This is a genomic window from Gordonia phosphorivorans, assembly GCF_042432625.1.
Taxonomy (GTDB): Bacteria; Actinomycetota; Actinomycetes; order Mycobacteriales; family Mycobacteriaceae; genus Gordonia; species Gordonia phosphorivorans.
The window spans coordinates 56,353-168,415 of sequence record NZ_JBHLWV010000012.1 but is presented as its reverse complement, the minus strand read 5'-3'; the positions used below and the strand labels follow the sequence as shown (position 1 = coordinate 168,415).

The following is a 112,063-nucleotide window of genomic DNA, read 5'->3' as shown; positions in this document are numbered from 1 at the left end:
ACGCCTTGTTCTGCAGCTGGCTCTTCTCGTTCTGACAGGTGACGACGATGCCGGTGGGCATGTGTGTCAGGCGCACCGCCGAGTCGGTGGTGTTGACCGACTGTCCGCCCGGACCCGAGGACCGGTAGACGTCGACCTTCACTTCGTTCTCGTCGATGTCGATGTGGTCGGTGGTCTCCACCACGGGCAGCACCTCCACCTCGGCGAACGACGTCTGGCGTCGTCCCTGGTTGTCGAACGGGCTGATCCGCACCAGCCGGTGCGTGCCCTGTTCCACCGACAGCGTGCCGTACATGTACGGGGCCTTGACCACGAACGTCGCCGACTTGATGCCGGCTTCTTCGGCGTAGCTGGTGTCGTAGACCTCCACGCCGTAGCCGTGCTGTTCGGCCCAGCGGATGTACATGCGCATCAGCATCTGGGCCCAGTCCGCGGCGTCGATGCCGCCGGCGCCGGACCGGATGTTGACCACGGCCTCGCGCGAGTCGTACTCGCCGGCCAGCATGGTCTTGACTTCCATCGCCTCGATGTCGGCGCGCAGCGCGGCCCGCTCGGCGTCGGCATCGGCCTGCGCGGTGGCCTGCGCCGGGCCCTCTTCCATCTCGACGAGCTCGTAGAGGACCGGCAGGTCGTCCAGGCGGGAACGCAGCTCGGAGACGCGACGCAGCTCGGTCTGCGCGTGCGAGAGCTGACTGGTCACCTGTTGGGCGTGGTCCTGGTCGTTCCACAGTTCCGGGTCGGAGGCCTGCATCTCGAGTTCGGAGATGCGGCTGCGCAGCTCATCGAGATCCATCACCTTCTCGACCGTGGTCAGGGTGGTGTTCAGCGATTCCAGATCAGCAGCGACTTCGGGGTGCACAACATGCAAGCCTACCGACCCGCGGAGCGATCACGCTTCCAAGGTGCCGAACCGCCAGGTGGTGGCCGTCTTACCCGGCTTGTAAACCACGGGCCGCTCCTCACCGATGTACGGATCGGCGGCCTCGGCGGGCAGGACCATGGTGCGGTAGACCTCGGTCGGGGCGGTGTCGGCCCCGATGATGGTCCCGGACACGGTGAAGTAGACCTGGCCGTTCTTGTCGGCCTCGCCGCGACCACTGACTCCGGTGACGGTCATCGTCCCGCTCGCGTAGCCGGAGGAGGTCGAGGCCGAGCCGCCGAAACCTCGTCCGCGGCCCAGGAAGATCGACGCGATCGTCGCAGCGATCAGCAGGATGAACACGACGGTAATCCAAGGCGCCATGGGTCTACCCTAGGCGATCATGGACTCGATCCCCGCTGCCGAGAGTTTCGCCGCCGACCTGACCCTCGCACTGAATCTGGCGGACGCCGCCGACCGCTTGACCACCGCCCGCTTCGGCGCCCTCGACCTGCAGGTGGACGACAAGCCCGACTTGACGCCCGTCACCGACGCCGACCTGGCCTGCGAGCGTCTGCTCCGCGATCTCCTCGCCGCCGAGCGGCCCGCCGACGCCGTGCTGGGCGAGGAGTTCGGCGGCGAGGCCGCCCTGACCGGACGCCAGTGGATCATCGATCCGATCGACGGCACCAAGAACTTCGTCCGCGGCGTGCCCGTGTGGGCCACCCTCATCGCCTTGCTGTCCGACGGCGTGCCGGTGGTCGGGGTGGTCAGCGCACCGGCGCTCGGTCGACGCTGGTGGGCCGGCGCCGGGGCCGGCGCCTTCGCGTCGGTCGACGGCGGCGCCGCGCGTCCGCTGTCGGTGTCCGCGGTCTCGACGTTGGGCTCGTCGTCGCTGGCGTTCTCCAGCCTCTCCGGGTGGGCCGACCGCGGCATTCGGGAACGATTCGTCGAACTGACCGATCGCGTGTGGCGGGTGCGCGGATACGGCGACTTCTGGAACTACTGCCTGGTGGCCGAGGGCGCCGTGGACATCGCCGCCGAACCGGAGGTCTCCCTCTGGGACTTGGCGCCGCTGGACATCCTGGTGCGCGAGGCGGGCGGTCGGTTCACCGCCCTCGACGGCACGGCCGGACCGTCCGGCGGTAGCGCGGTGGCCACCAACGGGTTGCTGCACACCGAAGTGCTCGACGCACTGCGCTGAAAGTCCCGACTCGAAGCAATCGCTCGGTGTGCTCCCGAGCCCGCGGCTAGCGTGAGAAACGAACGCATTGGACCGCCGCGGAACTCTCCGCAGCACGCGCTAGGAGCGACATGACCCAGAACGACGTCAAGATGATCATGCTGTCCACCGAGGACCTGGACTCCTCCATCGACTTCTACACCCAGACGCTCGGCTTCGCCCTCAAGTTCCGCGACGGCACGCACTTCGCCGCCCTCGACGGCAACGGCATCACGCTCGCGCTGGCCACCGAGGTGGACCATCCGATCCCCGGCAAGGTGGTGGTGGGCATCAAGACCGACGACGTGGACGCCGCCGCGGAAGCGGCCGTCACCGCCGGCGGCGGCCTGGTGACCGCCCCCTACGACGATGCGCACGAGCGCCGCGCCGTGGTCTACGACAGCCAGGGCAACGGCCTGGTGTTCTACAAGTCACTCGGCCGCTGACGCCGCTCCCCCTGGTCCGCCGTGTCGCGACTCGTCCTTCGTGTCGCCGTGCTGCAGCGCGGGCGACGTGAAGGACGGGTCGCGACACGGGAACCGGTTCAGAACTCCCGGGAGGCGCCCGGTTCGATGACGACGAACTCGGTGCCGGCGGGTTTCATCTCGTCGATCCGCGCGTTGTGGATCGCGCGGCCGACGTCGGAGACCACCGCCTGGTGGATCGGGAAGGCGTAGCGCGGCGCCGTCCCGCGCAGGTAGTCCACGGCCTCGCTCAGCTTCATCCACGGCGCCGCCGCGGGCAGGGCGAGGACCTCGATCTCCTCGAACGGGATGTACAGGCTGTCGCCCGGGTGCATGAACGCTCCCGCACGATCGGGCGCGTCCAGGATGTACACCGTGTTGTCGACGACGGGCAGGTCCGGGTGGATCACCGCGTGACGACCTCCGGTGCCGCGCACCGTGACGTCGCCGACGGCGAACGACTGCCCCGGCGCCTGCACCGACCACTGCCCCATCGAGCCGTCGGCGTTCAGTTGCGCCGCCGTCTGCGGATCCGCGTAGCGCACCGCCTCCGGATTGGCCGCCACCAACGCAGGCAGCTTCGCCACGTCGGCGTGATCGGGATGCTGGTGGGTCACCAAGATCGCGTCGAGGCCGGTGAGCTGCTCGAAACCGGACGAGAAGTTGCCCGGATCGAACAGGATCCGGGCACCGGCGACTTCGACGAGGACGCACGAATGACCGAACGACGTGACCAACATGTCAGGCACTCAGCGCGCGCCCGTCCGCGTCGGGGAGCTTGCGGATGACGATCAGGATGAAGTCGATGAGCGACCAGATGCCCAGTCCGCCGCAGGTCAGCAGCTTGGCCACACCGAGCCCGGTGTAGCCGAGGTAGAACCGGTCCACCCCGAGCCCGCCGACGAACAGCGACAGCAGCATCGTGACGAGCCATTCACGGTCGGAGAACAGCCCCGGGATCGCACCGGCCTGGAACCAGTTTCCGCCGTTGATGTCACGCACCTGGGTGGTCGAGCGGACCCGACCCTCCAAGGAATGCGCCCGCAGTTCCTCGAACGAGATCGGCCCCATCTCCTGGCCGTTGATGACCGCGACGAAAGCACCGGGCGGTCCCTGGGGAGCATCCTGCCCGTATCCCGGCGGCGGCCCCATCGGGGGACCCGGCGGCGGCCCGGAGGGAGGCCCGAAAGGAGGCCCCGAAGGCGGTCCGGGCGGCGGAGGGAAACTCGGGGGTTGTGTCATGGCTCATACAGTAGAACGCCGAGTGGTCGATGTCCTTGCGGACGACACTATCGACATCTTCCTTACCGCCAAGTAAGGTCTCTTCTTACCCCGGAGTAAGATTCCGCAGCGAACCCGCATCACACCGTTCGACGCCGAGAGAGTGCAGGCCATGACCGAGAAGACCCAACCCCGCGACACCACGTCCGTCGGCGCGCAGCCCCACAAGCGCACGCCCATCGGCGCCGCCATGCGCGCGCTCACCGCCATCACCGGTTCCGACTTCGCCGCCAAGTACAAGCTGCGCGAGCCGCTGAACCGGGTCGCCTACGAGGCCACCAAGTCCGGCTTCAAGACGCTCGGCGCCGCCAGCCGCGCCTTCTCCCCGGCTGCCGGCGGCGGCGACCCGCAGCGCCCCGTGGTGAGCCCCAAGGGGTACTTCAACCTGAATCCGGACGAGGAGCAGGCGATGATCGCCGAGACCGTCCGCGACTTCGCCACCGAGATCCTGCGTCCGGCGGCCTACGACGCCGACAACGCGGCGACCGCGCCGGCCGACATCGTCGAGCGCTCGGCCGAGCTCGGCATCACCATGATCAACGTGCCCGAGGCCTTCGACGGCGCCGCCGATGAGCGCAGCGTCGTCACGAACGCACTGGTCGCCGAGGCCATGGCCTACGGCGACATGGGCTTGGCCCTGCCGCTGCTGGCGCCGAGCGGCGTGGCCACCACGCTGACCAACTTCGGCAGCGACGCCCAGCAGAAGACCTACCTGCCCGACTTCGCCGGCGAGAGCGTCCCGGCCTCCGCGGTGGTCATCGCCGAGCCGCGCCCCCTCTTCGACGCCTTCACCCTGCACACCAAGGCCACCCGCGTACCCAGCGGCTACCGCCTGACCGGCGTCAAGTCGTTCGTGCCGAACGCGGGCAGCAGCGAGCTGTTCCTGGTCGGCGCGATGCTCGACGGCCGTCCCGCCCTGTTCATCGTCGAGTCCGACACCACGGGGGTCTCGGTGGAAGCCGACCCCGGCATGGGTCTGCGCGCCGCGGGCATGGGTCGCCTGATCCTCGACAACGTCTCGGTGCCCGCGCACGCCATCGTCGGCGGCGAAGAGGGCGACGCGGCCGTCGCGGCCTACAGCGACGTGGTCCGGCTGTCGCGCCTGGGCTGGTCGGCGCTGGCCGCCGGTACCGCCAAGGCGGTCCTCGACTACGTGATCCCCTACGTCAACGAGCGCGAGGCGTTCGGCGAGCCGCTGTCGAACCGGCAGGCCGTCGCCTTCATGGTCGCCACCATGGCCACCGAGGTCGATTCGATCCGCCTGGTGATGCTGCGCGGCGCCTCGCGCGCCGAGCAGGGACTGTCCTTCGCCCGCGAAGCGGCCCTGGCCCGCAAGCTGACCATCGACAAGGGCCTGCAGATCGGCCTGGACGGCATCCAGCTGCTCGGCGGCCACGGCTTCACGAAGGAGCACCCGGTGGAGCGCTGGTACCGCGACCTGCGCGGCGCAGGCATCGGCGAGGGCATCGTCGTCCTCTGACGGGCAACGAGCGACGAAGAGAGAACATCCCATGGCAATCAATCTCGAACTCCCCAAGAAGTTCAACGCCCACATCGACCAGGCCCGCCAGGCCGGCCTGCAGGTGTTTCGGCCGATCTCGCGCAAGTACGACAGCGCCGAGCACGAGTACCCGGTGGAGCTGGACACCCTGGCCGCGCTGTACGACGGCCTCGCCGAAGCCGGGCAGGCCGGTGCCGGCGCGGCCGGTGGCCGCGGCGACGAGGGCAAGCAGCGGCCGGAGGGCTACAACGCCAACGGCGGCAACATGCAGTCGATCATCAACTCGATGGAGGCCTCCTACGGCGACGTCGGCCTGATGCTGTCGATCCCCTACCAGGGCCTGGGCAATGCCGCGATCGCCGCGGTGGCCACCGACGAGCAGCTCGCCGCCTTCGGCAAGGTGTGGGCCGCGATGGCCATCACCGAGCCGAGCTTCGGCTCCGACTCCGCGGCGGTCACCGCCACCGCCACCCTCGACGGCGACGAGTACGTGCTCAACGGCGAGAAGATCTTCGTCACCGCCGGTTCCCGCGCCAGCCACATCGTGGTGTGGGCCTCGGTGGACCGCAGCCTCGGCCGCGCCGCCATCAAGAGCTTCGTGGTCCCCCGCGAGCACCCCGGGGTGACCGTGGCGCGACTGGAGGAGAAGCTGGGCATTCGCGCCTCCGACACCGCGGTGATCGTCTTCGACGACTGCCGCATCCCGAAGGAGAACCTGCTCGGCTCCCCCGAGGTGGACGTCAAGAAGGGCTTCGGTGGGGTGATGCAGACCTTCGACAACACGCGCCCGATGGTGGCCGCCATGGCCGTCGGCGTGGCGCGTGCGTCGCTGGAGGAACTGCGCGCGGTGCTGGAGAAGGCCGGCCTGGAGATCGATTACGACCGCCCCGCCAGCGATCAGCCGGCCGCCGTGGCCGAGTTCATTCGCCTCGAATCGGACTGGGAGGCGTCGTACCTGATGACGCTGCGCGCGGCGTGGATGGCCGACAACAAGATGCCGAACTCGCTGGAAGCGTCGATGAGCAAGGCCAAGGCCGGCCGCACCGGCACCGACGTGACCAACAAGGCCGTCGAGCTGGCCGGCACCGTCGGCTACTCCGAACGCTCCCTGCTGGAGAAGTGGGCGCGCGACTCGAAGATCCTGGACATCTTCGAGGGCACCCAGCAGATTCAGCAGCTGATCATCGCCCGTCGCGTGCTGGGCAAGTCCAGCGCCGACCTGAAGTAGCCCCCGCGCCCCTCGCGCACCCACGAACCCCACCCGGCCTCGCGCCGGGTGGGGTTCGTCGCTTCGCGGGCCCTCTTATGTGCCACGCCACCGCGGAGTACCGTCCAGTAGGACAGTGAAACATTCATGTTTCACTCGGGGCCGTCGACACGGGCCCGCACTTCGAGAATCCAAGGAATCAATGCCGTGAAGAATCCACTCCGCGCGGCGACGGCGGTCGGGGCCGCCGCCGCGCTCGCCCTGGGTCTGCTCGCACCCACGGCGACCGCCGAGCCGTCGAGCCCAGCCGACGGCAAGCAGCAGGTGCGCATCGCACCGGCACCGACGATCGCCCTGCCGCAGGAACTCGATCGCGGCTTCTACGAGCCCTCCCGGCGCGTGCTGGCCGCGACGGCGCCCGGCGACATTATCGCCGCGCGCAAGATCAACCCCGCCACGCTGGGCCTGGTGCCGATGAACGTCGACGCCTGGCAGCTGTCGTATCGCTCGACCGATACCCGCAACCAGCCGATCGGCGCGGTCACCACCCTGCTCAAGCCGCGCGGCACCAGCAAGGGTCCGCGCAAGGTGGTGTCGATGCAGTTGGCCGAGGATTCCACGGCCGGGTACTGCGCGCCGTCGTACGCGCTGCAGCAGTGGTCGGCGGCCGCCGCGGTGGGACAGCAGGTGATCCCGGCGGAGATGATCATCGCGCAGGGCATGCTGGCACAGGGCTGGGCGCTGGCCATCCCCGATCACCAGGGTCCCCGCCACGCGTACGCCGCGGGCCCGCTGGGCGCACGCATCACGCTCGACGGCCTGCGCGCGGCCAAGAAGTTCGCGCCCGTCGGCATCGACGACGACTCGCCGATCGGCATGTACGGCTACTCCGGCGGCGCCATCGTCACCGGCCACGCCGCCGAACTGAAGCAGACCTATGCGCCCGAGCTGAACATCGTCGGTGCAGCCGAGGGCGGGGTGCCCGCCGATCTGAAGGTGGTGCTCGACGCCGCGCAGAACGGGGCCACCAGCGGGCTGATCCTGGCCGCGGTGCTGGGCTTGAGCCGTGAGTACCCGAACTTCGCACGGTTCCTGAATCGTCACCTCAACGCCGAAGGCAAGGCCCTGATGGCCGTGAAGGGGCCGCTGTGCGTCGGACATCAGATGCTGGCCGCCCCGTTCCTCAACAACAAGGGCTTCATCCAGTGGCCCGGCGACCCCGCCGACGCCCCCGCGGTGAAGAAGGTGCTCGACGACACCCGCATGGGCAAGGCCGTGCCGGACATGCCCATGTACATCTGGAATGCGCAGCTCGACGAGATCATCCCGGTGTCGCAGGTGAACACCCTCGTCAAGACCTACTGCCGCGCGCCGAAGGTGTCGATCACCTACACCCGCGACCATCTCTCCGAGCATTTGATCGGCGAGATCGCCGGCGCGCCGCTGGCCACGCTGTGGCTCAAGGACCGATTGGAGGGCAAGCCCGCCGCGCCGGGCTGCGTCGTCCGAGACGAGCTGACGATGACCTCCGACGCACAGTGGTGGCCCGCGTTCTCGGCTGCGGTCGGCGACAACGTCGCGTCCCTGTTCGGCGCCGCGCTCGGTCGGGGCAAGTAGCCGCGCACCACCGTAATCTGGTGGCTGTGAATGCCGACCGGGTGTACCGAGGCCAAGCCCTCGACGACCGTCGCCGAGACCGCCGTGAGCGGTTCCTGGCGGCGGGCGTCGAGGTCTTCGGCTCCGCGGGGTACGCCAACAGTTCCGTGCCCCAGGTGTGCCGCGCGGCCGGGCTCTCCACCCGGCAGTTCTATCAGGAGTTCACCGATCGCGAACACCTGCTGCGCACCCTCTACGACCAGCTGCAGGACCGCACGATGGCCGAGGTCAACGCCAAGGTCCTCGAACGTATCGCCGCAGGCGACGAGATCGACGGAATCCTCGACGCCGGGGTGCGCGCATTCCTGGCGGTCTACCACGACGACGCGCGCCTGGTGCGCATCAACTTCATCGAAGTGGTCGGCGTCAGCAGCGACTTCGAGGCACACCGTCAGCGGCGCCGTGCCCAGTGGGGCGAACTGCTGCAGGCCGCGGCCACGGTGGGCGCCGAGGGCGGCCTGGCGCTCTCCGCCGCGACACCTCTGCAGTGGGCGGCCTACATCGGCGCGGTGAACGCCACCATCGTCGAGCACGCACTGGACCCGGCGATCACCGAGGCCGACGTGGTCGACACCATGCGCACGCTGCTGCGCCCGGGAATCCTGGGCGCAGCAGACCCGACCTGACCGGTCAGTCGTGCGGCGCGAGCTGCTCGGCGAGCGCCTCCAGCACGGCGGGATCCTCGATCGTCGACGGCACGGCGTATTCCTCGCCGTCGACGATCTGGCGCATGGTCTTGCGCAGGATCTTGCCCGAGCGCGTCTTCGGCAACGCGGGCACCACGGTCACGTCCCGGAAGGTCGCCACCGCGCCGATCTCGTCCCGCACCAGCTTCACCAGCTCGCTGCGCAAGGTGTCGTCGGGAGTGTCGACACCGGCCTTGAGCACGATGTATCCGCTCGGTCGCTGCCCCTTGAGGTCGTCGTGAATGCCGACCACCGCGCACTCGGCGACGGCCGGATGGCTCGCCACCACGGCCTCGATGCTGCCGGTGGACAGGCGGTGTCCGGCCACGTTGATCACGTCGTCGGAGCGGCCGAGCACGAAGACGTAGCCGTCGGCGTCCACATAACCGGAGTCGCCGGTGAGGTAGTAGCCCGGGAAGGTGTTCAGGTACGACGACCGGTAGCGCTCTTCGTCGCGCCACAGTCCGGCGAGGGTGCCCGGCGGCAACGGCAGGCGCACGACGATGTTGCCCTCGGTCCCGGCCGGCACGGGCTCGCCCGCGCCGTCGACGATCTCGACCCGGAACCCGGGCACGGGCACGCTCGGCGAGCCGGCCTTGATCTCCAGCTCCTCCAGGCCGCGCAGGTTGGCCACGATCGACCAGCCCGTCTCGGTCTGCCACCAGTGGTCCACCACCGGGACGCCCAGCTTCTGAGAGGCCCAGAAGAAGGTGTCCGGGTCCAGGCGTTCTCCCGCCGCGAACAGCGTCCGCAGGCTCGAGGTGTCGTACTTGGCGAGCTCGGCCGCCTCCGGGTCGGCCTTGCGGACGGCGCGGATGGCCGTCGGCGCGGTGAACAGGGCGACGGCGCCGTGCTCGGCGATCACGCGCCAGAAGGCGCCCGCGTCGGGGGTGCCGACCGGCTTGCCCTCGTACATCACGGTGGTCGCGCCCGCCAGCAGCGGGCCGTAGACGATGTAGGAGTGCCCCACCACCCAGCCGACGTCGGAGGCCGTCCACCACACCTCGCCAGGTGAGATGCCGTAGACGTTCTTCATCGACCAGGTCAGGGCGACGGCGTGCCCGCCGTTGTCGCGGACCACGCCCTTGGGCTTACCCGTGGTACCCGAGGTGTAGAGGATGTACAGCGGATCGGTGGCCGCCACCGGCACCGGGTCGACCGGCGTCGCGGCGGCGCTCACCTCGTCGAAGTCCAGCCAGCCGTAGTCGGCAGCGCTGCCGGCCACCTCGGGACGGTCCTTGACGATGACGGTCGACGGCGCCGTCGACGCCAGTTCCAGCGCGGCCTGCACCATCGGCAGATACTCCACGGTGCGACCGGGCTCCAGACCGCCGGAAGCCGTCACGATCGCCACCGGCTCGGCGTCGTCGATCCGGGTGGCGAGCTCGGGCGCGGCGAAACCGCCGAAGACCACCGAATGGACCGCGCCGATGCGCGCGCAGGCGAGCATCGCGATCGCCGCCTCCGGGATCATCGGCATGTAGATGATCACGCGATCACCCTTGCCCACGCCGCGCTCGGTGAGCGCACCGGCGAAGGCCGCGACCGCGTCGAGGAGTTCGGCGTAGGTGTAGGTGCGTTGGCGGCCCACCATCGCCGAGTCCCAGATCAGTGCCGCCCGGTCGCCGTGTCCGGCCGCCACGTGGCGATCCAGCGCGTTGGCGGACGTGTTCAGCATCGCGCCCGGGTACCAGCGGTAGATCGGCGGCGCCGAGTCGTCCAGTGCCCGCTCCGGAGGGGTCAGCCAGTCCACCGCTTGCGCGGCATCGAGCCAGAAGCCCTCCGGGTCGTCGATGCTGCGAGTGAATTCGTCGTTGTATGCGCCCACGTGACCACGGTAACGATCCCCTCTCGTGTCGGCGGTCACTTTTCCGGTGTGTACCGCCTCACAATCGGTCTCGGCCAGATCACGAAATGATCACGGCCGCCTGTCCGTGATGACCAGGAACGACGTCCCGCAATCGCCCGCCGGCCGCCGATCGCGTGCGTGCCGTGGCTCACAGAATGGCGCGTGACCTTTGCTTTCCGATCTCGTAGCGTCGTCCGCGGCCCGAAATCGCCGAGGGAAGACGCCCCGGCGAGACAAGGAGGAATACCCCATGAGCTTCACCAAGATCGCGACCCGCGCCATCGTCACCGGCGCCCTCACTCTGATCCCGATGGCCGCGGTGGCCGGCAACGCCTCCGCGCAGACCCACAATTGGGATGCGGTCGCCTCGTGCGAGTCCGGCGGCGACTGGTCGATCAACACCGGCAACGGCTACTACGGCGGCCTGCAGTTCTCGCTGCCGACCTGGCAGTCGCACGGCGGCTACGGCATGCCGCATCAGACCAGCCGCGAAGAGCAGATCCGCGTCGCCGAGAACGTCCTGCAGACCCAGGGCGTCGGCGCCTGGCCCACCTGCGGCGGCCTGCTGTACTCCTGATCGACGGATCCGCACACTGGGGCCGCCCGGAGCGCACCGCCGATTCGGTCAGCCCCAGTGTCGTGCCTGCTCCACCACGAAGCCGACGACGATCACCAGGGTCCCGCCGACCTCGCCGATGATCAGCGCGACGGTGGCGAAGGTCAACGCCCGGTCGGCCGGGTGGTACTGATTGGTCGTGTCCCGGCGCCAGCCGTGCAGGCAGTACGCCGCGATGGCCCCGACGAAGAACGCCACCACCACGGCGAGCGCGACGACGTTGACCCACGTCGGCCAGGCGCTGAACTGAACGAAGGGCGCCAGCATCACCGTCGCGAAGGCGTACATCAGTGCCGCGCGATGCGCGATGTCGACGTAGACGTGTGCCTGCCCGACCGGGCTTCGGCTGATCTGGACGAACTTCCAGACCCCGAGCAGCAGCGCCCACAGGAAGATCAGTCCGCCGGCGATCAGCGCGAGTTGCGTCGACAATTCCAGATACACGCGTCAACCGTATCCTCCCGGCAGGTCCGCACCCACTGCCCCAGCTCACCCTCACTTAGGCTAGGATTGGCATATATCCGCAGTTCAGAGCGGGTTTAGGGTAGACACATCTTGCTAGCGCAATGCGCTGGGGGAGCCTAACGTGAAGGGCATGAAGATGAACGAGGAACTCGAACACGCATTCAGCAAGCAGATCACGTTGGAATTCGAGTCGGCCATGCTTTACCGGCAGCTCGCCATCGAATTCGAACTGATGGATCTTCCCGGCTTCGCCACGTGGATGAAGACCCAGGCCGCCGAGGAGCTCACCCACGCGGACCGACTGATCAAGCATCTACTCGACCGCGACAACCACCCGGTGATCGGCGACATCACTCTGCCGTCGATCAAGATCGACACCATCGGCGATGCCTTCGCGATCGCCCTCGAAGCCGAGGAAGCGGTGTCGGAGTCGATCCGCGGCCTGTACCGCCTCGGCCAGGAGACCGGCGACATCGACTCGCGCCCGGTGATCGACTGGTTCATCGCCGAGCAGGTGGAGGAGGAAGCCACCGTCCGCGAGATCATCGGCCGGATCAAGCTGATCGACGGCGACGGCTCGGGCATCCTGCGCCTGGACTCCGAGCTCGGCTCGGCGGCCTGACGGCCCCGTCACACGCAACGACGGCCCTCCCGGAGCGATCCGGGAGGGCCGTCGTGCTTCTGCGCTAGCTCACGGGGTCGGGACCGCGACCGCGCTTGCGGTTGGCCCGGTGATACGACGCCCGGCTGATCTTCGACATTCGTCCGGCACCTCTCGGCCCGGGGGTCTTCGAGAGTCGGCTCATCGCATCCACCTGGGCGATCTCCGCCTCGATGTCGGCCCGTAACGCCTCCGGCGCCGCGCCGAGCGAATCGCCGAGCAACGCGTGCGCATCGCCCATCAACCGATCGCCGGAGTCGTACTCCCCCCGCTCGAACGCCTCGGACGCCCGCCGTTTGCGCTCCTGCGCTTGCTGAAAGAGCAGTTCGGAGGTGACGCTGGGCTCGGGCACCCGTCCGGCCGCCGCATCGCCGGGAACCACGTTGACCGAGATGGGCAAGGTCGCGACCTGCTCCACCAGGCCCGGCAACTCCACGAACCGCAGTTCCAGCGTGGCAATGCGGGCGAGGCCGAGGCCCGCCATGGCGGGAACCGCGAACTCGAGGAGCAGTTTGCGCCGCTCCTGCCCGTACAGGTCACCGAGATCGATCAGTACCGCGCCGTCGGCGGTCGTCACCGCCGGCAGGTCGTTGTACAGGCGCACGAAGGCCACCTCGGACGCCATCGAGACGGTGAGCGCGAGACCCTGCACCACCTTGTTGAGCAGACCGTCCACTTCTCCCGCGATCGCTGCACCTGCCGCATCCGGGTCTGCGGCGAAGACGTGGTTGCCGGCACCCGCCCGCGCCAGCGCCGACAGCAGCGTCTCGTCGTACCCGTCGCCGTACCCCAGGGTGGAGGTGACGAGGCGATCGGCGTAGGCCTTGGCCGCCAGCGAGGCGAACTCGTCGGGCTCGCGCAGGCCGGTGTTGACGTGGCCGTCCGAGACGATCAGAAGGGTGCCGCCGGACTCGCCTGCCACCCGGCGGAGCTCGCGCAGGCCGCGAAGGTAGCCAGAGGACAGGTCGGTCATTCCGCCGGCCTGCACCGAATTGATCCGGTCGATCACCGACTTCTTGTCATCCAGCGGACCCGCGGGCACCACCACCTGGGCCGCGTCATCGAAGATCACCAACCCGAAGTCGTCGGTCGGCTCCAGCCGACGCACCAAATCGACCAGGGCCCGCTTGGCCCCGTCCAGAGGCGCCCCGCGCATGGAACCGGACCGGTCCAGCACCACCTGCAGGGCGGCCTTCGGACGTTCCGCATCCTCGGCCGCGGCCGGTGCTTCCAGGTCGAGGAGCACCGCCACGCGATCCTCGGTCTCGAGGGCGACGACGTTGACATCAAGCAGCGCGCTGAACTTCATGGGAAGCCTTTCGACGAGGGACCCACAAGGTAGCGCCCACCACCGACAATTCAGCGGCCCCTATCCTGCGGGCAGCCGCTGAACCAGAGCACTCAGTTCAGCAGCCAGCGCGTCGCACTCGGGACGTGTCTGCCCGGCCGGAGTCGTCGCTCGACACTTCTCAAGTACACCCGCGAGCGCCTGGACATCGCTGACGGTGACACCGACAGTCGCACCCCTTACCTGCAACCCGGAGCATTCCGGCGGCAGTTCCGCAGATCCGAGTCCAACACGGTTCTTCGCCAACTCCCCGACTGTCGTGGCACACCGGGAAAGGCCCGTGAGCGCGGTCGCACTCTCGGCACGCTCGGCGTCGAGATAGTCCAGCGAGTACGACAGGCCGAGCAAGCCGCCCACAAAGAGAAGGAGGCAGAGGGAGCTCACCACCCCTGACGTCAGACCGCCTATTCGTCGGCGGATCACGGCAACCATGGCGCGCTGCTGGGTCGCATAGACTTCCGCCCGGATACGAGCGGCCTTCTCCACCAGATGCGCCACCTTCTCGTCGGTAGAGGATCCGCCCTTGTCGACATGCTCCTCAACCTCCCTATCCGCTTCCACCGCTTGCATGGCGTAATCGACGATGAGGGTAGTCGCGTCACTAGGACTAAAGACGGTGGCAGTATTGCCCTGCAGTTTCACTGCTGCGCCGGCAGTTCCTCCTTTCCTTTTGTTCAGCGCACCCAATTCTCCGTAGATCCGAGCCACTTCATTGGCTTCGACCTCACTCAGCTCCGAATTCCACCCGTTTCGCATATTTTCGATGTTCAGCCCCATCGCCAACGGCCGGGTCATCCGGTTGAACCACCACCAGGTCAAGACGATCGACGACGCCATCGCAATGAGCGCGATCAGCGCGGCCCACTGGGCCCCGCCGCTCTCCGAGGGATAGATATCGGTCGCCGACTTCAGCGTTATCCAGCCAAGCGCGGTCGTCATTGCCCCGGCGAGGACCTTGCCCCACAGTCCCGCGCTCGCCCTCAACTTCTCCGCATCATCAGCGTTGCGCTTGGCAACCTTCTCCGCTTGCGCGGCCAGGATATTCGTCAATCCCGTCGGTGAACTCTGCCCCGACGCCGGTGGCGGCGCTTCCGAATCGGCACCCGGTCCCTCATGGCCCGGAGGTAGCACAGTCTTTTCGGTCATTGTTATTCCTCCTCATGCTCCAGCCCCGACCAGGCGGACGCTACTGAGGCCCGGAGACACTACGCTTCGGTAACGCGCAAATTGGTCCCACAAGCAATCATCCCGTGACCAGGTCTCGCTCTCACTGCCGTGAAACTGGACCCCGTGTGCCGACTCCCGAATGTCGGTTCGGTTCGCGCGCGCCTTCTGAACGTGCGCGGGAACGGAAACGACAATCGGGAACACACCGATGCGCCGGTAGTCGAGATCGCAGAAAGCAGAAGACCCGCACCGTTTCCGGTGCGGGTCTTCTGTGTTGGTAGCGGGGGCAGGATTTGAACCTACGACCTCTGGGTTATGAGCCCAGCGAGCTACCGAGCTGCTCCACCCCGCGTTGCATCGGTAACACTACACAGGCCCGCCGAGGACACGAAACCCGCTGGTCAGGAGCCCAGGTCGGCGTGCAACCGCAGAGCCAACTCCAATTCCAGTCGATGGTCGACGATGGGGCGCCCGAGTACCTCGTCGATCTGCGCCAGGCGGTACCGGACCGTGTTGTGATGAAGCCCGAGTTCGGCCCCGGCCCGCCGCGAGTTCATCCCCGCCTCGAGAAACGCCTGCAGCGTCTCGCGCTGCCGGCGCGCCGCGTCGGTGTCGGCAGCCAGCGCGCCCAGCGCGGTGGCCACGAATTCTCGGGCCCGGTGTGGATCCACCACACACAGCGCGGTGACCGCGACCTCATCAATGAGGGCGACGGCACCCTCCGGCCGCAACTCGGCCACGCGGATGGCCTCTGCCGCTTCGGCGTGGGTCGCGCGAAACCCGTCGACACCCGCTCGCGCGCGCCCCACGCCCACCCAGACATCCGCCACCGATTCGGGCTCGATCAACTCCGGTCCCCAGCACCACATCGTCGCCCCATCAAGGGGCACCTGCAGAAAAGCCGCGTCCCCGAAGAGTGATCGCGCCGCCCGCGCCAGATCCACTCCGGGGTCGGCCGCGCGCAACACCACCCCCCGATGCACCCCCGTCAAGCGGTACCCGAGCCGGGTTTCGACGGCCGACAGATCCGTCGGGGCGTTCGAGAGCAGCAAGCGAACGTCGGCCAGCCTCCGCAAGGTGCGCTCACGTGTGATCCGCTCGTCTTCAATCCGGAACTCGTGCGCCATCTGGGCCAACACATTGTCCATCCAAGTCAGCAGGAAGCGGGTGCCGTACGCCGCGACCGGGACCGCACCGGGATCGGTGGCGAAGCTGTCCGCCACCGCCTTCGCCCACCGCTCCACCGTGTCGTAGGCGCCCACCCGATAGGCCTTGCTCACCACATCGAGGCTGATTCCAGACACCACCAGCGTTCGGATGTAGCCGAGCGCCTCGGCCGAGAGTTCGACGGCTTCCGGCTGCACCCCGGCGACCAGCGCGTCCATCACGACGATGTTGTTCGCGCGGCACGAGATGAGCAGTATCTCCTCGAGTCGGGCGGCATGCAGTTCCGGAACCTGCGCGGCGACAGCTTGCGCGTTGTGTCGCGCTACCGCTTCTACGTCCGCGCGCAGGCCCTGCGCCACCTTCGCGACCATCTCCGCCAGCGAACTCATGCCCCAATTTTGATCCATTTGGTCAAAGGAAGCACAAAATTCGACCACCTTTTCGTATTGGCCATCATACTTCCGTGTGAGTGTGAACGTCATCACCTACCGCTTTAGGAGTTCTTCGATGACCACAAGTTCACTCGCCCGCGCGGTGCCCAAGCACGTCGATGTCCTCATCGTCGGCGCCGGCATCTCCGGAATCGGCATGGCGTATCACCTGAGCCGGCAACCCGGCCGAACCTTCGCCATGGTGGATGGTCGCGACGCCATCGGCGGCACCTGGGACTTCTTCAAGTACCCCGGATTGCGGTCGGACTCGGACCTGCACACCTTCATGTTCCGGTTCAAGCCGTGGACCTCGAAGAACGCGATGGCCAACGCCCCCGAGATCCTGGCCTACCTGAACGAGACCGTCGACGAGTTCGGGCTGCGCAAGCACCTCTACCTCGGCCACCACGTGCACTCGGCAGACTTCCACTCCGACGAGGGGCTCTGGCATGTCGAGATCGAGCACGACGGCGTCCGACGCAGCGTGACCTGCCAGATCCTGTTCTCGGCCGCGGGCTATTACCGCTACGACGGCGGCTACACCCCCGAGTTCCCCGGGATCGAGTCCTTCGGCGGAACCGTGGTGCACCCGCAGGCGTGGGACGAAGACCTCGACTACACGGGCAAGCGCATCGTGGTCATCGGCAGCGGCGCCACCGCGGTCACCCTCGTGCCGGTGTTGGCCGAGAACGCCGGTCACGTCACCATGCTGCAGCGCTCGCCGTCGTACGTTCTGTCGCTGCCGCGCCAGGACCCCATCGCCAACGGTCTGCGCAGGGTGCTGCCCGACCAGGCAGCCTACTCCCTCACCCGCCGGTTCAACATCTTCAAGAACCGGGCGCTGTACAACGCCACACGGCGCTGGCCGGGCGCGGTCCGCAAGCTCCTCCTCACCCTCACCGCTCAGGCTCTGCCCAAGGGCTACCCGATCGACACCCACTTCAATCCCACCTACAACCCGTGGGACGAGCGCCTGTGCCTGATCCCCGACAACGACTTCTTCAACTCCATCTCCAGCGGCCGCGCCTCCGTCGTGACCGATCACATCGCAGGCTTCGACGAGGGCGGCATCCGCTTGAAGTCGGGCGAGTACCTGGAAGCGGACATCGTGGTCACCGCCACCGGCCTCAACCCCCAGGCGTTCGGTGCCATCGACCTCAGCGTCGACGGGAAGCCGATCGACATCGCCGACACCGTCACCTACAAGGCGATGATGCTCAGCGGCGTCCCGAACTTCGCCTTCACCATCGGCTACACGAACATCTCCTGGACGCTCAAGGTGGACCCGGTCGGCGAACATCTGTGCCGTCTGCTCGACCACATGGATCGCACCGGCAACACCGTGATGACACCGATCATTGATCCGACCGCCGAGGTGGAGGCACTGTTCGACATGCAGTCCGGATACCTGCAGCGCGCCTCGCAGACCTTCCCCCGCCGAGGCGTGGAAGGCTCCTGGACTATGGATCAGGACTTCGTGGCCGATAAGGAGCGCCTGATCGACGGTCCGGTCGAAGATCCGGACCTGCATTTCTCCGCCCCCCGGCCGGTGTTGCGGTCCGTTGCGGCCGAGACCGCGCAGTCACAGGAAGCCATCGAGGAAGAAGTGGTGTCGGCATGATCAGCCAATTCATCGACGTCGACGGCCGGCGCGCACGGGTCAAGGTAGCGGGTGACGACGCCGCGCCCCCGCTGGTGCTCGTGCACGGAATCAGCAGCAGCCTGGAGGACTGGGCGGCGGTGATCTCCGCTTTCGCCGTCGACTATCGCGTGATCGCGCTGGATGTCCCCGGATTCGGCTATTCCGACCCCGTGCCCGACGCCTACAGCATCAATGCGCTGGCCGACGCGGCCATCGGCGTTCTGGACGCACTGGGCGAAACGCGGCCGGCCCACTGGATCGGCAACTCGCTGGGCGGCGCCATCTCGCTGGCGGCCTCGGTGCGGCGGCCCGACCGAGTCACCTCGCTGATCCTGATCAGCCCGGCCGGCTTCGGCAGTTCCGTCACTCCGCTGTTGCGTTCGCTGACCATTCCGGTCCTGGGCAAGGTGATCGCCGCCCATCCCAGCCGAAGCTCGGTCACCATGCTGCACCGGCAGGTGTTCGCCGATCCGGCGTTGGTCACGCGCTACCGGATCGACCATGCGATGGCCATCTCCGCGGAGACCGACGCCGACGAGTTCTCGCGCCGGGTGGCTGCCCAGGTCGCGAGCATCGGCGGGGTCCGCAAGCAGTGGCGCCGAGAGCTCCTCGCTCAGGCTGCTGCCGCACCGGTCCCCACCCTGGTGATCTGGGGCGCCAAGGACCGCATCCTTCCGGCCGACCACGCCGCCTCGGTGCGCCGGGAGCTCCCGCATGCCGACCTCGTCGTGCTGCCGGGCGTGGGGCACATGGCACAGCTGGAAGTCCCCGAGCGCTTCTTGGCGATCGCGGAGCCGTTCCTGATCGCCTCCGCCGCCGAGGCAACCGCGAGCCGTTAACCCGCAATCGCCGCCACAACGAAAAGACTCCCGATCAGAATTCTGATCGGGAGTCTTTCTTGGTAGCGGGGGCAGGATTTGAACCTACGACCTCTGGGTTATGAGCCCAGCGAGCTACCGAGCTGCTCCACCCCGCGTTGCAAGAGCTACGTTACACAGCGCCGCTCCGGCAAGGCAAATCGACGCCCACCGCCCTCGTCGACGCCGAAGAGAGCGGGCTTCGCGCCGCGATAATGCCAGCTCAGGGCCATGACCGCCCACCCCTTCGCCCCATCCGGCAAGACGCCACAGAACCCGTTATCCCACCGTCGGCATTCTGTCCGGAAAATCGGACCCATGTGATTCTCCTCACGAATGGGCTACATTGGAGGCGGAGCACCAATCAGAGGAGGAGTCATGGCTACCCATTCCGTCCACGAGAACCGGGGCTGGCATCCCATGAGCATGGTGGCGTTCACCAGCCTGCTCGTCGGTGCGTGCTTTGCCGCGCTCTGGGTCATCACCCTGGCCGACCTGCCCGACAACAAGCCGACGAACATCGCTTACGGCTGCATCGCCCTGGCGCTGCTGTCCACGACAGCTGCCATCTTCACCTGGCTGACCCGTCACCTACACCACTCGCCGCTGCTGCCCGATCACACCGACGCAGAGGTGAGCCGGTACCTGAAGAAGGTGCGCGGCTGACAGACCGGGGCTCATCCCGAAGCGCCACGGTGAACTGAAAGTCGGCAGCACGGGTCACGCCCCATTGAAAGACGACGCGGGCCCTGCCATCCCAGAAGGCAGGACCCGCGTCGTCGTCTGTGCGACCAGGCGGCCGATCAGTTGCCGAGCGACTCGTACTTGGTCACCGCGTCGTCGAGCTTCTTGAGCGCGTCGCCCAGCTGACCCAGGTCACCGCTGCTCTGCGCCTTCTGCACGGCGTCGAGCGCGGCACCCAGCTCCCGCACGGCGGCATCCCGCTCGGGCGAGCCACCGGGCTGCGGCGTCGGCTGCGGCTTCTCGTCGGTCTCCGGCTTCGGCTCCGTGCCCGACGGCGCGCCCTCACCGGCGAGCGTCGGCGTCGCCGCACTCGGGTTGATGCCGACCTGGCTGAGCGCCTCGCCGACCGTCGGAGCGAAGCCCACGCGGACCCCGCCCTCACCGGCCGCCGCGTTGTAGTAGGTCAGCACCCGATACAGCTTCGGCATGGCCGAGTCGCCGGACTTGGCCTCGGTGTAGATCGGCTGCGCATACAGCAGACCGTTCTTGCCCACCGGGAGCGCCAACAGGTTGCCGTACAACACGTTCGTGTTCTCCAGCAGCTTCAGCTCCTGCTGCACGCGCGCATTGGTCTTCATGTTCTCGCCGGCCTGGCGCGGACCGATCGTCGTGGTGTTGGTCGGCAACGTCTTGACCGTGATCTTGCCGTAGCCGTCCGGATCGGAGTTGGCCGTCATGTACGCGGCCAGGTTGGGCCGGTTGAGCGCGTTCAGGGCCGCCGTCAACTGGAACTGCGCCGTGTTCATCCGCCCGGGTGCCGACGCCGTGAAGTAGTACGGCGGCTGCTTGGGGCCCTCGTTGGACTCGGTCCGCGGATCGGCGGGCACCGACCAGAAGTTGTTGGCCCGGAAGAACGTCTGCGCATCGCTGACGTGGTAGCGGGTCAGCAGTGCGCGCTGCAGCTTGAACAGGTCCTCCGGGTACCGCAGGTGGGCCCGCAGATCGGGCTGGCTGTCCAGCTCGGCCTTCGACTTCACCACACCCGGGAACACCTTCATCCACGTCTTGAGCACCGGATCGGTGTCATCGGCCTGGTACAGGTCCACCTTGCCGGTGTACGCGTCGACGGTCGCCTTGACCGAGTTCCGCGCGTACGACACGTTCTCGTTGACCTGGGTCCGACCGGTGGTGCCGCTGTCGGCCTGCCGGGAGTCGGCGGTGGCGTCCTGCAGCGACATCTGCTGCGAGTACGGGTAGTTCTCCAGCGTCGTGTAGCCGTCGACGATCCACTTGATGGATCCGTCGGCCATCACCGCGGGGTAGGTCTTGGCATCCACGGTCAGCCACGGTGCGACCTGCTTGACGCGGTCCCGCGGATCGCGGTTGTACAGGATCCGGGAGTTGTCGTTCAGCGCGTTCGACAGCAGGAAGTTCCGCTCGCCGTACTTGAGCGCGTACAGCAGACGCGAACCCCAGTTGCCCAGGCTCACCCCCGAATCGGCGGTGTAGGTGTACGACGCGCCGTCGCCGTCGAACTCGCGGTCGCCCTCGGTGGAGCCGACGATGGAGTAGTCCGGGCTGAGGCTGCCGATGAGCTCACCGAAGTAGATCCGCGGCTGCTTCACCTTGAACGGAGCGTTCTTCTGGAAGTTCGGATCCTCGATGGACTTGACGTCGGCGACGATGAACACCGGCAGACCACCGCGGTCGGACGACGAATCGCCGGCCGCCTCGTCGACGGTGTTGGCCTGCGCGGCGATGAAGCCGTTGCCGTGCGTGAAGACGGTGTGCTTATTGATCCAGTCGGTCTGGTTCTCGCCCAGCCGGTTGGGGTCCACCTCGCGCACCGCGACCACGAAGTCGCGCTGCTGGCCGTCCACCTCGTAGCGGTCCACCGCCAGCTGCGACGGGAAGCCGTAGATGTTCTTCAGCGCCTGCCGCTGGTAGAAGGCCTTGGACAGCAGTTCCGGATCCAGGATGCGGATGTTGCTGAGGGTGGCCTCGTCGGAGTTGACCTCGGCCGGGATGGCCGGGGTGCGCGTCCAATCGCCCTCGTAGTTCACATCGACGCCGTCGCGAATGCGGAACGCATCGCGGGTGGCGTTGATATTGCGCTGGATGTATTCGCGTTCCTTGTCCGCCGCGCTCGGCTTGACGGCGAACTGCTCCATCGCCATCGGCCAGGCCACGCCGATCACCAGCGACGACAGCAGCAGCAGCACCGCGCTGAGCGCCGGAATCCGCAGGTCGCGCAGGAAGATCGCGGAGAAGAAGGCGATCGCGCACACGATCGCGATGACCATCAGGATCAGCTTGGACGGCAGCACGTAGTTGATGTCGGTGAACGTGGCACCGGTGAAGATGTCACCGCGTCGTTCGCTGGTGAGCAGGTCGTAGCGATCGAACCAGTAGGCCACGGCCTTGAGCGCGACGAACAGTCCCGCGATCACCGCGAGCTGCACCCGGGCCGGTCCGCTGATCGAGCCGGAACGCCCGCCGCCGCCGAGCCGGATGCCGCCCACCATGTACTGGGTCAGCAGGTTCGCGACGAAGCCGATGCCCAGCGCCAGGAACAGCAGGTCCATGATCAGCCGGACGAACGGCAGGGTGAAGGCGTAGAAACCCATGTCCATGCCGAACTGCGGATCGGAGATCCCGAACGACTCGCCGTTGAGGAAGGTCAGGACGGTGGACCACGAGGCCTGGGCCACCAGACCGGCCATCAGACCGATCAGCAGCGCCGGCAGGATGCCCAGCAGCCGCGGCCGCTTGCTGATCGTCTCGCGGTATCGCGCCAGCGGATCGTTGGGTCCGGCGGCCATCACATACGGCGGCCGGGTGCGATACGCGAAGTAGATGCAGGCGAAGACGATCGCCCCCACCACGAGCGTCGCGACCAGGAAGATGATCACCCGCGAGGTGATCATCGTGGACATGACCGACGAATAGCCCAGGTCCGAGAACCACAGCCAATCGGTGATCAGACCGACCAACCGCGGCCCGAGGATCAGCAACAGCAGCAGCACCACCGCCACGCCGATCAGGATCTTGCTTCTACGAGACAACGACGGCCGTCCGATAGGACTGCGCACACCCACCACGATCGTTTACTCCAATTGGGGGTCAAGGGACAGCGACGGCTCCTACCTTACGCAAACACGCGAACCGGGCACGGGTCACAATGGTTCGGTGACCTACTCCCAAGCCGATCTCGGCAACGCTCTGGCCCAGTGCGCCGCCTACGCAGCCGAGCTGCCGTGGGGTTCGCCCGACCTGCTTTTCGCCCTGGTTCCCACCGCCGAACTCATGCGGCAGGCACCCGATCTGGTGAGCGAGGGCGACGACTCGCCGCTGAGCCCGGTGCTGCAGGAACTGGACGACCCCACCGCGGACACGGCCACCGTGCTGGCCGGTATCGGCTGGCCCGAGGCCGTGGCAGGCACGGCGCTGGTCACCGAGATCACCGTCGTGCCGCCCGACGGCGACGACGGCGCGGGGCGTCGTGCCCGGCTGATCGGCGGGGCCTTGCGCACCGGGCAGCGACTGGCGCTGTTGGCGTTGGAGGCCGTGGACGCCGACGACCCGAACCACCTGCGCACCCATCCGGAGCTGGCGCCGGAACTGCTCGACGCCTTGGCCGCCACCTTCGACGAGGCACCCGCCGGCGACTGAGCCCGGGTCAGCAGTGCGGGCGCGAAGCCCCGGTCCGCAGCGCCTCCAGCGAATCCATCGCGCTGGTGAGGGTGTCCACCTTGATCAGCTCCAGGCCGTCGGGCACGTCGGTCGTGGCTTCGGCGCAGTTGCCCGCCGGCACCAGGAACGACGTCGCTCCCGCGGTGCGCGCCGCGGACAGCTTGTGCGTGATGCCGCCGATCTGACCCACCGCGCCGTCCGGCGCGATGGTGCCGGTGCCCGCGATGAAGCGCCCGTCGGCCAGGTCGCCCGGCGTCAAATGGTCGATCACGGCCAGGGTCAGCATCAGTCCGGCCGACGGCCCGCCTATGTCGCCGACGTTGTAGGTGATCTTCACGTTCGGGTCGGCGCTGACCACCTTCGGGGTCACCCCGAGGAAACCCGCCTTCGGATCGTCGGGGCGGGCGCCGAGGGTCACCTCGACCACCTTCTCGGTGTTCTGCCGGTCGACGGTCACCGCGACCTTCTCCCCCGGCGCGAGCGCGCGGATCTTCTCGTGGACCTGCGCGACGGTGGAGACGGGCTCGCCGTCGAGCGCGCGGATCACGTCGTTCACTTCGAGCAGCCCCTTGGCCGGGCTGTCGTCGGCGATCGGGCCCACGCCGACGGCGGTGGGCCGCTGCAGGTAGGTCAGCGCCGCCCCGGTCGCGTTGTCCTCCGAACTGGCCATCTGCGCGACGTTCTCCTCGCGGACCTGGTCATTGGACACGCCCGACGGGAAGTACAGCTCGCGGGGCTGCAACTGGTAATCGCTGGACACCCACAGACCCAAGGCCTGGAACAGGGTGAGCCCGTCGGTCAGTGAGACGGTGGTCAGGTTGAGGTGACCGCTGGGGTCGGCGTCGACACCGCCGGTCACCTGCACCACGGGCTTGCCGTCGACCTCGCCGAGGGTGTTCACCGTCGGCCCGGGACTGAGCGCCACGTAGGGCACACGCACATTGCTGCCGAGCAGCACGAAGGCGATCAGGATGACCGCCGCGACGCCGATGGTGATCAGCCGCCGACGCGAAGGGTTGAGCCTCATTCGGCCGAGGATAACCGACGCCGCCGCAACCCGTCCGAGCCCGGTACCGTGGTGGCATGAGTGATCTGCCCTTCGGTTTCTCCTCGTCCGACGACCGCGACGACGGTGACAAGGAGCGCGCTCGGCGCGACGACAACACCGGCGGTGCCGGTGGCACCGGTGGCGCCGGCGGCTTCGGCTTCGACCCGTCGATGTTCGGCGGCGCGGCCGGCGGCGCCGGATTCGATCCGTCCCAGCTCGGTCAGATGTTCACGCAGCTCGGGCAGATGTTCAGCGGGATCGGCATGCCCGGTGCGGCCGGCTCCGGCCCGGTGAACTACGACCTCGCCGCCCGGCTGGCCCGCCAGCAGATCGGCGACTTCCGGCCGATGCTCGACTCGGAGGAGCGCGCGGTCGCCGACGCCGTGCGGCTGGCCGAGCTGTGGCTCGACGAGCAGACCGCGCTCCCGGCCGGGATCACCGTGACCCATGCCTGGACCCCCGTCGACTGGCTCGAGCAGACCCTGCCCACTTGGCGCCTGCTGTGCGATCCGATCGCCGCGTCCCTGGAGAACACCTGGCAGGACGGGCTGCCCGAAGAAGCCAAGGCCATGGCCGGGCCGATGCTCGGCATGATGTCCGGGCTCGGCGGCATGATGTTCGGCAGCCAGCTGGGGCAGGGCCTCGGGCACCTGTCGACCGGGGTGCTGACCTCCACCGACATCGGCGTGCCGCTCGCGCCGGCGGGTACCGCGGCACTGCTGCCCGAGGCCATCGCGAAGTTCGCCGAGGGCCTGGACCTGCCGGGTCAGGAGATCGTGGTGTTCCTGGCCGCCCGCGAGGCCGCCCACCAGCGACTCTTCGCCGGGGTCGGTTGGCTGCGTCAGCGCCTGCTCTCCAGCGTGGAGGACTACGCCCGCGGCATCCGCCTGGACATGAGCGGGCTGCAGGAACTCGGCTCGGGCATCGATCCGCAGGAACTGCTCGGCAACCCCGCCAAGATGGAAGAGCTGATGGGGCAGGCGGCAGCCTTCGAGCCGTCGGTCAGCCCCGAGCAGCAGGCCGCACTCACCCGGCTGGAGACCCTGCTCGCGTTGATCGAGGGCTGGGTGGAGAACGTCGTCTCGGCCGCACTGGGCGACCGCATTCCGTCGACCGCGGCCCTCACCGAGATGATGCGCCGCCGCCGCGCCACCGGCGGACCGGCCGAGCAGACGTTCGCCACCCTCATCGGTCTGGACCTGCGTCCCCGCAAGGTGCGCGAGGCCGCCGATCTGTGGCGTCGCCTGGCCGAGGCCGTCAGCGGAGCGGAGACCGACGCGGCGACCGGCAACGACACCCGCGACGGTGTGTGGGCCCATCCTGACCTGCTGCCCGATTCGACGGACCTCGACGACCCGGCCGCGTTCATCGACCGCGTGATCGGCGGCGGCACCGGCGCCTTCGACGATCCGATCGCCGAGCTCGAACGCACCATCGAGGAGGAGCGGAAGGCTCGCGGGGACGACGCCTGATCGACGGTCCACAGGGCCGGTGCCCGGCACCGGCCCTGTGGACACCGGTCTCGACGCACGGCACCTCCGGTGACACCGTGGCAGCCATGGGGCACTCGACTTCCGATCAGCTGTTACCGGTGATCAGTGCGGGCACGCCGATCCTCCCGCGCGGCGACGGCCGACTGCACGTCGGCGGCGAACCCGCCTCGGCGCTGATCCTGACCGTGGACCCGCCCGCGGACGCGCGCTCCGTCGCCCGACTCCTCGACGACCTGCGCCGCCCGCTCACCCGCGCGCAGCTCACCGGCCGGGCGCGGGCGGCGGGCCTGACCATGGCGGCGCTGACCGCGCTGCTGCAGCGGCTGGTCGCGGCGGGCAAGGCCGAACCGCCGCCCGCGCCCGACACCGCGCAGCTGCGGGTACGCATCCACGGGCGGGGCCCCTTGGCCGCGTTGCTGGCCGACGGCCTGGCCGCCCGCGACGTGCCGGTGGTCTCGGAGGCTCTCGGTCCGGCCGCCTTGGCCCCGTCCCGCCGCCTCGACTGCAATCTCCTGCTGCTCGCCGATCGCCTCATCGTCGACCCGTCGGTGCGGTTGGCGCTGATGGCCGCCCGCACGCCGCATCTGCCCGTCGTGGTGCACGACGGCGTGGGCGTGGTGGGTCCGCTGGTGTTGCCCGGACTGTCCAGCTGTCTGCAGTGCGCCGACCTGTACCGCACCGAACTGGATCCGGAGTGGCCGCGGCTGGCCGCACAGCTGGCGGCCGTGGGATGCGATGCGCACCCGGAGGCGGTCGCCGTCACCGCGACGCTGGCCTGCCAGGAAGTGGAAGGAATCGCCCGTCGGCTCCGCGCGGGCGACACCTCACCTCCGCAGACGCTCAACCATCGGCTCCGTATCCACTCCCGTCCGGCCGGAACCACCTTGGTCGCTGCAGAGCCGCATCCACGCTGCGGGTGTCGGCCAACCGCGGCTAACCCGCCGAGCCGACAGCGTGTCCACTATCCTCAGAGCAGGCGAAAGGACAGCGTTGAGCGACATCACACGGGGACAGGGCCGCCGCAATGCGAAGTTGGCAGCGCTCCCACTGGGCATGGCGGGCCGAGCGGCGGCAGGATTCGGTAAGCGACTCGCCGGTAAGAGCAAGGACGAGGTCAGCGCCGAGCTGATGGAGAAGACCGCCGAACAGCTCTTCGAGGTGCTGGGCCAGCTCAAGGGCGGGGCGATGAAGGTGGGCCAGGCGCTCTCGATCATGGAGGCCGCCGTCCCGGAGGAGTTCGGCGAGCCCTTCCGCGAGGCCCTCACCAAGCTGCAGGCCGAAGCGCCCCCGATGCCGATCGAGACCGTGCATAAGGTGCTCGACCAGCAGCTCGGGACGCGTTGGCGCGAGCGCTTCGCCTCCTTCGACGACGAACCCGCGGCGTCGGCCAGCATCGGGCAGGTACACAAGGCGGTGTGGGCCGATGGGCGCGCGGTCGCGGTGAAGGTCCAGTACCCCGGCGCCGACCAGGCGCTGAAGGCCGACCTGAAGACCCTCAGCCGGATGTCGGGCCTCATTCAGAAGCTGTCGCCCGGCACCGACGCCAAGGCGATGATCGACGAACTGATCGATCGCACCGAGGACGAGCTGGACTACATCGCCGAGGCCGACAACCAGCGGGCCTTCGCCAAGGCCTTCGACGGCGACCCGGATTTCGTGGTGCCCAAGGTGATCGCGAGCTCCCCCAAGGTGGTGGTCTCCGAGTGGATCGAGGGCACCCGCCTGAGCAAGATCATCACCGACGGCACCCGCGAGCAGCGCAACGCGGCGGCCACCAAGATGACTACGTTCGAATTCAGCTCGCCGGCCCGCGTGGGTCTGCTGCACGGCGATCCGCATCCCGGCAACTTCTTCGTGCTCGACGACGGCCGTTTCGGCGTGCTCGATTTCGGCGCGATCGGCCAGTATCCGGACGGCCTGCCGGCCGAGACCGGGCCGATCCTGGCGTTGGCGCGGGACCGGCGCTACGACGAACTCCGCGAACTGCTGGTGCAGCACAACTTCATCCGCCCGGCCTACGCGGACAAGGTCACCGGCGACGATCTGGCCAAGTACCTGCAGCCCTACGTCGACCCGCTGTACACCGACTCGTTCCACTTCACCCGCAAGTGGTTGCAGCGCGCGGCGGGGAAGGCCACCGACGTCAGCGGTGACGTGTACAAGACCTCCCGACAGCTGAACCTGCCGAAGGAATACGTGATGGTCTTCCGGGTGCTGCTGGGTTGCGTCGGCATCGCCGCGCAGCTCGACGCGGAGGCCCCGTACCGCGAGATCATGTACCGCTGGGTGCCCGGTCTCACCGAGGACGAACCCACCGCCTGACCTCGTCCGCGTAGCGGGCGTCCTCGGCGACGCCCGCTACGCGTTCTTACGGGGGCGACCGCGCGGGCGTTTGCGCGCGATCACCACGCCGCGGTCGAAGATCTCCCCGCCCCACACGCCCCACGGCTCCGCGCGGTCGATGGCTTCGGACAGGCAGGGCCGCCGCAGTGGGCACCGCAGGCACAGCGCTTTGGCGGTCTCCAGGTCGGTGGGGCTCTCGGCGAACCACAGATCCGCATCGCGGCTCTGGCACGGTAGTTCGATCTGGGGAGCAGGTCCGGGTTCGCGGGTGTCCCCGAGCCCCGGCATGGACAGTTCGGTGATGGTCATCAAGTGGCTTTCGCAGGATTGGTCAGAATGATCCGTGTGCGAAACCCGGGCCGGAGCCGAAGAACTCGGCCACGGGATTCGCTGAAGCGATTCGCCGCGGCCGGTACAGAGTCTGGTCAGTCCGTCAGATACTCGAGGTGATCGACGGGCCGCCCTCGGGGGCCACGGGGAATCGCCGGCGCGCTCGCGCAGCCGCCGGTACGCGTGCTGCTGCCAGATGGGCGCCGTAGGCCAGATGAAGCTTCATCGGACGATTCCTTCCTCGATCGGGGAGCGGTACTGAACGTCGACCAGGTTACGCCGTCGGTCCACGAGGGCACAATCTATTTTCTACCTGCGGCGATGGCACTTTCGCCCGCGCATCCGCTCAGGGCCGGTGGGCGGCGATCACGTCGAGGACCGACGCACCGATCTCGTCGATGCGTTCGGCGGTCATGCCGCTGATACCGGACAGATCGTCGGCACTGGTGGGCAGCACCCGGGCCAGCTGTTTGAGGGCGTTGCCGCTACAGACGTTCACCTCGGCGAAGTCGTGCTCGCGGGCGTAGTCGCTGCGCCACTGCTTGAGCGCCTCGAAGACCTCCCGGTCCGGCCCCCGTTTCGGCTCCGGTACCGCCGCGGGCGGCTTCTCGTGCGGCACCAATCCGTCCAGGAACCGGGAACGGCGACGCGTCGGCGCCCGCCCTTCGCCGCGCGCCAACGACCACGACAGGTGCAGATGCGTCCGGGCGCGCGTCACGGCGACGTACAGCAGGCGCCGCTCCTCCTCAAGGTTCTCGGTCTTCTTGCCGCCCCGCATGAACGGCACCGAGCCCTCGTGGACCCCGGTGATGAGCACCGCATCCCACTCCAGACCCTTGGCCGCGTGCATGGACGCGAGCGTGATGCCGCGCCGGTGTTCGCCGCCGGTCCGGGCCGCCTCGTGCAGTCCGCGCACCAGCTCGGCGAAGGTCCACGCGGGCCGTTCGGCGAGCAGTTCGTCGGCCAGCTCGACGAGCCGGGTCATCTGCTGCCAGTTCGCCCGCGCCGCCGACCCGTGCGGTTCGGTCTCGGCGTAGCCGAGCGGGGTCAACGCGGCACGCACCGCCTCGGCCGCGGTGCCCGTGGGCGGCGTGGCCTGGGCCCGGGCGCCGAGGCGGTGCAGCGCCGTCCGCACCTGCGGCCGTTCGAAGAAGCCCTTGTCGCCGCGCACCCGATAGTCGATCCCGGCCGCGCTCAACGCCGCCTCGTACTCCTGCGACTGCACGTTGATGCGGTACAGGATCGCGATCTCCTCGGCCGGGACCCCCGCGCGCAGCAGGCGCTTGACCTCGGCCACCACCCCGACCACCTCGGCGGTCTCGTCCGGGTACTCGGCGAAGGCCGGTTCCGGGCCGTCCGATCGCATTCCGATCAGTTCCAGGCGGGTTCCGGCCACGCGCCCCTGCGCGTGCCCGATCACCCCGTTGGCCAGGGCCACCACCTGGGGGGTGGACCGATAGTCGCGTTCGAGACGCACCAGGGTCGCCTCGGGATAGTCGCGGGTGAAGTCCAGCAGGTAGTCGGGGGTGGCGCCGGTGAAGCTGTAGATGGTCTGGTTGGCGTCGCCGACCACGGTGAGGTCGTCGCGCTCGCCCAGCCACCGGCGCAGGAGCTGCTGCTGCGCCGGCGTCACGTCCTGGTATTCGTCCACCACGAAACTGCGGTACCGGGAGCGGAACTCCTCGGCGATCGACGGCGTGCTGGCCAGCACCTCCGCGGTGTAGATGATGAGGTCTTCGAAGTCGAAGAGCCAGTCTCCCGAACTCGACAGCTTGGCCTCCTCGTAGGCGGCGAAGACCTGCCCGATCAGCTCCGCCCGGATCGGCACATCCCGACCGGCGCAGCGCGCGGCGTAGCGTTCCGGGGCGATCAGGCTGGACTTGGCCCACTCGATCTCACCGGCCAGATCGCGCACCAGTTCGCTGTCGGCGGTGTCCAAGCCGACCTCGCGGACGGCGCGACGCACCATCGGGAACTTGCTGTCCATCAGCTCCCAGCGCTTCTGCCCGAAGGCCATCGGCCAGAAGTAGCGCAGCTGCCGCAGCGCTGCGGCGTGGAAGGTGAGCGCCGAGACCTGGCCGCCGGCGCCGGACACGCCCAGCGCGCCGAGCCGTTCCCGCATCTCCGCGGCCGCCCGCGCGGTGAAGGTGACCGCGAGGACCTGGCTCGGATTCACCTGGCCGGAATCGACCAGGGCCGCGATACGGCGGGTGATGGTGCGGGTCTTACCGGTGCCGGCACCGGCCAGGACGCACACCGGGCCGCGCGGGGCCAGCACGGCGTCGAGTTGCTGCGGGTCGAGTCCGTCCCGGATCCCGGCGGCACCGGAGGAACGTGGACGATTCATGGCACGAGGTTCTCACGCGGTACCGACAGCCGCCGATCCACACGCGTCCGAGCAGGGGTCAGAGCAGTCCCAGCGCCGACATGACCTCGCCGATACCCGGGTTGGTCTTGGTGGAGCCGTCGGCGAACTTCACCGTGGGCACCACGTGGTTGCCGCCGTTGACGCTGCCGACGAACTCGGCGGCCGACGGATCGGCCTCGATGTCGATCTCGGTGTACTCGATCTTGTTGCGGTCCAGTCCCGACTTGAGACGGCTGCAGAACGGGCACCAGGAGGTGGTGTAGACAGTCAGATCGGCCATACCGACCATTCTAGAGGCCGGGTGCGGGCCATCGCCCAGCTGGTGATGAGCGACCGCGCGATCGACACACTCGGCGGCAGCATCAACGCCGTCTCGGCCGCGGCACTCCCCCAGTCCGCCTCCCGGGCCAGCGCTTCGCGCACCTGATCGCGGGTGAACCACTGCGCTTCGGCCAGCTCACCGTCGACCAGTTCCAGCGGCTGCGCCGGATCGGCGGTCACCTCGAAACCGAGCATCAACGACCGCGGGAACGGCCACGGCTGCGAACCGATGTACAGCGGCGAATGGGCGACGATGCCGGCTTCCTCGGCCACCTCGCGGACGACGCACTGTTCCAGCGACTCCCCCGGTTCCACGAAACCGGCCAGCGTGGAGAACCACGGGCGCGGCCACGCGTGCTGGCGTCCCAGCAGGATCGCATCGGAGCCGTCGTGCACCACCATGATCACCGCCGGATCGGTCCGTGGATACTCCTCGGTGCCGTCGGCGGCGCGCCGCACCCACCCCGACCGGTCACTGGTGGTGGGGCTGCCGTCCAACGGCGAGAACGACGACGAACGATGCCAGTTGAGGAGGCCGAGCGCGGTGGCCACCAGACCGGCCTCGTCGGGCGACAGCAGGTGCGCGCCGCTGCGCGGCTCGCCCAGCGGTTCGGCCACCTCACCGCGGCGCAGCGCCCACAGATCCACGTCGCCGAGCACGCCGAGGAAGATCGCTTCGGTCACCGGCTGCGCGTCGAGTTCGACGGCGGGCACCCAGCGCAGGGCCCCGCCGGCGTCGACCGGATAGCGGCCGCGGTCGTCCACCAGGAGCACCTGGGCCCGCGCCCATCCGGCGGCCAGTCGTTCGGCGTCGCCGCGCAACTGATCGGCGCGATCGAAGGCGGCCTGGGACAGCAGCGGCGGCGTCTGGAAGGAGAAACTGGCCATCGGAGTCAGGCCTTTCCGCCCTGCCGGACGTACAGCAGACGGTCGCCCACCTCGATCTCCTCGACGTGCGAATCGCCGACGCGGTACAGGGTGCCGTCGCGGACCACCCCGAGCACCAAGTCCTTGGTGTGGGCCGGGGACCCACCGGTCTCCGACGGCTCCACCTCGCGCTCGGCGATGGCGTAGCCCTCCTCCGGGCTGAGCAGATCCTCGACCACCTCCACCACCGACGGGGTGATGGTCGCGATGCCCAGCAGACGGCCTGCGGTCTCCGAGGAGACCACCACCGAGTTCGCGCCGGACTGCCGCATCAGGTGGGTGTTCTCCGATTCGCGGATGGCCACGACGATCTTGGCGCGCGGATTCAGCTCGCGCGCGGTCAACGTCACCATCACCGCGGTGTCGTCGCGGTTGGCCGCGATCACCAGCGCCGCGGCGTGCTGCACACCCGCCAGACGCAGCACGTCGGACTTGGTGGCATCGCCGCGGACGGTGACCAGCCCGTGCGCGGCCGCCACGTCGAGCGCGGCCTGGTTCTCGTCGACCACCACCACCTCGCTCGGTCGGACGCCGTCGGCCAGCACGGCCGCGGTCGCGGTCCGTCCCTTGGTGCCGTACCCGACGACGACGGTGTGATTACGCACCCGATTCCTCCAGTTCTGGATCTTGATCGCCTGCCGCGACCGCTCGGTGAGCACCTCGAGCGTGGTACCGATCAAGACGATCAGGAACAGCACGCGTATCGGGGTGATGAACAGGACGTTGATCAGGCGGGCCGATTCGCTGATCGGCGTGATGTCGCCGTAGCCGGTGGTCGACAGCGTGACCGCCGAGTAGTACAGCGCATCGAGGTAGGTGAGCTCGGTGCCCTTGGCGTCCCGATAGCCGGAGCGATCGACGTAGACCACCAGCGAGCACAGCAGGAGCGCCAGCAACGCCCACAGCACGCGGCGGCCGATCGCGCGGGCCGGGCTCTTCTCCAGTTCGGGGATCCGCACGATGCCCACGAGCGCGTAGTCGGGCTTGTCGAACAGGTCGTCTCCACCGAGACGGGACATGCGCAATCGCTTCCGCACCGCGGGCCCACGCGTGGTCGTCCTCACGTCTGTGAAGGCTACTCGATCGGTGCAGGCCCGACGGCCAACAGCGCGGCCAGTGCCGTCGCGTCCGGCAGATCCGCCGGTTCCAGCGTGTAGTGGTGCCGGACGTAGACGAAGGCGGCGCGCACCGCGTCGACGTCGACGCCGCGCAGACGCGCCCAGGCCACCCGGTAGGCCGCCAGCTGCAGTTCCAACGGTCCGCGTTTGGCCGGTTCGGGCACCGCGCCGGTCTTCCAGTCCACCACCAGGTAGCCCTCACCTCCGGGGGCGGCCGCGTTGCGGTCGGCGAAGACCGCGTCCATGCGGCCGCGCACCACGGTGGAGCCGATGACCGTCTCGAAGCCCACCTCCACCTCCAGCGGCGTGCGGTCGGCCCACGGCGAGCTCAGGAAGGCCGCGCGCAGCACCTCGAGGTCGTCGTCGACCGCGGTCTCGTCGGCGGCGCCGGGCAACTCGTCCAGGTCCAGCAGGCGGGTCGCGCCGAAGCGTCGTTCCACCCAGGCGTGGAAGGCGGTGCCGCGCCGGGCCATCGGGTTGGGCCGGAACGGCACGGGTCGACGCAGCCGGGCGGCGAAGGCCGCCTCGTCGGATCCCAGCTCCACCAGCTGACTCACCGACAGTTGGCCCGGCAACTCCACGTCGAGGGTCGCGACGTCGTGCCGCCGCCGTTCGGCCAGCAGCGCCGCCACCTCCTCCCGCCACGCCACGATCTCCGGATCGTCGGTGGGTGGCGGCGGGCGGGGCACCAGCGCCCGTTCCGCACGCGCCTCGTCCACGGCGAGGGCCGCCGCCAACAGTCCGGCGCGCCGCTCCCCGAGCCGGTCGACGGGCCACGCCGCGCTCACCGGATCGAGCGTCATCGGATTCTCCGTGCCGTCTTCCGGCGCGGGCGTGTCGACGTCGACGGTGAGGGCCGCCGAGTCGGCGGCGCGCACCAGTTCCACCAGCTCGACGTAGAAGTCGGAGCCGCCGCGCGGTTTGTCACCGGTGGCCGACCAGTGGTGCGCGGTCACCAGCAGCGTCTGCTTGGCCCGCGTCAAGGCCACGTACAGCAGCCGACGGTCCTCATCGAGGCGCCGGTCCTTGATGGCCTCCTTGTGCGCGGCGAGCGCCTCCTCCAGTTCCTTGCGGTCCGCCACCCCCGCGAGACGAAGGGGCGGAAAGCCTTCCGCGTCGTCGTGGCTCAGGTCCCCGCGCAGTTCCGCGGGCAGTTCCCGCGCCGAGCCCAGCCAGGTGGTGTCGGCCTTGGCGCTCGGGAAGATGCCGCGCGCCAGGTGGGGCACCACGACGATGTCCCACTCCAGCCCCTTCGCGGCGTGCACGGTGAGGATCTGCACGCGGTCCTCGGCCACCTCCACCTGTCCGGCTTCCAGTCCCTTCTCCACCGACTCGGCGGCCTCGAGGAAGCTCAGCAGGCCGGGCAGCGTCGCCCCGGGTCGCTCGGCGTAGGCCGCCACGTACTCGGCGAAGGCGTCCAGGTGCTCGCGCCCGGTGATCTTCCCGCGCATCCGGCGGGCCCGCAGCTGCGCCTCCACCGCCACGCCGATGGTCTGTTCCACGTCCGCGACCAGTTCCGGCAGCGGCTGCCCGATCCGTCGACGCAACCGTTCCAGTTCCCGCCCGAACGCCCGCACCCGCTGGTAGCCGGCCGCGGTGTACCGCTTGCCGTCGCCCGGATCGACCAGGGCATCGCCCAGGCCCGCCGCGTCGACGGCCTCGGCGGGCAGGGCCGAGGCGAGCGCCGAATCGAGCTGTTCGCGGGTGGAGACCGTGCCCGAGACCGGGTCCTGCCGCCGCGCGGCCAACTCCCGTGCCCGCTGCCACAGCGCCGCCAGGTCGGCGGCGCCGAGTTGCCACCGGGCCCCGGTGAGCAGACGCATGGCGGCGGTGCCGGCCATCGGGTCGGCCATCAGCGACAGCGTGGCCACGATGTCGGTGATCTCCGGGACGTGCAGCAGACCGCCGATGCCGACCACCTCGACCGGGATGCCGCGCGCGGAGATCTCGGCGGCCATCGGCGCGGAATCCTCGTTGCGGCGCACCAGCACCGCCGCCGTCGGCGGCTTCTGGCCGGCGTCCTCGGCCGCGCGGTAGGCGGCCTCCAGGTGATCGGCGATCCAGCGACGCTCGTCCTCGACGGTCTCGGTGAGCGCCAGCCGCACCGCACCCTCGGGGGCGCCGTCGCGCGGGCGGAGCGTGGACACCGGAACCCCGCGCGCCCGCAGCTGCGCCGACACCTCGTTGGCCAGATACAGCGTGCCCCGGCAGTTGCGCCAGCTGGTCAGCAGCTCGCGCCGGTGCGCGGGCGCCCACTGCCCGTGCCCGTCGGGCCGCGGGAAGTCGTGTGCGAAGCGCGGGAGGTTCGCGGCCGAGGCCCCGCGCCACCCGTAGATCGATTGGATCGGATCGCCCACCGCGGTCACCGCGACTGGTGTCTGCCCGGCCCCGCCGAACAGTGCCGACAGCAGCAGTCGCTGCGAATGACCGGTGTCCTGGTACTCGTCGAGCAGCACCGCCCGAATGCCGCCGCGTTCGGTCGCCACCACCTCCGGGTGGGTGGTGACCAGCCGCGCGGCCAACGACATCTGGCTGCCGAAGTCCAGGGCGCCCTGCTCGGTCATCTTGTCCCGCAGCGCCGCGACCAGCGGCAGGAACTCCCGCCGCTCGTCGATCACCGCCTGCACCCCGCGCAGGGCCTGGCTGGGCTCGGCGCGCTGCCGGGGCCCCTTGGGCAGGGTGTCGATCATGCGGTGCAGGTCCGTGCCCGCGGCGCCGATCGCCTCGTCGTCCACCAGATGCTCGGCCATCTCCGAGTACAGGTTCAGCACCGTCTCGGTGACGCTCGAGGGCACCTTGGTGGTGTTGAGCGCGTGCGGCCAGGAGGTGACCACGGAGAAGGCCAGCTGCCACAGCTCGGTCTCGCTGAGCAGGGTGGCCGACGGCTCCACCGGCAGCAGCAGCCCGTAGTCGGCGATCAGGCGACCGGCGTAGGCGTGATAGGTGCTCACCTCGGCGTCGGCGCTGCGCAGGACCTGCGTCAGCTCGCCGCCGGGATCCCAGTCGTACAGCGCCGTCGATCCGGCGAGCATGGCCAGTCGACGGCGAATGCGCGCGCCGAGTTCGCTGGCCGCCTTCCGCGTGAAGGTGAGGCCGAGGATCTCGTCGGGCGCCACCAGTCGGTTGGCCACCAACCACACCACGCGCGAGGCCATGGTCTCGGTCTTGCCCGCACCGGCACCGGCCACCACCAGCATCGGCTCCAGCGGCGCCTCGATCACCTCCACTTGCTCGTCGGTGGGCGGCGGCAGGCCGAGCGCGGCCGCCAGCACGCGCGCGCCGATCAGCGGCGCACCGGTGTCAGTCATCGATGACCGCCTTTCCGCGCAGCTGCGCGGGGCAGCTGGTGACCAGTCCGCAGTGCTGGCAGCCGGAGTTGGTGGCCGCGACGAAACCGGGGCCGACGCTGGCCCGCGCGGCGCGGCGCACCACGCCCACCCATTCGTCCACCTGTTCCGGGGTCAGCGGCTCCTGCACTCGTTCGGCGGCACCGGTCTTGCGATTGGGCGTGGCCACGTACACCAGGCGCCCGCCGCCGGTGGTGCCCGCCGGCAGCCCCTCCACCCCGCCCAGCAGCAGCGCCAGCTGGTAGGCCGCCAGCTGCGGGTGCGCGGCCGCGTCGGCCGCCGTGATCACGCTCTTCCCGGTCTTCACGTCGATCACCACCGGTCGGCCCAGTTCGTCGGTCTCCAGCCGATCGATGCGCCCGGTGAGGGTGACCGGCAGGTCGTCGGGCCGTCCGTCGGCGTCGACGCCCGGCGGCACCGCGGCGGTCAAGGCCACCTCGACGGCCGCCTCGGCGAGCTCGGACCGCGAATACTCCAGCCAGTCCCGGAAATTGGTCAGCATGGTCTCCGCCCGACGCAGTTCCCGCTCGCTGAACCACGCGGCGGGTGAGGCGACACGATCCCAGATCTCGTGCAGGGCCTTGGTGACCTCGGCATGGTCGAGCTGTCCGGCCACCGCCTGCACCAGCGTGTGCACCAGGGTTCCGGTGATCGCCGGTTCCGCGTCACCGTCGCGCCCGCCGTGGCGTTCGAGCATCCACCGCAGCGAACAGCGGCTGAGCGAGTCGACCGTCGACGGCGACAGCGTCAACGCGCCCTGCTCGGGTGTCCACAGCGGCGCCCCGCTGGACGGGTCCAACAGGCCGTACCACTGCTGCGGCGCGGCGCTGGGCACTTCCGCGTCGGCCAGTTCGGCAAGCAGCGCGGCCGCCGCGGCCCGCCGCTGGTCGCCGGTCTCCGGATCGGTGAGAGCCGCACGCAGCTCGGCCACCATCGACGGCAGCGACAGCAGACGCCGGATCCCGCCGTCGAGCGGCACCTCGTCGGATTGGTCGCCGTGCAGGTGGTGGTCGGCGCCGTAGCCGCCGAGCGCGTCGGCGATCTCGGGCACGAATCGAGACGGCGAGGCATCCCCGGTGCCGTCCTCCACCGCGGTCACCAGCAGGTGCCGCCGGGCGCGGGTGCACGCCACCAGCAGCAGTCGGCGTTCGTCGGCCAGCAGCTGGGCGTTGCGCGAGACCGTGTCCACGGCCTGCTCGTCGAGGCCGTCGAGGACGTCCAGGAGCGCGGGGGTGCCGAGCACGCTGCCGCGGCTGCGCAACGACGGCCACAGTCCGTCGAGCACGCCGGCCACGGCCACCACCTCCCATTCGCGGCCCGCCGCCGAATGCGCGGACAGCAGCTGCACCGCGTCCGCGGCGGCGGTCGGGGTGCGTGACTCGCGGGGAATCTGCAGCTGGCTCAGGTAGTGCAGGAAGCCGCTCAAACCGCCGGCCGGGACGTTGTCGGTGTACGCCGCGGCCGCCTCGAACAGCGCCAGCATGGCGTCCAGGTCGCGATCGGCCTGTCCGCCGGCACGGTCCCCGCGCAGCGACCGTCGCAGCCACGTGCGTTCCAGGCCGGAAGCCTGCCAGGCCCGCCACAGCGTCTCCTCCACGCCCAGTCCGCCGCGCTCGGCCGCCCGAACGGCCTGCACCACCTTGAGGGTCCGGGCCAGCGGCTGCGCCTCGAACTCGGTGAGACCGGCCAGGTAGGGGCCGCCGCGCTCGGGTTCGGCGAGCGCCGCAGCCAGGGCGGTGAGCGAATCGGGCGGACCGTCGGCGACGTCGGGGGTTCCGGAGGGGCTGTCGGCGAGGTCGGCGGACACGACCGCGCCCTCCTCGTGGAGCCGCCGAATGCCGCGCCGGAGACGACGCAGCTGCCCGGGACCGGCCGCCCCGATGGGGCCCGACAGCAGGGTGATCACCTCGTCCGGGCCGAGTGCGGTCGAACTGCTGCCGGCACGCAGAGCCAGCGCGAACGCCTCCACCGCGCGCTGCCGGAACAGCGGGAGATCGCTGGTCGGGGTCACCACCGGCACCCCGGCCGAGGAGAAGGCTCGACGCAGCGCGGGCAGTGCGCGGGGCACCGACCGGACGATGACGGCCATCTGCGACCACGGCACGTCGTCGAACAGATGCGCGCGCCGCAGCACGTCCGCGACGGCGGTGGCCTCCTTGGCACTGGAGGAGAAGACGCGCACCGAGGCGGCGCCGGTGCCCGCGGCCGGCTCGGGGAACGGCTGCGAGCGCGCACCCGGCAGGCGTGCGGCCAGTGCGCGACCGACCGTCGTGACCTCCCCCGCGCCGCGGTGGCCCTGCCTGAGCAGGACGTCCCGGCCGTCGGGCAGGTCGGCGAAGAATCGGGGGCTGGCCCCGCGGAACGAGTAGATCGACTGGTCGGGGTCACCGGCGATCACGGTCAGGTCGGTGCCGGTGCCGATCAGCTCCACCAGTCGGGCCGCCTGCGGATCCAGGTGCTGGGCGTCGTCGACCAGCAGGTGGCGGATCCGGGCCCGCTGCTCGGTCAGCAGGTGCGGCTCCAGCGCGAAGGCCGACAGCGCCGAACCCACCAGTTCGGCCGCATCCACCGCTTGCGGTCCGGCTTCGGGCGAGTCGATACCGACCGCACCGCGCAGCAGCATGGTCTGTTCGTACTGCGCGAAGGCGCGGCCGGCGGCCACCCATTCGTCTCGAGAGTGCTTGCGCCCCAAGGCCGTCAGGTCTTCCGGTCCCAGACCGCGTTCGGCCGCACGCATCAACAGGTCACGCAGCGCCTGCGCGAAGCCGTCGGTGGCCAACGCCGGGCGCAGTGCGGCCGGCCAGTAGCCCGCCCCGTCTTCGAGGTCGCCGGCCAGCAGCTCGCGCAGGATCACGTCCTGCTCGGAACCGGTGATCAACCGGGGCGGCGGATTGCCGTGCGCACTGGCCTGCAGCCGCAGCACCGCGAACGCGTACGAATGGACGGTCCGCACCAGCGGCTCGCGGAGTGCGGCGCCGGTGCGCGACTGCCCCGCGGCGAGCACCCGGCGGGTGATCTCGGTGCGTACGGCGGTGGCCGATCGCCGATTGGCGGTCAAGACCAGCACCGACTCCGGATCGGCGGCATCGTCGAGCAGCCGAGCGACGGCCACGTCGACCAGCAGCGCCGTCTTGCCGGTGCCCGGCCCGCCGCGCACCCGGTAGGGACGCCACGGGCGTTCCGGGTCCGCCTGATGCCCCGGCGCCAACAGCGCCTGGGCGGCTTCGGGCCAGGTGCGGGCGGGCAGCTCGAACGGCGCCGGGGAGGCGATCAGTCGAGTCTGCGCGGTGGTCATACGCCCATGGAAGCATGTGCCTGCGACACTGAGGGCATGGCCTCCGCCCTGCACACCTATGAGTTCGGTCCCACCGATGCGCCGACCGTGCTGGCCCTGCACGGCCTCACCGGGCACGGCAAACGGTGGGAGCACCTGGCACCGCTGGTGCCGCAGGTGCGCATCGTGGCGCCGGACCTGCTCGGCCATGGGCATTCGCCGTGGACGCCGCCGTGGTCGATCGAGGATCACGCGTCGGCGGTGGCCGCGGCCGTCGACGCCCATGTGCCGACCGATCGTCGTCCGCTGGTGGTGGTGGCGCACTCCTTCGGCAGCGCCGTGGCGCTGCGCTTGGCGCACGACCGCCCGGATCTGGTCAAGGGCCTGGTCCTGCTCGACCCCGCGCAGGGTCTGGCACCCGAGTTCGCGCTGGAGATGGCGCAGAACAGCGTCACCTACTGGGGCTACCCCGATGCCGCGGCCGCGCAGGCCGCCAAACGCGCCGAGGGGTGGGCCGCGGTGCCCGCGGAGATCCTGGACGGCGAGATCGTCGACCACCTGATCGCGACCGGTGACGGCGTCGCGTGGCGGGTGTGCGCTCCGGCGGCCGCGACGGCCTGGAGCGAACTGGCCCGCCCCGCCCTGTTGCCGCCACCGCATGTGCCCACTCGGATCGTGGTGGCCGAGCGCGTGCAGCCGCCCTTCGTGACCGCCGACTTCCTCGCCCGGTGCGCCGCCGAACGCGGCGACAGCGTGCGGGTGACCCGGGTCGACACCGAGCACATGGTGCCCTTCCTCGCCCCGGAGACGGTGGCGGCGCTGATTCGGGAGGTGCTGTAGCCGATGTCCCGGATCAGTGACGCGCAGATCGAAGCGGTCCGCGCCCTGATCGCGGCGATACCGCCCGGCCGGGTGAGCACCTACGGCGACCTCGCCGACGCGGTCGGTCTCACCAATCCGCGTCAGGTGGGCTGGATCCTGCGGACCGACGGCGCGGACCTGCCGTGGCAGCGGGTGGTCCCGGCGTCCGGTCGGCCGAGCACCGAGAAGGCCGCCCGCCAACTCGACCTGCTGCGCGAGGAGGGTGTGCCGATCCGCGACGGCCGCATCCTGCTTCGCGAGTGCCGTGCCCGCCTGACTCCCTGAGCAGGCCGACGTATCGCCACGTTCCCGACGAGCCGGTGGATCGTGCTCAGTACGGAGGCTCATCGCGGTCTTCGTCTTCCTCAGGGACGGCGCCGACCACGCGGTCGCGGTTCGCTGGGTCATGGCTACTCACCTCCCCGAGTGAGTCAGCACACCTGTTGGATCTGGTGTTCTACACCTACGTTAGACCCGACCTACGACAAGAACGGGTCCCGAGCACCGCGCACACCTTCAGAGGGTTCGCCGGTGTCTGCCGCGAGCTAGACGATGAGGCGGACCTTGTCGACCACGCTGAGCAGACCGGGCAGCGCCCCGGCGGTGGACCGGGGGTGCAGCGCATGCACGCCGAGCCGGAACATGGTGGCGCGCAGCAGCATCTGCGGCCACTCCTCCAGGTGCGACCACCGGTCGATGATCTCGTCGTCGGCACCGCCCCAGGCCAGCGCGTCCACCACGACGACCGCCGAGGCCCACGAGGCCGGTCGCCAGTACGGAACGATGTCGGTGATCGCCGGGGCCGCGGCGCCGGCGAACAGCACCGTCCCGAAGAGGTCGCCGTGCACCACTTGCTGGGACATCCGCACCGGCCGGCGCAGGCTGGCGAGCTCGTTGATGGCCGCCACGGAGGCTTCGCCGTCGTCCCCGGTCGGGGCGGGCATGCCGGCCCCGCGGGCCGAGCGCAGCGGCGACTCCTCCCACGCCCCGCGGTCGGCGGCGTTGAAGACGTCCACGTCGTCGAAGGGCGGCGCGGGCGGCTGCAGCAGAAAGCGCGGGCGCTCCACCTTCGCGAGCGCGCCGTTGAGCCGGTCGGCCACGGCCAGCACTTCGTCGTATCGCGGTTCCGGGCTCCCGGCCACATAGGTGTCGGCACGCCAGCCGGACACCACGTAGCGACCGTCGGAGGCGCGCAGCGGTCGTGCGATCCGCATGCCCTCGACGTAAAGATTCTCGCGGGCGTTCGCCGACCAGGCCGCGCGCGCGTGGTCGGGCACCAGGGACAGGACCACCTCCCCGACGCGCCAGCCGATCACGCCGCTGCTCTCCATGGCGATGGGCGGGTGCGCGGTCAGACCGAAGGTGGTCAACACCTGTTCCGGTGGCGCGGCGATCGTGGTCACGATGTCACAGACTACCCAGGTCAGCCGCCGCCGTCGGGGTGCCACACCGACCGCGCGTCGTCGGTCCGGGCGACACCACCCGACGCGGCGCCCTCGAGGGTTCGGATCAGTAGGTGGGCAGTTCCGGATCCACTCGCTGCGCCCAGGCCGCGATTCCGCCCTGCAGGTGCACCACTCGGTCCAGACCTGCCCGGTGCAGCGCGGCCAGCGCCTCCGCCGAGCGGATCCCGGTCTTGCAGTACAGCACCACGCGCCGGTCGTGCGGGATGTCGGCCAGCGCGGCACCGGAGACGATGCCGCCGCGCGGCACCAGCCGGGCGCCGGGCAGGTGCACGATGTCGAACTCCACCGGTTCCCGGACGTCGATCAGCACCGGCGGGTCGGCGCTGTCGAGTTCGGCGCGCAGCTGCTCGGGGGTGACGGTGTCGTCGTCGGCCACCGCGTCGTCGCCGGTCGGACCGAGGCCGCAGAACTGCTCGTAGTCGATCAGTTCGGTGATCGGCGTGCGCTCGGGATCTTGCGCGAAGCGGACGGTGCGGTGAGTCATCGCGAGGGCGTCGTAGATCAGCAGGCGCCCGAGCAACGGGTCGCCGATGCCGCAGATCAACTTGACGGCCTCGGTGCCCATCAGGGATCCGATGGTGCCGCACAGCAGCCCGAAGACGCCGCCCTCGGCGCACGACGGGACGAGTCCGGCGGGCGGTGCCTGCGGATACAGGTCCCGATAGTTGCAGCCGCGGCCGTCGGGGGCGTCTTCCCAGAATACCGAGACCTGCCCGGAGAACCGGAAGATCGACCCCCACACGTACGGCCGGTGCGCCAGCGCCGCGGCATCGTTGACCAGGTAGCGGGTGGCGAAGTTGTCGGTGCCGTCCAGGATCAGGTCGTACCGGCCGAACAGCTCCACCGCGTTGTCGGTGGTGAGCCGGAGGTCGTGCACGTGCACGTCCACCAGGGGGTTGATGGCGGCGATCGCCTCCCGCGCCGACTCGGTCTTGGCCCGACCGACGTCGGCCACGCCGTGCATGATCTGCCGTTGCAGATTGGACTCGTCGACGACGTCGAAATCGACGATCCCGAGGGTGCCCACGCCCGCGGCCGCCAGGTACAGCAGGGTCGGCGATCCGAGACCGCCGGCCCCCATCACCAGGACGCGCGCGTTCTTGAGGCGGCGCTGCCCCACCGTGCCGACCTCCGGGATGATCAGGTGTCGGCTGTACCGGGCGATCTCACCGGGAGTGAGCTCGGCGCCCGGCTCCACCAGCGGGGGCAGCGGGTTCATTTGTCCGGGTAGGGCCAGGCGCTCGGTCGGCAGGTGTACGTGCGGTTGGCCTTCATGTCTGGATCGAGCGCCATGATCTCGCTGTTGGCGGTACCGAAGGTCTGCTGCATCATGATCGGCGCCAGCCCGCCGTTCACCTCGCAGGGCAGGTGATGCTCGTAGCCGATGCCGTGGCCCACCTCGTGGTTGATCAGGTACTGCCGGTAGGCCACGTCGTCGCCGCCGAAGGCCGACGCGCCGCGCACCCACCGCGCCTCGTTGAGCACCACCCGGCCGTCCGGCGGGTAGAAGCACGAGGTCTCCAGCTTGATCTGATAGCCGCACAGCTCGCGGGAGGTCTGCGGCGAGGTCAGCGAGATCCGCAGATCCGGCTCGCCCTTGTCGATCCGCCGGAACGCCACCTTGCCGCCGCCGATCCAGCTCTTCGGATTGGCCAGCGTCGCGTCGACGAGCTTGGCGAAGCTCTTGTCGCCGCCGAAGTTCTGCGGGTTCAGGCCGTCCTCCACCTCCACGGTGTAGGTGTAGACCTCGTTGCCCGTGCCCAGCTTGTCGGTGGTGCCGGGCACGATGGAGAAGACCCGCTCCCCCTTCGCGGTGAAGGGGCCGCCGGCCGGCAGCGCACCGGCGGGCAGTGCCGCGGCCGCGATGTCGGCGGTGGGCGCACCGATGGCGGTGGTCTCCTGCGCGACGTCCACGTTGCGCGCCTTCGGATCGATCGGTGCGGCGACCTGCGTGTCGCCGCTGCCGTCGTCGGTGATGGTCACGACCAGCAGCACGACGGTCAGCACGGCGAGCACACCGATGGCGTAGGCGCGCCACCCGTAGGCGTGCACAAAACTGCCGACCGCGCCGCGTTGGCGCTCCGGTGCGGTCTCATCGCGCTCGCCGATCGGATCCCAACGGGCACGCAACGGCTGATCCGGCCGCGGGCGTCGGGGACGCACCGGGCCGGGCGAAGGTGTACCAGTCACGTCCCAACTGTCTCACAAGACAATGCCCACGCACCGCATCCACCCCGTCGGACCGGCAGCCACCCGGTTCGTCGCCGCCTCGACGGCGAGTACTCTGCTAGCCATGTCTGCCGCTGATTTCTCTGCTTCATCGGGCGCCGCTGGCGCCGCACAATACCGGAGCAGCACTCGTCTCCCGCGCAGCGCTCGCCGCCGCCAACTCCTGGATGCGGCGAGCGAGATCTTCGTCGAACGCGGCTACCACTCCGCCGGCATGGACGAGATCGCGTCCGCCGCGGGCGTCAGCAAACCAGTTCTGTACCAGCACTTTCCGTCCAAGCTCGACCTGTACATCGCCGTGGTCGACTCGCACGCGGAAAAGCTGGTGTCCGACGTGAACCGGGCGCTGCTGACCACCACCGACAATCACCGGCGCGTGCGCGCGGCCGTCGGCGCCTTCTTCGACTTCATCGACGAGGACAACTCCGGTTACCGCCTGATCTTCTCCTCCGATGCCAAGGATCCCGCCGTGATCCGCCGAGTGGAGGGCGCGACCGAGGCCTGCGTGGACGCGGTCTACGGCCTCGTGATGACCGACTCGGGCCTCGATCCGCACCGCTCCCGCATGCTCGCCGCCGGCATGGTCGGCGCCAGTCAGGTGAACGCACGCTACTGGCTGGAGGCCAACCGGCCGATCGAGAAGGCCGAAGCGGTGGACGTGACCGTCGCTCTGCTGTGGCACGGACTGTCCGGAGTGCCCCGGATCGAGGGCGGCGGCCTCGACGGCGAAGGCCTGGACGGCGGCGGCCTCGACGGCAGCGGTACCGATGCGAACGGCGCCGCTACCGAAGGCAGCGACGCCGCAGCGACTTCCGACTAGGTGGCTCCGAAGCCCACCCGGCGACTCTCCGAGCTGCCGACCTCGACGTAGGAGATCTTGCCCGCGGGCACCAGAATGCGGACGCCCTTGTCGTCGGTCAGTTCCAGCACGCCGTCGGCGGCAGCCAACGCCGCGGTGACGGCCGCGTAGACCTTGTCCGCCGCCTCTGCCGACGACAGCGACAGTTCCCGTGCGGTGTTCTCGATACCGATTTTGACCTCAACGCTCATGGTCACGAATCCTACTGCAGCCCGGCCGCACTCACGCCAAGCCGAGGGCGCGCATACGCTCGCCGTGTCGCTGCGCGATCGAATCGAAGAACCCCGCCACGTCGGTCAGGGACCCGGTCCCGGAGAACAGGAGATCGGTCACGTTCGGATCCTCGGCGAGGACCCACTGCACGTGCGTGATCGCCTCGCCCAGGAGACGACGCGCCCACAGCGTCAGCGGGGCCGCCACCCGGGGGTCGGCCGCCACGGCCGCGCGCACCTGGTCGCACGCCCAATCCGACGACGCGGTGCTCGCCATCACCTCGTGGAACACGTCGTGGGCCTCGACGGGAAGCCGGTCGACCATCTCGGCGAAGAAGTCCGCCGACATGCCGTCGCCGATGTACATCTTGACCAGCACCTCCAGCCAGGTGGAGGGGTCGGTGACCCGGTGGTACCGGTGAAAGACGTCGATGTGCTCGTCGACCGCCGCCGCCACATCGCGCCCGGCGCCCTCGATCTGCGCGGCCAGGACCCCGAAGTGCTCGATCTCCGAGCCCGTCATCGCCATCAGCGCCACCCGATCCGCGGTGGTCGGGGCCATCGCTGACTCGGCTGTCAACCGCTCCACGGCGGCGTACTCGCCGGCGAGGAAGATCTCGTAGAGGGTCGTGACAACGGGGTTCGCGGGCGCTGCGGGCGTATTCGGCATGGGAGTCAGCGTAGGCAACCGGGTACACTGTGACCAGACGAAGGCCGCAGCCGGGAGATTTCCGCTGTGCTCGTCGAACTTTGAGCGCGCACCAAGATCGCTCACGCCGGCGACCCACCGCGTTCTGCCGGGACCCGTGGAGCTTGACGTGTGCGTGCACGACGCACCCGAGAGGCACCGAAAAAAATCATCATGACCACGGATACCAGCACTTCCGCAATCCCCACAGACACGACCGACGACGTGCAGACCACCATCGTCGACGAGGGCCATCAGGCGCCCACGTTCGCCGAACTCGGCGTCGACGCGGCCATCGTCGCCGCCCTCGAGGCCGACGGCAAGGAACGCACCTTCGCGATTCAGGAACTCACGCTGCCACTGGCCCTGGCCGGCAGCGACCTGATCGGCCAGGCTCGCACCGGCATGGGCAAGACCTACGGCTTCGGCATCCCGCTCCTGCACCGCCTGGTGCACGCCACCGAGCTCGGCCTGCGCCCCCTCGACGGCACCCCGCGCGCCCTCATCATCGTCCCGACCCGCGAGCTGTGCGTCCAGGTGTACGAGGACCTGCAGACCGCCGCCAAGGGCGTCTCGGTCGACGCGCTGACCGCGTCCGGCAGCGACACCGTCGCCAACCGTCCGCTGAAGCTGACCTCGATCTACGGCGGCCGCCCGTACGACTCGCAGATCGCCGAGCTGCAGTCCGGCGTCGACGTGGTCGTCGGCACCCCGGGCCGCCTCCTCGACCTCGCCCAGCAGGGCCACCTGGTCCTCGGCAAGGTCCAGATCCTGGTGCTCGACGAGGCCGACGAGATGCTCGACCTGGGCTTCCTGCCGGACATCGAGCGCATCATGGGCGCCCTGCCCACCCCGCGCCAGACCATGCTGTTCTCGGCCACCATGCCGGGACCGATCGTGACACTGGCCCGCACCTTCCTGACCCAGCCCACGCACATCCGCGCCGAGCAGGCCAACGACTCCGCCGTGCACGAGCGCACCACCCAGTACGTCTACCGCGCGCACGCCCTGGACAAGGCCGAACTCGTGGCCCGGATCCTGCAGGCCGACGGCCGCGGCGCGACGATGATCTTCACCCGCACCAAGCGGACCGCCCAGAAGGTCGCCGACGACCTGGCCGAGCGCGGCTTCTCGGTGGGCGCCGTGCACGGCGACCTCGGGCAGGTGGCGCGCGAGAAGGCGCTGGGCCGCTTCCGCGACGGCAGCATCAACGTGCTGGTGGCCACCGATGTGGCCGCGCGCGGCATCGACATCGACGATGTGACGCACGTGATCAACTACCAGTGCCCCGAGGACGACAAGACGTACGTGCACCGGATCGGCCGTACCGGCCGCGCCGGCCGCACCGGTATCGCCATCACCTTCGTCGATTGGGACGAGCTGCACCGCTGGGAGCTGATCGACAAGGCACTCGGCCTGGGCATGCCGGAGCCGGTGGAGACCTACTCCACGTCCGAGCGACTGCAGTCCGAGCTCGGCGTGCCCGCCGAGGCCACCGGCCGGATCGGCGCCCCCGCCGCCGCGCGGTCGGGCGAGCGTCGTGAACCGCGTCGGGAGCGGGAGCCGCGCACCGACCGTCCGGCTCGGGCCCGTCGCCGCACCCGCGGCGGCCAGTCGGCGTCCGCCGACAACGCTGCGTCGACCACGACCGAGTCCGCCGCTGCCCCGGCAACGGCCGGCGACAGCACGACCGAGGCCGCCGAGGGCGGCCCGACGCGTCCGCGCCGGCGCCGCCGTCGTCGGACCAGCAGCGCCGGTGACGCCGCGGCGTCGACGGCGACTGCCGGTTCGGCCGAGTAGCGCCGACCGACACCTCCTCTGTGGCCGCCCGCATCGCGCCCGAACGCCGCACCCGCCTGGATCTGACGATCACGGCGGTGATCGTCGTGCTGGTCGTGCTTGCGGGCGTCCTGCTGTGGTGGACGGCTCCGGCCCGGACCACCGAGCTGCGTACGGCCACCGAGGAGCCGGTCGCACTGCTGCCCACCGAGAGTCTCCCGACCGCCTACCGGGAGCTGTGGCGTGCACCCTCACCGGCGACGGACGTCCCCGCCGTCGGTAAGGCCACCGTGGTCACCGGCGACGGCGGCACCATGGCCGGGCGCGATCCGGCGACCGGCCGGGCCCTCTGGAGCTACCGTCGCGAGGCACCGCTGTGTGCGGCCATCGCCGCCTGGCCCGGCGGCAACAACGAAGCCCTGGGCGTGTACCGCAACAGCCGCGGCTGCAGCGAGGTGACCGCGCTCGACGCGAACACCGGCGAGCGGCGCGGGAACCGAACCAGCGACGCCGACGACGCCATCACGCTGTCCTACGACCAGACCTTCGCCCTGGCCGCCGGCGACACCCGCCTCGAGACCTGGGGCACCAATCTGGTGCGCGGTATCGAGTACGGGCGCGTGGACGCACCGGTCAACCCGGACGTGGCGCCGAATCGGGACGCGTGCCGCCTGCACTCGGCGGTCTCCGGGGACAGCCGGGTGGCGATCATCGAGCGCTGTGCCCGCGACGAGGGCTACCGGCTGACGGTGCTCTCGGCGACGCTCACCGAGGACGAGAAGATCCGCGAGTGGGGTTCGGAATTGATCACCACCTCCGCGCAGGGCGCTCCCCCGGCGGTCATCGCCGCCACCGACTCCATCGTCACGGTGTACGACGGCGGCGGTGCCACGGATCGGCCCGACCCCACGGTGCGCACGTTCGGCACCGACGCGGTCGAACGCGGCGCGCGTTCGGTCGACGGCGAGAGGGTGCCTCCGGCTCGGAGTCATCCGCTCACCGCCCAGGCGTTGACCACCTACTGGACCGGCCGCTCCACCCTGGTGCTCGACAGCAACACCGGTGAGGCCCGCGTACAGATCACCGACACCCTCGGGCCCGGCGAGTTGGCCACCGGTCTGCTGATCCCGGTCGACGGGGCGATCAGCGTCCGCGATCCGGTCACCGGCCGGGAACTGCGGCGCGTGCCGGTGGACCGCGGCGACTACCGCGGCGTGGTGTCGCTGCGCACCCTCGGCCCGTACGTGATCGAGCAGCGCGGCGACGAGATCGTCGTCCTGGGTCCGCCCGCCGAGTGAGCCGACCGGCTCAGTCGGTGAATTCGAAGGTCGCCAGCGGCTGCCCGGCCCAGTGCTTCCGGAGGTTCTCGGCCAGTTCGCGATAGGCGGTGGCGCCCTTGTTCTTCCGGCCGCGCATCACCGAGGCACCCGAGGCCGAGGCCTCGGCGAAACGCACGGTGCGCGGGATCGGCGGGGAGAGCACCGGCAGGTCGTAGCGGTCGGACACGTCCGAGAGCACGTCCCGACTGTGCGTGGTGCGCGCGTCGAAGAGGGTGGCCACGGTGCCCAGCAGCTTCAGGTCGGGATTGGTGATCTGCTGGACCTCGGTGACCGTGCGCAGCAACTGGCCCACCCCGCGGTGCGCCAGGGTCTCGCACTGCAGCGGCACCACCACCTCGTCGGCGGCGGTCAGCCCGTTGAGCGTCAGCACCCCCAACGACGGCGGGCAGTCGATGAGGATCACGTCGTAGTCCTGCGCCACCTCGGCCAGTGCCCGCTTGAGGGCGTACTCCCGGCCCGGCCGCATCAGCAGCAGCGCCTCGGCACCGGCCAAGTCGATGGTGGCCGGCAGCAGGGTCACGTTGTCTTCGGTGTCGAGCAGCACATCGGCGATGTCCTGGGCGCCGATCAACACGTCGTGCACCGATTTGGTGAGCGTGTCCGGGTCGTGTCCGAGCGAAAAGGTCAGGCAGCCTTGCGGATCCAGGTCCACCACCAGAACGGAGACGTCCTGATCGGCGAGGGCGGCCCCGACGGAGGCGGTGGTGGTGGTCTTGGCGACCCCACCCTTCTGGTTCGCGATGGCGAGCGTACGCGTCATGGCCCCAACCCTAGTGTGCGGCCGCGCACACCGAACTCAGGCGTGGGTCATCTCATGCGTCCGGGGGAAAGCTGTCGGCGGCCAGGTACTGCTGGGAGACGGGCGCGAAGATGAGGCCGAGGATCACCACGACCAGCGCCATGATCGGGGCCCCGATCACCGGCAGGTGACTGTCGGTGAGCAGCGACCACCCCACCGGGGCCAACAGGATCTGGGTGATGACGCCGATCGCGCGCCCCCACCGTCGCCCCCGATAGATGGCCAGGCCACCGGCCAACACTCCGCCGCCGATCAAGACGAACCACAGCGCGGTGCCGTAGCCGCTGATGAAGTCCTCGTGATGGTTGCCGCCCGCGGCGCGCATGACCAGATAGATCGCCACGGCCACTCCGGCCGCGCCCTGGAGGGCGACGAGCCCGCCCGCGCAGCGCAGGGGCAGGGGTACCGGTGATGCCGAATCGGGAGTGCTCACGCTGCCCAGCTTATTGCCGGATCCGAAATACGCACACTCGGCGGCCGCTCACCGGCAGGCCGCGACCGCCCGCGCGGCCCCCCGTTGCCCACTCCGCGGCGGTGGCCGCCGGAGACCATCGGTAAGCTGTTCAATCGTGCGCGTCATGCTGGTCACCAATCCGTTTGCCACCTTCACGACCCCAGCCGGTCGAGACACCCTGGCGAACACGCTGAGCGCACGCTACGACGTCGACGTCGAGCACACCACGCACCGCGGCCACGCCGGCGAGCTGGGCGCCCGCGCGGCAGCCGAAGGCTACGACGCGATCGTGGTGCACGGCGGCGACGGCACCGTGAACGAGGTGGTCAACGGCCTCCTCGGGACGCCCGATCGATCCGACCCGGTCGACCCGGCCGCCCTCCCCGCGCTCGGCGTGGTGCCCGGCGGAAGTGCCAACGTCTTCGCCCGCGCACTCGGCATCGACCGCGATCCGATCGTGGCGACGGCCCAGTTGATCAAGCTGCTCGACGCCGGAAGTCGCCGCCCGATCAGTCTGGGCCACACCCTGAACCGGTGGTTCCTGTTCAACTGCGGCATGGGCATGGACGCGATCGTCGTGCGGCGGATGGAAGACAAACGGCGCGCAGGCAAGAAGGCCACCGCCCAGCTCTACTTCCGCACCACGCTGGCGGCCTTCTTCTCACCGAAGGTGGTCCCGCCGGCCTTCACGGTGACCGTGCCGGATCGGGAGCCGATCACCGGCGTGCGCTTCGGCTTCGTCAGCAATACCGGCCCGTGGACGTATTTCGGCACCCGCCCGATCGCCACCAATCCGACCACCACCTTCGACAGCGGCCTCGGGATCTTCGCGGCGACCAGCATCTCCCCGAGCCGCAACATCCTGCTGGGCAGCCAGCTGCTGCGCGGTGTCGACGATCCGCACGCGGCACATCTCTACCGCGACGACGATGTGGAATGGGTTCGTTTCACCGGCGACGAACCCGCCGACGTTCAGATGGACGGCGATTATCTGGGCCGATTCACCCAGATGAACTTCGGTTGCCGCACAAATGTGTTGCACGTCGCAGCGGCTCGACCGGAGCCGACACCCAACTGATACACGCAGGTCACAGCGCCGCTACCGCCTGGTAAGCATGGATTCACCTCCTTGCCAACCCCTTGTGACTTATTCGGCAATCAACCGATAGCTCTAGCCAAAGCCGTCGGCAGGCTAGTACAACGGTTACAGACAGCAAAACGGCACCCCCATGTGCGCCCTTCGGAGAGCGCTTGCTAGGTGAAGCACCTGCTGTTCCACAGCCCGAAAAAATACCCATTAAAGCCTCTCTGCGCGTCGTCGAGCGTGCACAGGAGCATATTTTCAAGGAGAACTGACATGGACTGGCGTCACAATGCCATCTGCCGCGATGAGGACCCGGAACTGTTCTTCCCGGTGGGCACCAGCGGCCCGGCCATCGCGCAGGTCGCCGATGCCAAGCTCGTCTGTCAGCGCTGCCCGGTGACCGCCGAATGCCTGAGCTGGGCTCTGGAGACCGGTCAGGACGCCGGCGTCTGGGGCGGCATGAGCGAGGACGAGCGTCGCGCCCTCAAGCGCCGCAACGCTCGCACCCGCGCCCGCAGCGCTGTCTGAGTACGTCGGCGGCGTCGTCGGACGCACCCGCACGACCCGCTAGACCGCACGACCACGAAGCCCGACCGTTCTCTTCACGGCCGGGCTTCGTGCTGTCCTGCGCCGGCCGTCGCCGGGGGCGCGTGCCGGGGCGCGAGTTCAGTGCAGCGGAATCGCGATACTGACCACCGTGCCGACACCGTCGGGGCCCGGTCGCATGTCGATCTCCCCGCCCAGGTCGCCGCCGACCAGGGTCCGCACGATCTGCAGCCCGAGCCTGTCGGAGGCGGTCAGGTCGAAGTCGGCCGGCAGGCCGACACCGTTGTCGCTGACGCGGACGGTGAGGCCCCGCAGGTCCCGTTCCCCGTCGACCACGAGCAGCGCCGGCGCGGTCATACCGACGAAGGCGTGCTCGATGGAGTTCTGCAGCACCTCGGTGAGGACCTGCACCAGCGGCATCGCCAGGTCGGCGGGCAGCACCCCGAGGCGACTGCCGCGCCGCACCTGCACGTTGCCCGCCGCCCCGCCCGGCGACCACACGTCCACCAGCGACGGCAGCAGCCGGTCGACCACCACGTCCAGATCCACCTCTTCGTCGACGCTGCCGGAGAGCATCTCGTGGACCAGGGCGATCGACGACACGCGCTGCACGGCCTCGTTCAAGGCCACGATGGTCTCGGGATTCTCCGAGCGACGCGCCTGCAGCCGCAGCAGGGCCGACACCGACTGCAGGTTGTTCTTGACCCGATGGTGGATCTCGCGGATGGTGGCGTCCTTGCTCAGCAGCGCCAGGTCGCGGCGCTTGACCTCGGTGACGTCCCGGATCAGCACCACCGCACCGTCGGCGGCCGCCCCGGCCCGCAGCGGCACGGCCCGGATCAGCACGCTCGAGCGCCGCGCATCCAGCTCCATGCGCAACGGCAGGTCCGAGTCGGGCAGGGTGCCGCGGCCGTCGACGCCGGCGGCCGCCTCGAGCATCGCGCCGACGTCGACCGAGTCGAACGGGTCGGTGAGCAGCTCGGCGATGACGTCGGAGAGCCGGGCCGACCCCAGGTCGGCCGTCCACCCCATCCGATGCACGGCCGACAGCGCGTTCGGACTGGCGTAGACCACGCGGCCGTCGGCGCCGAGGCGGATGAAGCCGTCACCGGCCCGCGGCGTGGACAGCCCCAGCGAGTTCACCTCGTCCAGCGGGAAGAGACCGTCGACCACCATCCGGCACAGGGCCGCGGCCGCGTCCCGGTAGGCCGACTCCAGCGGCGACGGCGGCAGCGCGTCCCCGGCACTGCCGGCACGTCCCAGCGCGGCGATCACCCGACCGTCGAAGGTCACCGGCACCGCGATGCGGTGGACCAGCAGGTCCCCGAACCGCGCCGGCTCCGCGTCGCGTTCGATCCGACCGCTCGCATAGGCCTCGGCGACCAGCGGATTGGCGCCCTGCGGGCTCGCCGGGTGCTGCACCCGGTGGCCCACCTCGTCGTGTTGGAAGAGCGTCGAGGCGGTGTTCGGCCGCACCTGGGCCACATACACGAGTTGACCGTCGGTGCCGCGGACGGCGAGGACGTAGTCGGCGAAGGACAGGTCGGCCAGCAGCTGCCATTCGGCGACGAGTCGTTGCAGGTGCAGGGCGGCGGGTTCGGAGAGATCGGTGTGCTCGGCGAGGAGGTCGTGCAGGGTCGCCATCGGTCGCGCCCCCGCGTCAGCGCCGGTAGGTGGCCAGCACGTCGCCGGCCCGAATCTGGTCGCCCGGAACCACTCTCACCTGGTCCAGGATCCCCTCGTACTCGGCGATCACCGGGATCTCCATCTTCATCGAATCCAGCAGCATCAGGGTGTCGCCGACGGCCACCCGATGGCCCGGTCGAGCGGTCACTTCCAGAACAGTTGCAACGATCTCCGCGACCACGTCTTCGACCATGGGTGCCATCGTAGGCCATGCGATTACCGCTGATCTGCACCGTCGTGACAGAATCAGGAGCGAACTTCGTCCCTAGAACGACAGGAGGCCCGTCATGGGTAAGCGCGGACGCAAGAAGCGTGCACGGAAGAAGAACGCCGCCAACCACGGCAAGCGCCCCAACGCCTGAGCCTTCCGCTCAGCCAGGAACGCCGACGGCCCGGCCCCGATCATTCGGGGCGGGCCCGTCGTTCTGCTTGCGCTACTTCGCGGGCTACTCGGGGTCTCGGGCTACTCGGGGTCGCGGGCGATGAACGTGTGCGTCTCGACGACGACGGTCCGCCGGATCTGAACCCGCAGCCGCTCACGCAGCCCCTCGGGTGCCGCTTCCCCGCATTTGCGGCGCAGCAGCGCCTTGAGCTTGTCCTGCACCTCGTAGTGCTCCAGGCACGACGAGCAGCCGGTGATGTGGCCCTGCAGTCGTTCGCGGGCGCCGTTGTCGCACTCGTTGTCCAACAGCAGGTAGATGTCGGCCAATACCGCCGAGCAGTCGATGTCGTAGTCGCTCATCGGACGACCTCACTCTTGGCGCGCCCGATACCTCGCTCGTGCGCGACGTCGGCGAGCAGCTCTCGCAGCTGCTTGCGCCCGCGGTGCAGGCGCGACATGACCGTGCCGATGGGCGTGTCCATGATCTCGGCGATCTCCTTGTACGGGAGCCCTTCGACGTCGGCGTAGTACACCGCCATCCGGAAGTCCTCGGGCAGCTGACCGAGGGCGTCCTTGATCTCGTTGTCCGGCAATGCATCCAGTGCCTCGATCTCCGCGGACCGCAGCCCGGTGGAGGTGTGCTCGGCGCTGGCCGCCAACTGCCAGTCGGTGATCTCGTCGGTCGGATACTGTGCGGGCTGCCGCTGCTTCTTCCGGTACGAGTTGATGTAGGTGTTGGTGAGGATGCGGTACATCCACGCCTTGAGGTTGGTGCCGGCCTTGAACGACGCGAAGGCCGTGAACGCCTTGACGTAGGTCTCCTGCACCAGATCCTCGGCGTCGGCGGGGTTGCGCGTCATCCGCAGTGCGGCGCCGTAGAGCTGGTCGAGGAGGGGTAGCGCATCTCGTTCGAACCGGGCGGTGAGCTCGTCCGGAGTCTCCTCCGGCGTAGCCTCATCTGGCAGATCTGCTGGCGACACAGTGATCCCTTCGCTGGAAATGTGCTCCACCAAGTCTAGCGAGCCGCGCAGCGTATGCCGCGCGGAAGTCCTGTCGACGGTTGTCGCGGTCACGACGTCCCTCACTCCCGGGTCGGTTCCTCTGGACATGCCAACACCGACCGCGCCCGAGTTGTTCCGCGCCGACGCCCGGTTTCCGCGCCGCGCGGGCCGCATCGGCGCGCGTGGGACAATGGAGCCATGTGTGGACGCTATGCGGTGACGACGGACCCGGCGCGCCTGGCCGCCGAGCTCGACGCGCGCAACGAGGTGACCGAGGAGACCTCCACGACCCCCAACTACAACGTGGCCCCGTCGACCACCGTGCTGACCGTCGTCGATCGGCACGACGCGAACGACGCCGCCCAGCCGCTCCGTCGTCGGGTGCGCGCCATGCGGTGGGGATTGGTGCCGCCGTGGACCGAGGAGTTCGGCAAGGGTCCGCTGCTGTTCAACGCCCGCGCCGAGACCGCCCAGACCAAACCCGCGTTCCGGAGCGCCGCCAAGAGCAAGCGCTGCCTGTTCCCGATGGACGGCTGGTACGAGTGGCGCAACGGTCCGGTCGGCGCGAACGGCAAGCCGGCGAAGATTCCGTTCTACATGTCCCCCGCCGACGGTTCGCGGCTGTACATGGCGGGACTCTGGGGTGCGTGGCGTTCGCCGGAGGCCCGTGCGGCCGACGACGACACCGCCTGGATCTCCAGCGCCACCATCCTCACCACCGACGCCGTCGGGCACCTCACCGACGTGCACGACCGGATGCCCCTGATCATGCCGTTCGAGTATTGGGACACCTGGCTGGATCCGGACCGACCGATCGACCCCGACCTGCTGGCGCCGCCCGCCCGGGTGTTGGCCGACGCGATCGAGATCCGCGAGGTGTCACCACTGGTCAACAGGGTCGCCAACAACGGCCCGGAACTCATGGAGCCCGCATCGTGAGTAAGCAACGTCCCGGACCGCTGCAGCGCGTCGGCTATCTGCTGGGCCGACCGCTGCCGCCGGAGATGGCCGACTGGGTGCGCAACGACATCACCGGCCGCGGGTACATCCTCCGCTATCTGCTGCGCGGGCTGCTCCCGTTCCTGCCGATCGCCATCGGGCTGTGCTTCCTGCCCGCAAGCTGGGCGGTCCGCGCGGGGATGATCCTGTTGCTCGCCATTCCGCTGCTCTACTTCCAGGTGGCGCTGATGAGCATCTACCGACGCCACCTGCTGCGCAACAACGGGATCGATCCGGAGCTGGCCAACAAGGTCAAGATCGTCCGCCTCTCGGAGGCGGAGGCCGAGTATCGCCGGCAGCACCGCCCGGAGGTGTCGATGGCTCCCTACGACATTCCGACGCAGCCGCCGCGCACCCCCGAGGTGATCGAATCGGTGGTCGTCGAACCGGACACACCGCCGACGCCGCGGGATCCCTAGCACCGCGGCGCGGGCGCGTCAGGCGAAGGCGTAGTCGTCGAGCGGAAAGCTGTCCATCTCGCGCAGCGTCGCCAGCGTGGAGCTCGGCCGCAGGAGCGTGGCCTCGCCGTGCTGGTTGAAGTAGTAGCTGCGGGAGCCGGAGCAGTCCCCGGCGTAGAACACCGACGAGTCCAGCGCGGCGGCGGACCTATCCAGGAAACGAGTGTTGGCCGCCTCGGTCACCTCGAAGGTCTCGCTGCCCCGGCGTCGTAGCTCGCCGAAGAGCCGTGCGATGTGCTTCATCTGCCCCTCGATGGTGGTGAAGTAGCTCAGCCCGCTGTACGAGTACGGGCTGTTCAGGCTCAGGAAGTTCGGCATCTTGGGGACCGTGATGCCCTCGTAGGCCTGGAAACGTCCCTCTCGCCACCATTGACCCAGGTTCCGGCCGTCCCGTCCGATGATCTCGAAGGCCGGGAAGTTGGTGTCCCACAGATTGAATCCGGTCGCCAGCACGAGCGTGTCCACCATGACCTTGGTGCCGTCCGCGCAGACGATGCCGTCCGGCTCCACACGCTCGATCGACGAGGTCTGCAGGCTTACGTTCGGCTGGTTGAACACCCGGAAGTAGGTATTGGAGAAGGTGGGGCGCTTGCATCCGAAGTCGTACGTCGGGGTCAGTCTGCGACGGGTGTCGGCGTCGCGCACCTGGGCGCGCAGGTGTGCCTTGGCCAGCAGCACCGCCAGCCGGTTGCCCGGCTTGGCCTGCTTGTAGTGCAACACGCCCAGCACCATCAAGGCCTCGAGCATGCTCGTGTTGACCAGCCGCGCGGCCTTCTGCGTGAGCGGCACCTTGGCGAACACGGCCTGCACCGGGGCGGGGATCGGGAAATCCACCTTGGGCACCACCCAGATCGGCGTGCGCTGAAACACGGTGAGCGCCTTGGCCTTCCGCGCGATCTCCGGGATCAGCTGCACCGCGGTGGCACCGGTGCCGATGACCGCGGCACGCTGACCGGCGAAGTCGTAGCCGTCTTCCCAGGCGGTGGTGTGGATGATCTTGCCGGCGAAGGTCTCCATGCCCGGGAAGTCCGGCGTGTGCGGCTGGGACAGGAAGCCGGTCGCGGTGACCAGATAGCGAGCGGTGCGACTGCGGCCGTCGGCGGTGTACACGGTCCAGAATTGTCCGTCGTCGTTCCATTCCGCCCGTTCGACGACCACCCCGAACTCCATGAACCGGCGCAGGTCGTACTTGTCGGCGACGTGCTCGGCGTACTTCTTGAGTTCGGCCCCGGGCGCGAACAGCCGCGACCAGTGCGGGTTGGGCTCGAACGAGTACGAGTAGGTCACCGACGCGATGTCGACGGCCAGCCCCGGATAGTGGTTGACGTGCCAGGTACCGCCGAGATCGTCCTCGCGCTCCAGGATGGCCAGATTCTCCAGGCCTTGGCGTCGCAACTCGATCCCGGCACCCATACCGCCGAAGCCCGCGCCGACGATGACCGCGTCGTGGTCGAGGTTCTCTGTACCCATCAATAGCCCACCTAACAGTTACTGTGACAGACACTCACAGTAACTCAGGTCACGCGCCGAACACAGGGCCGGTGCCCGGACCTCAGAGGCCGAGCACCCCCGGATTGAGCAACCCGTCCGGATCCAGCGCGCGCTTGACCGCCCGCATGGTCGCCACGTCCACCCGGTCACGCCCGAGCGACAGCCAGGGCGCCTTGGCCCGCCCCACCCCGTGCTCGGCGCTGATACTGCCGCCGAGGGCGGCGACGGCGCGCAGGACGCGATCGGTCAGCTCCTCGGCGCGCCCCGGCTCGACGTCGAGCAGGTTGACGTGCAGATTCCCGTCCGCGAGATGCCCGAACAGGATGGGGCGGGCCCCCGCGGCGGCGGCCAGTTCTTGCACGGTCGCCACGAACGCATCCATCGCGGCGGCGGGGACCGTGAGATCGAGCTTGACCACCGGGGTGCTCGAGTCGCGCGCGATGGACTCGGTGTGCCGTTCGCGCAGCGCCCACAACTCCGCCGCCGGAGTGTCGTCGAGCACGGCCGCGGCCGCCGCGGCCCGGTCGAGCACCGCCGCCAACTCGCCGACATCGGCACCGGCGACCTCGATCAGCACGGCGAAGCGAGTGCCCGCGGGCAGGGCCCGACGCAGCCCGTGGCGATGCACGAGGTCCAGGCCCGCCGCGGTCATCAACTCGGCCGCCTGCAGGGTCATCCCGGCCCGCTCCACCGCGTCGATCAACGCCGACGCGTGCGCCACACTGTCCGCACCGACCACGGCCACCGCACCGCTCCGGCTCGGCGGCACCAGCGCCAGCAGGGCCCCGGTGATCACCGCCAGCGTGCCCTCGCTGCCGGCCAGCAGTCCGGGCAGGTCGTAGCCGACGTTGTCCTTGCGCAGCGGACGCCAACGCCGCAGGACCTCGCCGGAGGCGAGCACCGCCTCGATGCCGAGCAGTTGGGCCCGCATGCCGCCGTAGCGGACGAAGTGAATGCCACCGGCGTTGGTCGCGATCATGCCGCCGACCGTCGCCGAATCACGGGAGGCCAGGTCCACACCGAACGCCAGGCCCGCCGCGGCCGCGGTGCGCTGCACCTGCGCCAACGTCACACCCGCGCCGACCCCGACGGCGCGGGCCGACGCATCGACGTCGTCGAGGCGGGTCAGCCGGGTGCTCGAGAGCACGATCGCCGTCGCGCCGTCGGCCGGTGGCACGCCGCCGCCCACCAGACCGGTGTTGCCGCCCTGCGGGCAGATCGCCACACCAGCCGCCGCGCACCGGCGCACCACCTCCGCGGTCTCGGCGGTGTCCGCGGGGCGCACGACGGCCAGCGCGGCGCCGCTCCACCGTCCCGTCCAATCGGTGAGGTAGCCGGCGACGATCGCCGGATCGGTCAGGACATGACCCGCGCCGACCACATCGGCGAGGTCGGCGAGCAGACGACGAGGCACCGTGCGCGCCCGATCAGCGCTGCTGCTCGGCGTTGATCGGCACCCAACCTAGAACACTCAGTGGCAGCATGGCCGTCCTCTCTCGATGAACTCCCCCGCAACGCTATCGGCCCGCGGGGCGCCGGGCCCCACCCCACGCGGTCGATCGTGTTTACTCTCGACGGCATGGCACAGAAGGACGGCATGGCACAGAAGATCGTCGCGACCCGGTACGGCGAGCCCACCGAGTCGGTGCGGCTCGTTCCCGCCGACGTGGCCGAGCCCGGCCCCGACGAGGTGGTGGTGCGCGTGCTGGCCGCCGGGGTGAATCCCTTCGACGCGAAGCTGGTCCGCGGACAGATGGGCACCGACCCCGCGAAGCTGCCCCTGGATCTGGGCGGCGAAGCGGCCGGAGTGGTGCACGCCGCGGGCGCGGACTCCGGTTTCGCGATCGGCGACGAGGTGGTGGTGTATCCGGCTCGCGCCGCCTTCGCCGAGTTCGTCACCGCACCGGCGGCCAACGTGCACCGCAAACCGTCCGCGCTCGGCTGGGAGCGTGCGGCGGCCCTGCTGCTGGCCGGGGTCACCGCCGCCGATATCGCGGCGACCCTCGGGCTGACCGCCGACGACGTGCTGCTGGTGCACGGCGGCGCCGGGGCAGTCGGTTCCATCGTCGTCGCGCGGGCGGTCGCTCTCGGCGCGACGGTCATCGCGACCGCGTCCGCGGCCAACCACGACTATCTGCGCGGCCTCGGCGCCCTCCCGGTCGCCTACGACGGCGACCTGGCCACTGCGATCGGCGCCGTCGCGCCGGCACCGGTCACGGCCGTGGCCGACACCGCGGGCACCGATGCGGCGATCGACGTCTCGCTGGGTCTGGTGCCGGCCGACCGCGTGGTCAGCATCGCGGCGTGGGGGCGCACCGGCGACGGCATCACCGTCATCGACGGCAGCGGCCCGCAGTCCAAGCGGCATCGTCGCGACGCCGTCCCCGGCCTGCTCGAGGACGCCGCTGCCGGCCGGATCGTCGTGGAGATCGCGGGTGTCTACGACCTCGCCGACACCGGGCGAGCGCTCGCGGCCGTCGCCGGCCGCCACCCGCGCGGCAAGTTCGTCGTGCGCCCGTGACCGGCCGAGGCCGCGACCGGAGCCACAGCTGATCCGGCGCTAGCTTTTCGCGAACGCCTTGAACACGGTGAAGGCGCCCACGATCACCAGCGCCACCACCACCAGCCACATGAAGGCCTTGACCAGCGACCAGCCGATGGAGATCAGAATCAGCACGCCGATGACGATCGCGAGGATCTTCCAGAACGAGGTGCCGGTGGATGTCGAAGTACTCATGGCTCCACCGTGCCCGTAATCGGCGCCGGTGTCACGGCCGGAGCCGGGATCTAGGGGTGAAGATCGGGGTTCCCCCGGAACCACCGGCACGCCAACACGCGCCCGGGAATACCTCGTCGGGTCGCGCCGCTTGAACAGAGCATGAGCTCGGTTCCCCACCTCGTCCTGAACAACGGCGTCGCCATCGACCAACTCGGCCTGGGCGTCTTCCAGATTCCGCCCGCCGAGACCAAGGCCGCGGTCCTCGCTGCCCTGGAGGCGGGATACCGCCACATCGACACCGCCCAGATGTACGGCAACGAACGCGGCGTCGGCGAGGCCATCGCCGAGTCCGGGATCGCACGCGACGAGATCTTCGTGACCAGCAAACTCAACAACAACTCCCACGAGGCCGACGCCGCCAAGGCCGCGACCGCGCGCTCGGTGGATGCCCTCGGCGGCCCGATGGACCTGTACCTCATTCACTGGCCGATGCCCGCGGTCGGCGACTTCGTCGACACATGGCGCCTGATGGAGGGGTTCGCCGCGGAAGGCCTGACCCGCACCATCGGCGTCTCCAACTTTCAGATCCCGCACCTGCGGCGGATCCTGACCGAGACCGCGACGGTCCCGGCGGTGAACCAGATCGAGGTGCACCCGTATTTCCAGCAGGAAGCGCTGCGCGCCTTCGGCCACGAGCACGGCATCGTCACCGAGGCCTGGTCCCCGATCGCGCAGGGCAAGGTGCTGGGCGATCCGGTGCTGACGGCGATCGCCGACGAGGTCGGCCGAACCGTGGCCCAGGTGGTGCTGCGCTGGCACATCCAGCGCGGCGACGTGGTGTTCCCGAAGACCGTCTCCCCGACCCGGATGGCGGAGAACTTCGCCCTCTTCGACTTCGTGCTGACCGAGGCGCAGATGACCCGGATCGCGGCACTGGACGCGAACGCTCGCGGCGGCCCCGACCCGGACCAGTTCAACTGGATTCCCGACTGACGGACCCTCGCCGCGCCGACCTAAGATCTAAGGTCATGAAGTTCTCCCGCCGCGCCGATGCCGTCACCCCGTTCTACGCCATGGAATACGGTCGACGCGCCGCCGAGATCGAGGCCCGCGGCGCGCACGTGGTGAAGCTGAACATCGGTGAGCCGGACTTCGGCGCACCCCCGGCGTTCCTGTCCGAGATCCGCCGGATCGCCGACGGCCGCCCCATGCCGTACACCGGGGCCACCGGCACCGGAGAATTGCGTGCGGCGATCGCCGAGTTCAGTCGCGACCGGCTGAGCGCCCCGATCGCTCCCGAGCGCGTCGTGGTGACCACCGGAGCCTCGGCCGCGCTGCTACTGTCCTGCGCGGCCCTGATCGACCCCGGCGACGAGGTCCTCGTCGCCGATCCTTCGTACCCGTGCAATCGCCGCTTCGCGGAGAGCTTCGGCGCGAACGTGCGGCTGGTGCCCACCGGCCCGGCGACCCGCTTCCAGCTCGACGCCGCCGCCGTGGAGGCCTCGTGGACCGACCGGACCCGCGGGGTGATCACCGCCTCCCCCGCCAATCCCACCGGGACGTCCCTGCCCTACGACGACCTGCTGGCGCTGACCGGCGCGGTGGCCGACCGCGGCGGCTGGCGGATCGTCGACGAGATCTACCTGGGGCTGGCCGACGACGCCCCGGACGGCACCGCGCCGCGCAGTATCGCCGCCGCGGATCCGGGTGCGATCGTGGTGAACAGCTTCTCCAAGTACTTCGGCATGACCGGTTGGCGACTGGGCTGGATGGTGGTGCCCGAGGAGATGATCCCCGTCGCCGAGAAGCTCGCGCAGAACTACTTCATCTGTCCGCCGACGCCGGCCCAGGTCGCCGCGCTGGCCTGCTTCACGCCGGAGACGATCGCGCTCGCCGAGGAGCGGCGCGCGATTCTGCGGGGTCGCCGACAGCTGGTGCTCGACGGGCTGGCGGAGATCGGCCTGCCGGTACCGGTGACCCCGGACGGTGCGTTCTACGTCTACGTCGACGTCTCGGGCACGGGCTTGTCGGCGTCGGAGTTCTGCGATCAGGCGCTGGATCGGGAGCGGGTCGCGCTCACCCCCGGCAAGGACTTCGGCGAGATCGGCGCCGAGCAGTACGTGCGGCTCTCCTATGCGACGAGCGAGGACGATCTCAACGAGGGCCTGTCCCGGCTCGGTGAGTTCCTCGTCGGCAGTAGCGCAGAAGCGCGCACAGCGCGGCGTTGAGTACTATCGTCCCTTGGGTCAGAGGCGCTGCCCGACGCTGGTGTGCGCCTGAATCCCGGTTCTACAGTTTCTGACGCGACCGTGACCGGCAGATCCGCGATCTAGGAGGCCACCTCGAAGGTCGGGACGGCCACCTACCGGGCGGCGGCGAGGATCTCGCGCAGCCGCGTGATCAGCTCCGCCTGCGCCGGATTGGCCTTGGAGATGGCGATCTCGACGTCGAACCAGTCCGCCCGGTCGACCTCGGGGAAGGTGGCGGCGATCCCCGAGCGGGGCGGCCAGATCATCGTGAAGGTGTTGCTGCGCAGGGTCTTCGGGTCGAAATCGCCTTCCACCGCGAACCCGTCCACATACTTGCCGCTGCGCAATCGCACCCGGCCCAGATCGATGGGCGTCCCCGTCGGCGGCGGCTGTCCGGTCTCCTCGGCGAACTCCCGGCACGCCGCGCCGAACGGATCCTCGCCGGGCTCGATGATGCCCTTCGGGAGCGACCACGCGCCCTCGTCCTTCTTCGCCCAGTACGGTCCGCCCGGGTGCACCAGCAGCACTCGCAGGCGGTCGCCGCCGCCTCGATACAGCAGAATGCCCGCGCTGTGCTCAGCCACGACATCCACGCTCGGTCATGGCATCGACGGTAGTCCGCGGACGGCCGTTCCCGGACCACCGTGGAGAACCTGACTACCGTGGAGAACATGGAGATCGTGACCAGCCGGGTGCTGCTGCGCTCGACCGCCCCAGCGGCCCTCACCGACTTCTATCGCGACGTCCTGTCGCTGCCCGTGGCCCGCGAGTATCCCGGCGGGACCGTCTTCCACGCCGGCGCCGGCCTGATCGAGATTCCCGGCCACCTGGCCGGCGACGTCCCCACCCCCGCGGACCTGCTGTGGCTGCAAGTGCGCGACCTCGCCGCCGCCCGCGCCGAACTCGTGGCCGCGGGCGTCGAGATCATCGCGGAACCGGAGACCAAACCGTGGGGGCTGATCGAGATGACCATCCACGACCCGGACGGGCGCGGCCTGATCCTGGTGCAGATTCCCGACGATCACCCCCTCCGGCGCGACCTCCGCTGACCGCCCGGGCAGACGCGCCGGGCCGTCGGCGAGACCGATCATGACAGACTGGGACCCATGACTGCTTGGGCCGCACCGACCGCTGACCTCCCGATTTCCGCCACCGTCGAACTGCCCGGCTCCAAGTCCATCACCAACCGGGCGCTCATCCTGGCCGCGCTGGCCGACGGGCCGTCGCGCCTGACCGGAACCCTTCGCAGCCGCGACACCGATCTGATGCTCGACGGGTTGGCCGCCCTCGGGGCGGGACTCGCCTTTGCCGACGACGATCCGACCGATGTGACCGTGACCCCGATCCCGCCTGCCGCCGATACGCCCGCGGGCACCCGGACCGTGGACTGCGGCCTGGCCGGCACCGTGATGCGTTTCCTACCCGCGGTCGCGGCGCTGAGCACCGGCGACATCGAGTTCGACGGCGACGAGCAGGCCCGTCACCGCCCGCTGGGCACCGTGCTCGACGCCCTGCGCACCCTCGGCGCCGACATCGACGGCGACCGACTGCCCTTCACCGTCCACGCCGACGGCACCCTGCCCGGCGGCCCGGTGACCATCGACGCCTCCGCCTCCTCCCAGTTCGTCTCCGGACTGCTGCTGTCGGCGGCCCGGTTCACCCACGGCGCGCAGATCGTCCACGAGGGCCCGCCGGTGCCGTCCATGCCGCACGTGGAGATGACCGTCGAGATGATGGCCGCCGCGGGAGTCGCAGTGGTCACCGAGGCCGGTCCCGACGGGACGGTGACCCGCTGGTCGGTGGCGCCCGGACCCATCCGCGCGGTGGACTGGGAGATCGAACCGGATCTGTCGAACGCGGCCGCGTTCCTCGCGGCGGCGGCGATCACCGGCGGCTCGGTGTCGACACCCCGCTGGCCCGCCCAGACCACCCAGCCCGGCGCGCAGATCGTGCCCATCCTGGAACGCATGGGTGCGGTCGCCACGCGATCGGACGACGGGCTCCTCACCGTGACCGGTCCGCAGCGCCTGACCGCGGTGGACCTGGACCTGCACGCGGTGGGCGAGCTGACCCCCACCATCGCCGCCCTGTGCGCGGTGGCCGAGGGGACCTCCACGCTGCGCGGCATCGCGCACCTGCGCGGCCACGAGACCGATCGGCTCGCGGCGCTGTCCACCGAGATCAACCGCCTCGGCGGCCACGCCACCGAAACTCCCGACGGCCTGGTGATCGTCGGTACCGCACCGGAGAACCTGCGGCCGGACACCTGGCTCAGCTACGCCGACCACCGGATGGCCACGGCCGGCTGCGCCCTCGCCCTGGTGGTGCCGGGAATGCCGATCGACGACGTCGAGACCACCGCGAAAACCATGCCCGACTTCCCCGCCCAGTGGGCGGCGCTGGTCGGCGCCGGAACGCGATGAGCCGGTCCGCCCGTTCCTACGACGAGTCCGACGTCCGGATCCGTCCGGGAAAAGGCACCCGTCCGCGCACCAAGAAGCGTCCGGCCCACGCCGACGCCGCCACGGCGATGGTGGTGTCGGTGGACCGCGGCCGATGGGGCTGCGTGATCGACGGCGACCCCGACCGGCGGCTCGTCGCGATGCGGGCCCGCGAACTCGGCCGCACCCCCGTGGTGGTGGGCGATCAGGTGGGTGTGGTCGGTGACCTGAGCGGGCGAACGGACACCCTCGCCCGCATCGTGCGGGTGGACGAGCGCAGCACCGTCCTGCGGCGCACCGCCGACGACACCGACCCGTACGAGCGGATCGTGGTGGCCAACGCCGATCAACTGCTGATCGTCACCGCTCTGGCCGATCCCCCGCCGCGCACGGGCTTCGTCGAACGCGCCCTGGCCGCGGCCTACGCGGGCGGGCTGTCGCCGATTCTGTGCCTGACCAAATCCGATCTCGCCGGACCGGCCGAGTTCGCGGCCCACTTCGCCGACCTGGATCTGCCGGTGATCGTCGCCGGACGCGACGACGACCTCACCGAACTCCAGGGTGTGCTCGACGGCCGTCTCACCGCCCTCATCGGCCATTCCGGCGTCGGCAAATCGACGCTGGTCAATCGCCTGGTACCGGATGCCGAGCGCGCCGTGGGCCGCGTCTCCGGCGTGGGAAAGGGCCGCCACACCTCGACGCAGTCGGTGGCGCTGCCGCTGCCGACGCCCGGCTGGGTGGTCGACACGCCGGGTATCCGCTCGTTCGGCCTGGCGCATGTGACGCCCGCCGAAATCATCGACGCCTTCGGCGATCTGCGCGAGGCCATCGAGGACTGCCCGCGCGGCTGCACCCACCTGGGGCCGCCGGCCGATCCCGAATGCCGACTCGATCAGCTCACCGACAGTTCCCACCGACGCGCGATGGCGGTGCGGGAACTGCTGGCCGCGGTGCGCGACGTGGGCCCGGCCGATCCCGGACCGGAGAGCCCCGACGCCTGACGCCGCGTCAGATCAGCGGGCGATGCCGCAGCGAACCGTTGCCGCGTCGGGCCTTGAGCGCACGCAGCGCGGTACGCAGCCCGCCCGGTTGCGCGGGCAGGTCGTCGAACCGGCGTTCCGAAGCGGTCTCCGGGGCGTCGTCGACGGAGTCCCGCAGGAACCGGTCCGGCAGCGCCAACTTGTTGATGGTCCGCAGCGTCCGCAGGTACTGCATGGTGATGGTGTCGGTGTTGTACGGCAGGTCGTACTTGTCGCACAGTTCGCGCACGGCCACCGAGACCTCGGCGAGGCGGTTGCTCGGCAGGTCCGGATACAGGTGGTGCTCGATCTGGTAGCAGAGGTTGCCGCTCATGAAGGCCATCACCGGACCCGCGTCGAAGTTCGCGGTGCCCAGCATCTGACGCAGGTACCACTGGCCCCGCGTCTCTTCCTTCAGCGTGTCGGCGGTGAACTTCTCCGCGCCGTCCGGGAAGTGCCCGCAGAAGATCACCACGTATGCCCACAGATTCCGGACCACGTTCGCGGTCAGGTTCGCGGTGAGGGTGTGCTTGAAGTTCCGGCCGGTCAGCGCGGGGAAGAGCACGTAGTCTTTGCCGAGCTGCCGAGCGGCCTTGCGGCCGAAACGCTTGAACTCCGGAATCGTCTCCTCGCGCGGCTTCTCACCGCGCAGCGTTTCCTTCAGTTCCAGGTCGTGCAGCGCGATACCCCACTCGAAGGTCAGCGCCAGCAGCATGTTGACCAGCGGCTGCGCCAGGTTCTTCGGCTCCCACTGCTCGTCGCGGGTCACCCGCAGGGTGCGGTAGCCGACGTCGTGGTCCATATCGATCACGTTGGTGTACTTGTGATGGATGTAGTTGTGCGAGTGCTTCCAGTGCGGGGCCGCGCACACCATGTCCCACTCCCACGAGGTGGAGTGCACCTCGGGGTCGTTCATCCAGTCCCACTGCCCGTGCATCACGTTGTGCCCGAGTTCCATGTTCTCGATGATCTTGGCCAGCGACAACGCGACGGTGCCCGCCGCCCAGAACGACTTGCGGTGGCTGCCGAACAGCGCGAGCCGTCCGGCCACCTCCAGGGCACGCTGGGCCATGATGGTGCGCCGCAGGTACTTCACGTCGCTCTCACCGAGTTCGGATTCGATACGACGACGCAGCGCATCGAGTTCGACGCCGAGGGCTTCGACGTCCGCATCACTCAGGTGCGCGTATTCATTGATGTCTGAGATGGCCATTACAAACCATTATGCCTGTGTGTCAGATTTCTTGGCCACGGACGCCCGCTATGCCGCAAAACCGCGCTGAGAATCGACCGCACTGGGCACCCCGCGGCGGCGCTCGCGCAACCGCACCATCGCCGACTTCAGTCCCCGCCGACGTCCGGTCCGCGGATCGACCTGCGCGACCAAACGCTGCTCCGGATCAGACTTGAAGCGCAGCTCCGAGGCCGTCTCCGGCGCATCGTCGCTGGTGGCCTTGAGGTACTTGTTCGGCAGCGACAGCTTGGCGATGGTGCGCCAGGTCTTGGCGTACTGAACCGGGAACGAGCCGGTGGTGTACGGCAGGTCGTACTCGGCGCAAATCGCTTGCACTCGCACGGAGATCTCCGCCAGGCGATTGCTCGGCAGGTCCGGGAAGATGTGGTGCTCAATCTGATACGAGAGATTTCCACTCATGAAGGCGAGCGTGGGCCCGGAGCGGAAGTTGGCGCTGCCGAGCATCTGACGCAGGTACCACTCACCCTGGTTCTCCACGGCCATGTCCCGCCTGGTGAACTTCTCCGCTCCGTCGGGGAAGTGCCCGCAGAAGATCACCGCATTGGTCCAGACATTGCGGATCACATTGGCCAGGAGGTTCGCGGTCAATGCCTTGCGGAAGCCGCGGCGGCTGCGGGTGGCCGCACCGACGAGCGCCGGGTACACGACGTAGTCCTTGGCGGCCTGCTTACCGATCTTGCGCCCGACGACGTTCAGGTTCTTCTTGAGCTCGAGCTTCTCTTCCTCGGTGGTGCGCTTCTTGGCCAACTCGAGGTGCTGCGCGGCGACGCCGTACTCGAAACCCAGCGCCAGCAGCGTATTCCACGCGATGTTGCCGAGGTAGAACGGGCGCCACCGCTGATCGCGGGTCACCCGGAGCAGGCCGTAGCCCACGTCGTCGTCCATCCCGAGCACATTGGTGTACTTGTGATGGACGAAGTTGTGCTGGTGCTTCCAGTGGGCGCTGGGACCGGCGTTGTCCCACTCCCACGACGTCGAATGCACCTCGGGATCGTTCATCCAGTCCCACTGCCCGTGCATCACGTTGTGCCCGAGCTCCATGTTCTCGATGATCTTGGCGACGCCGAGGGCGCCGGCACCGGCCCACCACATGCTGCGCTTGCCGGAACCGAAGATCAGTGCTCGACCGCCGAGTTCCAGGCCGCGCTGGAGGCGCACGGTGTTCCGCAGGTACCGGGCATCACGCTCACCACGATCGGCCTCGATGTCGGTGCGGATCTGATCGAGTTCCCGGGCAATGGCTGCCACGTCGTCCTCGCTCAAATGCGCGTACTCCGGAATGTCCTTGATTGCCACAGGCGCTCCTTCCTACGTTTCCGTAACTTACGACAGCGTAGGTTACGGGATCGTAGGTTGTCCAGCCTCTGGGCTAAACGTCCAGCGTGCAGTCGCCCGCGGCTGCGCTCACACACGTCTGAATGCGCTCGCCCTCGACGTGTTCGACCCCGGTTCGCAGGTCGCGGACGGCGCCCTTGTCGAGCATCACGACGCACGTCTGGCAGATACCCATCCGACAGCCGTACGGCATGGGCACCCCGGCCTGCTCGCCCGCCTCGAGGAGCGTGGTGGCGCCGTCGACCTCGATCTGCTTGTCGCGGGTACCGAAGGTCACCACACCGCCCTGCGCGTCATGCGCACCGCGCTCGAGCGCGAACCGCTCGATGTGCAGCGCCCCGCCCACGCCGGCGCCCTCGTAGGCTGCGGTCAGCATGTCCAGGAAGCCGCCCGGCCCGCAGGCCCAGGCCTGCCGCTGCGCCCAATCCGGGCACAGCGTGGTGAGCGAGTCCGCGTCCAGGCGCCCGTCGGTGCGGGTGTACCACGGCCTCAGGGTGATCAGACCCTCCTCGGCCATCTCCGCGAGCTCGTCGCCGAAGAGCACGTCGGCCTCCGACGGCGCCGAATGCACCAGCACGACGTCGGCGTGCCGACCCCGGCGCCGCATGGTGCGCAGCATCGACACGATCGGCGTCACACCGCTGCCCGCGGTCACCAGCAGCAGCTTCTCCGGCAGCGGCTCGGGCAGAACGAACTCCCCCGCGGGCGCGGCCAGCCGGACCACGGTGCCCGGGGCCAGCCCGTTGACCAGGTGCGAGGACAGGAAGCCCTCCGGCAGCGCCTTGACCGTGATCGCGATGGTCTTGTCGCTGCGCGAGGTCTCCGGGTCGCTGGTCAGCGAGTACGACCGCCAGGTCCACCGCCCGTCGACCGGAATGCCGATGCCGACGTATTGGCCGGCGTGATAGTCGAACGAGAAACCCCAGCCCGGACGGATGACGATGGTCGCCGAATCCGTGGTCTCGGCGGTCACCGACACGATCTTGCCGCGCAGCTCCCGCGCCGACCAGAGCGGATTGGCCAGGTGGAGATAGTCGTCAGGAAGCAGCGGCGTGGTGACGCGCGCGAAGGCGGCGCGCAGCCACTGCGACCTCTTGCTGTTGGACGAGGCCACCGTCGCCGGCGCCTCGAATCGTTCCCGCCATGAACCCATTGCGACTCCCTTCCCAGACCAGCCTACCTACGGCCCCGTAACTTACGGAACCGTAACATTCCGCGCAACCCGGTGCCGCCGGTGGCCGGTCAGAGGAGTTCGAGCAGGAACGGCAGCTCTTGGGTGGCATACCAGGCGAGGTCGTGGTCCTCGGCGTCGCCGAGCGTCAACTCGGCGTCCTCGTCCCCCAGATCGGCCGCGTCGATGCAGTCCACCGCCGCGCGCACCGCGGCCTCGGCGTCGGCGCCGTCGACGTGGACGGCCACCACCTGCTTCTGGGTCACCGGCCCGCTGATCCGCACCACGGCGGTGTCCAGGTCCGGGCGCGCCTGCGCATCGGAGCGTTCGGCCACCACCACCACGCGGCGCACCGGCAGCTCGGTCTCCTCGGCGGCCAGCAGACGCAGGCTGGCCCGTGCCGCGTCCCGCAGGGCGACCTCCGCCAACTCCTCGTCGTCGCCGGCCACATAGGCCTCACGCAGCGCCGGGGTGAGCGCGAAACCGGTGCCCCCCAACGGCATCCATTGATCTTCCTGCAGCAGGCGCTGCACATCGGTCAACGTGGCGGGCAGATAAACCCTCATGAATTCACCTCGGGATCGAAGGGGCGCGGACCGAAACCGCCGACGGCGAGTTCCTCACACGATTCTGCGACGTAATCGACCATCGCGGGCAGATCGCCGATCACGGCGCGGTCAGCGAGGAAGCCGAACTCCACCCGATCGACGTATTCGTTGACGCTGATCGCCAGCGCTCGCTGCCCGGTGAGCGCCGGAATGGTGAACAGCCCCACCACCGGGATGCCGCCGACGAAGCACTGCTCGATGCGGTGATCACCCATCCGGATGGGCACGTTGTACGACCGCTCGAACAGACGATTGAACACTCGCGTGGACAGCTCGGCGAAGGGCACCACGCCCAGTTCCGGCAGCATCGGCCGCAGGCCCGGGGTCATGCGCCGCTGCGACTGCGAATACCGGTCGGCCAGGCCGGCCACCTGCATGAGGCGCACGGCCGGGGCATCCTCCCCGACCGGCAGATCGGTGACGAACTCCGCGCCGCCCTCGCCCATCCAGCCGCCCTCGCGGCGACCGTCGACCATCGCCTCCCGCGCGCCGAGCGGCAACACCGCGCGCATGGTCTCGCCGTGGCCCATCGACTCGTTCACCGACAGCATCCAGCGCCGCATCACGCCGGTGATGATGCCCAGCAGCACGTCGTTGAAACTGCACTCGAAGTGCTCGGCGATGCGCACGCAGTCCGCCCGCGGAACGCTGGTGAACGTGTACAGCCGGGCCGCGGTCGTATCGGTGTTCAGCGGATTGTCCGGCGCGGTGTTGACCAGTTGCTGCACGGTGCTGCCCACCAGTCGCGCGGAGCGATCGGCGAGGGTCAGCAGGTCGGCGACGGGTCCGCTGCTGCGGAAGAAGGACTCGACCAGTTCACCGGGGCGCGCGAAGGCCTCGGCGAGCGCCCCCAGCATCACCGCGCTGGCGCCCGGCGGCCGCCCCGGCATCCACAGCTCGTCCGGGAACGCCGGGACCTCGGCGACGTCGTCGGCGATCACCTCGCTGATCTCCAGCCCGGATCCGTCGCCGAGCAGACACCGGTGGGTCTTGGTCAGGATCGCGAGCCGACCGTCGGACAGGCCCTCGATCAGATACATCTCCCACAGCGGCCGCGTCCGATCCAGCGGACGCGACATGATGCGGGCGATCAGCTCCTGCAACTGTTCGTCGCTGCCGGGCTGCGGCAACGCCGACATCCGGACGTGGAAGGTGATGTCGAAATCGCGATCGTCCACCCACAGCGGGCGGGCCAGCCCGAGGGTCACCTCGGTGACCTTCTGCCGGTAGTGACGCACCGACTGCAGTCGGTTCTCCACGAGCGTGACCAGCCGCGGATAGGTCAACGGCGGCTGACCGTCCACCGCGCGCGCCGGATCCAGGATCAGCAACGCACCCAGATGGGTGGTCGAACCCGCCCCGTCCAGGAAATAGAACATCGCTTCGTCCGGCGACAGTCGATTCACCATGATGAGTCGATGATAGATCGCCCCCTCGTGCGTTCATACCAGGGCGAACTCGGTGACCACCCAGCGTTCCTCGGTGCGCCGTATGCCGCCCGGCCCGGACACCCGCACGGGGCGTCGTTCCAGGGTGCCCACCAGCGCCCGCACCCGGTCTCCGCGCTGGTAGGTCCCGAAGAACTCGGCCGCGCCCGGCGACCGGACCTGCAGGTGCAGGCGGTGCAGTCGTGCACAGTCCACGCTCTCGGCGACGATACCGTGCTGGAGCAGGGCGGTGATCTGCGCGAGCACCGCGGGCGACACCGCCCCCGTCAACTGCCCGCGCGGCCGGCGGCCGTCGAGCACCTCCAGCGTGCGCGCCAGCACGCTCACCGCGACGGCACGGGCCTCGGTGGCCACCTCCAGATCGGGCGGCGGGGCCTCCGGTCGCGGCGTTGTTGATCCCGGTTGTGTGTCGAGCAGTATCCCCCTCATACAAAATCCGACGCGCGCGGAACCGTTTCGGTTCCACGACGCGCCGGATCAGCGGGAAATTCTCTGCCGCGGCCTACTTTCGGCGGCGATTGCGACGTTCGGCGGCGCGCCGGTCCTTGCGCGATCCGGTGACCGCCTCGGCGGGCTCCTCGGCACTCAGCACCTCGGACGGCGTGCCCGAGTACAGCTCCTCCACCGCCGAACGAACCTCGGTGGAACCGTCCTCGGCCGGACCGCTGTAGGTCATCTGCGCCTCGGCGTCCTCCGCGGCGGCCTCGCCGCCGCCCAGAGCGGATCCGGCGAGCATGTCGCTGACCGAGCTGCCCAGTGCCGGCCCCGGCGCCTGTGCCTGCACCTGCGCGTTGAACAGGAGGGTGACGGTCTCCTCCTTCATGCCTTCGAGCATGCCCATGAACATGTCGTAGCCTTCGCGCTGGTACTCGACCACCGGGTCGCGCTGCGCCATCGAACGCAGGTGGATGCCCTCGCGCAGGTAATCCATCTCGTAGAGGTGATCGCGCCACTTCCGGTCGAGCACCATCAGCAGGATCGAACGCTCCAGCTGGCGCATGGCATCCTCGCCGCCGATCGCGGCCAGCTCGGCCTCACGGCGGTCGTACGCGGCCAGCGCGTCCTCGACCACCAGGTCGCGCAGCGCCTCCCGATCGAGGTCGTCGCGCTCGCCGTACTCGTTGACGTTGAAGACCGTCTTGGAGTCCAGCGAGATCGGGTAGAGACCGCCCAGCGCCGTCCACAGCTCGTCGACGTCCCAGTCTTCGGCATAGCCTTCGACGGTCGCACCGTCGACGTAGGCACCGACGACGTCGACCACCATCTGGCGGACCTGCTCGCGGTGGTCGTCGCCCTCGAGGATCTCGCGGCGCTCGGCGTAGATCACCTTGCGCTGCTCGTTCATCACCTCGTCGTACTTGAGGACGTTCTTGCGGATCTCGAAGTTCTGCTCCTCGACCTGCGTCTGCGCGCTGCGGATGGCCCGGGTGACCATCTTGGCCTCGATCGGCACGTCGTCGGGCAGGTTGAACCGCGTCATGATGGTGTCCAGCGCCCCGGCGTTGAAGCGTCGCATCAGTTCGTCGCCGAGCGACAGGTAGAAGCGGGACTCGCCGGGGTCGCCCTGACGACCGGAACGACCGCGCAGCTGGTTGTCGATACGCCGCGACTCGTGGCGCTCGGTGCCGAGCACGTACAGGCCGCCGGCCTCGACCACCGCGACCGCTTCGTCGGCGGCGGCCGCTCGGGCCACGTCGATGGCCTCGTCCCAGGCGGCCTCGTAGTCGTCGGGGGTGCCCACCGGGTCCAGTCCGGCCTTGCGGAGGCGGCTGTCGGCGATGATCTCCGGGTTGCCGCCGAGCACCACGTCAGTACCGCGACCGGCCATGTTGGTGGCCACGGTGACCGCACCGGTACGACCGGCCTCGGCGATGATCTGCGCTTCCTGCGCGTGGAACTTGGCGTTGAGCACCGTGTGCTTGATCTCGCGCGCCGACAGCAGCCGCGAGAGGTACTCCGAGCGTTCGACGCTGGTGGTACCGATCAGCACCGGCTGACCCTTCTCGTGCCGCTCGGCGATGTCGTCGACCACGGCCGCGAACTTCGCTTCCTCGGTCTTGTAAATCAGGTCCGACTGGTCGACACGAATCATCGGCTTGTTGGTCGGGATCGCCACCACGCCGAGCTTGTAGATCTGCTGGAACTCGGCGGCCTCGGTCTCGGCCGTACCGGTCATGCCCGACAGCTTGTCGTACAGGCGGAAGTAGTTTTGCAGCGTGATCTGGGCGAGCGTCTGGTTCTCGGCCTTGATCTCGACGTTCTCTTTCGCCTCGATGGCCTGGTGCAGGCCCTCGTTGAAGCGGCGACCGTCGAGCACGCGACCGGTGAACTCGTCGACGATCAGCACCTCGCCGTTGCGCACGATGTAGTCCTTGTCCCGGTGGAACAGTTCCTTCACCTTGATCGCGTTGTTCAGGTAGCCGACCAGCTGCGAGTTCGCGGGCTCGTAGAGGTTGTCGATGCCGAGGCGGTCCTCGACGAAGGTGACACCGCTCTCGTGCACGCCGATGGTCTTCTTCTTGATGTCCACCTCGTAGTGGACGTCCTTCTCCAGCAGCGGTGCGATACGCGCGAACTCGCTGTACCACTTGCTCGACGAGTCGGCCGGTCCCGAGATGATCAGCGGGGTACGCGCCTCGTCGACGAGGATCGAGTCCACTTCGTCGACGACGGCGTAATTGTGGCCGCGCTGCACCAGTTCCTCGAGGCTGTGCGCCATGTTGTCGCGCAGGTAGTCGAAGCCGAACTCGTTGTTGGTGCCGTAGGTGATGTCGGCGCCGTAGGCCACGCGCCGCTGGTCCGGCGTCATGCCGGTCAGGATCACCGCGGTGTCCAGACCGAGGAAGCGGTGCACGCGCCCCATCTGCTCGGCGTCGCGCTTGGCGAGGTAGTCGTTCACGGTGACCACGTGCACGCCCTTGCCGCCGAGGGCGTTCAGGTAGGCGGGCAGCACACAGGTCAGGGTCTTGCCCTCACCGGTCTTCATCTCCGCGATGTTGCCGAAGTGCAGGGCCGCGCCGCCCATGATCTGGACGTGGAAATGCTTCTGGTCCAGCACGCGCCACGAGGCCTCACGGGCGACGGCGAACGCCTCCACCAGGAGGTGGTCGAGGGTCTCCCCGGACTCCAACCGCTCCCGGAAGGCTGCGGTCTTGGCGCGCAGCTCGTCATCACTGAGCGCTTCCATCTCGCCGGAAAGGCTCTCGACCTGGTCGGCGATCGAATCGAGCCTCTTGACCAGGCGGCCCTCACCCAGGCGCAGCAGCTTGTTCAGCACGGTGTCACAGTCCCCATCGGTCGTGAACGTAAAGAATCCGGTCTGCACGCGATGTGCAGACCGGATTCCATGGTACCGGTCCGGCCTGACAGGCCGATGAGGCTAGGCCGTCAACTTCTCAGCTCAGCCGGATCAAGCCGTAATCGAAGGCGTGCCTGCGGTACACCACCGACGGCTTGTCGGACTCCTTGTCGTGGAACAGGAAGAAGTCGTGACCGACCAGTTCCATTTCGTAGAGGGCATCGTCGACGGTCATCGGGAGGGCGTCGTGGTCCTTGACGCGGACCACCTGACCCGGCTCGTACTGCGCGCCGTCGTCCCAGCGATCCTCCGCCTCGGCCGAGTTCACGGAGTTCGGGTCGTCGACCAGGGCGCCGGGTGCCACCGCCTCGGACAGGCTCTTCGCGCGACCGGGTCCGGTCTTGCGGATGCGGTTGCGGTTGCGGGCTCGACGCAGCCGCTTCTGCAGCTTGTCGATCACCTGCTCGGTCGCGGCGTAGAAGTTCTCCCCGCTGGCTTGGGCGCGGACCACTGGGCCATCGCCCCGCGCGGTCACCTCGACCACCTGCGCCTGCTTCTGCTGACGACGATTCGGCTCGTGGTAGAGGACCACCTCGAAGCGGGTCAACGACGGATCGAACTTCTCCAATCGGGCGAGCTTGTCGCCGACGTAGGCCCGGAAGTGTCCGGGAACCACCACGTTGCGCCCGCTCATCACCACTTCGGCGTCCGGCTCGGCGGGTTCGGTGACGGCCGGCACGAAAGCCGGTCGCTCGAATGCCTGGTTCACTTCGGCCTCGGTGGGGGCAGGGCCCTTCGGCTCGCGCTGTCCTTTGCGATGAACAACCGACATCGACATCCTCCTCCGATCGCGCTGCCCGGGAAATCGAGTCCCGGGCAGTTGCAATTCGCTTGCCGCGCAAGGGTTTTGCGCGGCATCTGGTGCAGCGAGAACTGCCGATCATCCAGCAGTGCATGCGCCTCGCTGTCACCTACGACGTTATCGGTTCCGCCTCGGCTTCTCCAGATTTCGACACGACCGGAGGTCATCGTGTCGCCGCCCGATCAGGCGCCGGCGAGCACGACCGCCGCATCGGCCCGGATGCCCGCCGTACGCAGCGCCGCCACCGACTCCGCGATCGTCGCACCGGTGGTCAGCACATCGTCGACCAGCACCACGGCCACGGCGCGATGCGGCGGCCGCAGCGCCGCCGGACGCCGTCGCGCCGCGATCACCGCCCCGTGCAGATTGGCCCGCCGCTGCCCCGCCGACAGACCGGCCGAATCCCGGGTCCACGCACCGGTGGACAGCAACGGCACCGCGGCCACGCGCGGCCCGAGCGCGGCGGCAGCGACCCCGGCGACGGCGGTCACCGGGTCGCCGCCGCGGCGTCGTGCCGCGACGGTTCGGGTCGGGGCCGGGATCAGGGCGACCGCCCTCGTCGCCGGCAGCTGCTCCCATTCGGCCAGCCGCAACAGCCCGCACGCCAGCACCCGCCCCAGCACCGGAATCAGATCGCGGCGCCGGTGCTCCTTGAGTTCGACCACCGCTCGCCGCAGCGGCCCGCGAAAGCGCCCGAGGGCCCACGCCGGGACCGGCAGCTCCACGCGCGGCGTGAGCGGGAAGGGATCGTCGACCACGATCGCGGCGCAGCGGGAACACCACGCCGGTCCCGGTCGACCGCAGCCCCCGCATTCGCGCGGAGCGATCAAGTCCAGCGCCGCCGTCAGCACCCCGTCCATCGCCTCATCGTGCGCCGGGACCGCGCCGTCGTCCAGCGCGTTGTCCCCAGGCCCCCGCAGGCTCAGCCCGCCTGGACCACCGGCACCGCACCCTCGGGCGCCTGACCGGCGGAGGTCCAGTACTGATCGGCCGAACCCGGGGCCGTGCCGAGCTCCATCACCGACCGCACGTCCGCGACGTACACCGTCGAACGGGTGGCCGCGACCGTACCGACCGGCGGTTTCAGGTTGCCCGAGACCATCGCCAGCGGCGGCAGCCCCGACACCCGGATCCGCAGCACCGGCGTCTCCGTACCGGCCCGGGTCACATACAGCGTGGTGGCCCCGCCCCAGGCGATCGCCCCCACCGGGGTGCCGGCCCCGAAGGTGGCCGGGCTGACCCCGGTCAGCGAGGGGGCCCCGCGGTCGCTCACCGACAACGCGGCGAACAGGACGCGGCCGCCGACGAGCAGGGCCGCGCGCACACCGTCGGGCGAGACCCGGAAGGCGGTGATCCGCCCGGGATAGGCCGCGGTGACCTCGCCGAAGTCCAGCGGCACCACGCGGGCCGGTCCGTCCCCGACCGTCCACTGCACCGGCCGGCCGTCGACCAGCGCATAGCCGGTGTCGGTGAGCGCCCCGAAGCTGGGCGAGGTGATCTCGGCGGCGGCCAGCACCTCGGTGACCTCACCGCCGTACGGCCCCTGCAGCAGCACCTGCCCGCCGTCCCCCTCGGCGACGGCGGCCACCCGTGTGCGCTTGGCCGAGATGGCCGCCGCGCGCAGGTCGGTGGCCGTGCCGAGCGGCCCGGCCACCGGCACCGGACCCGACGGCGTGACCCGGAAGAGCCCGCCGCGCAGCACGTGCAGCGGCTGATCGCCGGCGCCCGGATCCGGATCGAAGGCCTCGACGTCGGCGGTGCGCCAGCCGTCGCTGCGATCGGCGATCAGCGGCACGCCGTCCGCGGAGATCAGGTAGGTGCCGCGGATACCGGCCCCCTCCAGCGTCCAGATCAGTTGGGCCGCCAGCACGGTGCGGTTGCGCGCGTCCGCGTCGATCGGTCCGCCGAGGTTCACCGACACCCGGTCGCCCTCGACCGCCACGGGTCCCCGCAGCTCCACGTCCTTCTCCGCCGCCGTCGCCACCGCGCCGGTCAGGTCGGGCGCCGGACCGGCGAGGAGCCGGTTGAGCAGGTTGGTCGGATCCACCGTCAAGCCGTACAGCCACCGGGGATCGCCGATGAGCCGCGTCGCGGTGCGGTCCGGGAAGAACAGTTCGGCCAGCCGGTAGGTGGCGTCGAACTGGGCGCTGTCGGTGATGGTGCCGGCCGGCATGTCACCGGACACCCGCCACGCGCCGTTCTGCTTGGTCAGGGTCAGCGGGATCACCATCGCGCCGGTGGCCTGCGTCAGCCGCCCGATCGGGCTGAGGGTGCCGGTCTTCTCCCCGAGCACCCGCAGGCGGACGGCGCTCTCGCTGCGCTCGTCGACCACCACGCGGGTCTCGGAGAGGATGGTCATCGGCCCCTGGTCGTCCCAGCGCTCGGACGCGCCCGGAGTGAGGAAGCGCCGGGATGCGGCGTGCCCGGAGGCCGGATCGGCCATCGCCTTGAAGAAGTTGCGGACCAGCGACTCCGGGTCGTCGCTGCGGCGCGGGGTGGGCACCAGATTGGTCGGCAGGGACCGGTTGAAACCCTCCACCGGTTGCGGTGCCGACGAGTTCGGAATGGCCACGCACCCGGTGACGGTCAGTACCATCGCCAGCGTCACCATCCATCCCGCGACCACGCGCGGCAATCGGACCCTCATCGGGTGGACCCTCCGTTCGACTGCTGCGGCCCCGCGCTCTGGGTGTTCAGCGGCAGGGGGCTGCCCAGCAGCTGATGTCCCCGCACCAACGGCAGGGTGAGCCGGAACGTCGATCCCACACCGGGTTCGCCCGCGGCCTCCAGCCGCCCCTGGTGCAGCCGGGCGTCCTCGATACTGATCGCCAAGCCCAGACCGGTGCCGCCGGAGCGGCGCACGCGGGACGGGTCGGACCGCCAGAATCGGTTGAAGACCAGCTTCTCCTCCCCCGGCTTGAGCCCGATGCCCTGGTCCCGCACGGTCACCGCCACGGCGTCGCCGTCCGAGCGCATCGTCAACGTGACGGGTCGGTGTTCCCCGTGATCGATGGCGTTGGCCAGCAGGTTGCGCAGCACCCGCTCGATGCGGCGCGGGTCGATCTCGGCCAGCACCGGTTCGCTCGGCAGATCGATCACCAGCTCGGTGCCGGTGTCCGCGGCGAGCGGCTCCACCGTGGCCAGCGCCGCCTCGATCGGAATCGCCATGTCCATGCGTTCGGCGGCCAGATCGGCCTGCCCGGCGTCGTGGCGCGAGATCTCCAGCAGTTCGGTCAGCAGCGTCTCGAAGCGGTCCAGTTCCTTGTCCATGAGTTCGACGCTGCGCCGCTGCAGCGGATCGAAGTCGTCCCGGCTCTCGTAGAGCATGTCGGCGGCCATCCGCACCGTGGTCAACGGAGTCCGCAGCTCGTGGGAGACGTCGGAGGTGAACTGCCGCTGCAACCCGCCGAACTCCTCGAGGTGGGTGATCTGCTTGGACAGGCTCTCGGCCATGTCGTTGAAGGAGACCGCCAAACGCGCGAACTCGTCCTCGCCCTTGACTGGCATGCGTTCGGTCAGGCGCCCGTCGGCGAAGCGCACCGCGATCCGCGAGGCCGAGCGCAGCGGCCCCACCACCTGCCGTGCGATCAACCACGCGATCGCCGCGAGCAGCCCCAGCAGCACCACACCACCTACGAGCAGCGTGTTGCGCACCAGCGAGACCGTCTTCTCCTCCCCGCCCATCGGGAAGACCATGTACAGCTCGAGGTCGGGGATCGCCGTCTCGGCCGGGGTGCCGACCACCAGCGCCGGTACCCGGGCGTCACCGCTCTGCACGGTGGTGAACTGGTAGGCCACCTGGCCGCGCGAGACCATCTCCTGCAGTTGCAGGGAGATGTCGGTGACCGGTCCCACCCCGGCCACCGGTCCCTGGCCCGGTTGCCCGGCCACCAACAGCACGGTGTCGTACACGCCGCCGGTCGACGGCGCCTGCGCGGCGTCTGCGTCGGCATCGGTGAGCAGGGCCCGGGCGCGAGCCAGTCGAGTCTGCGTCGAGGCACTGGCGTCGCTGGAGGTCAGCACCCGCTCCACCAGCATGCGGGAGCGCTCCAACTGGCTCAGCGCCATGTTCTGCTTGTCGTCGAGCAGCCGGCCGGTGATCTGGCTGATCAGCAGGAAACCCACGATCAACAGCACCACGAACGACAGCGCCAGCGTCGAGACCACCACGCGCAACTGCAGCGAACGCCGCCACAGCGAACCGAACGCGCGGCCGATACGAGCGGCCGCGCGCTGGATGGAGTGCAGGGTGCGATCCAATCGCCGCCGATTGATCACGGCGGACCGGCCTTGTAGCCGACCCCCCTCACGGTGAGCACGATCTCGGGATTCTCCGGATCGGTCTCGATCTTGGCGCGCAGCCGCTGCACGTGCACGTTGACCAGGCGGGTGTCGGCCGGATGACGGTAACCCCAGACCTGCTCCAGCAGGACGTCACGGGTGAACACCTGGCGCGGTTTGCGTGCCAGCGCCACCAGCAGATCGAACTCCAGCGGTGTCAGGGAGATCGGCACGCCGTCGCGGGTCACCTTGTGCGCGGGCACATCGATCTCCACCGGACCGATCGACAGCACCTCGGCGGGCTCCTCGCCGGTGCGCCGCAGACGGGCCCGGATCCGCGCCACCAGCTCCTTGTGCTTGAACGGCTTCACCATGTAGTCGTCGGCCCCGGACTCGAGGCCGAGCACCACGTCGACGGTGTCGGTCTTGGCCGTCAGCATCACGATCGGCACACCGGACTCGTTGCGTACCGCGCGGCACACGTCGATGCCGTTCATGCCGGGCAGCATCAGGTCCAGCAGCACCAGATCCGGACGCAGCTCACGCACCGCCGGCAGGGCCTGCGTGCCGTCGCCCACCACGAACGGCTCGAAGCCCTCGTTACGCAGAGCGATCGTCAGCATCTCCGCCAGCGAGGCATCGTCATCGACTACCAGGATCCGCGGCTTCATGCCGACCATCGTGGCACGTATCGCGCGCCAGGTCGCGGACCGGCGCGCCGGTGCGGCCGACGGCTACGATTCCCGGCATGGGAATCCTCGTGGCCATCGAAGGGCTGGACGGTGCCGGCAAGAACACCATCGTCGGCAAGTTCCACACCGCTGCCGCCGGGCGTTCGATGACGATCACCTCCACCGCATTCCCCAGCTACGGCTCCTCGGTGGAGGCCGACATCGCCGCGGAGGCGCTGCACGGCGAGCACGGCGATCTGAGCGAGAGCGCCTACGCGATGGCCATGCTCTTCGCGCTCGACCGTCGCCGCTGGGCGCAGTGGCTGCGGGAGGCCCGCCGCGACCACGACCTGGTGCTGTGCGATCGGTACGTCGCCTCCAACGCCGCCTACAGCGCCGCGCGCCTCGGGCAGGGCCCCGACGGCGCCGTGGTGAGCTGGGTCGCGGACCTGGAGTTCGAGCGCTTCGGCCTGCCCGTCCCCGACCACCAGCTGCTGCTCGGGGTGCCGCCGGAGATCGCGATGGAACGCGCCGAGGGCCGCGCCGCCGTCGACGCCGCCCGCGCCCGGGACGCCTACGAGCGCGACGCCGACCTGCAGGCCCGGGTGTACCGGTCCTACCTGGACCTGGTCGAGACCGAGTGGGTCTCGCCGTGGACGGTCGCCGACGACGACGCCGCCGTGCACGCCATCCTGGATCTGGTGCCCTGACCGAAACGCCGGTGCGCCCGCGCCCCGGGCGTTTAGGCTGACAGGGTCGGCCGCGCGTTGCCGAAGTCGTGGCCCGATCCGGAGGCCACCATGTCCGAGACCCTCTACCCGTTCGACGACACCCGGGATTTCGCCGACAGTCTGCGCGGCTTCATCGCGACCATCTCCCCCGGCGCCATCACCGCCGCGGACGGCCGCGTGGTCTGGGACTGCGACTCCTACGACTTCGTCACCGGCGAGGCGCCGCCGACCGTGCACCCCAGCCTGTGGCGGCAGTCCGAGCTGGTGGCGCGGCACGGACTGTTCGAGGTGACCGACGGGATCTATCAGGTCCGCGGCTTCGACCTGTCCAATGTCACCTTCGTCGAGGGCGAGCGCGGGGTGATCGTCATCGATCCGCTGATCTCCACCGAGACCGCTGCCGCCGCGCTCGCGCTGTATCGAACCCACCGCGGTGATCGCCCGGTGGTGGCGGTGATCTACACGCACAGCCACGTGGACCATTTCGGCGGTGTCAAGGGCGTCACGACGCAGGCCGCGGTCGATGCGGGCGAGGTGGCGGTCATCGCGCCGGTCGGCTTCCTGGAGCCGGCCGTCGAGGAGAACCTGTACGCGGGCACCGCCATGGCCCGGCGCGCCGGGTACATGTACGGGGCCGCCCTGCCGCGCAGCGCCGTGGGCAGCGTCGGCGCCGGACTGGGGCCGACCACCTCCACCGGCACCGTCACCCTCATCCGACCCACCGTCTCGATCACCGAGACCGGCCAGCGACTCACGGTCGACGGGGTGCCGATCGTCTTCCAACTCGCGCCGGGCACCGAGGCGCCCGCCGAGATGCACTTTCATTTCCCCGAGCATCGTGCGCTCTGTATCGCCGAGAACGCGACGCACACCCTGCACAACATCCTGACGCTGCGCGGTGCGGTGGTGCGTGATCCGAACATCTGGGCGCACTACCTCGGGGAGGCCGTGGACATGTTCGGCGCCCAGACCGACGTGGTGTTCGCCTCCCACCACTGGCCCACCTGGGGTCACGAGCGCGCCGTCGGGTTCCTGGAGATCCAGCGCGAGCTCTACGCCTACCTGCACGATCAGACTCTGCGCCTGCTGAATCAGGGGTTCACCGGGCCCGAGATCGCCGAGCGACTCCAGATGCCACCCGCCCTCGACCGCGTGTGGAGCACGCACGGCTACTACGGCTCGGTGAGCCACAGCGTGAAGGCGATCTACCAGCGCTACATGGGCTGGTACGACGGCAATCCCGCCCGACTGTGGCGGCACCCGCCCGAGGCGGCGGCCGTGCGGTACGTCGAGTTCATGGGCGGTGCCGACGCCGTGGTGGCCAAGGCCCGCGCGTGCGTCGAGGCCGGGGATCTGCGCTGGGCGGCGGAAGTGCTCGACCACGTGGTCTTCGCCGAACCCGAGCACGCGCAGGCCAGGGCACTGCTGGCGGACACCCTGGAGGGGTTGGGCTTCGGCAGCGAGAACGGGACGTGGCGCAGCGCGTACCTGTCGGGCGCGCACGAACTGCGGCACGGGAACTTCGGCACACCGACCGCCGTCGCCTCCGGGGATGTGGCGGCCAATCTCGAGCCGGAGATGTTCCTGGATGCGCTGGCCATCACGATCGACGGCCCGCGTGCCTGGGACCTCGACCTCGCTCTGCGCTGGCACTTCCCCGACCACGATCGCAGCCTGTGGACCCGGCTGCGCCACGGCGTGCTGCTGCGGGGTCCGGACCGGCCGGGCGAGGTCGATGCCTCGATCACGGTCCCGGCGGCGGCGTTGATCGCCCTGGTGACCGGGGACGTGGCGGCGGCCGGGGGCGCCGGACTCACCGTCGACGGCGACGACACGGCACTGCCGCGTCTGCTCGCCGTCGTCGATCCCCCGAACCCGGATTTCGAGATCGTGCTCCCGTAGCCCGGGGGATCGTCGGCGCGGAGATCAGTACCGGTAGTGCTCCGGCTTGTACGGGCCGTCGACGTCGACGCCGATGTACTCGGCCTGCTCCTTGGTGAGCTTGGTCAGCGACCCGCCCAGCGCCTCGACGTGGATGCGCGCGACCTTCTCGTCCAGGTGCTTGGGCAGGCGGTAGACCTCGTTGTCGTACTCGTCGTTCTTGGTCCACAGCTCGATCTGCGCGATCACCTGGTTCGCGAAGCTGTTGCTCATCACGAACGAGGGGTGGCCAGTGGCGTTGCCCAGGTTCAGCAGGCGGCCCTCCGACAGCACGATGATGCTCTTGCCGTCGGGGAAGACCCACTGGTCCACCTGCGGCTTGATGTTGATCCGGGTCATGCCCTCGGCCGATTCCAGGCCGGCCATGTCGATCTCGTTGTCGAAGTGACCGATGTTGCCGAGCACGGCCAGGTTCTTCATCTGCTGCATCTGTTCGAAGGTGATGATGCCCAGGTTCCCGGTGGAGGTGATGACGATGTCGGCGTTGCCGATCGCCTCTTCCACGGTCACCACGTCGAAGCCGTCCATCAGCGCCTGCAGCGCGTTGATCGGGTCAATCTCGGTCACCTGCACGCGGGCGCCCTGCCCGGCCAGGCTCTCCGCGCAGCCCTTGCCCACGTCGCCGTAGCCGCAGACCAGTGCCTTCTTGCCGCCGATGAGAACATCGGTGCCGCGGTTGATGCCGTCGATCAGCGAGTGGCGGGTGCCGTACTTGTTGTCGAACTTGCTCTTGGTGACCGAGTCGTTGACGTTGATCGCGGGGAAGTCGAGCTCACCGGCGGCGGCGAACTGGTACAGGCGCAGCACACCGGTGGTGGTCTCCTCGGTGACACCCTGCACCGACTCGGCGATCGTGGTCCACTTCTTCGGGTCCGCGGCCAGGGTCTGACGCAGCAGCGCCAGGAACACCTTGTACTCGGCCGGGTGGTCGTCGTCGGTCGGCGGCACGACGCCGGCCTTCTCGAACTCGGCGCCGCGCAGCACCAGCATGGTGGCGTCACCGCCGTCGTCGAGGATCATGTTGGCCGGCTCGTCGGGCCAGGTCAGCATCTGATCGGCGGCCCACCAGTACTCCTCGAGGGTCTCGCCCTTCCACGCGAAGACCGGAACGCCGGTCGGCTCCTCGGGGGTGCCATACGGGCCGACGACGACGGCCGCGGCCGCGTGGTCCTGCGTGGAGAAGATGTTGCACGAGGCCCAGCGCACCTGCGCACCGAGATCGACGAGCGTCTCGATGAGCACGGCGGTCTGCACGGTCATGTGCAGCGAACCGGAGATGCGAGCGCCGGCGAGCGGCTTGACGTCGGCGTATTCGCGACGCAGCTCCATCAGGCCCGGCATCTCGTGCTCGGCGAGGCGGATCTCCTTGCGGCCGTACTCGGCCTGCGTCAGGTCGGCGACCTTGAAATCGATTCCGTTGACGACGTCGGCCGTCAGTGCGCTGGCGGGCGCGGTGCTCATAAGTTCCCTCTCGGTCGAGCGCGTACTGGTCTGCGACCTACCACGTTAGCCGGTGACCCGCTGCGCAGCCGCACGCTGCTCGGCGCGCGCGCGTTCGGCGTACACCGAACGGTGGTATCCGTAGCCGAAGTAGATGATCAGACCCAGCAGCATCCAGACCAGGAAACGCAGCCATGTCTCCACCGAGAGGTTGATCATTAGCCACAGGCAGGCGAGCACCGACAGGATCGGGATCAGCGGCATCAGCGGCACGCGGAAGCCGCGCGGCAGATCCGGGCGCGTGCGCCGCAGCACCAGCACGCCGATGCTGACCAGGATGAACGCGAACAACGTGCCGATGTTGACCATCTCTTCGAGCGTGCCCATCGGGAAGAAGGCCGCGAGGATGCCCGCCGAGACGCCCACCAGGACGGTGAACCGGGCGGGGGTGCCGCGCCGGCTGGTCTTGGCCAGGCCGCGCGGCAGCAGGCCGTCGCGCGCCATCGCGAATCCGACGCGGGACTGGCCCAGCAGCATCACCATCACCACGGTGGTCAGACCGGCGAGCGCGCCCAGGTTGATGATCCATTCCACCCAGGTGACGTGGTGGGCGTTGAACGCCGTGGTCAGCGTCGAGCCGATCACTTCCCCGGTGTTCGGGTCGGTCTTGTCGGCCAGGTCGGTGTAGGGCACCATGCCGGTCACCACCAGGGTCACCGCCACGTACAGGACGGTCACGATGGCGAGCGAGCCGAGGATGCCGCGCGGCAGTGCCTTCTGCGGGTTCTTGGTCTCCTCGGCGGTGGTGGCGACGATGTCGAAACCGAGGAAGGCGAAGAACACCAGCGAAGCGGCGGCCAGCAGGCCGTACCACCCGAAGTTGCTGCCCTCGGCGCCGGTCGCGGCCGACAGCAGACTCTGCGTCCACACGCTCGAGTCGGAGTCGGCGGGCGGGACGGCCTCGGGGACGTACGGGGTGTAGTTGTCGGTGTCGATGTAGAAGGCGCCGGCGATGATCACCAGCAGCACCACCGCCACCTTGAGCGCGGTGATGACCACCGACACGCGGGAGGACAGTTTGGTGCCCAACGCCAGCAGCGTGGTGAGCACCGCGATCAGCAGGGCCGCACCCCAGTTGAAATCGACCGGACCGAACAGGTGCACCGTGGCCGGTGTCCCCAGGATGTTGCCGAGGTAGGCCGACCAGCCGAGAGAGACCACCGAGGCGGCCAACGCCAGTTCCAGGAACAGGTCCCACCCGATGATCCAGGCCGCGAACTCGCCGAAGGCCGCGAACGAGAAAGTGTACGCGCTACCGGCCACCGGCACGGTGGAGGCGAACTCGGCGTAGCAGAGCGCGGCCAGGCCGCAGGCGACCGCGGCGATCAGGAAGGCCAGCGACACCGACGGTCCGGCGACGTTGCCCGCGGTCCGCGCGGTCAGCGTGAAGATGCCGGCACCGACCACCACGGCCACACCGAAGACCGTGAGGTCCCAGGCGGTCAGCTCCCGTCGAAGCTTGGTATCCGGTTCGTCGGTATCGGCGATCGACTGTTCGACGGACTTGATCCGCTTGAACGGGTTGTCCACGACCTACCCCTCTCGGCGCGCTCAGGTGTCGCGCATCGGATGCGGCTGATCTTGCCGCACCGCATCCTCGAGGTCGTCGGGCAGGGGTGGCAACGACGTCGGATCCACTTCGGCGCGCGCCCGCAGGAAGCTGATGCTGCCCACGAGGCCGCCCCACACGAGCAGAATCGCGACGACGAGCAGGGCGATGGCGGGTCCGGTCATCGTTTCTGTCCTTCCAGGAACTTCTCGTCGGGCCACGCCACGAAGTCGGGATCATCGCGCCCGCGCCAACTGGTCACCGTGAAGACGATCGCGCCGACCACGGCCAGGCCGACCGTTCCCCAGCCCATCGTGTTGAGGTACCACTCCGGGTACCCTTCGTAGCCGTCGTTGATCAGGGAGATCACCTTCTGCACGAGCATCACGGTGAGGAAGATCGGTCCCACCACACCGATGAGCAGCAGCCACCAGCGGCCGAGCTTGAAGGTGGAGATGGCGTTCAGGTGGCGCCGCAGCAGGTCGCCCTCACGCGCGATCCAGACCACGGTCACCGTCATGACGATCGCCGACAGGACCACGCCGATGTTGTTGGCGTACTGGTCGACGGTGTCCAGGGTGAACAGGCCGGTGGTGGTGGCGAACAGCGAGAACGAGACCACGGCGCTGACCACGCCGACGACCACGGCCGCGGTGCGCTGGGACAGTCCGAACTTCTCCTGCACCGCGATCGAGACGCCCACCACCAGGGAGACCAGCGAGGTGAAGCCGGCGATCACCAGCGACCCGAAGAACAGCACACCGAACACGGTGCTGCCGGGCATCTCGGAGATCACCGCCGGGAAGGTCACGAACGACAGGATGGGACCGGTCAACCCCTCGAGTTGGTCGAACCGCACGCCCTCCTGGTGCGCGAGGAAGCCGAGCGCGGAGAAGACGCCGATTCCGGCCAGGATCTCGAAGGACGAGTTCGCGAAGCCCACCACCAGGCCGGAGCTGGTCATGTTGGCGCGGCGACGCTGGAAGGACGAGTACGCGATCATGATGCCGAATGCGATCGACATGGAGAAGAAGATCTGGCTGTACGCCGCGATCCACACGTTGAGGTCGGTGAGCGCACCCCAGTCCGGCGTGAACAGCGCGTTCAGTCCGTCCGAGGCGCCGGGCAGGGTCACCGCACGGATCACCAGCGCACCGAAGCCGAGGATCAGCAGCGGAATGCCGATGACGTTGACCTTCTCCACACCGTTGGCGATGCCGAGCGCCAAGATCACGATGATCACCACCCACACCAGGGCCAACGGCCAGGCGACACCGGCGACGAGCTCGGTGGAGACGCCCGGTTCGGAGGCCTTCAGGTAGTCGGAGACGAAGAAGGTGGCGGTGTCCTCGCCCCACTTGTTGCCGAACGAGAAGTAGAAGTAGCTCAGCGCCCAGGCGATCACCGCGGCGTAGTACACCGAGATGATGAACAGCAGCATGGTCTGGAACCAGCCGATCACCTCGGCCCGCTTGGCCAGGCGACGCAGGGCGAGGGGCGCGGCGCCGCGGAACCGCTGACCGATGGCGTAGTCCAGGAACAGGATCGGCAGACCGGCGGTGACCAGCGCGATCAGATACGGGATCAGGAAGGCGCCGCCACCGCTGTCGTAGGCGACTCCGGGAAAGCGCCAGATATTGCCCAGTCCCACCGCCGAGCCGATGGCCGCCAGGATGAAGCCCCGGTTGGAGGTCCACGTCTGCCGCTGCGCGCCGCTGTTCGCGGTTTCCGTCATCGGACACCTCTCTCGTTCGCGAGTTTCCTGACGTTAGCGCACGGCCGCCCTCTCCGGACGCAGGTCGGCGCGGGCCGCCGTCAAACGGATGCGCGATCGATGTCCGGCTCCAGGTAGATCAGCCGGGCGTGCGGGACCGCCGCCCGCGCCCGGGCTTCGGCGCCGTCGATCGCCGCGGCGACCTGCGTGGCGTCGGCGCCCGGCGTGATCGCGATCTTGGCCGCCAGCAGCAGTTCTTCGGGGCCGAGGTACTGGGTCTTCATGTGGATCACCCGATCCACGCCCTCGCCCGGCAGTGCCCGCGCCAGTGCCGCCTCCTCGGCCTCGGTGGCGCCCTCGCCGATCAGCAGGCTCTTCATCTCGATCATCAGGACCACGGCGATCATGCCGAGCAACACGCCGATACAGACGGTGCCGATGCCGTCCCAGACCGCGTTGCCGGTGGCCATGGTCAAGCCGACGCCGCCGAGGGCCAGAACCAGACCGATGAGCGCCCCGGTGTCCTCCAGCAGCACCACCGGCAGCTCCGGGCTGCGCGAATTGCGGATGAAGCTCCACCAGGAGGCGTCGCCCTTGAGCGGCTTGGACTCCCGGTAGGCGGTGAAGAAGCTGTAGCACTCCAGCGCGATCGCCACCAGCAGGATCACGACGGCGACGAGCGGCGAGTCCAGGCCGTGGTCGCCGGCGTGCTTGATCTTCTGGTAGCCCTCGTACAGCGCGAACATCGAGCCGAGCGAGAACAGGACCAGCGCGACGACGAACGAGTAGAAGTACCGGGCCCGGCCGTAACCGAACGGGTGCAGCTGGTCGGCGTCCTTCTTGGCCCGGTTCTGCCCGAAGAGCAACAGGCCCTGGTTGGACGTGTCGGCCACCGAGTGCACGCCTTCGGCCAACATCGACGACGATCCGGTGATCGCGAAGCCGGTGAACTTGGCGACGGCGATACCGCCGTTGGCGAACAGTGCCGCCACGATCGCTTTCTTGGAGCCCTCTGCCGACACGATGCTCTCCACTTCTCCGCTCGCGCCGGAACGGACGACAACAGTTGTCCCGAGAGTGTCAGGCGCCCGGGAAGTGTCAGCGTAATCGTCGGCGCGCAGCGACATCCGGCGGATCCGGCCGTCCTGCCCGATCCGCCGGATATCACCGCTTTCTCGTGTCCGGTGGACCGGTCAGGTGGCGAAGGACTTGCCGACGCGCTGATCGGTCTCGTGCATCCGCGTGCTCGCCTTGTTCACCCCCGTGCCGAGACCGTCCAGGCGCAGCCGCGCGTCGGCGAACAACCGGTCCCAGTCGTTCTGCGCAACCCGGTACGACGCCGCGCCGCCGGAGTCCCAATTGGCCTCGAGCGCGTGCACCTGCCGCTTGAGTTGCCCGGACAGTTCTTCCAGTCGTCCGAACTGCGCCTTCAGGTCCCCGGCGAGGGCGCCCAGGCCCTCGAAGTTGTAGCGAATCGTCGCTCCCATGATCTCCCCCTGTCGTTGTGAAATACGGTGTGCTGCTTAGAGGTTCAGACCGCCACCGGCCGAACTGACGATCTGCTTGCCGGCCGCCGCGTCGGAGTCGTCGTATCCGGCGAAACTCGTGGTCAGCTTGCTCTCGATCACGTTGAGCGCCTGTTCCAGTCGCACCGCGGTGGTGTGCCAGTCGGTGTGCGTGGTGTCGAAGGACTTCGCGGCCACCCCGTTCCAGTCGCTCAACCCGCCCGCCGCGGAGGCTTTGATCCGGCCGATCACCCCGCGCATGTCCCCCACGATCCCCTTGATCGTGGCGGTGGCGGCCTGACCGGCGACCACATCCAGATTCAATCCGTTTCCGTACATTCCTTCTCCTCTCCTGCCCGCCGAATCACCTCGGGATCCGGTCGAAGTCGACGTCGGCGGAGACCGGGCAGTCCCAGCCGGGTGCCGAAGGTGTCTCCGCCGCGGCACCGGCCGACGGCTCTCCGGTCACCGGTCGCTCGCCCAGCGCGGGTTCCGGCGGCCCGGCCGCGTCGACCAGCCCCACCGGTCGAACCGTCGCGGCCGACGGGGCGGCCCCCGACGGCGCCCCGGCGGCAACGACCGGTCCGGCCGGAGGGTGGGCCGTGACGGGGGCCGCGGGAATGACCGTGGCCGGCGGCCGCGGCGCGGCGGAGGTGACCGGTGCGGACCCGAGCGCCGGCGCCGGGGCCGCCAGGCCCCCGACCATGTGCAGCGCGGACGAGACCAGCGGAAGCGCCGCCTGCACCAGGCCGGTGACCGACTCGACGGTGATCGGCGGCGCCGTCACCGGGACGGGCGCGCCGTCGGCGGCCATCTTCGCGGTCGGCGCGGCCAGCTGGGCGCGCGTCGCCGCCACCACCGCCAGACCTTCGGCGAGTCCCTCGGCGGCGAAGCCGAGCGCGGCCGCTTGGCCGGGCGGGGTCATGATCGCCGGCAGGGTGGCCGCGATCAGGCCGGCGGTCTTGCCGATGACGCCTTGCAGTGCCGCCAGTCCGGTACCCACCACGGCCAGACCCGCCTGAATGTCGGTGGACATGGCCGCCGCCTGCGCCGCCAAGGCGCCGGCGTTCCCGGCGGCCAGCGCCGACTTTCCGGCCGCACCCGCCGCGCCCGACCCCGCCCACAGCCCGCTGAGGGCCTCGATCGCACTGCTCGCCGCCCCGGCCCCGGTCTGCAGTGCCTGGGCCAGACCGCCGAGGAGCACCGTCGGGTCACCGGTTCCGCCGGGCAGCACACCGCTGCCGAAGGACCGGAGCAGATCGTGCATCGGCGTCAGCAAGGCCAACGGATCGAGCAGCTGCGCGGGCGTCATGTCCAGCACCTCCAGCAGCCCGGTGGGTTCGAGCAGGTCACCGAAGGTCGGGGCACCCGGCCCGTCCGGACTCATACCGCCCCGATTCCGGCGCCGCCCGCGGCATCGGCCGCCGCCACGGCTGCCGCACCGGCGGTGGCGGCCGCCGCCGTCGCCGACTGCACGGCGGTGAGCGCCCCGACCGCGGCGAGATGGTTGGCTTCGGCGACGGCGAAGGCCGCCAGGAACTCCTGGCCGATCACGCCGAACGCACCGGCCATCGCCGCCGAGCCGCCCGCCTGAACGGCACCGGCCGCTGCGGTCGCCGCACTCAACGCCGCGTGCGTGGCGGCGAAGGACTCCACGGCCCCGGCCGTGACGGTCATGTCACTCATCGTTGCTCCTGATCGTCGGTGGATCCGCGCTCAACGCGGTCAGAGGTTGGACGCTGCCGACCGGTCGTCGGTTCCCTCGTGGTCCGGTGTGTCGTCGAACTGCTCGGTGAATTCGCGGACGAGGTCGTCGCGCGCCGCGCACAACGCGCGGTCTGCGTCGGCCGCGGCCGTGGTGATCAGCTCGCCCAGACGCGCGGCGTCACCTCGCCCCGCACCCGGCGCCAACCGCAGCTCGGCCAGGGCCCCGGTGTAATCCAGCCGGACCGTGACGCGACCGTCATCGACCGATGCGGTCGCCGACAACGCCTCCAAATCGCCGCGCACCTGTTCCAGCACGGCCAGCTGCGCGGCCGCCCGGGCCGTGATTGCATCCATCGCGTCGCTCATCGCACACCCTCGTCCTCGCACCAGCGGTCGGCCGCGTTCTCCAAGGCCAGCAACCCCGCCCGGTCGGGCAGACCGAGGGCGTCGAGCACCTCCGGCGGCGTGCCCGACTCCGCCAACTCCAGCCGGCGTCGATACGCGCCCGAGCCGCGGGCCAGTGCACACAAGGCCACCACCCGAGCCGCGACGACGTCGAGGTCGGCGGCCAGCTGCGCGGGTGCGATGTGCACCTGCACCGGCAAGCCCTCGGCCGTGGTGGTGACGGCCAGTGCGCCGCCGAAGGATGCCGCCCGATGGAGTCGATTCATGGTCTTTAGACGCTCCCGAGGCGGGTTCGGTTCCCTCGACGACCGGCTCGGCGCGGCGCGCCGCCGAGTCCTCGCATCGCACGCCTTCTTACTTGGACGCTGGGCGCAGCAGTGCGGTTCCATCGCCGAATTCTCGGGCGTGGCGGGCCCGTGACCGGCGTAGCGTTCCCCACCGCCGGAGCAACACCCGGATTCCGAAGGGGGAGATCATGACCGACACACCTGCGATCCTGCCGCCGTGGCTCAGCGGTGCCCAGGCGCCCGCCCCGCCGCTTCCACCGACTCCGCCGAGCCCGTCGCCGATGCCGCCCCCGCCGCCTGTTCCGGCACCGATACAGCCGCCGACCGCGGCGTATGCGACCGGCCCCGCACTCGATCAGGTCGCGCTGTTACGCCCGGCACGACGGCCCCCGGCCGGCGGCTGGCGGCGTGCGGTGCACAGCCTGTCGGCGGGCACCATCAACCCCGGTCAGTCCGCCGCGGAGTTGGAGTACCAGGAGCTTCTCGAACGCGTGCGACGCCCGGTGCGCGGGGACTACCGGATCGCGGTGCTGTCCCTCAAGGGCGGCGTCGGCAAGACGACCACCGCCATCGGTCTCGGCTCCACCTTCGCCTCGCTGCGCGGGGATCGCGTGATCGCCGTCGACGCCAACCCGGACCTGGGCACCCTGGCCCAACGGATTCCGCTGCAGACCGACTCCACGGTGCGCGATCTGCTGGCCGATCCGGCGATCCACCGGTACTCGGATGTGCGCGCCCACACCTCGCAGGCTCCGAGCCGCCTGGAGGTGCTGGCCTCCGAACGCGACCCGGCCGCCGCCGAAGCCTTCAGCGAGGAGGAGTACCGGGGCGTGATGTCGGTGCTGCAGCGGTACTACAACATCGTGCTCACCGACTGCGGGACCGGACTGTCGCACACTCGGCGATGCGCGGCGTGCTCGATCTGGCCGATGCGCTGATCCTGGTCAGTTCCCCCGCACTCGACGGTGCCCGCAGCGCCGGTGCCACGCTGGACTGGCTGGCCGGCCACGGTTTCGGACACCTGATCGCCCGGTCGGTGGTGGTGCTCAGTTCCGCGCGCCCGGGCTCGTCGTCGATCGACCTGGACCAGCTGAGCCAGCACTTCCTCACGCGCTGCCGCGCCGTACAGACCATCGCCTTCGACGATCACCTCGCGGAGGGCTCGGCGATCGACCTGGACCTGCTGAGCCGACGGACCCGGCGCGGCTTCGTGGAGCTCGCGGCCACCATCGCCGACGATTTCGGGGGCACCACACTGCGGCGACACCCGCCGTTCCTGCCGGACTGAGGGCCCCTCGAGTGGGCATGCGACCCGGAACGGGGGTTGAATAGGGGGTGAACGTCCGGCGTTCACGCCGGACCGCTACCCCCTGTTGGAGGTCCGCATGACTGCGCGCATCGAGTACCGGATGATCCACGGCTACCGCCGAGCCTTCCGCATCGCCGGCGAAGGCCCGGCCATCCTGCTGATTCACGGCATCGGCGACAACTCGTCGACCTTCGACGAGATCATCGACGAGCTCGCTCGCGACCACACGGTCATCGCCCCGGACCTGCTCGGCCACGGCCTCTCGGAGAAGCCGCGCGCCGACTACTCGGTGGCCGCCTTCGCCAACGGCATGCGCGACCTGCTGGTGGTCCTGGGCATCACCCGCGTGACGGTGGTGGGCCACTCGCTCGGCGGCGGCGTGGCCATGCAGTTCTGTTACCAGTTCCCGCGCTTCGTCCAGCGCCTGGTGCTGGTGGCCGCCGGCGGCGTCACCACCGACGTCAATCCGGTGCTGCGCCTGGCCTCGGTGCCCGGGGTCCCGGTACTGCTGCGCGGTCTGCGCCTGACCGGGGTGTCCCCGCTGGTCCGCGGCACCGCGCGCACCCTGGCGCGCGCGGACGCGCTGCCCGGCCTGCCCGAAAGCCTCGCCCCGCGCGCGGTGATCACCGACCATCAGGATCTGTTCCGGATCCTCGACGATCTGACCGACCCGCACGCGCACGCCGCCTTCACCCGCACCCTGCGCGCCGTCGTCGATTGGCGCGGGCAGACGGTGACCATGCTCGACCGCGCCTATCTCACCGAGCGCCTGCCGATGCTGGTGGTGTGGGGCGACAACGACACGGTGATCCCGGTCCATCACGCGGCCCTGATCGGCGCCGCGATCCCGCACGCCGACGTGGAGATCTTCGCCGGCGCCGGGCACTTCCCCTTCCGGGACGATCCGCGCCGCTTCGTCGACCTGGTGCTGGACTTCATCGCCACCACCGAGCCGATCGAATTCGATCCGGCCAATTGGCACGCTCTGATGTCGGCCGGTCAGCGCCTCGACGAGATGGTCGGCGACGACGACCTGCTGGGCGAGATCTTCGAGGCCATGGAGGACGAACGCAGCGTCAGCTGACCGATTGTTCCTGCTCCCGGGTCGCGGCGGCGGCCCGGCCCGGCGCTTGGTCTGCGATGGTGTCGCGGACCTCGACGGCTTCGGTCTCGGCGCCGGTGCGGGCCGCACCCACCTCGTCGAAGCCCGGGCGCTTGCTGCCGGCGAACGAGCGGAACCAGGACACCACGGCCGCGACCCGATTCCGGAAGCCCACCAGGTAGAACAGGTGCACCCCGAGCCAGGTGAGCCAGCCGAGGAAGCCGGTCAGCTTGATGCCCAGCGGGGCGTCGACCACGGCGTTGTGCCGGTTCACCACGGCCATCGAGCCCTTGTCGAGGTAGTGGAAGGCGGTCCCGGTGACGGTCTTGCCGCGGATCATGTCGGCCGCGTGGCGACCCTGCTGCATGGCGACGGGGCTCTGTCCGGGATATCCCCGCAGGCTGGTCATGTCGCCGATGGCGAAGACGTCGGCGCGACCGCCCACGGTGAGGTCGGGGTTGATCAGGAGCCGACCGGCACGATCGGTCTCGCAGCCGGTGGCCTCCGCGATCACTCCGGCCAGCGGAGTGGCCTGCACGCCGGCCGACCAGACGACGGTGCGCGAACGGATCTGCCGCTCGCCGTCGGCGCCGGACACGGTCACCACGTCGCCGCCGATCTCGGTCACGAAGGCATTGGTCAGCACCTCGATGCCGGAGGCCTCCAGCTTCTCCCGCGCGAACGCCGACAGCCGTCCGCCGTACACCGGCAGCAGGTCGCCGGCGCCCTCCACCAGGTACACCGTGGCAGGCACGTCGGTGAAGAAGCGGTCGTGCAGTTCGCGGATCTGACCGGCGATCTCCACCCCGGTCGCGCCGCCGCCCACCACGACGAAGGTGTGTGCGGCCTCGTCGTTCAGCGGCGCCTGCACGCAGTCGTACAGGTGCGCGCGCAGCGTGACCGCATCGTCGAGCGACTTGAGTGAGAACGTGCGATCGGCCCAGTCGTCATGCCCGAAGTAGCCCTGTGCGGCACCGGCTGCGACGATCAGCTTCTTGTAGCCGATCTGCTCGGTGCCCGCTGCGGTCTCGTACGTCACCACCTGGGCCTGCGCGTCCAGTGCGCTCACATAGCCCTCCACGACGTCGACGGTGTCGTAGCCGGAGAGCACCTCGGCGATCGGCGGAGCGATCTCCTCGGCGTCGAGCACACCGGTGGCCACCTGGTACAGCAGCGGCTGAAACAGGTGCTCGGGGGTGGCCGAGATCAGCGTCGTCGGCACCTTGGACTTGGCCAACTGCTTGGCGGCGGACAAACCACCGAAACCCGAACCGATGACGACGACGTCGGTGCTCCGCACGGCCAACTCCTCACGCTTGAGAAAAATCGAATGACACCACTCTGGCGAATACAACCTCGGGTTCACAAGGCCGAAGACCACGATAAATCGTATTGCACCTATCTGTTTTGCTCATACAATGAGGTCATGGAGTTTCGGCAGTTGGAGTACCTGGCGGCGGTGGCCGCACACGGCGGCTTCGCCAAGGCCGCACGCGCGTGTTTCGTCTCGCAGTCGGCGGTGAGCCACCAGATCGCCGCGCTGGAACGCGAGCTGGGCGTGGAACTCTTCGACCGCAGTACGCGCACGGTGCGGCTGACCGAGGCCGGCGAACTGCTCCTCCCCCGCGCCGAACAGATGCTCGCGCTCCGCGACGACGCCATCGCCGCGGTCGCTCCCCGACCCGACCGGGTGGCCATCGCCGCCAACATGTCCTTCGCCCGCGCCGCACTGAGCGCAGTGGCCGCCGTCCGCGAGCGACATCCGGAAGCCGAGATCGACTTCCTCCTCAAACCGTTCGGGCAGCGCATCGACGCCGTCGCGGGCGGCGAGGCAGACCTGGCGTTGGTGCGGGGGTCCGTCGATCGTCCGGGGCTGTATCGGGATCCGCTGTGGGTGGATCAGCCCGTGATCGCCTTCTCCGCGCGGCACCCGATGGCCGCAAGCGCGCGCAGCCCCAGCCCCGCGGAGCTGGCGGAGTATCCGCTGATTCTCCCGTCCGCCGAAGACCAGGTGCTGCTGCACCGGCTGGTCGAGAAGGTCTTCACGCGCGCGGGGGTGACACCGCGCTACGGCCCCCAGTTGCGCCCCCGACATCCGGTGGCCTTCGAGCTGATCAATCAGCCCGACAGCTGGACCATCCTCTACGAGGATCCGCTGGTGCCGGGGCTGGCGTGCCGCCGCAGTCTGGACTTCACCCTGTCGGTATCGGCCGTGCTGCGCACCGACGCCGCACCCAACCCGCTGGTGGCCGAGCTGCTCGCCGAATTGTCCGCCTATCGACGCGATGGCCTCTGACAGCTCTGGTTCGAGAGGGCCGGACGGTCGCAGAACGGATCGTCAGCCGCCGCAGCAGCCGCCGCCGAGGTCCGTCGCGGACCGGACGTCGCGGGTGCGTTCGTTGCGGGCGGCCCATTCGGCCGGCGGCGGGTAGTACACCTCCGCCAGGGCGAGGCCGCGCGCCTGCGCCACCGGCACCTCCGCGCTGCGGGTGCGTTCGGCGAGCAGGCCGACGCACCAGTCCAGGTCCCGCCGCCCCTCGGCGACGGCGGCCACCGCGCCGACCAGGGAGCGCACCATGGACCAACAGAAGGCGTCGGCCACCACCCGACCGACCAGGACGCCCTCGTCGTCGCGACGCCAGCTGAACTCCTGCAGTTCGCGGATCGTCGTCGATCCCTCCCGGAAACGACAGAAGGCGGCGAAGTCGTTCAGACCCAGCAGCGACGCCGATGCCGCGTTGAGGGCCGTCAGGTCCAGGGGCCGAGGCCAGTCGGCGGTACGCCGCGCCGACAGCGGTTCGGGGCCCCAGGCCGCGTCGGTGAGCCGGTACTCGTAGCGTCGGGCCAAGGCGGAGAAGCGGGCGTCGAAGTCGCCGGAGACCGCGTCCACGGCCTTGATCCGAACGTCGTCGGGCAGCAGCTTGGCCAGCCGCCGCACCAGACGGGACGGATCGCCGCCGATCGAGCGGGTGTCCAGGGCCGCGGCCGGCACGTCGAAGTGCGCCACCTGCCCGGTCGCGTGCACCCCGGCGTCGGTGCGACCGGCCACGGTGAGCCGCACCGGTTCGCGCAACACGGTGGCCAGCGCCGTCTCCAGGGTCTCGCACACGGTCCGGCGCCCCGGCTGGGTGGCCCACCCGGAGAAGTCGGTGCCGTCGTAGCCGATGAGCAGACGCAGGCGCACCGTGGAAGAAACGACGAACCCGTCGACCCCCTCGCGGGGATCGACGGGTTGCGTCATGGGCGTCTGGATCAGAGCGCCCGACTACTTCGCGTCGTCGGAGCCGTCGACGTCGGCACCCTCGGCGAGAGCCTCGTCTGCGGTCGCCGCAGCCTGGTTCTCGTCGGCGGCCTCAGACACGGCTTCGGCGTTCTCGACCTCGGCCTCGGTGGCCTCGTCGATGACCTCTGCGACCGGGTTGGCGGCCTTCTCGGCAGCAGCCTTGGAGGCGGCGGCGCGAGTCGAGCGGCTGGCCTCGGAGGAGGCAGTCTGCTCGGTCACCAGGGCGATCACGGCCATCGGCGCGTTGTCACCCTTACGGGGCAGGGTCTTGATGATGCGGGTGTAGCCACCGTCACGGCTCGAGTACAGCGGAGCGATGTCCTCGAACAGCTTGTGCACGATGTCCTTGTTGCGGATGTCCTTCATCACCTGGCGACGGTTGGCGAGTTCGCCGGCCTTCGCGTGGGTGATGAGCTTCTCCGCGTACGGACGCAGCCGCTTGGCTTTGGCTTCGGTGGTGGTGATGCGGCCGTGCTCGAAGAGCGCCGTAGCCAGATTGGCGAGCATCGCCTTCTGGTGGCTGGCCGACCCGCCGAGGCGGGTACCCTTAGTGGGCTTGGGCATTGGTTTCTCCTAGGAGGGGCGCCGATCGCAGACCGGCAGTCTCAAATGGTCTTCGACAGCTACAGCTGCTCGGTCTCGGCGAAGTCCTCACCAGCGTCGTCACCGTACGACGACTCATCACTCCACATCCCGGTGGCCGGATCGTACCCAGCGACCTGCGAGGGGTCGAAGCTGGCCGGGCTGTCCTTGAGGGACAGCTGCAGGCCGTGCAGCTTGACCTTGACCTCGTCGATCGACTTCTGACCGAAGTTCCGGATGTCGAGCAGATCCGACTCGGTACGCGCCACCAGCTCGCCGACGGTGTGAACACCCTCGCGCTTGAGGCAGTTGTACGAACGAACGGTCAGCTCCAGATCCTCGATCGGCAGGCTGAAGGCGGCGATGTGATCGGCCTCGGCAGGCGACGGTCCGATCTCGATGCCCTCGGCTTCGACGTTGAGCTCCCGAGCCAGGCCGAAGAGCTCGACCAGGGTCTTACCGGCCGACGCCAGGGCGTCGCGCGCGGTGATGGAGTTCTTGGTCTCCACGTCGAGCACCAGACGATCGAAGTCGGTGCGCTGCTCGACGCGGGTGGCCTCGACCTTGTAGGTCACCTTCAGGACCGGCGAGTAGATCGAGTCGACCGGGATACGGCCGATCTCGGCGCCGGTGGCCTTGTTCTGCACGGCCGGCACATAGCCGCGGCCCCGCTCGACGACGAGCTCGATCTCGAGCTTGCCCTTGTCGTTCAGGGTGGCGATGTGCAGATCCGGGTTGTGCACGGTGACGCCGGCGGGCGGCACGATGTCGGCGCCGGTGACGGCTCCCGGACCCTGCTTACGGACGTACATGGTGACCGGCTCGTCTTCTTCCGAGCTGACCACGAGACCCTTGAGGTTCAGGATGATGCCGGTGACATCTTCCTTCACACCCGGAACGGTGGTGAACTCGTGCAGGACGCCGTCGATGCGGATGCTGGTCACTGCTGCGCCCGGGATGGACGACAGCAGGGTGCGCCGCAGCGAGTTACCCAAGGTGTAGCCGAAGCCCGGCTCGAGGGGTTCGATGACGAACTTCGAGCGGTTCTCGGCGATGACCTCTTCAGACAGAGTGGGTCGCTGGGAAATCAGCATGGTGAGTGATTCTCCTTTGGCCGCCCGCTATATGACGGCCTCGAGGGTGAACCGGGACAGCCTCTGCTGCCGCGGCGATTACTTGCTGTAGTACTCGACGATGAGCTGCTCGGTGAGCGGCACATCGATCTGCGCGCGCTCGGGCACGTTGTGCACGAGGAGACGCAGCGTCGAGGGGACAACCTGGATCCACGCCGGAACCGGACGCTCGCCGAGGGTCTCCTTGGCGATCTGGAACGGCGGGGTCGCCAGCGACTTCGGCTTGACGTCGATGATGTCGTACTGGCTGACGCGGTAGCTGGGGACGTCCACCGAGTGGCCGTTCACGGTGAAGTGACCGTGGCTGACCAGCTGACGAGCCTGACGACGCGTGCGGGCCAGGCCGGCACGGTAGACGACGTTGTCCAGACGGGTCTCGAGGATCTTCAGCAACTCGTCACCGGTCTTGCCGGCGCGACGGTTGGCTTCCTCGTAGTAGCGACGGAACTGCTTCTCCATGACGCCGTAGGTGAAGCGAGCCTTCTGCTTCTCCTGCAGCTGCAGCAGGTACTCGGTCTCCTTGATCCGCGCGCGGCCGTGCTGGCCGGGCGGGTACGGACGACGTTCGTACGCCTGGTCTCCACCGATCAGGTCGACGCGAAGACGACGGGACTTCTTGGTTGCGGGGCCGGTATAACGAGCCATTTTCCTTTTCCTCCCTCTCCGCTAGACCCGGCGCCGCTTGGGCGGGCGGCAGCCGTTGTGCGGCTGCGGGGTCACGTCGGAGATGGTGCCGACCTCGAGGCCGGCTGCCTGCAGCGAACGAATGGCGGTCTCGCGACCCGAACCCGGTCCCTTGACGAAGACGTCGACCTTCTTGACGCCGTTCTCCATGGCCTTGCGGGCAGCGTTCTCGGCAGCGAGCTGCGCGGCGAACGGGGTGCTCTTACGCGAACCCTTGAAGCCGACGTGGCCGGACGAAGCCCAGCTCAGCACGTTGCCCTCGGGATCGGTGATCGACACGATCGTGTTGTTGAACGTCGACTTGATGTGCGCCTGGCCGTGCGGGACGTTCTTCTTGTCGCGACGACGAGTGCCCTTCTTCGGGCCAGCACTACGTGACTTGGGGGGCATTACTTCTTCTTCCCGGCGATGGTCTTCTTCGGACCCTTACGGGTACGAGCATTGGTCTTGGTGCGCTGACCGTGGACGGGCAGGCCACGACGGTGACGCAGACCCTGGTAGCAGCCGATCTCGATCTTGCGACGGATATCAGCCTGCACCTCGCGGCGCAGGTCACCCTCAACCTTGACCGAGGCTTCGATGTACTCACGGAGCTTCGAAACGTCGGCGTCCGTGAGGTCCTTGGCGCGCATGTCCGGGTTCAGACCGGTCGCGGCAAGGATCTCCTTGGAGGTGGTACGACCCACCCCGAAGATGTAAGTAAGTGCGATCTCCAGCCGCTTCTCGCGGGGGAGATCAACACCGGCAACACGTGCCATGTGATTCTTCCTTCGATTTTCAGAGGTCTGCTCCCAGTCCGTCCCGCCTCTGCGACGGGCCCCGGCCTCTGTCCGGGGGTAGGCGAGCGCGCGTCTGCGCTCGCTGGTGCTGAGAGTTCCTACACTTGCCGATGTTCAGTTGTGTTCTTCAAGCGGACCTGAAGAAGAACGCGGATCAGCCCTGACGCTGCTTGTGGCGCAGGTTTTCGCAGATCACCATGACCCGACCGTTACGGCGGATCACCTTGCACTTCTCACAGATCGGCTTGACGCTGGGGTTGACCTTCACGTCAGCTTCTCCTTATTTGAGGTCCGGGACTCGCTCGCGAGCCCGGCGGTCTACTTGTAGCGGTAGACGATGCGGCCGCGACTGAGGTCGTAGGGCGAAAGCTCTACGACGACCCGGTCTTCCGGAAGGATGCGAATGTAGTGCTGACGCATCTTCCCGCTGATGTGGGCGAGTACCTTGTGGCCGTTCTCCAGCTCAATGCGAAACATCGCATTGGGCAGGGGCTCGACAACGCGACCCTCGACCTCAATGGCTCCGTCTTTCTTAGCCATGTCCTCCGCGATTCTGGTCGACGTGATGTGCGTCTCCCGGTTGAATCTTGTGTTTTTCCGCTACGGTCGGTGCAACGCGCGACTAGTCGCACGCATGCGTGAACGCACGACGCACCGAGGTTCTATGCTACGCGACCGGGCCGGACAGAGCCAATCGCATTCCACACGCCCTTCGGCTACTTCTTCTTCGGCGGGTGCTGGCCCATCGTCGGCGCCGCCACCGGACGGGACAGATGATCGTCCCGGTGGTCGCTCCGGTCCATGTCGCCGACTCCCGGCCGGGAAGCTTCCATCTGTGCGATCGCTGCATCATGATTACCGAAGTGGGCGTCGACGGCCCCCGTCAACGGCGTCGATAACCCGCCGGCCGTGGAGACGCCGCTCAGCATGGCCGAGGTGATGATCGCGGCGGCGTTCCCGCGCGCGCCGCGGGCGAAGTGCGCGAAAGCCAATCGACCCGCGAAAGCTTGAGCGCCGTCGGCGTACTGCGAGAGCCCGTTGGCCGCAGAGTCCGCCTCACGCGCCGCCGAGTTCAGCAGCGAGGCGAGTCGGCCGGTATCGACACCGGACTGTCCGGCCCGCCGCGCTGTGGCCACCATGTCCCCGACCGTCTTGGCCGCCCGACTCACATCGTTGACACCGGGCCGAGCCGCCTTGCCGAGTTCCCTCGTTTTCGCTGCAAGGTCCTGTAGTTGCGAACCCATCGCTACCGTTGCCCCCGTTGATTCTGTGCCTGCTGAGCACGCGCCTGCTCCGCGTGCCTGCGCGCCTGGTCAGCTAACTGCCGAGCGAGGATCACCGCCTGGTGCAACTCACCCACTGACTTCTGCAGCCGAGCGGAGGTGCGATCCAGATGCTGACTCATCGTCCGGTCCTCGCCGGTGGCTGACTGTCCGATCACCGCCCGCGTGCGCTCGGACATCGGCGCCACCCGGGCACTCCATTCGGCCAGGCGTGCCTGTTCCCGCTGACAGTTGACTGCGATCGCTTCCAGATCGCGGGCGGCACGGTCGAGAGCAGCAGGGTCCTGCGGCGCCGCAGACGCACGATTGGCCACTACAGCGAAGCGCCGTACCGAGAGGCGATCTGCGCGGCATTCTGTAGTGCTGCGGCAGCGGCTTTCACCTGCTTGTCTGCCTGACTGAGTGCGTTCAGCACCTCCTGGTCCTTGCGCTGCGAACTGCCCTTGATAGCCGCTTCGACACTCTGCCGCTGCTTACTGAAAGTCGCATTGAACGAACCCAGGTTGCCCGCCGTCTGCTTGGCGGATCCAGCGATCGAGTTGATGGTGCTCTTGAGTTTGATCAGTTCGGACACGAGTGCACTTTCGTTTGTAGGTGAGGAGTGTTCAGTTCAAGACCACGATGCGGCGAGCCGGGCCACGTCCCGCGTCGACCGGGCCGGCGGCGACTGTTCGGCCCGCAGGTAGCGCACGGTCCCGACCCCAGGCGCGGATCGATTCGACTTCTTCCGGGTTGGTGCGGCTGAACGGAACCACGTTGCCGATGACGTCCTTGATGAACTCCTCGGACGGCACCCCGGTGTGGTTCAGGAATGCTGCCGTGGCGATTTCGTGAACGGCCGCATCCAAGTCGGAACCTGCGAAGCCCTCGGTGAGTGCCACCAGGTCGGCGAGCAGGTACGGCGAAGGGTCGTAGGAGAGGTACTTGCGGAAGTACAACGTCAGGATTTCGCGGCGGTCGTCCTCGTCAGGCAGATCGACGAAGAAGATCTCGTCAAATCGCCCTTTTCGCAACAGCTCAGGAGGCAGCGAACTGACATCGTTGGCAGTGGCCACCATGAACACCTTGGACCGAGACTCCTGCAGCCAGAACAGGAACTGTCCTATCAGACGCCTGGTTGTTCCGGAGTCTCCCTGCCCTCCCGCGAGCGCCTTTTCGATTTCGTCGATCCAGAGCACACACGGCGCCACCCGATCAGCCGCCTCGAGCGCCTCCTTGAGGCGGCTCTCGGAGACGCCGACGTACATGCCGAGGATCGACGCCATGTCCAATCGATAGAGCGGCAGTCTCCATTCGGCGGCGATCGCCTTGGCACTCAGCGACTTGCCGCACCCGGGTACACCCACCAGCAAGACTCCACGAGGCGGGCGGAGTGGCGAGTTCGACAAGTCGGACTTGATCAACTCGTGCCGGACGTTCAGCCATTCGCGCAGGTTTTGCAGACCACCGATGCTGTAGTCGCTGTCCACCAGCTTGACGCGTTCGATGCCGGCCTGGTCACCGAAGATTCGGTCTTTGAACTGCGACAACGTCTCGACGTCTTCACGAACCAGCGACCCCTTGGCCAGCAGCGTCGTGAGCGCGTTGATCGCTTCTGTCTGCGTCACACCGACCAGAATCTCCGCGGCCCGCCGGATTTCATCGTGCTGCCAGTCGATCGGCATCACAGCGCGATGGTCTTGCACCAGACTGTCGACGATGTACGTCAACTCATCGAGTTCTGGCAGATCCAGAGTGACAGACATCCCCAAGCGACCGAGGCCTGACCACACAGGCCCCGAAGCGATCAGGATGATTGCGCCCTGCCGCTCCTCGGCCAGTCGAGCCATTTCCGCCAAATGCCGGGACGTACCCGAGTCGGTTTCGATGTCGTCGACGTCGGTGAAGATGAAGTTGGCGTTGCTGCGAGCGGCGAAAGTCGACGTAGCGAAGTCGAGCGCACCCACGAGAGAACGGTCGTCGCTGACCGGCATCTGCGAGCCGACTTCGAACAGCCCCTTGGCCCGCGAGTGGATGTGGAAACTCATGGAGCGAAACTCCGAACTGGCCTGTTGGACCAGATCGATCGCGCGGGTGTTCTCGCTCGTGCGGACCACCACAAGTGGCACGCGCGCCTTCAGAAATGAGCGCAGCTCGTCCTGGGTGTCACGACTATTGGGCATGGCTTAGCAACTCCTGTCGAATCAAGTCGAATCAAACGGGTGGCCGGTTGTCGCCGAGGAATACGCGCCGCCGGACGAATCCAGCTCCGCTGGTCGGGACTGGCTGAGGGACTGCGGCCCCGGCGGGCCCCGGCGGGGCATGCGCGGACCCCCTCGCCGCAAAGCCCGCAGTCGACCCGAACCCGGTCTGTCCAGCCAGCAGCGCCTCGAGTGGAAAACCGGGCTCGAGAACCACCGTGAATCTGTTCTGGCGGACGATGCGCAGCATGTGTTCGGTGTGCGTGCGGTCGCTACCGTAGCGGTCGGCCGACGCGGTGACGAGCTCCTCTACCTGCGCCTGAAGTGCATTGACGTCGGCTTCGACGCCCTTGGCCAGTTCCGCACGCACCTCCGCGGGCAGACCCGGATGTTCCGCCAGCTGCACTCGGCGCGCCAACCTCACCCGCAATCCGACCATCGCCCGCGCATAGTCGTGTTCCGAACGCGCCGCGCCGATGTCGCGGACGAGCAGCTGCGAGAACTCGAGCATCATCGTGTCGACCGCCGTGCGCATGTGCGCAAACAGCCGCTGATAAGCGTCCGGCGGTAACGAGTCGGCCCTCAGTGCGGGCAGGCTGCGCAGATCCGTCGCCGGATCGTGCTGCCACTGCCGAAGCGCGATGACCCACTGTTCGTAAGGGCTACCGCTCATCGGCGCGAGCCGGGGCGGACCACGGGCGTCTCCCCCGGCGGCAGTGGATCCCACGCCGGTAGGTCACCGGCGATCTTTCGTTTACGCCCCAACTCGGGGGTGCCGGCCTTCTTCCGCTTGACCCGCGCGAAATCCCGCGAAACCAACCCTGAGTCCTTCTCCGGAGGCGGCGGGGGCGGCAGGAAACGACTGGTCGGACGGCGCACAACCGGAGTCTCGGTCCCGGGCGACGGCCGAAGCCCAGGCACGTGGGGAGAGGGAGCCCCAGGTCTGGGAGCGTGGGGACCGGACGGTGGGACGGCCCCGTTAGGACGGGGCGGAGCAGGCTGTCGCGAAGGTGCCGGTGGAATGGGCGCGCCCCCGGTTGCGGGACGAGGCTGCTGAGGCATTGGCCGGGGAACTCCTGGGGAACTCATCAGGCACCCACCGCTTCGGCTCGATGACCGACAGTGGTCGGCCACGACTTGATGAGATCGGTCAAGCTTTGCACCTGCTGGTCTTCCTCCCGGTAGGCGAGCTTCGCGTCGACGAACTCGGCGATCGCCGCGCGATACATGTCGACGGAGAACGCGATGGCCTGATCGCGCGTCCGCACGGCCTCGTTGTACAGTTTGTCGGCTTCCCGTTTCTTCCACCAGACGTATCCCGCCGCGCCGCCGCCGCCGAGCAGCAACATGACCAGCCCCGCTCCAACGCCCACCAGGAACCCGATGAAGGTGAGGACCACGGCGATCAGTGCCGGAATCACCGCGGTGATCGGCTTGAAGCGCACGCGCTCGAGGTAGGCCTGCATGGCCGCTCCCCAGGTGTTGACGAGCGATTGCTCCCCCTCTCCCTGCGGGGTATTGGTATTCACCTGCCAACCGGGGAACCCGAGATTCGCGGCGAATGTCGAATGCTGGGGACCGAATACCAGGTCGACGGCGTCGAGGTAGTTACGCCGATAGCCTCCGCTGTAGACGGCGATGGCCTTGACGAAGTCCTCTCGGCCGATCCCGACGGCGATCTGTTGGGTGCCTGTCGACACCGCCAACAGCTCGGGCCGGAGCGCGATCTGGGTCTGCAACGTGACCAGGTCGAGGGATTCGTCCAGCGCTGTGGTCTCGGCATCAGCGGTTTCTCTGGCCCGAGTCACGTCGCCGTTGTGCTCAATGACCGCGCGATGGAACAGGACCTCACGCGCATACGGCAGTTCTTCTTCGTCGAACTCGGTGACGAGCATCTCCAGGATCTCGTCAAGACGATCGGAGGTATCGGCGGTCAGCGCGACATGCGCCCCGCGCACGGCCTGGTATTTGGCGATCACGTTTCGATTCGCCGACGCGCCCTCGAGTAGATCCTTGAACGCCGTCCACTGTGGCGACAGCGCGGCAAGGTTCGGGTACAGCTTGTTGTCGAGTGTGCCGCGGTGAATCCGCATCTCCTCGACCCATTCATCGACCTGCTTCGCCGTCACAGCGGGATCCGACCGAAGCTGCTCATTCCATTCCAGCAATTGGGCGGCGACGAGTTCACGGCCGTGTGCGCCGAAGGCATCCTGCCCGGTCGCCTCCAGGATCACGGCGAACTCACGGGTGAGCATCCGCGGATCGAGCGAGCCCAGGTAGTGCCGGAGCCAGCGCGTCGCAGCTTCCGACCGACCTTGGCGTCGCAACACCAAAGCGAAGAACAAGCCCGTCTTCGCCGGGTCGCGGTCAAAGGCCGCGGCGATGGATTTCTCCGCCAACTCCGCGTCATCGCGCGACCACGCCGCCAAGCCGACCAGTGCCGGCGCCAGCCAATAGCGCGGCGTTTGAATCATCAGCTCTTCGCTGACCTGCTGGACCGTGCGATTGGTGACGTTGCCGATGTCAAACGCTTGGAGCGTACCGACGGAGGTACGTCGCACAGCCTTGTAATGACCGTATTCGCGGTCCAGCTCCGCCTCAAGATTGCCCAGCACCGTTTCCGAACGCTGCACGGCAGCGGTGCGTTCCGCTTGAACGATGAACTCCTCGAAAAGCGCACGAAGCTCGAGAATGTCGCCGCGGGTCGACGCCATGTCCTGTTGCAGCGAGCCGATATCCGCGGATACCGCGGACACCGCCATGTCCAACTGCTGGCCGACCCGATTCACCTCGCGAACGATCGGTGTCAGATCGATACGCACGTCTGAAGTCACTTCAGTCTCCTGCCTGAGCTTGCGCTCGAATCGTCATCCCACATCGCATTCCTTACTGATGTCGTCACAGTTCTACTGCCGTGCCGTCCGGCAGAATCGGCACCATGGCGCCGTCCGTGTACAGCTCGATGTGCGCATATGCACCCGACTGCGCGAGGCCGCGTGCCTGCGCATACGGCATTGGCACCGAATCACCTCGCGAAAAGTGCTCGCAGATCGAGCCCATCAAGTCGAGTCGGTGGTCCACGTACGGGGCACCCAGGAAACACTGCGCAAACAGCCCCATGATGGTTCCACCCTGCCGCGCTTCATAGTCGGCCCGGATCCAGTTCATGATCTGCTGGTACGCCGACGGATCGGCGACCACGTCGAGCTGGCGAACCGCATTGAGCAACTCCATTGAGCGGCGCTTCTGGCGGTTGATCCGCTGGTGGACGGCCAGTCCCGACACTGATCCGACACTGTGCTGCTGACTCAAGCCCTGTTGGGTCATCGTGGTCGGTCCTTGGACCCGCCGGAATTGCCGATTCAGCACAGTGTCTCCTTACTTGCGGTGGCCGCACCATCGTTCTGACCGGTCATAGAACCACCAGCACCAGCACGACTAGGAGCAGGAGCAGCAGCGCCGCTGCCGCAACGACCAGTCGCGGATTGACGCCTCCCGTCGGCGGGGTGGGCGCGGTCGGCCGCTGCGGTGGTGGTGGCGTGTAGACGGGTTCGGCCGCGACCGGTGGCACGACGTGCTGCTGGCGGTGGCGCTCGGCCCACTGCCAGTCCTTCTGGGTTCGCTCAACCTGACGGCCGATCTCCTCCAGCGCTCGTCTGATCTCCTGCAGCGTGCCGAACCGGGGCACGGGATCGTCGATCATCGGGACGCCGACCGATCGGCACAATCCGGCGACCTCACGCTGCACACGATTGCGCTGCTGATCGAGAACCTCGAGCTCGCCGTCCGCGCGGCGCCCGGCTTCATCGGCCGCCGCAATTGCGGCCTGGCTCGCCGCGCGAATCTCGCCACGCTGCCGCTCGGCGACGTCATCGAGCGTGGCCAGCGCGTTCAATCCACTCAGATAGTCCTGGTATGTACTCATCGCGCCCTGCCCATCGAGTTCGCGATAGTCGCGCCATCGATCGAAGCGAACGGAATAACCTCGCGCAGCCCGAACTCGTCATGGCGGCCGAACACGCCGATCCGGGGACTTCCTTCGAAGGGCAGCGCGTGGGCGCCCGCCACCGAACGCAAATCATCCATGCCCACTCGAAGCAGGACGTAGGTACCTACACCGGCATGATCGAATCCGAGCGCATCATCGGCTGCGCGCAGTTGCGGCCACCACGCCACCAATGAGGCCGCGGGGTTGAGGACCCCGGTGGCAAGCTGCCCCATCAGGTCCGCACCGGTCAGCGTGGTGTAACTCTCCGGGTCGGTCTCCAGGACCTGGGACAGATCCAGCCGATGCAAGCCGTGTGCGAGCACCAGGGTCGTGACGCTCTCCTCGCGCAGCTGCAGCACCGCTGCCAGAGCCTCCTCGGCTCCCACGCGGTCGACACGGATTCCCCGGCGTTCGCATTCGGGGAGGACGACGCCGAAGACCGCCTCGAGATCGGGGTTTGCCGGCGCACCCTCCACGATCAGCACTCGATCTCCCGGCTGCCAACGTGCAGTTGCCGTGAACACGACGCCGCCGAGTACGGCGGCCGCAGTATCGTCGCCGGTGCCGACCAGGGCGATCGAGGTATCGCCGTCACCGGCCAGATCCACCGCCACCGGCGCATCGGTCACCGCGACCGGTCGGCCCAGCCAGGCCCACTGCCCCTCCTCGCCGACAGCCACTGGATTGGGCCACTGAGCCGAGCTGCGGCCCATGAACACCCACGGCGGCGCGGCGATGCCCCGGTCGACGGCTCGCGTCCACAGTTGCGACTGCAGGTCGACGAGGTAGGCGGGCTCGGCGAACGCCGCAATGCCACGCTCATTGGCACCGTCGCCGGCCATGCCGAGGTTCCGATTCACGATCACTTCGCCGCGGTAGGTCAGATCCGCTGCGGCGGTGTTGTGTCGCGACAGGATCGCCTCAGACTCTTCGCGAGTGTTCTTCAACGAGACCCGGATCGGGAACTGCGCGAAGATCGAATCACCCTTCACGTTGAGACCGGAGATTCCGGATACTGTCTGCGACGAGAGAAGAAGGTGAATTCCGTAGGCGCGCCCCTGCTTGGCGATCGTCTCGAACAGCCGAACCGCTTCCACCGTCAGGTCGTCGTGCCCGTCGAACAGGACTTGGAACTCGTCGACGATGAGCAGCAGGCGCCGCATCTTGTCACCGGTCATCGCCCGGTACGCCGTGAAACCGTTGGCCCGCGCCCGATTGAACAGGTCTGCACGCCGAACCATCTCGTCGGCGACGTATTGGAGCACCGAGAGGCCGAACGCCTTGTCGGACTCCAAGCACAGGATGCGCGTGTGCGGCAGCCAGTTACGCCCGTCCGCGTCGGCATCAAACCTTTTGAACTCGAGCCCCTGTTTGAAGTCGAGAAGCAGCATTTCCAGCTCGTCCGGCGCATACCTAGCGGCCAGCGAGTAGATGATGTCCAACAGTAGATTCGACTTGCCCTGACCCACCGCACCACCGACCAGCATGTTCGGGTGCGGCGGATTCTCCGAGCGGAACGCGATCGACAGCGGCTCCCGGCCCGCCCGCCCGATGATCGCTTCGATCTCGTCGTCGGCGGTTTCGCGCCACGGGTCAGCAGCGAACTGGCCGATCAGCTCGCGCAACTCGATCGTCGGTCCACTCGACTCCGACGCCGCACGGGTCACCGCCCCCAGTACCTCGGCGAGTACCGCCGGTTGCGGCGGACCTTCGTCGGCGATCGTCATCGCAGACAGACCCGGAACCTCCCAGACTCCGTCCTCACAGGTGATGCCGAGCAGCCGTTCACGCAGATGCTTGGGCTTGACACCCCGCTCGGCGCGGACCGCGGGATCCCCCGTCACCAGGAGAGTCACACCGCGTGACGGCCCGGTCTCTGCCAGCCTGATCAGCATGTTCTGGGTGGCCTCGTCGATCCCGTTGGGGTAGTCGAGCACCACGAGTAGTGCGAACTCTCCGGTCGGGATCCCTTCTGTTTGCCACAGCGCGCCCAGGTCCGGCAGATGTTGGGCGCCGATCAGTTCCGCGTTACGGCCGGCGAGGGCGATCAACCCAACCAGTACTTCGCGGAGCTGGTCTGCGCTGTGCATCGGGCTGGGCAGGGACGCGGCCTTGGCCTTGCGGAGCGGCGCCAGGACACTCGTCACACCGCTGATCGTCGGATCGAAGACGTGCACAGTCAGGTGCGACAGCGGCACCTGCGCTGCGGTGCGCACCAATGCACTCTGGACGAGGCCGGTGACTGCCTGCCGGTCCCCGTCGAGAAGCCAATTGGTGGAAAGCAGAAACGGTGCCAGCGCGGCGAGACCGTCACCGAGATCACCGATACGCAGGTACCGGGCAGGACCGGCACCCATCTCAAACGACGCCGACTCCGAGTGCCACGGCGCTCCCGCAATGCCTGGCGCCAGGGCTTCGGCTGCAGCCTCGACCTGCCGCCGCGCACGCTGCGACTCAGCCCGCATCTGACTCTCGATGTCGGCGAAGGCCGACCCCTCGATGGCGCTGCGGTCGCGACGCACCTGCGCGGCGCGCTCGACAGAGTCCGCCCGGACCTCAGAGCGAAGGCTAGCCAGGGACGCGACGATGCCCGCCATCTGGCGACTGAGGTCGGCGGCCTGAGCTCGTACCTGCGCCTCAAGCCGATCAGCTTCTCGCTGGTCCGCAGAGGTTGCTGGGGCGAAG

At 69.0% G+C, this 112,063-nt stretch carries 110 protein-coding genes, 2 tRNA genes and 1 pseudogene (2 of these 113 running past the window's edge); 36 read left to right on the top strand and 77 right to left on the bottom strand.

What is annotated here, in order from left to right:
* Nucleotides 1-859, bottom strand: partial view of a peptide chain release factor 2 gene (prfB, locus tag ACFFJD_RS04380; RefSeq protein ID WP_382361485.1) — the 5' portion only. Its footprint begins 257 nt before the window's first position; 859 of the gene's 1,116 nt are visible here — the first part of the coding sequence; it begins with the start codon at nt 857-859; its stop codon lies off the left edge, out of view.
* A 30-nt stretch (nt 860-889) separates the two neighbouring features.
* Nucleotides 890-1,243, bottom strand: coding sequence for a hypothetical protein (locus ACFFJD_RS04375; protein ID WP_382361482.1), 354 nt, complete (start codon nt 1,241-1,243; stop codon nt 890-892).
* A 19-nt stretch (nt 1,244-1,262) separates the two neighbouring features.
* Here ACFFJD_RS04375 and hisN point away from each other — a divergent pair, with 19 nt between their 5' ends.
* Together hisN and ACFFJD_RS04365 are read left to right on the top strand one after the other, a co-directional pair.
* Nucleotides 1,263-2,063, top strand: a complete 801-nt coding sequence (hisN, locus tag ACFFJD_RS04370) for a histidinol-phosphatase (protein ID WP_382361479.1) — start codon at nt 1,263-1,265, stop codon at nt 2,061-2,063.
* A gap of 110 nt (nt 2,064-2,173) precedes the next feature.
* A complete protein-coding gene (locus ACFFJD_RS04365) occupies nt 2,174-2,527 on the top strand; it encodes a VOC family protein (protein WP_382361476.1) in 354 nt (117 codons plus the stop codon).
* A 98-nt stretch (nt 2,528-2,625) separates the two neighbouring features.
* Here the strand turns inward: ACFFJD_RS04365 and ACFFJD_RS04360 are convergent, their stop codons facing one another.
* Together ACFFJD_RS04360 and ACFFJD_RS04355 are read right to left on the bottom strand one after the other, a co-directional pair.
* Nucleotides 2,626-3,285 (bottom strand): MBL fold metallo-hydrolase, encoded by a 660-nt coding sequence (locus ACFFJD_RS04360; protein WP_382361473.1) that lies wholly within the window; start codon nt 3,283-3,285, stop codon nt 2,626-2,628.
* A 1-nt stretch (nt 3,286) separates the two neighbouring features.
* Complete coding sequence (locus tag ACFFJD_RS04355) at nt 3,287-3,697, bottom strand: NINE protein (RefSeq protein ID WP_382361470.1); 411 nt, start codon at nt 3,695-3,697, stop codon at nt 3,287-3,289.
* A gap of 241 nt (nt 3,698-3,938) precedes the next feature.
* On the opposite strand from ACFFJD_RS04355, the gene ACFFJD_RS04350 reads away from it, so the two are divergent.
* The 4 genes from ACFFJD_RS04350 to ACFFJD_RS04335 all read left to right on the top strand — a co-directional run bounded on the left by ACFFJD_RS04350 (nt 3,939) and on the right by ACFFJD_RS04335 (nt 8,816).
* Nucleotides 3,939-5,306: an acyl-CoA dehydrogenase family protein gene (locus tag ACFFJD_RS04350; protein ID WP_382361467.1), complete on the top strand. Its 1,368-nt coding sequence runs from the start codon at nt 3,939-3,941 to the stop codon at nt 5,304-5,306.
* A gap of 31 nt (nt 5,307-5,337) precedes the next feature.
* Complete coding sequence (locus ACFFJD_RS04345) at nt 5,338-6,555, top strand: acyl-CoA dehydrogenase family protein (protein WP_382361464.1); 1,218 nt, start codon at nt 5,338-5,340, stop codon at nt 6,553-6,555.
* Between the two features lie 186 nt (nt 6,556-6,741).
* Nucleotides 6,742-8,151: a lipase family protein gene (locus tag ACFFJD_RS04340; protein WP_382361461.1), complete on the top strand. Its 1,410-nt coding sequence runs from the start codon at nt 6,742-6,744 to the stop codon at nt 8,149-8,151.
* Nucleotides 8,152-8,171: 20 nt separating this feature from the next.
* A complete protein-coding gene (locus tag ACFFJD_RS04335; protein ID WP_382361458.1) occupies nt 8,172-8,816 on the top strand; it encodes a TetR/AcrR family transcriptional regulator in 645 nt (214 codons plus the stop codon).
* Nucleotides 8,817-8,820: 4 nt separating this feature from the next.
* Here the strand turns inward: ACFFJD_RS04335 and ACFFJD_RS04330 are convergent, their stop codons facing one another.
* The gene (locus tag ACFFJD_RS04330) at nt 8,821-10,704 is read right to left on the bottom strand and encodes a propionyl-CoA synthetase (RefSeq protein ID WP_382361455.1); all 1,884 of its coding nucleotides are present in this window, start codon (nt 10,702-10,704) and stop codon (nt 8,821-8,823) included.
* 271 nt (nt 10,705-10,975) lie between these two features.
* On the opposite strand from ACFFJD_RS04330, the gene ACFFJD_RS04325 reads away from it, so the two are divergent.
* The gene (locus ACFFJD_RS04325) at nt 10,976-11,302 is read left to right on the top strand and encodes a transglycosylase family protein (RefSeq protein WP_382361452.1); all 327 of its coding nucleotides are present in this window, start codon (nt 10,976-10,978) and stop codon (nt 11,300-11,302) included.
* A 48-nt stretch (nt 11,303-11,350) separates the two neighbouring features.
* On the opposite strand, the gene ACFFJD_RS04320 is transcribed toward ACFFJD_RS04325, so the two are convergent.
* A complete protein-coding gene (locus tag ACFFJD_RS04320; RefSeq protein WP_382361449.1) occupies nt 11,351-11,785 on the bottom strand; it encodes a hypothetical protein in 435 nt (144 codons plus the stop codon).
* Between the two features lie 151 nt (nt 11,786-11,936).
* On the opposite strand from ACFFJD_RS04320, the gene ACFFJD_RS04315 reads away from it, so the two are divergent.
* Nucleotides 11,937-12,428 (top strand): ferritin, encoded by a 492-nt coding sequence (locus ACFFJD_RS04315; RefSeq protein WP_382361446.1) that lies wholly within the window; start codon nt 11,937-11,939, stop codon nt 12,426-12,428.
* Between the two features lie 64 nt (nt 12,429-12,492).
* Here the strand turns inward: ACFFJD_RS04315 and ACFFJD_RS04310 are convergent, their stop codons facing one another.
* The 4 genes from ACFFJD_RS04310 to ACFFJD_RS04295 all read right to left on the bottom strand — a co-directional run bounded on the left by ACFFJD_RS04310 (nt 12,493) and on the right by ACFFJD_RS04295 (nt 16,631).
* Complete coding sequence (locus tag ACFFJD_RS04310) at nt 12,493-13,776, bottom strand: vWA domain-containing protein (RefSeq protein ID WP_382361443.1); 1,284 nt, start codon at nt 13,774-13,776, stop codon at nt 12,493-12,495.
* A gap of 60 nt (nt 13,777-13,836) precedes the next feature.
* Complete coding sequence (locus ACFFJD_RS04305; RefSeq protein WP_382361440.1) at nt 13,837-14,961, bottom strand: hypothetical protein; 1,125 nt, start codon at nt 14,959-14,961, stop codon at nt 13,837-13,839.
* A 296-nt stretch (nt 14,962-15,257) separates the two neighbouring features.
* Nucleotides 15,258-15,334: transfer RNA gene (locus ACFFJD_RS04300), tRNA-Met, on the bottom strand.
* A 49-nt stretch (nt 15,335-15,383) separates the two neighbouring features.
* Nucleotides 15,384-16,631, bottom strand: a complete 1,248-nt coding sequence (locus ACFFJD_RS04295) for a PucR family transcriptional regulator (protein WP_382361437.1) — start codon at nt 16,629-16,631, stop codon at nt 15,384-15,386.
* A gap of 25 nt (nt 16,632-16,656) precedes the next feature.
* Between ACFFJD_RS04295 and ACFFJD_RS04290 the strand changes: the two genes are divergently transcribed.
* Together ACFFJD_RS04290 and ACFFJD_RS04285 are read left to right on the top strand one after the other, a co-directional pair.
* Nucleotides 16,657-18,201 carry a flavin-containing monooxygenase gene (locus tag ACFFJD_RS04290; RefSeq protein ID WP_382361434.1) on the top strand — a complete coding sequence of 515 codons (1,545 nt, stop codon included), beginning with the start codon at nt 16,657-16,659 and terminating at the stop codon, nt 18,199-18,201.
* Nucleotides 18,198-19,061, top strand: coding sequence for an alpha/beta fold hydrolase (locus ACFFJD_RS04285; protein ID WP_382361431.1), 864 nt, complete (start codon nt 18,198-18,200; stop codon nt 19,059-19,061). The genes ACFFJD_RS04290 and ACFFJD_RS04285 overlap by 4 nt, the downstream gene beginning before the upstream one ends.
* Nucleotides 19,062-19,121: 60 nt before the next feature.
* Here the strand turns inward: ACFFJD_RS04285 and ACFFJD_RS04280 are convergent.
* Nucleotides 19,122-19,198, bottom strand: a tRNA-Met gene (locus tag ACFFJD_RS04280).
* Nucleotides 19,199-19,457: 259 nt separating this feature from the next.
* Between ACFFJD_RS04280 and ACFFJD_RS04275 the strand changes: the two genes are divergently transcribed.
* Nucleotides 19,458-19,745, top strand: a complete 288-nt coding sequence (locus tag ACFFJD_RS04275; RefSeq protein ID WP_382361428.1) for a hypothetical protein — start codon at nt 19,458-19,460, stop codon at nt 19,743-19,745.
* 137 nt (nt 19,746-19,882) lie between these two features.
* On the opposite strand, the gene ACFFJD_RS04270 is transcribed toward ACFFJD_RS04275, so the two are convergent.
* Complete coding sequence (locus ACFFJD_RS04270) at nt 19,883-22,861, bottom strand: UPF0182 family protein (protein WP_382361626.1); 2,979 nt, start codon at nt 22,859-22,861, stop codon at nt 19,883-19,885.
* 91 nt (nt 22,862-22,952) lie between these two features.
* Here ACFFJD_RS04270 and ACFFJD_RS04265 point away from each other — a divergent pair, with 91 nt between their 5' ends.
* Nucleotides 22,953-23,435: a PPA1309 family protein gene (locus ACFFJD_RS04265; protein WP_382361425.1), complete on the top strand. Its 483-nt coding sequence runs from the start codon at nt 22,953-22,955 to the stop codon at nt 23,433-23,435.
* A 7-nt stretch (nt 23,436-23,442) separates the two neighbouring features.
* Here ACFFJD_RS04265 and ACFFJD_RS04260 read toward each other — a convergent pair whose 3' ends face one another.
* Nucleotides 23,443-24,483, bottom strand: coding sequence for a YlbL family protein (locus ACFFJD_RS04260; protein WP_382361422.1), 1,041 nt, complete (start codon nt 24,481-24,483; stop codon nt 23,443-23,445).
* 56 nt (nt 24,484-24,539) lie between these two features.
* Here ACFFJD_RS04260 and ACFFJD_RS04255 point away from each other — a divergent pair, with 56 nt between their 5' ends.
* The 3 genes from ACFFJD_RS04255 to ACFFJD_RS04245 all read left to right on the top strand — a co-directional run bounded on the left by ACFFJD_RS04255 (nt 24,540) and on the right by ACFFJD_RS04245 (nt 28,319).
* Nucleotides 24,540-25,976, top strand: a complete 1,437-nt coding sequence (locus tag ACFFJD_RS04255; RefSeq protein WP_382361419.1) for a zinc-dependent metalloprotease — start codon at nt 24,540-24,542, stop codon at nt 25,974-25,976.
* Between the two features lie 86 nt (nt 25,977-26,062).
* Nucleotides 26,063-27,082 (top strand): hypothetical protein, encoded by a 1,020-nt coding sequence (locus ACFFJD_RS04250; RefSeq protein WP_382361416.1) that lies wholly within the window; start codon nt 26,063-26,065, stop codon nt 27,080-27,082.
* Nucleotides 26,988-28,319, top strand: a complete 1,332-nt coding sequence (locus tag ACFFJD_RS04245) for an ABC1 kinase family protein (RefSeq protein ID WP_382361413.1) — start codon at nt 26,988-26,990, stop codon at nt 28,317-28,319. Before ACFFJD_RS04250 ends, ACFFJD_RS04245 begins: the two co-directional genes overlap by 95 nt.
* A gap of 36 nt (nt 28,320-28,355) precedes the next feature.
* Here the strand turns inward: ACFFJD_RS04245 and ACFFJD_RS04240 are convergent, their stop codons facing one another.
* From ACFFJD_RS04240 to ACFFJD_RS04205, 8 genes are all read right to left on the bottom strand, one after another.
* Nucleotides 28,356-28,628 carry a WhiB family transcriptional regulator gene (locus ACFFJD_RS04240; RefSeq protein ID WP_382361623.1) on the bottom strand — a complete coding sequence of 91 codons (273 nt, stop codon included), beginning with the start codon at nt 28,626-28,628 and terminating at the stop codon, nt 28,356-28,358.
* A gap of 145 nt (nt 28,629-28,773) precedes the next feature.
* Nucleotides 28,774-28,896 (bottom strand): hypothetical protein, encoded by a 123-nt coding sequence (locus ACFFJD_RS04235; RefSeq protein WP_382361410.1) that lies wholly within the window; start codon nt 28,894-28,896, stop codon nt 28,774-28,776.
* Nucleotides 28,897-29,016: 120 nt separating this feature from the next.
* A complete protein-coding gene (locus ACFFJD_RS04230; RefSeq protein WP_382361407.1) occupies nt 29,017-31,017 on the bottom strand; it encodes an ATP-dependent DNA helicase UvrD2 in 2,001 nt (666 codons plus the stop codon).
* Nucleotides 31,018-31,075: 58 nt separating this feature from the next.
* Nucleotides 31,076-31,318 carry a mycoredoxin gene (locus ACFFJD_RS04225; RefSeq protein WP_382361404.1) on the bottom strand — a complete coding sequence of 81 codons (243 nt, stop codon included), beginning with the start codon at nt 31,316-31,318 and terminating at the stop codon, nt 31,076-31,078.
* Nucleotides 31,306-32,247, bottom strand: a complete 942-nt coding sequence (gene nudC / locus ACFFJD_RS04220) for an NAD(+) diphosphatase (RefSeq protein ID WP_382361401.1) — start codon at nt 32,245-32,247, stop codon at nt 31,306-31,308. Before nudC ends, ACFFJD_RS04225 begins: the two co-directional genes overlap by 13 nt.
* Before the next feature lie 5 nt (nt 32,248-32,252).
* Entirely contained in the window at nt 32,253-33,305 is a 1,053-nt protein-coding gene (locus ACFFJD_RS04215; protein WP_382361398.1) for a potassium channel family protein, read from the bottom strand.
* A gap of 56 nt (nt 33,306-33,361) precedes the next feature.
* Nucleotides 33,362-36,712 carry an ATP-dependent helicase gene (locus ACFFJD_RS04210; RefSeq protein ID WP_382361395.1) on the bottom strand — a complete coding sequence of 1,117 codons (3,351 nt, stop codon included), beginning with the start codon at nt 36,710-36,712 and terminating at the stop codon, nt 33,362-33,364.
* Nucleotides 36,705-40,046, bottom strand: a complete 3,342-nt coding sequence (locus ACFFJD_RS04205; RefSeq protein ID WP_382361392.1) for an ATP-dependent helicase — start codon at nt 40,044-40,046, stop codon at nt 36,705-36,707. Before ACFFJD_RS04205 ends, ACFFJD_RS04210 begins: the two co-directional genes overlap by 8 nt.
* A 36-nt stretch (nt 40,047-40,082) precedes the next feature.
* Between ACFFJD_RS04205 and ACFFJD_RS04200 the strand changes: the two genes are divergently transcribed.
* Nucleotides 40,083-40,865: an alpha/beta fold hydrolase gene (locus ACFFJD_RS04200; RefSeq protein ID WP_382361389.1), complete on the top strand. Its 783-nt coding sequence runs from the start codon at nt 40,083-40,085 to the stop codon at nt 40,863-40,865.
* A gap of 3 nt (nt 40,866-40,868) precedes the next feature.
* Nucleotides 40,869-41,171, top strand: coding sequence for an MGMT family protein (locus ACFFJD_RS04195; protein ID WP_382361386.1), 303 nt, complete (start codon nt 40,869-40,871; stop codon nt 41,169-41,171).
* A gap of 260 nt (nt 41,172-41,431) precedes the next feature.
* Here ACFFJD_RS04195 and ACFFJD_RS04190 read toward each other — a convergent pair whose 3' ends face one another.
* From ACFFJD_RS04190 to ACFFJD_RS04180, 3 genes are all read right to left on the bottom strand, one after another.
* Nucleotides 41,432-42,289 (bottom strand): TIGR02569 family protein, encoded by an 858-nt coding sequence (locus tag ACFFJD_RS04190; protein WP_382361383.1) that lies wholly within the window; start codon nt 42,287-42,289, stop codon nt 41,432-41,434.
* A 106-nt stretch (nt 42,290-42,395) separates the two neighbouring features.
* Nucleotides 42,396-43,571 carry an adenylyltransferase/sulfurtransferase MoeZ gene (moeZ, locus tag ACFFJD_RS04185; RefSeq protein ID WP_382361380.1) on the bottom strand — a complete coding sequence of 392 codons (1,176 nt, stop codon included), beginning with the start codon at nt 43,569-43,571 and terminating at the stop codon, nt 42,396-42,398.
* A complete protein-coding gene (locus ACFFJD_RS04180) occupies nt 43,568-44,542 on the bottom strand; it encodes a DUF3152 domain-containing protein (protein ID WP_382361377.1) in 975 nt (324 codons plus the stop codon). Before ACFFJD_RS04180 ends, moeZ begins: the two co-directional genes overlap by 4 nt.
* Nucleotides 44,543-44,645: 103 nt before the next feature.
* Here ACFFJD_RS04180 and fasR point away from each other — a divergent pair, with 103 nt between their 5' ends.
* Nucleotides 44,646-45,401, top strand: coding sequence for an HTH-type transcriptional activator FasR (fasR, locus tag ACFFJD_RS04175; RefSeq protein WP_382361374.1), 756 nt, complete (start codon nt 44,646-44,648; stop codon nt 45,399-45,401).
* Here fasR and ACFFJD_RS04170 read toward each other — a convergent pair.
* Together ACFFJD_RS04170 and ACFFJD_RS04165 are read right to left on the bottom strand one after the other, a co-directional pair.
* Nucleotides 45,398-45,631: a DUF3107 domain-containing protein gene (locus ACFFJD_RS04170; RefSeq protein WP_382361371.1), complete on the bottom strand. Its 234-nt coding sequence runs from the start codon at nt 45,629-45,631 to the stop codon at nt 45,398-45,400. The two genes, fasR and ACFFJD_RS04170, sit on opposite strands and share 4 nt — an antisense overlap.
* 31 nt (nt 45,632-45,662) lie before the next feature.
* Nucleotides 45,663-46,322: a ferritin-like fold-containing protein gene (locus ACFFJD_RS04165; protein WP_382361368.1), complete on the bottom strand. Its 660-nt coding sequence runs from the start codon at nt 46,320-46,322 to the stop codon at nt 45,663-45,665.
* A gap of 192 nt (nt 46,323-46,514) precedes the next feature.
* Between ACFFJD_RS04165 and ACFFJD_RS04160 the strand changes: the two genes are divergently transcribed.
* Together ACFFJD_RS04160 and ACFFJD_RS04155 are read left to right on the top strand one after the other, a co-directional pair.
* Nucleotides 46,515-48,140, top strand: a complete 1,626-nt coding sequence (locus ACFFJD_RS04160) for a DEAD/DEAH box helicase (protein ID WP_382361366.1) — start codon at nt 46,515-46,517, stop codon at nt 48,138-48,140.
* A gap of 20 nt (nt 48,141-48,160) precedes the next feature.
* Nucleotides 48,161-49,417 (top strand): Rv3212 family protein, encoded by a 1,257-nt coding sequence (locus tag ACFFJD_RS04155; RefSeq protein WP_382361363.1) that lies wholly within the window; start codon nt 48,161-48,163, stop codon nt 49,415-49,417.
* Between the two features lie 10 nt (nt 49,418-49,427).
* Here ACFFJD_RS04155 and ACFFJD_RS04150 read toward each other — a convergent pair whose 3' ends face one another.
* Nucleotides 49,428-50,219 carry a ParA family protein gene (locus ACFFJD_RS04150; RefSeq protein ID WP_382361360.1) on the bottom strand — a complete coding sequence of 264 codons (792 nt, stop codon included), beginning with the start codon at nt 50,217-50,219 and terminating at the stop codon, nt 49,428-49,430.
* Nucleotides 50,220-50,271: 52 nt separating this feature from the next.
* Nucleotides 50,272-50,691: a hypothetical protein gene (locus ACFFJD_RS04145; RefSeq protein WP_382361357.1), complete on the bottom strand. Its 420-nt coding sequence runs from the start codon at nt 50,689-50,691 to the stop codon at nt 50,272-50,274.
* Nucleotides 50,692-50,827: 136 nt separating this feature from the next.
* On the opposite strand from ACFFJD_RS04145, the gene ACFFJD_RS04140 reads away from it, so the two are divergent.
* Nucleotides 50,828-51,790 (top strand): diacylglycerol/lipid kinase family protein, encoded by a 963-nt coding sequence (locus ACFFJD_RS04140; protein ID WP_382361354.1) that lies wholly within the window; start codon nt 50,828-50,830, stop codon nt 51,788-51,790.
* Between the two features lie 279 nt (nt 51,791-52,069).
* A complete protein-coding gene (locus ACFFJD_RS04135; RefSeq protein WP_246991742.1) occupies nt 52,070-52,324 on the top strand; it encodes a WhiB family transcriptional regulator in 255 nt (84 codons plus the stop codon).
* A 138-nt stretch (nt 52,325-52,462) separates the two neighbouring features.
* Here the strand turns inward: ACFFJD_RS04135 and ACFFJD_RS04130 are convergent, their stop codons facing one another.
* Entirely contained in the window at nt 52,463-53,986 is a 1,524-nt protein-coding gene (locus tag ACFFJD_RS04130; protein ID WP_382361351.1) for a sensor histidine kinase, read from the bottom strand.
* Nucleotides 53,987-54,002: 16 nt separating this feature from the next.
* Nucleotides 54,003-54,221: a biotin/lipoyl-binding carrier protein gene (locus tag ACFFJD_RS04125; protein ID WP_382361348.1), complete on the bottom strand. Its 219-nt coding sequence runs from the start codon at nt 54,219-54,221 to the stop codon at nt 54,003-54,005.
* A 94-nt stretch (nt 54,222-54,315) separates the two neighbouring features.
* Between ACFFJD_RS04125 and ACFFJD_RS04120 the strand changes: the two genes are divergently transcribed.
* Complete coding sequence (locus ACFFJD_RS04120; RefSeq protein ID WP_369758845.1) at nt 54,316-54,390, top strand: 50S ribosomal protein bL37; 75 nt, start codon at nt 54,316-54,318, stop codon at nt 54,388-54,390.
* A 101-nt stretch (nt 54,391-54,491) separates the two neighbouring features.
* Here the strand turns inward: ACFFJD_RS04120 and rsrA are convergent, their stop codons facing one another.
* A complete protein-coding gene (gene rsrA, locus ACFFJD_RS04115) occupies nt 54,492-54,770 on the bottom strand; it encodes a mycothiol system anti-sigma-R factor (protein ID WP_382361345.1) in 279 nt (92 codons plus the stop codon).
* Complete coding sequence (locus ACFFJD_RS04110) at nt 54,767-55,585, bottom strand: sigma-70 family RNA polymerase sigma factor (RefSeq protein WP_382361342.1); 819 nt, start codon at nt 55,583-55,585, stop codon at nt 54,767-54,769. Before ACFFJD_RS04110 ends, rsrA begins: the two co-directional genes overlap by 4 nt.
* Nucleotides 55,586-55,609: 24 nt before the next feature.
* Here ACFFJD_RS04110 and ACFFJD_RS04105 point away from each other — a divergent pair, with 24 nt between their 5' ends.
* Both ACFFJD_RS04105 and ACFFJD_RS04100 read left to right on the top strand, forming a co-directional pair.
* A complete protein-coding gene (locus ACFFJD_RS04105; protein ID WP_382361339.1) occupies nt 55,610-56,350 on the top strand; it encodes an SOS response-associated peptidase in 741 nt (246 codons plus the stop codon).
* Complete coding sequence (locus ACFFJD_RS04100; protein WP_382361336.1) at nt 56,347-56,829, top strand: DUF5313 family protein; 483 nt, start codon at nt 56,347-56,349, stop codon at nt 56,827-56,829. The genes ACFFJD_RS04105 and ACFFJD_RS04100 overlap by 4 nt, the downstream gene beginning before the upstream one ends.
* 18 nt (nt 56,830-56,847) lie before the next feature.
* Here ACFFJD_RS04100 and ACFFJD_RS04095 read toward each other — a convergent pair whose 3' ends face one another.
* Nucleotides 56,848-58,338 carry a flavin-containing monooxygenase gene (locus ACFFJD_RS04095; RefSeq protein ID WP_382361333.1) on the bottom strand — a complete coding sequence of 497 codons (1,491 nt, stop codon included), beginning with the start codon at nt 58,336-58,338 and terminating at the stop codon, nt 56,848-56,850.
* Nucleotides 58,339-58,420: 82 nt separating this feature from the next.
* Nucleotides 58,421-59,773, bottom strand: a complete 1,353-nt coding sequence (locus ACFFJD_RS04090) for an FAD-binding oxidoreductase (protein WP_382361330.1) — start codon at nt 59,771-59,773, stop codon at nt 58,421-58,423.
* A 165-nt stretch (nt 59,774-59,938) separates the two neighbouring features.
* On the opposite strand from ACFFJD_RS04090, the gene ACFFJD_RS04085 reads away from it, so the two are divergent.
* Nucleotides 59,939-60,880 (top strand): NADP-dependent oxidoreductase, encoded by a 942-nt coding sequence (locus tag ACFFJD_RS04085; RefSeq protein WP_382361328.1) that lies wholly within the window; start codon nt 59,939-59,941, stop codon nt 60,878-60,880.
* Between the two features lie 39 nt (nt 60,881-60,919).
* Here the strand turns inward: ACFFJD_RS04085 and ACFFJD_RS04080 are convergent, their stop codons facing one another.
* The gene (locus tag ACFFJD_RS04080; RefSeq protein ID WP_345313794.1) at nt 60,920-61,096 is read right to left on the bottom strand and encodes a hypothetical protein; all 177 of its coding nucleotides are present in this window, start codon (nt 61,094-61,096) and stop codon (nt 60,920-60,922) included.
* A 141-nt stretch (nt 61,097-61,237) separates the two neighbouring features.
* Here ACFFJD_RS04080 and ACFFJD_RS04075 point away from each other — a divergent pair, with 141 nt between their 5' ends.
* Together ACFFJD_RS04075 and ACFFJD_RS04070 are read left to right on the top strand one after the other, a co-directional pair.
* On the top strand, nt 61,238-62,071 hold the full coding sequence (locus ACFFJD_RS04075) for an aldo/keto reductase (RefSeq protein WP_382361325.1): 834 nt from the start codon (nt 61,238-61,240) through the stop codon (nt 62,069-62,071).
* Nucleotides 62,072-62,106: 35 nt separating this feature from the next.
* The gene (locus ACFFJD_RS04070; RefSeq protein WP_382361322.1) at nt 62,107-63,306 is read left to right on the top strand and encodes an aminotransferase class I/II-fold pyridoxal phosphate-dependent enzyme; all 1,200 of its coding nucleotides are present in this window, start codon (nt 62,107-62,109) and stop codon (nt 63,304-63,306) included.
* Between the two features lie 134 nt (nt 63,307-63,440).
* Here ACFFJD_RS04070 and ACFFJD_RS04065 read toward each other — a convergent pair whose 3' ends face one another.
* Nucleotides 63,441-63,911, bottom strand: coding sequence for an NUDIX hydrolase (locus ACFFJD_RS04065; protein ID WP_382361319.1), 471 nt, complete (start codon nt 63,909-63,911; stop codon nt 63,441-63,443).
* A gap of 87 nt (nt 63,912-63,998) precedes the next feature.
* On the opposite strand from ACFFJD_RS04065, the gene ACFFJD_RS04060 reads away from it, so the two are divergent.
* Genes ACFFJD_RS04060 through rsgA form a run of 3 tightly spaced genes read left to right on the top strand, consistent with a single transcriptional unit; the run spans nt 63,999 to nt 66,769 of the window.
* Nucleotides 63,999-64,376, top strand: coding sequence for a VOC family protein (locus ACFFJD_RS04060; RefSeq protein WP_345313801.1), 378 nt, complete (start codon nt 63,999-64,001; stop codon nt 64,374-64,376).
* 57 nt (nt 64,377-64,433) lie between these two features.
* On the top strand, nt 64,434-65,750 hold the full coding sequence (aroA, locus tag ACFFJD_RS04055) for a 3-phosphoshikimate 1-carboxyvinyltransferase (protein WP_382361316.1): 1,317 nt from the start codon (nt 64,434-64,436) through the stop codon (nt 65,748-65,750).
* A complete protein-coding gene (gene rsgA / locus ACFFJD_RS04050) occupies nt 65,747-66,769 on the top strand; it encodes a ribosome small subunit-dependent GTPase A (RefSeq protein ID WP_345313803.1) in 1,023 nt (340 codons plus the stop codon). The genes aroA and rsgA overlap by 4 nt, the downstream gene beginning before the upstream one ends.
* Nucleotides 66,770-66,776: 7 nt before the next feature.
* Here rsgA and ACFFJD_RS04045 read toward each other — a convergent pair whose 3' ends face one another.
* The 12 genes from ACFFJD_RS04045 to mtrA form a co-directional block, all read right to left on the bottom strand.
* Nucleotides 66,777-68,000, bottom strand: coding sequence for a fatty acid desaturase family protein (locus ACFFJD_RS04045; protein WP_382361312.1), 1,224 nt, complete (start codon nt 67,998-68,000; stop codon nt 66,777-66,779).
* A gap of 48 nt (nt 68,001-68,048) precedes the next feature.
* Nucleotides 68,049-69,338 carry a fatty acid desaturase family protein gene (locus tag ACFFJD_RS04040; protein WP_382361309.1) on the bottom strand — a complete coding sequence of 430 codons (1,290 nt, stop codon included), beginning with the start codon at nt 69,336-69,338 and terminating at the stop codon, nt 68,049-68,051.
* A gap of 73 nt (nt 69,339-69,411) precedes the next feature.
* Nucleotides 69,412-70,530: a ferredoxin reductase gene (locus ACFFJD_RS04035; RefSeq protein WP_382361306.1), complete on the bottom strand. Its 1,119-nt coding sequence runs from the start codon at nt 70,528-70,530 to the stop codon at nt 69,412-69,414.
* A gap of 89 nt (nt 70,531-70,619) precedes the next feature.
* A complete protein-coding gene (locus ACFFJD_RS04030; RefSeq protein ID WP_382361303.1) occupies nt 70,620-71,114 on the bottom strand; it encodes a DUF6912 family protein in 495 nt (164 codons plus the stop codon).
* Nucleotides 71,111-72,565: a wax ester/triacylglycerol synthase domain-containing protein gene (locus ACFFJD_RS04025; protein ID WP_382361300.1), complete on the bottom strand. Its 1,455-nt coding sequence runs from the start codon at nt 72,563-72,565 to the stop codon at nt 71,111-71,113. The genes ACFFJD_RS04030 and ACFFJD_RS04025 overlap by 4 nt, the downstream gene beginning before the upstream one ends.
* Before the next feature lie 33 nt (nt 72,566-72,598).
* Entirely contained in the window at nt 72,599-73,033 is a 435-nt protein-coding gene (locus ACFFJD_RS04020; RefSeq protein WP_382361297.1) for an Rv3235 family protein, read from the bottom strand.
* A 73-nt stretch (nt 73,034-73,106) separates the two neighbouring features.
* The gene (gene secA, locus ACFFJD_RS04015; protein ID WP_382361294.1) at nt 73,107-75,881 is read right to left on the bottom strand and encodes a preprotein translocase subunit SecA; all 2,775 of its coding nucleotides are present in this window, start codon (nt 75,879-75,881) and stop codon (nt 73,107-73,109) included.
* A gap of 118 nt (nt 75,882-75,999) precedes the next feature.
* The gene (gene hpf, locus ACFFJD_RS04010) at nt 76,000-76,734 is read right to left on the bottom strand and encodes a ribosome hibernation-promoting factor, HPF/YfiA family (RefSeq protein WP_382361291.1); all 735 of its coding nucleotides are present in this window, start codon (nt 76,732-76,734) and stop codon (nt 76,000-76,002) included.
* A 212-nt stretch (nt 76,735-76,946) separates the two neighbouring features.
* Nucleotides 76,947-77,624 carry a ComF family protein gene (locus tag ACFFJD_RS04005; RefSeq protein ID WP_382361288.1) on the bottom strand — a complete coding sequence of 226 codons (678 nt, stop codon included), beginning with the start codon at nt 77,622-77,624 and terminating at the stop codon, nt 76,947-76,949.
* Between the two features lie 62 nt (nt 77,625-77,686).
* The gene (locus ACFFJD_RS04000; protein WP_382361285.1) at nt 77,687-79,411 is read right to left on the bottom strand and encodes an LpqB family beta-propeller domain-containing protein; all 1,725 of its coding nucleotides are present in this window, start codon (nt 79,409-79,411) and stop codon (nt 77,687-77,689) included.
* The gene (gene mtrB, locus ACFFJD_RS03995) at nt 79,408-81,042 is read right to left on the bottom strand and encodes an MtrAB system histidine kinase MtrB (protein ID WP_382361282.1); all 1,635 of its coding nucleotides are present in this window, start codon (nt 81,040-81,042) and stop codon (nt 79,408-79,410) included. The genes ACFFJD_RS04000 and mtrB overlap by 4 nt, the downstream gene beginning before the upstream one ends.
* Complete coding sequence (mtrA, locus tag ACFFJD_RS03990; RefSeq protein WP_382361279.1) at nt 81,039-81,725, bottom strand: MtrAB system response regulator MtrA; 687 nt, start codon at nt 81,723-81,725, stop codon at nt 81,039-81,041. Before mtrA ends, mtrB begins: the two co-directional genes overlap by 4 nt.
* Nucleotides 81,726-81,793: 68 nt before the next feature.
* Here mtrA and ACFFJD_RS03985 point away from each other — a divergent pair, with 68 nt between their 5' ends.
* Together ACFFJD_RS03985 and ACFFJD_RS03980 are read left to right on the top strand one after the other, a co-directional pair.
* Nucleotides 81,794-82,426, top strand: coding sequence for a dTMP kinase (locus ACFFJD_RS03985; protein ID WP_382361276.1), 633 nt, complete (start codon nt 81,794-81,796; stop codon nt 82,424-82,426).
* Between the two features lie 90 nt (nt 82,427-82,516).
* Nucleotides 82,517-84,349: an alkyl/aryl-sulfatase gene (locus tag ACFFJD_RS03980; protein WP_382361273.1), complete on the top strand. Its 1,833-nt coding sequence runs from the start codon at nt 82,517-82,519 to the stop codon at nt 84,347-84,349.
* Between the two features lie 24 nt (nt 84,350-84,373).
* Here ACFFJD_RS03980 and ahcY read toward each other — a convergent pair whose 3' ends face one another.
* The 11 genes from ahcY to ACFFJD_RS03925 form a co-directional block, all read right to left on the bottom strand.
* Nucleotides 84,374-85,849 (bottom strand): adenosylhomocysteinase, encoded by a 1,476-nt coding sequence (gene ahcY / locus ACFFJD_RS03975; RefSeq protein ID WP_382361270.1) that lies wholly within the window; start codon nt 85,847-85,849, stop codon nt 84,374-84,376.
* Between the two features lie 45 nt (nt 85,850-85,894).
* Complete coding sequence (locus ACFFJD_RS03970) at nt 85,895-87,418, bottom strand: amino acid permease (protein ID WP_382361267.1); 1,524 nt, start codon at nt 87,416-87,418, stop codon at nt 85,895-85,897.
* Between the two features lie 21 nt (nt 87,419-87,439).
* The gene (locus ACFFJD_RS03965; RefSeq protein WP_382361264.1) at nt 87,440-87,622 is read right to left on the bottom strand and encodes a MetS family NSS transporter small subunit; all 183 of its coding nucleotides are present in this window, start codon (nt 87,620-87,622) and stop codon (nt 87,440-87,442) included.
* Nucleotides 87,619-89,172: a sodium-dependent transporter gene (locus tag ACFFJD_RS03960; RefSeq protein WP_382361261.1), complete on the bottom strand. Its 1,554-nt coding sequence runs from the start codon at nt 89,170-89,172 to the stop codon at nt 87,619-87,621. Before ACFFJD_RS03960 ends, ACFFJD_RS03965 begins: the two co-directional genes overlap by 4 nt.
* Before the next feature lie 80 nt (nt 89,173-89,252).
* Nucleotides 89,253-90,173 (bottom strand): cation diffusion facilitator family transporter, encoded by a 921-nt coding sequence (locus tag ACFFJD_RS03955; RefSeq protein ID WP_382361258.1) that lies wholly within the window; start codon nt 90,171-90,173, stop codon nt 89,253-89,255.
* 171 nt (nt 90,174-90,344) lie between these two features.
* Nucleotides 90,345-90,638 carry a WXG100 family type VII secretion target gene (locus ACFFJD_RS03950; RefSeq protein WP_382361255.1) on the bottom strand — a complete coding sequence of 98 codons (294 nt, stop codon included), beginning with the start codon at nt 90,636-90,638 and terminating at the stop codon, nt 90,345-90,347.
* Between the two features lie 36 nt (nt 90,639-90,674).
* A complete protein-coding gene (locus ACFFJD_RS03945) occupies nt 90,675-90,995 on the bottom strand; it encodes a WXG100 family type VII secretion target (protein ID WP_382361252.1) in 321 nt (106 codons plus the stop codon).
* A gap of 25 nt (nt 90,996-91,020) precedes the next feature.
* A complete protein-coding gene (locus ACFFJD_RS03940) occupies nt 91,021-92,043 on the bottom strand; it encodes a hypothetical protein (protein WP_382361249.1) in 1,023 nt (340 codons plus the stop codon).
* Nucleotides 92,040-92,342 carry a type VII secretion target gene (locus tag ACFFJD_RS03935; RefSeq protein WP_382361246.1) on the bottom strand — a complete coding sequence of 101 codons (303 nt, stop codon included), beginning with the start codon at nt 92,340-92,342 and terminating at the stop codon, nt 92,040-92,042. Before ACFFJD_RS03935 ends, ACFFJD_RS03940 begins: the two co-directional genes overlap by 4 nt.
* Before the next feature lie 39 nt (nt 92,343-92,381).
* Nucleotides 92,382-92,717: a YbaB/EbfC family nucleoid-associated protein gene (locus ACFFJD_RS03930; RefSeq protein WP_382361243.1), complete on the bottom strand. Its 336-nt coding sequence runs from the start codon at nt 92,715-92,717 to the stop codon at nt 92,382-92,384.
* Between the two features lie 8 nt (nt 92,718-92,725).
* Nucleotides 92,726-93,034 carry a hypothetical protein gene (locus ACFFJD_RS03925; protein ID WP_382361240.1) on the bottom strand — a complete coding sequence of 103 codons (309 nt, stop codon included), beginning with the start codon at nt 93,032-93,034 and terminating at the stop codon, nt 92,726-92,728.
* Between the two features lie 119 nt (nt 93,035-93,153).
* Between ACFFJD_RS03925 and ACFFJD_RS03920 the strand changes: the two are divergent.
* Nucleotides 93,154-94,343, top strand: a pseudogene (locus ACFFJD_RS03920) (MinD/ParA family ATP-binding protein); the annotation flags it as partial.
* A gap of 97 nt (nt 94,344-94,440) precedes the next feature.
* Nucleotides 94,441-95,448, top strand: coding sequence for an alpha/beta fold hydrolase (locus ACFFJD_RS03915; RefSeq protein ID WP_382361237.1), 1,008 nt, complete (start codon nt 94,441-94,443; stop codon nt 95,446-95,448).
* Here the strand turns inward: ACFFJD_RS03915 and ACFFJD_RS03910 are convergent.
* Complete coding sequence (locus ACFFJD_RS03910; RefSeq protein WP_382361235.1) at nt 95,441-96,766, bottom strand: NAD(P)/FAD-dependent oxidoreductase; 1,326 nt, start codon at nt 96,764-96,766, stop codon at nt 95,441-95,443. The genes ACFFJD_RS03915 and ACFFJD_RS03910 overlap by 8 nt on opposite strands.
* 126 nt (nt 96,767-96,892) lie before the next feature.
* On the opposite strand from ACFFJD_RS03910, the gene ACFFJD_RS03905 reads away from it, so the two are divergent.
* Entirely contained in the window at nt 96,893-97,762 is an 870-nt protein-coding gene (locus ACFFJD_RS03905; protein ID WP_382361232.1) for a LysR family transcriptional regulator, read from the top strand.
* Nucleotides 97,763-97,804: 42 nt separating this feature from the next.
* Here ACFFJD_RS03905 and truA read toward each other — a convergent pair whose 3' ends face one another.
* From truA to ACFFJD_RS03820, 17 genes are all read right to left on the bottom strand, one after another.
* The gene (gene truA, locus ACFFJD_RS03900; protein WP_382361229.1) at nt 97,805-98,707 is read right to left on the bottom strand and encodes a tRNA pseudouridine(38-40) synthase TruA; all 903 of its coding nucleotides are present in this window, start codon (nt 98,705-98,707) and stop codon (nt 97,805-97,807) included.
* A 24-nt stretch (nt 98,708-98,731) separates the two neighbouring features.
* Complete coding sequence (gene rplQ / locus ACFFJD_RS03895; protein ID WP_382361226.1) at nt 98,732-99,313, bottom strand: 50S ribosomal protein L17; 582 nt, start codon at nt 99,311-99,313, stop codon at nt 98,732-98,734.
* Between the two features lie 59 nt (nt 99,314-99,372).
* Complete coding sequence (locus ACFFJD_RS03890; protein ID WP_382361223.1) at nt 99,373-100,425, bottom strand: DNA-directed RNA polymerase subunit alpha; 1,053 nt, start codon at nt 100,423-100,425, stop codon at nt 99,373-99,375.
* Nucleotides 100,426-100,503: 78 nt separating this feature from the next.
* On the bottom strand, nt 100,504-101,109 hold the full coding sequence (rpsD, locus tag ACFFJD_RS03885) for a 30S ribosomal protein S4 (RefSeq protein ID WP_382361220.1): 606 nt from the start codon (nt 101,107-101,109) through the stop codon (nt 100,504-100,506).
* Nucleotides 101,110-101,130: 21 nt separating this feature from the next.
* Nucleotides 101,131-101,538 carry a 30S ribosomal protein S11 gene (gene rpsK, locus ACFFJD_RS03880; RefSeq protein ID WP_345313830.1) on the bottom strand — a complete coding sequence of 136 codons (408 nt, stop codon included), beginning with the start codon at nt 101,536-101,538 and terminating at the stop codon, nt 101,131-101,133.
* The gene (rpsM, locus tag ACFFJD_RS03875) at nt 101,538-101,906 is read right to left on the bottom strand and encodes a 30S ribosomal protein S13 (RefSeq protein WP_246991831.1); all 369 of its coding nucleotides are present in this window, start codon (nt 101,904-101,906) and stop codon (nt 101,538-101,540) included. Before rpsM ends, rpsK begins: the two co-directional genes overlap by 1 nt.
* A gap of 175 nt (nt 101,907-102,081) precedes the next feature.
* Nucleotides 102,082-102,195 (bottom strand): 50S ribosomal protein L36, encoded by a 114-nt coding sequence (rpmJ, locus tag ACFFJD_RS03870; protein ID WP_024332746.1) that lies wholly within the window; start codon nt 102,193-102,195, stop codon nt 102,082-102,084.
* Between the two features lie 50 nt (nt 102,196-102,245).
* Nucleotides 102,246-102,467 (bottom strand): translation initiation factor IF-1, encoded by a 222-nt coding sequence (gene infA, locus ACFFJD_RS03865; protein WP_003418601.1) that lies wholly within the window; start codon nt 102,465-102,467, stop codon nt 102,246-102,248.
* Nucleotides 102,468-102,643: 176 nt separating this feature from the next.
* Nucleotides 102,644-103,066, bottom strand: coding sequence for a hypothetical protein (locus ACFFJD_RS03860; protein WP_382361210.1), 423 nt, complete (start codon nt 103,064-103,066; stop codon nt 102,644-102,646).
* Nucleotides 103,067-103,173: 107 nt separating this feature from the next.
* A complete protein-coding gene (locus ACFFJD_RS03855) occupies nt 103,174-103,524 on the bottom strand; it encodes a hypothetical protein (protein WP_382361207.1) in 351 nt (116 codons plus the stop codon).
* Nucleotides 103,524-103,784, bottom strand: coding sequence for a hypothetical protein (locus tag ACFFJD_RS03850; protein ID WP_382361204.1), 261 nt, complete (start codon nt 103,782-103,784; stop codon nt 103,524-103,526). The genes ACFFJD_RS03855 and ACFFJD_RS03850 overlap by 1 nt, the downstream gene beginning before the upstream one ends.
* A 31-nt stretch (nt 103,785-103,815) precedes the next feature.
* Nucleotides 103,816-105,372 carry an AAA family ATPase gene (locus ACFFJD_RS03845; protein ID WP_382361201.1) on the bottom strand — a complete coding sequence of 519 codons (1,557 nt, stop codon included), beginning with the start codon at nt 105,370-105,372 and terminating at the stop codon, nt 103,816-103,818.
* A 31-nt stretch (nt 105,373-105,403) separates the two neighbouring features.
* A complete protein-coding gene (locus ACFFJD_RS03840) occupies nt 105,404-106,063 on the bottom strand; it encodes a hypothetical protein (RefSeq protein ID WP_382361198.1) in 660 nt (219 codons plus the stop codon).
* 415 nt (nt 106,064-106,478) lie between these two features.
* The gene (locus ACFFJD_RS03835; RefSeq protein ID WP_382361195.1) at nt 106,479-108,224 is read right to left on the bottom strand and encodes a hypothetical protein; all 1,746 of its coding nucleotides are present in this window, start codon (nt 108,222-108,224) and stop codon (nt 106,479-106,481) included.
* Nucleotides 108,225-108,288: 64 nt separating this feature from the next.
* Entirely contained in the window at nt 108,289-108,717 is a 429-nt protein-coding gene (locus tag ACFFJD_RS03830; protein ID WP_382361192.1) for a hypothetical protein, read from the bottom strand.
* Between the two features lie 85 nt (nt 108,718-108,802).
* Nucleotides 108,803-109,315, bottom strand: coding sequence for a hypothetical protein (locus ACFFJD_RS03825; protein ID WP_382361189.1), 513 nt, complete (start codon nt 109,313-109,315; stop codon nt 108,803-108,805).
* Nucleotides 109,312-112,063, bottom strand: partial view of an FtsK/SpoIIIE domain-containing protein gene (locus tag ACFFJD_RS03820; RefSeq protein ID WP_382361186.1) — the 3' portion only. Its footprint extends 266 nt past the window's final position; the window shows 2,752 of its 3,018 coding nt (coding positions 267-3,018); its start codon lies beyond the right edge, outside the window — the gene reads right to left on this strand; it ends in the stop codon at nt 109,312-109,314. Before ACFFJD_RS03820 ends, ACFFJD_RS03825 begins: the two co-directional genes overlap by 4 nt.

Excerpts from the sequence above, each read along its gene's own strand:
- ACFFJD_RS03945 (WP_382361252.1), bottom strand. The coding sequence starts at position 90,995 with ATGTACGGAAACGGATTGAATCTGGATGTGGTCGCCGGTCAGGCCGCC.
- ACFFJD_RS04235 (WP_382361410.1), bottom strand. The coding sequence starts at position 28,896 with ATGAAGCTTCATCTGGCCTACGGCGCCCATCTGGCAGCAGCACGCGTA.
- ACFFJD_RS04215 (WP_382361398.1), bottom strand. The coding sequence starts at position 33,305 with ATGTCCCGTCTCGGTGGAGACGACCTGTTCGACAAGCCCGACTACGCG.
- ACFFJD_RS04150 (WP_382361360.1), bottom strand. The coding sequence starts at position 50,219 with ATGACGCGTACGCTCGCCATCGCGAACCAGAAGGGTGGGGTCGCCAAG.
- ACFFJD_RS04005 (WP_382361288.1), bottom strand. The coding sequence starts at position 77,624 with ATGGACGGGGTGCTGACGGCGGCGCTGGACTTGATCGCTCCGCGCGAA.
- ACFFJD_RS03860 (WP_382361210.1), bottom strand. The coding sequence starts at position 103,066 with ATGGTGGCCACAGCGCGGCGGGCCGGACAGTCCGGTGTCGATACCGGC.
- ACFFJD_RS03960 (WP_382361261.1), bottom strand. The coding sequence starts at position 89,172 with ATGACGGAAACCGCGAACAGCGGCGCGCAGCGGCAGACGTGGACCTCC.
- ACFFJD_RS03905 (WP_382361232.1), top strand. The coding sequence starts at position 96,893 with ATGGAGTTTCGGCAGTTGGAGTACCTGGCGGCGGTGGCCGCACACGGC.
- rpsD (WP_382361220.1), bottom strand. The coding sequence starts at position 101,109 with ATGGCTCGTTATACCGGCCCCGCAACCAAGAAGTCCCGTCGTCTTCGC.
- ACFFJD_RS04130 (WP_382361351.1), bottom strand. The coding sequence starts at position 53,986 with ATGGCGACCCTGCACGACCTCCTCGCCGAGCACACCGATCTCTCCGAA.
- ACFFJD_RS04105 (WP_382361339.1), top strand. The coding sequence starts at position 55,610 with ATGTGTGGACGCTATGCGGTGACGACGGACCCGGCGCGCCTGGCCGCC.
- ACFFJD_RS03985 (WP_382361276.1), top strand. The coding sequence starts at position 81,794 with ATGGGAATCCTCGTGGCCATCGAAGGGCTGGACGGTGCCGGCAAGAAC.
- hisN (WP_382361479.1), top strand. The coding sequence starts at position 1,263 with ATGGACTCGATCCCCGCTGCCGAGAGTTTCGCCGCCGACCTGACCCTC.
- ACFFJD_RS04205 (WP_382361392.1), bottom strand. The coding sequence starts at position 40,046 with ATGACCACCGCGCAGACTCGACTGATCGCCTCCCCGGCGCCGTTCGAG.
- ACFFJD_RS04305 (WP_382361440.1), bottom strand. The coding sequence starts at position 14,961 with ATGACCGAAAAGACTGTGCTACCTCCGGGCCATGAGGGACCGGGTGCC.
- mtrA (WP_382361279.1), bottom strand. The coding sequence starts at position 81,725 with ATGGTCGGCATGAAGCCGCGGATCCTGGTAGTCGATGACGATGCCTCG.
- rpsM (WP_246991831.1), bottom strand. The coding sequence starts at position 101,906 with ATGGCACGTGTTGCCGGTGTTGATCTCCCCCGCGAGAAGCGGCTGGAG.
- ACFFJD_RS04200 (WP_382361389.1), top strand. The coding sequence starts at position 40,083 with ATGGCCTCCGCCCTGCACACCTATGAGTTCGGTCCCACCGATGCGCCG.
- infA (WP_003418601.1), bottom strand. The coding sequence starts at position 102,467 with ATGGCTAAGAAAGACGGAGCCATTGAGGTCGAGGGTCGCGTTGTCGAG.
- ACFFJD_RS04080 (WP_345313794.1), bottom strand. The coding sequence starts at position 61,096 with ATGAGTACTTCGACATCCACCGGCACCTCGTTCTGGAAGATCCTCGCG.
- nudC (WP_382361401.1), bottom strand. The coding sequence starts at position 32,247 with ATGGCCAGTTTCTCCTTCCAGACGCCGCCGCTGCTGTCCCAGGCCGCC.
- ACFFJD_RS04170 (WP_382361371.1), bottom strand. The coding sequence starts at position 45,631 with ATGAGCGTTGAGGTCAAAATCGGTATCGAGAACACCGCACGGGAACTG.
- ACFFJD_RS04250 (WP_382361416.1), top strand. The coding sequence starts at position 26,063 with ATGGGGCACTCGACTTCCGATCAGCTGTTACCGGTGATCAGTGCGGGC.
- ACFFJD_RS04035 (WP_382361306.1), bottom strand. The coding sequence starts at position 70,530 with ATGGGTTCATGGCGGGAACGATTCGAGGCGCCGGCGACGGTGGCCTCG.
- ACFFJD_RS04285 (WP_382361431.1), top strand. The coding sequence starts at position 18,198 with ATGATCAGCCAATTCATCGACGTCGACGGCCGGCGCGCACGGGTCAAG.
- ACFFJD_RS04210 (WP_382361395.1), bottom strand. The coding sequence starts at position 36,712 with ATGACTGACACCGGTGCGCCGCTGATCGGCGCGCGCGTGCTGGCGGCC.
- ahcY (WP_382361270.1), bottom strand. The coding sequence starts at position 85,849 with ATGAGCACCGCGCCCGCCAGCGCACTGACGGCCGACGTCGTCAACGGA.
- ACFFJD_RS03935 (WP_382361246.1), bottom strand. The coding sequence starts at position 92,342 with ATGAGTGACATGACCGTCACGGCCGGGGCCGTGGAGTCCTTCGCCGCC.
- ACFFJD_RS04030 (WP_382361303.1), bottom strand. The coding sequence starts at position 71,114 with ATGAGGGTTTATCTGCCCGCCACGTTGACCGATGTGCAGCGCCTGCTG.
- ACFFJD_RS04230 (WP_382361407.1), bottom strand. The coding sequence starts at position 31,017 with ATGAATCGTCCACGTTCCTCCGGTGCCGCCGGGATCCGGGACGGACTC.
- hpf (WP_382361291.1), bottom strand. The coding sequence starts at position 76,734 with ATGTCGGTTGTTCATCGCAAAGGACAGCGCGAGCCGAAGGGCCCTGCC.
- ACFFJD_RS04070 (WP_382361322.1), top strand. The coding sequence starts at position 62,107 with ATGAAGTTCTCCCGCCGCGCCGATGCCGTCACCCCGTTCTACGCCATG.
- ACFFJD_RS04290 (WP_382361434.1), top strand. The coding sequence starts at position 16,657 with ATGACCACAAGTTCACTCGCCCGCGCGGTGCCCAAGCACGTCGATGTC.
- ACFFJD_RS04160 (WP_382361366.1), top strand. The coding sequence starts at position 46,515 with ATGACCACGGATACCAGCACTTCCGCAATCCCCACAGACACGACCGAC.
- ACFFJD_RS04375 (WP_382361482.1), bottom strand. The coding sequence starts at position 1,243 with ATGGCGCCTTGGATTACCGTCGTGTTCATCCTGCTGATCGCTGCGACG.
- ACFFJD_RS04345 (WP_382361464.1), top strand. The coding sequence starts at position 5,338 with ATGGCAATCAATCTCGAACTCCCCAAGAAGTTCAACGCCCACATCGAC.
- ACFFJD_RS03845 (WP_382361201.1), bottom strand. The coding sequence starts at position 105,372 with ATGCCCAATAGTCGTGACACCCAGGACGAGCTGCGCTCATTTCTGAAG.
- truA (WP_382361229.1), bottom strand. The coding sequence starts at position 98,707 with ATGACGCAACCCGTCGATCCCCGCGAGGGGGTCGACGGGTTCGTCGTT.
- ACFFJD_RS03965 (WP_382361264.1), bottom strand. The coding sequence starts at position 87,622 with ATGACCGGACCCGCCATCGCCCTGCTCGTCGTCGCGATTCTGCTCGTG.
- moeZ (WP_382361380.1), bottom strand. The coding sequence starts at position 43,571 with ATGAACCCGCTGCCCCCGCTGGTGGAGCCGGGCGCCGAGCTCACTCCC.
- ACFFJD_RS04350 (WP_382361467.1), top strand. The coding sequence starts at position 3,939 with ATGACCGAGAAGACCCAACCCCGCGACACCACGTCCGTCGGCGCGCAG.
- rpsK (WP_345313830.1), bottom strand. The coding sequence starts at position 101,538 with ATGCCCCCCAAGTCACGTAGTGCTGGCCCGAAGAAGGGCACTCGTCGT.
- ACFFJD_RS04275 (WP_382361428.1), top strand. The coding sequence starts at position 19,458 with ATGGCTACCCATTCCGTCCACGAGAACCGGGGCTGGCATCCCATGAGC.
- ACFFJD_RS04255 (WP_382361419.1), top strand. The coding sequence starts at position 24,540 with ATGAGTGATCTGCCCTTCGGTTTCTCCTCGTCCGACGACCGCGACGAC.
- ACFFJD_RS03980 (WP_382361273.1), top strand. The coding sequence starts at position 82,517 with ATGTCCGAGACCCTCTACCCGTTCGACGACACCCGGGATTTCGCCGAC.
- ACFFJD_RS04360 (WP_382361473.1), bottom strand. The coding sequence starts at position 3,285 with ATGTTGGTCACGTCGTTCGGTCATTCGTGCGTCCTCGTCGAAGTCGCC.
- ACFFJD_RS04075 (WP_382361325.1), top strand. The coding sequence starts at position 61,238 with ATGAGCTCGGTTCCCCACCTCGTCCTGAACAACGGCGTCGCCATCGAC.
- ACFFJD_RS03890 (WP_382361223.1), bottom strand. The coding sequence starts at position 100,425 with ATGCTGATTTCCCAGCGACCCACTCTGTCTGAAGAGGTCATCGCCGAG.
- ACFFJD_RS04095 (WP_382361333.1), bottom strand. The coding sequence starts at position 58,338 with ATGGGTACAGAGAACCTCGACCACGACGCGGTCATCGTCGGCGCGGGC.
- ACFFJD_RS04365 (WP_382361476.1), top strand. The coding sequence starts at position 2,174 with ATGACCCAGAACGACGTCAAGATGATCATGCTGTCCACCGAGGACCTG.
- ACFFJD_RS03840 (WP_382361198.1), bottom strand. The coding sequence starts at position 106,063 with ATGAGCGGTAGCCCTTACGAACAGTGGGTCATCGCGCTTCGGCAGTGG.
- ACFFJD_RS03940 (WP_382361249.1), bottom strand. The coding sequence starts at position 92,043 with ATGAGTCCGGACGGGCCGGGTGCCCCGACCTTCGGTGACCTGCTCGAA.
- ACFFJD_RS04325 (WP_382361452.1), top strand. The coding sequence starts at position 10,976 with ATGAGCTTCACCAAGATCGCGACCCGCGCCATCGTCACCGGCGCCCTC.
- aroA (WP_382361316.1), top strand. The coding sequence starts at position 64,434 with ATGACTGCTTGGGCCGCACCGACCGCTGACCTCCCGATTTCCGCCACC.
- fasR (WP_382361374.1), top strand. The coding sequence starts at position 44,646 with ATGTCTGCCGCTGATTTCTCTGCTTCATCGGGCGCCGCTGGCGCCGCA.
- ACFFJD_RS04310 (WP_382361443.1), bottom strand. The coding sequence starts at position 13,776 with ATGAAGTTCAGCGCGCTGCTTGATGTCAACGTCGTCGCCCTCGAGACC.
- rplQ (WP_382361226.1), bottom strand. The coding sequence starts at position 99,313 with ATGCCCAAGCCCACTAAGGGTACCCGCCTCGGCGGGTCGGCCAGCCAC.
- ACFFJD_RS04260 (WP_382361422.1), bottom strand. The coding sequence starts at position 24,483 with ATGAGGCTCAACCCTTCGCGTCGGCGGCTGATCACCATCGGCGTCGCG.
- ACFFJD_RS04020 (WP_382361297.1), bottom strand. The coding sequence starts at position 73,033 with ATGAGGGGGATACTGCTCGACACACAACCGGGATCAACAACGCCGCGA.
- ACFFJD_RS04315 (WP_382361446.1), top strand. The coding sequence starts at position 11,937 with ATGAAGATGAACGAGGAACTCGAACACGCATTCAGCAAGCAGATCACG.
- rsrA (WP_382361345.1), bottom strand. The coding sequence starts at position 54,770 with ATGAGCGACTACGACATCGACTGCTCGGCGGTATTGGCCGACATCTAC.
- ACFFJD_RS04195 (WP_382361386.1), top strand. The coding sequence starts at position 40,869 with ATGTCCCGGATCAGTGACGCGCAGATCGAAGCGGTCCGCGCCCTGATC.
- ACFFJD_RS04045 (WP_382361312.1), bottom strand. The coding sequence starts at position 68,000 with ATGGCCATCTCAGACATCAATGAATACGCGCACCTGAGTGATGCGGAC.
- ACFFJD_RS03830 (WP_382361192.1), bottom strand. The coding sequence starts at position 108,717 with ATGACCCAACAGGGCTTGAGTCAGCAGCACAGTGTCGGATCAGTGTCG.
- ACFFJD_RS03925 (WP_382361240.1), bottom strand. The coding sequence starts at position 93,034 with ATGAATCGACTCCATCGGGCGGCATCCTTCGGCGGCGCACTGGCCGTC.
- ACFFJD_RS04355 (WP_382361470.1), bottom strand. The coding sequence starts at position 3,697 with ATGGGGCCGCCGCCGGGATACGGGCAGGATGCTCCCCAGGGACCGCCC.
- ACFFJD_RS03825 (WP_382361189.1), bottom strand. The coding sequence starts at position 109,315 with ATGAGTACATACCAGGACTATCTGAGTGGATTGAACGCGCTGGCCACG.
- ACFFJD_RS04240 (WP_382361623.1), bottom strand. The coding sequence starts at position 28,628 with ATGCCGGGGCTCGGGGACACCCGCGAACCCGGACCTGCTCCCCAGATC.
- ACFFJD_RS04135 (WP_246991742.1), top strand. The coding sequence starts at position 52,070 with ATGGACTGGCGTCACAATGCCATCTGCCGCGATGAGGACCCGGAACTG.
- ACFFJD_RS03950 (WP_382361255.1), bottom strand. The coding sequence starts at position 90,638 with ATGGGAGCGACGATTCGCTACAACTTCGAGGGCCTGGGCGCCCTCGCC.
- ACFFJD_RS04000 (WP_382361285.1), bottom strand. The coding sequence starts at position 79,411 with ATGAGGGTCCGATTGCCGCGCGTGGTCGCGGGATGGATGGTGACGCTG.
- ACFFJD_RS04225 (WP_382361404.1), bottom strand. The coding sequence starts at position 31,318 with ATGGCCGATCTGACTGTCTACACCACCTCCTGGTGCCCGTTCTGCAGC.
- ACFFJD_RS04060 (WP_345313801.1), top strand. The coding sequence starts at position 63,999 with ATGGAGATCGTGACCAGCCGGGTGCTGCTGCGCTCGACCGCCCCAGCG.
- ACFFJD_RS04110 (WP_382361342.1), bottom strand. The coding sequence starts at position 55,585 with ATGCGGCCCGCGCGGCGCGGAAACCGGGCGTCGGCGCGGAACAACTCG.
- ACFFJD_RS04125 (WP_382361348.1), bottom strand. The coding sequence starts at position 54,221 with ATGGTCGAAGACGTGGTCGCGGAGATCGTTGCAACTGTTCTGGAAGTG.
- ACFFJD_RS04025 (WP_382361300.1), bottom strand. The coding sequence starts at position 72,565 with ATGGTGAATCGACTGTCGCCGGACGAAGCGATGTTCTATTTCCTGGAC.
- ACFFJD_RS04295 (WP_382361437.1), bottom strand. The coding sequence starts at position 16,631 with ATGACGTTCACACTCACACGGAAGTATGATGGCCAATACGAAAAGGTG.
- ACFFJD_RS04085 (WP_382361328.1), top strand. The coding sequence starts at position 59,939 with ATGGCACAGAAGGACGGCATGGCACAGAAGATCGTCGCGACCCGGTAC.
- ACFFJD_RS03930 (WP_382361243.1), bottom strand. The coding sequence starts at position 92,717 with ATGGATGCAATCACGGCCCGGGCGGCCGCGCAGCTGGCCGTGCTGGAA.
- ACFFJD_RS04165 (WP_382361368.1), bottom strand. The coding sequence starts at position 46,322 with ATGCCGAATACGCCCGCAGCGCCCGCGAACCCCGTTGTCACGACCCTC.
- ACFFJD_RS03915 (WP_382361237.1), top strand. The coding sequence starts at position 94,441 with ATGACTGCGCGCATCGAGTACCGGATGATCCACGGCTACCGCCGAGCC.
- rsgA (WP_345313803.1), top strand. The coding sequence starts at position 65,747 with ATGAGCCGGTCCGCCCGTTCCTACGACGAGTCCGACGTCCGGATCCGT.